This window comes from Bacteroidales bacterium, assembly GCA_041671145.1.
GTDB lineage: Bacteria > Bacteroidota > Bacteroidia > Bacteroidales > JAHJDW01 > JAQUPB01.
The window spans coordinates 1-115,343 of record JBAZBZ010000003.1 but is presented as its reverse complement, the minus strand read 5'-3'; the positions used below and the strand labels follow the sequence as shown (position 1 = coordinate 115,343).

The 115,343-nt window shown below is 32.8% G+C and carries 117 protein-coding genes, 1 tRNA gene and 1 other RNA gene (1 of these 119 running past the window's edge); 78 read left to right on the top strand and 41 right to left on the bottom strand.

Annotation, left to right across the window (positions count from 1 at the left end):
* From WC223_01950 to WC223_01930, 5 genes are all read right to left on the bottom strand, one after another.
* A protein-coding gene (locus WC223_01950; protein MFA6922992.1) for an RHS repeat-associated core domain-containing protein crosses the window boundary here: on the bottom strand, positions 1–488 show its 5' portion. It extends 1,213 nt beyond the left edge of the window; only the first 488 of its 1,701 coding nucleotides appear in the window; it begins with the start codon at positions 486–488; its stop codon lies beyond the left edge, outside the window.
* Between the two features lie 98 nt (positions 489–586).
* Positions 587–1,120: a T9SS type A sorting domain-containing protein gene (locus WC223_01945; GenBank protein ID MFA6922991.1), complete on the bottom strand. Its 534-nt coding sequence runs from the start codon at positions 1,118–1,120 to the stop codon at positions 587–589.
* Between the two features lie 27 nt (positions 1,121–1,147).
* Positions 1,148–2,290 carry a hypothetical protein gene (locus WC223_01940; GenBank protein MFA6922990.1) on the bottom strand — a complete coding sequence of 381 codons (1,143 nt, stop codon included), beginning with the start codon at positions 2,288–2,290 and terminating at the stop codon, positions 1,148–1,150.
* A 25-nt stretch (positions 2,291–2,315) separates the two neighbouring features.
* Positions 2,316–12,815 (bottom strand): RHS repeat-associated core domain-containing protein, encoded by a 10,500-nt coding sequence (locus tag WC223_01935; GenBank protein ID MFA6922989.1) that lies wholly within the window; start codon positions 12,813–12,815, stop codon positions 2,316–2,318.
* 282 nt (positions 12,816–13,097) lie between these two features.
* Positions 13,098–13,496, bottom strand: coding sequence for a GldM family protein (locus tag WC223_01930; GenBank protein MFA6922988.1), 399 nt, complete (start codon positions 13,494–13,496; stop codon positions 13,098–13,100).
* A gap of 323 nt (positions 13,497–13,819) precedes the next feature.
* Here WC223_01930 and WC223_01925 point away from each other — a divergent pair, with 323 nt between their 5' ends.
* Together WC223_01925 and WC223_01920 are read left to right on the top strand one after the other, a co-directional pair.
* Positions 13,820–14,368, top strand: coding sequence for a hypothetical protein (locus tag WC223_01925; GenBank protein MFA6922987.1), 549 nt, complete (start codon positions 13,820–13,822; stop codon positions 14,366–14,368).
* 5 nt (positions 14,369–14,373) lie between these two features.
* Positions 14,374–14,985 (top strand): hypothetical protein, encoded by a 612-nt coding sequence (locus WC223_01920; GenBank protein MFA6922986.1) that lies wholly within the window; start codon positions 14,374–14,376, stop codon positions 14,983–14,985.
* A gap of 261 nt (positions 14,986–15,246) precedes the next feature.
* Here the strand turns inward: WC223_01920 and ffs are convergent.
* An RNA gene (gene ffs / locus WC223_01915) (signal recognition particle sRNA small type) lies at positions 15,247–15,346 on the bottom strand.
* 304 nt (positions 15,347–15,650) lie between these two features.
* On the opposite strand from ffs, the gene WC223_01910 reads away from it, so the two are divergent.
* Genes WC223_01910 through WC223_01895 form a run of 4 tightly spaced genes read left to right on the top strand, consistent with a single transcriptional unit; the run spans position 15,651 to position 19,568 of the window.
* Positions 15,651–16,202, top strand: a complete 552-nt coding sequence (locus WC223_01910) for a DUF4199 domain-containing protein (GenBank protein MFA6922985.1) — start codon at positions 15,651–15,653, stop codon at positions 16,200–16,202.
* On the top strand, positions 16,203–17,162 hold the full coding sequence (locus tag WC223_01905) for a glycosyltransferase family 2 protein (protein MFA6922984.1): 960 nt from the start codon (positions 16,203–16,205) through the stop codon (positions 17,160–17,162).
* A gap of 60 nt (positions 17,163–17,222) precedes the next feature.
* Complete coding sequence (locus tag WC223_01900) at positions 17,223–18,278, top strand: NAD-dependent epimerase/dehydratase family protein (protein ID MFA6922983.1); 1,056 nt, start codon at positions 17,223–17,225, stop codon at positions 18,276–18,278.
* A 9-nt stretch (positions 18,279–18,287) separates the two neighbouring features.
* Positions 18,288–19,568, top strand: a complete 1,281-nt coding sequence (locus tag WC223_01895; GenBank protein ID MFA6922982.1) for a glycosyltransferase — start codon at positions 18,288–18,290, stop codon at positions 19,566–19,568.
* Between the two features lie 171 nt (positions 19,569–19,739).
* Here the strand turns inward: WC223_01895 and WC223_01890 are convergent, their stop codons facing one another.
* Positions 19,740–21,464 carry a PspC domain-containing protein gene (locus WC223_01890; GenBank protein ID MFA6922981.1) on the bottom strand — a complete coding sequence of 575 codons (1,725 nt, stop codon included), beginning with the start codon at positions 21,462–21,464 and terminating at the stop codon, positions 19,740–19,742.
* A gap of 28 nt (positions 21,465–21,492) precedes the next feature.
* Entirely contained in the window at positions 21,493–21,822 is a 330-nt protein-coding gene (locus tag WC223_01885; protein ID MFA6922980.1) for a PadR family transcriptional regulator, read from the bottom strand.
* 442 nt (positions 21,823–22,264) lie between these two features.
* Between WC223_01885 and WC223_01880 the strand changes: the two genes are divergently transcribed.
* Entirely contained in the window at positions 22,265–23,134 is an 870-nt protein-coding gene (locus WC223_01880) for a hypothetical protein (protein MFA6922979.1), read from the top strand.
* Positions 23,135–23,657: 523 nt separating this feature from the next.
* Here WC223_01880 and WC223_01875 read toward each other — a convergent pair.
* The 6 genes from WC223_01875 to WC223_01850 all read right to left on the bottom strand — a co-directional run bounded on the left by WC223_01875 (position 23,658) and on the right by WC223_01850 (position 29,545).
* The gene (locus WC223_01875) at positions 23,658–24,155 is read right to left on the bottom strand and encodes a lipocalin family protein (GenBank protein ID MFA6922978.1); all 498 of its coding nucleotides are present in this window, start codon (positions 24,153–24,155) and stop codon (positions 23,658–23,660) included.
* Positions 24,156–24,253: 98 nt separating this feature from the next.
* Positions 24,254–25,711: a Ni/Fe hydrogenase subunit alpha gene (locus tag WC223_01870; GenBank protein ID MFA6922977.1), complete on the bottom strand. Its 1,458-nt coding sequence runs from the start codon at positions 25,709–25,711 to the stop codon at positions 24,254–24,256.
* 42 nt (positions 25,712–25,753) lie between these two features.
* Positions 25,754–26,305 carry a hypothetical protein gene (locus WC223_01865; protein MFA6922976.1) on the bottom strand — a complete coding sequence of 184 codons (552 nt, stop codon included), beginning with the start codon at positions 26,303–26,305 and terminating at the stop codon, positions 25,754–25,756.
* A 90-nt stretch (positions 26,306–26,395) separates the two neighbouring features.
* Positions 26,396–27,100, bottom strand: coding sequence for a 2Fe-2S iron-sulfur cluster-binding protein (locus WC223_01860; protein ID MFA6922975.1), 705 nt, complete (start codon positions 27,098–27,100; stop codon positions 26,396–26,398).
* A 56-nt stretch (positions 27,101–27,156) separates the two neighbouring features.
* Complete coding sequence (locus tag WC223_01855; GenBank protein MFA6922974.1) at positions 27,157–28,956, bottom strand: NAD(P)H-dependent oxidoreductase subunit E; 1,800 nt, start codon at positions 28,954–28,956, stop codon at positions 27,157–27,159.
* A 100-nt stretch (positions 28,957–29,056) separates the two neighbouring features.
* Positions 29,057–29,545 carry a hydrogenase maturation protease gene (locus WC223_01850; protein MFA6922973.1) on the bottom strand — a complete coding sequence of 163 codons (489 nt, stop codon included), beginning with the start codon at positions 29,543–29,545 and terminating at the stop codon, positions 29,057–29,059.
* 228 nt (positions 29,546–29,773) lie between these two features.
* Between WC223_01850 and WC223_01845 the strand changes: the two genes are divergently transcribed.
* From WC223_01845 to WC223_01650, 40 genes are all read left to right on the top strand, one after another.
* Positions 29,774–31,957 carry a PKD domain-containing protein gene (locus WC223_01845; protein MFA6922972.1) on the top strand — a complete coding sequence of 728 codons (2,184 nt, stop codon included), beginning with the start codon at positions 29,774–29,776 and terminating at the stop codon, positions 31,955–31,957.
* A 323-nt stretch (positions 31,958–32,280) separates the two neighbouring features.
* On the top strand, positions 32,281–32,658 hold the full coding sequence (rpsL, locus tag WC223_01840) for a 30S ribosomal protein S12 (protein ID MFA6922971.1): 378 nt from the start codon (positions 32,281–32,283) through the stop codon (positions 32,656–32,658).
* Positions 32,659–32,690: 32 nt separating this feature from the next.
* Positions 32,691–33,158, top strand: a complete 468-nt coding sequence (rpsG, locus tag WC223_01835) for a 30S ribosomal protein S7 (GenBank protein ID MFA6922970.1) — start codon at positions 32,691–32,693, stop codon at positions 33,156–33,158.
* Positions 33,159–33,172: 14 nt separating this feature from the next.
* Positions 33,173–35,278, top strand: a complete 2,106-nt coding sequence (fusA, locus tag WC223_01830) for an elongation factor G (GenBank protein MFA6922969.1) — start codon at positions 33,173–33,175, stop codon at positions 35,276–35,278.
* A gap of 189 nt (positions 35,279–35,467) precedes the next feature.
* Entirely contained in the window at positions 35,468–35,773 is a 306-nt protein-coding gene (gene rpsJ, locus WC223_01825; protein ID MFA6922968.1) for a 30S ribosomal protein S10, read from the top strand.
* 55 nt (positions 35,774–35,828) lie between these two features.
* Entirely contained in the window at positions 35,829–36,446 is a 618-nt protein-coding gene (gene rplC, locus WC223_01820; GenBank protein MFA6922967.1) for a 50S ribosomal protein L3, read from the top strand.
* A 5-nt stretch (positions 36,447–36,451) separates the two neighbouring features.
* A complete protein-coding gene (rplD, locus tag WC223_01815; protein ID MFA6922966.1) occupies positions 36,452–37,081 on the top strand; it encodes a 50S ribosomal protein L4 in 630 nt (209 codons plus the stop codon).
* A 25-nt stretch (positions 37,082–37,106) separates the two neighbouring features.
* The gene (rplW, locus tag WC223_01810) at positions 37,107–37,400 is read left to right on the top strand and encodes a 50S ribosomal protein L23 (GenBank protein ID MFA6922965.1); all 294 of its coding nucleotides are present in this window, start codon (positions 37,107–37,109) and stop codon (positions 37,398–37,400) included.
* Between the two features lie 10 nt (positions 37,401–37,410).
* Positions 37,411–38,235 (top strand): 50S ribosomal protein L2, encoded by an 825-nt coding sequence (rplB, locus tag WC223_01805; protein MFA6922964.1) that lies wholly within the window; start codon positions 37,411–37,413, stop codon positions 38,233–38,235.
* A 120-nt stretch (positions 38,236–38,355) separates the two neighbouring features.
* On the top strand, positions 38,356–38,646 hold the full coding sequence (gene rpsS / locus WC223_01800) for a 30S ribosomal protein S19 (GenBank protein MFA6922963.1): 291 nt from the start codon (positions 38,356–38,358) through the stop codon (positions 38,644–38,646).
* A gap of 21 nt (positions 38,647–38,667) precedes the next feature.
* Positions 38,668–39,090 carry a 50S ribosomal protein L22 gene (rplV, locus tag WC223_01795; GenBank protein MFA6922962.1) on the top strand — a complete coding sequence of 141 codons (423 nt, stop codon included), beginning with the start codon at positions 38,668–38,670 and terminating at the stop codon, positions 39,088–39,090.
* Positions 39,091–39,825, top strand: a complete 735-nt coding sequence (rpsC, locus tag WC223_01790) for a 30S ribosomal protein S3 (protein MFA6922961.1) — start codon at positions 39,091–39,093, stop codon at positions 39,823–39,825.
* A gap of 18 nt (positions 39,826–39,843) precedes the next feature.
* Positions 39,844–40,278 carry a 50S ribosomal protein L16 gene (rplP, locus tag WC223_01785; protein ID MFA6922960.1) on the top strand — a complete coding sequence of 145 codons (435 nt, stop codon included), beginning with the start codon at positions 39,844–39,846 and terminating at the stop codon, positions 40,276–40,278.
* A gap of 2 nt (positions 40,279–40,280) precedes the next feature.
* Positions 40,281–40,469 (top strand): 50S ribosomal protein L29, encoded by a 189-nt coding sequence (gene rpmC, locus WC223_01780; protein ID MFA6922959.1) that lies wholly within the window; start codon positions 40,281–40,283, stop codon positions 40,467–40,469.
* 24 nt (positions 40,470–40,493) lie between these two features.
* Positions 40,494–40,751, top strand: coding sequence for a 30S ribosomal protein S17 (gene rpsQ, locus WC223_01775; protein ID MFA6922958.1), 258 nt, complete (start codon positions 40,494–40,496; stop codon positions 40,749–40,751).
* Positions 40,752–40,753: 2 nt separating this feature from the next.
* On the top strand, positions 40,754–41,122 hold the full coding sequence (rplN, locus tag WC223_01770) for a 50S ribosomal protein L14 (protein ID MFA6922957.1): 369 nt from the start codon (positions 40,754–40,756) through the stop codon (positions 41,120–41,122).
* A gap of 20 nt (positions 41,123–41,142) precedes the next feature.
* Positions 41,143–41,460: a 50S ribosomal protein L24 gene (rplX, locus tag WC223_01765; GenBank protein ID MFA6922956.1), complete on the top strand. Its 318-nt coding sequence runs from the start codon at positions 41,143–41,145 to the stop codon at positions 41,458–41,460.
* Entirely contained in the window at positions 41,460–42,008 is a 549-nt protein-coding gene (gene rplE, locus WC223_01760; GenBank protein ID MFA6922955.1) for a 50S ribosomal protein L5, read from the top strand. The genes rplX and rplE overlap by 1 nt, the downstream gene beginning before the upstream one ends.
* 3 nt (positions 42,009–42,011) lie before the next feature.
* Positions 42,012–42,281 carry a 30S ribosomal protein S14 gene (gene rpsN / locus WC223_01755; protein MFA6922954.1) on the top strand — a complete coding sequence of 90 codons (270 nt, stop codon included), beginning with the start codon at positions 42,012–42,014 and terminating at the stop codon, positions 42,279–42,281.
* Between the two features lie 31 nt (positions 42,282–42,312).
* Complete coding sequence (rpsH, locus tag WC223_01750) at positions 42,313–42,711, top strand: 30S ribosomal protein S8 (protein ID MFA6922953.1); 399 nt, start codon at positions 42,313–42,315, stop codon at positions 42,709–42,711.
* 17 nt (positions 42,712–42,728) lie between these two features.
* On the top strand, positions 42,729–43,298 hold the full coding sequence (gene rplF, locus WC223_01745; protein ID MFA6922952.1) for a 50S ribosomal protein L6: 570 nt from the start codon (positions 42,729–42,731) through the stop codon (positions 43,296–43,298).
* A gap of 18 nt (positions 43,299–43,316) precedes the next feature.
* Positions 43,317–43,673 carry a 50S ribosomal protein L18 gene (gene rplR / locus WC223_01740; GenBank protein MFA6922951.1) on the top strand — a complete coding sequence of 119 codons (357 nt, stop codon included), beginning with the start codon at positions 43,317–43,319 and terminating at the stop codon, positions 43,671–43,673.
* Between the two features lie 28 nt (positions 43,674–43,701).
* Positions 43,702–44,220, top strand: coding sequence for a 30S ribosomal protein S5 (gene rpsE, locus WC223_01735; protein ID MFA6922950.1), 519 nt, complete (start codon positions 43,702–43,704; stop codon positions 44,218–44,220).
* A gap of 24 nt (positions 44,221–44,244) precedes the next feature.
* Complete coding sequence (gene rpmD, locus WC223_01730; protein MFA6922949.1) at positions 44,245–44,427, top strand: 50S ribosomal protein L30; 183 nt, start codon at positions 44,245–44,247, stop codon at positions 44,425–44,427.
* Positions 44,428–44,444: 17 nt separating this feature from the next.
* Positions 44,445–44,891 (top strand): 50S ribosomal protein L15, encoded by a 447-nt coding sequence (gene rplO, locus WC223_01725; GenBank protein MFA6922948.1) that lies wholly within the window; start codon positions 44,445–44,447, stop codon positions 44,889–44,891.
* A gap of 13 nt (positions 44,892–44,904) precedes the next feature.
* A complete protein-coding gene (secY, locus tag WC223_01720) occupies positions 44,905–46,266 on the top strand; it encodes a preprotein translocase subunit SecY (GenBank protein MFA6922947.1) in 1,362 nt (453 codons plus the stop codon).
* A 19-nt stretch (positions 46,267–46,285) separates the two neighbouring features.
* Positions 46,286–47,074 carry a type I methionyl aminopeptidase gene (map, locus tag WC223_01715; GenBank protein MFA6922946.1) on the top strand — a complete coding sequence of 263 codons (789 nt, stop codon included), beginning with the start codon at positions 46,286–46,288 and terminating at the stop codon, positions 47,072–47,074.
* A gap of 7 nt (positions 47,075–47,081) precedes the next feature.
* Entirely contained in the window at positions 47,082–47,300 is a 219-nt protein-coding gene (infA, locus tag WC223_01710) for a translation initiation factor IF-1 (protein MFA6922945.1), read from the top strand.
* Positions 47,301–47,402: 102 nt separating this feature from the next.
* A complete protein-coding gene (gene rpmJ, locus WC223_01705) occupies positions 47,403–47,519 on the top strand; it encodes a 50S ribosomal protein L36 (GenBank protein MFA6922944.1) in 117 nt (38 codons plus the stop codon).
* Positions 47,520–47,538: 19 nt separating this feature from the next.
* A complete protein-coding gene (gene rpsM, locus WC223_01700) occupies positions 47,539–47,919 on the top strand; it encodes a 30S ribosomal protein S13 (protein ID MFA6922943.1) in 381 nt (126 codons plus the stop codon).
* Between the two features lie 30 nt (positions 47,920–47,949).
* The gene (gene rpsK, locus WC223_01695) at positions 47,950–48,342 is read left to right on the top strand and encodes a 30S ribosomal protein S11 (GenBank protein ID MFA6922942.1); all 393 of its coding nucleotides are present in this window, start codon (positions 47,950–47,952) and stop codon (positions 48,340–48,342) included.
* Positions 48,343–48,374: 32 nt separating this feature from the next.
* The gene (gene rpsD, locus WC223_01690; protein MFA6922941.1) at positions 48,375–48,980 is read left to right on the top strand and encodes a 30S ribosomal protein S4; all 606 of its coding nucleotides are present in this window, start codon (positions 48,375–48,377) and stop codon (positions 48,978–48,980) included.
* A 34-nt stretch (positions 48,981–49,014) separates the two neighbouring features.
* Complete coding sequence (locus WC223_01685) at positions 49,015–50,007, top strand: DNA-directed RNA polymerase subunit alpha (protein MFA6922940.1); 993 nt, start codon at positions 49,015–49,017, stop codon at positions 50,005–50,007.
* 75 nt (positions 50,008–50,082) lie between these two features.
* Entirely contained in the window at positions 50,083–50,655 is a 573-nt protein-coding gene (rplQ, locus tag WC223_01680; protein MFA6922939.1) for a 50S ribosomal protein L17, read from the top strand.
* Positions 50,656–50,877: 222 nt separating this feature from the next.
* The gene (gene rpe, locus WC223_01675) at positions 50,878–51,525 is read left to right on the top strand and encodes a ribulose-phosphate 3-epimerase (protein ID MFA6922938.1); all 648 of its coding nucleotides are present in this window, start codon (positions 50,878–50,880) and stop codon (positions 51,523–51,525) included.
* Between the two features lie 122 nt (positions 51,526–51,647).
* A complete protein-coding gene (locus tag WC223_01670; protein MFA6922937.1) occupies positions 51,648–51,962 on the top strand; it encodes a hypothetical protein in 315 nt (104 codons plus the stop codon).
* Between the two features lie 24 nt (positions 51,963–51,986).
* Positions 51,987–52,835 carry a hypothetical protein gene (locus WC223_01665; GenBank protein MFA6922936.1) on the top strand — a complete coding sequence of 283 codons (849 nt, stop codon included), beginning with the start codon at positions 51,987–51,989 and terminating at the stop codon, positions 52,833–52,835.
* 390 nt (positions 52,836–53,225) lie between these two features.
* On the top strand, positions 53,226–53,585 hold the full coding sequence (locus WC223_01660) for a hypothetical protein (GenBank protein ID MFA6922935.1): 360 nt from the start codon (positions 53,226–53,228) through the stop codon (positions 53,583–53,585).
* Between the two features lie 98 nt (positions 53,586–53,683).
* Positions 53,684–53,839 (top strand): lmo0937 family membrane protein, encoded by a 156-nt coding sequence (locus WC223_01655; GenBank protein ID MFA6922934.1) that lies wholly within the window; start codon positions 53,684–53,686, stop codon positions 53,837–53,839.
* A 108-nt stretch (positions 53,840–53,947) separates the two neighbouring features.
* Positions 53,948–54,523: a YqaE/Pmp3 family membrane protein gene (locus WC223_01650; GenBank protein ID MFA6922933.1), complete on the top strand. Its 576-nt coding sequence runs from the start codon at positions 53,948–53,950 to the stop codon at positions 54,521–54,523.
* A 314-nt stretch (positions 54,524–54,837) separates the two neighbouring features.
* On the opposite strand, the gene WC223_01645 is transcribed toward WC223_01650, so the two are convergent.
* The 15 genes from WC223_01645 to WC223_01575 form a co-directional block, all read right to left on the bottom strand.
* A complete protein-coding gene (locus WC223_01645; GenBank protein MFA6922932.1) occupies positions 54,838–56,019 on the bottom strand; it encodes an efflux RND transporter periplasmic adaptor subunit in 1,182 nt (393 codons plus the stop codon).
* Between the two features lie 33 nt (positions 56,020–56,052).
* Positions 56,053–56,442, bottom strand: coding sequence for a hypothetical protein (locus tag WC223_01640; protein MFA6922931.1), 390 nt, complete (start codon positions 56,440–56,442; stop codon positions 56,053–56,055).
* 30 nt (positions 56,443–56,472) lie between these two features.
* A complete protein-coding gene (locus WC223_01635; GenBank protein MFA6922930.1) occupies positions 56,473–60,840 on the bottom strand; it encodes a CusA/CzcA family heavy metal efflux RND transporter in 4,368 nt (1,455 codons plus the stop codon).
* Between the two features lie 144 nt (positions 60,841–60,984).
* Entirely contained in the window at positions 60,985–61,287 is a 303-nt protein-coding gene (locus tag WC223_01630; GenBank protein ID MFA6922929.1) for a DUF6660 family protein, read from the bottom strand.
* Positions 61,288–61,553: 266 nt separating this feature from the next.
* Positions 61,554–61,874: a hypothetical protein gene (locus tag WC223_01625; protein ID MFA6922928.1), complete on the bottom strand. Its 321-nt coding sequence runs from the start codon at positions 61,872–61,874 to the stop codon at positions 61,554–61,556.
* A gap of 186 nt (positions 61,875–62,060) precedes the next feature.
* Complete coding sequence (gene gdhA, locus WC223_01620) at positions 62,061–63,395, bottom strand: NADP-specific glutamate dehydrogenase (protein MFA6922927.1); 1,335 nt, start codon at positions 63,393–63,395, stop codon at positions 62,061–62,063.
* Between the two features lie 63 nt (positions 63,396–63,458).
* A complete protein-coding gene (locus WC223_01615) occupies positions 63,459–63,731 on the bottom strand; it encodes a hypothetical protein (protein ID MFA6922926.1) in 273 nt (90 codons plus the stop codon).
* 44 nt (positions 63,732–63,775) lie between these two features.
* Positions 63,776–64,063, bottom strand: a complete 288-nt coding sequence (locus tag WC223_01610; protein ID MFA6922925.1) for a hypothetical protein — start codon at positions 64,061–64,063, stop codon at positions 63,776–63,778.
* 200 nt (positions 64,064–64,263) lie between these two features.
* The gene (locus tag WC223_01605; GenBank protein ID MFA6922924.1) at positions 64,264–65,637 is read right to left on the bottom strand and encodes a sigma-54 dependent transcriptional regulator; all 1,374 of its coding nucleotides are present in this window, start codon (positions 65,635–65,637) and stop codon (positions 64,264–64,266) included.
* 10 nt (positions 65,638–65,647) lie between these two features.
* Positions 65,648–66,757: an ATP-binding protein gene (locus WC223_01600; GenBank protein MFA6922923.1), complete on the bottom strand. Its 1,110-nt coding sequence runs from the start codon at positions 66,755–66,757 to the stop codon at positions 65,648–65,650.
* A gap of 119 nt (positions 66,758–66,876) precedes the next feature.
* Complete coding sequence (locus WC223_01595) at positions 66,877–68,142, bottom strand: HipA domain-containing protein (GenBank protein MFA6922922.1); 1,266 nt, start codon at positions 68,140–68,142, stop codon at positions 66,877–66,879.
* Positions 68,143–68,151: 9 nt separating this feature from the next.
* Positions 68,152–68,466: a helix-turn-helix transcriptional regulator gene (locus tag WC223_01590; GenBank protein ID MFA6922921.1), complete on the bottom strand. Its 315-nt coding sequence runs from the start codon at positions 68,464–68,466 to the stop codon at positions 68,152–68,154.
* 445 nt (positions 68,467–68,911) lie between these two features.
* Complete coding sequence (locus WC223_01585; protein MFA6922920.1) at positions 68,912–70,384, bottom strand: transposase; 1,473 nt, start codon at positions 70,382–70,384, stop codon at positions 68,912–68,914.
* Between the two features lie 283 nt (positions 70,385–70,667).
* Positions 70,668–71,477 (bottom strand): nucleotidyl transferase AbiEii/AbiGii toxin family protein, encoded by an 810-nt coding sequence (locus WC223_01580; protein ID MFA6922919.1) that lies wholly within the window; start codon positions 71,475–71,477, stop codon positions 70,668–70,670.
* A 3-nt stretch (positions 71,478–71,480) separates the two neighbouring features.
* Complete coding sequence (locus tag WC223_01575; GenBank protein ID MFA6922918.1) at positions 71,481–72,305, bottom strand: type IV toxin-antitoxin system AbiEi family antitoxin; 825 nt, start codon at positions 72,303–72,305, stop codon at positions 71,481–71,483.
* A gap of 703 nt (positions 72,306–73,008) precedes the next feature.
* On the opposite strand from WC223_01575, the gene WC223_01570 reads away from it, so the two are divergent.
* Positions 73,009–73,758, top strand: coding sequence for a hypothetical protein (locus WC223_01570; GenBank protein MFA6922917.1), 750 nt, complete (start codon positions 73,009–73,011; stop codon positions 73,756–73,758).
* A 195-nt stretch (positions 73,759–73,953) separates the two neighbouring features.
* Here the strand turns inward: WC223_01570 and WC223_01565 are convergent.
* A tRNA-Met gene (locus WC223_01565) sits at positions 73,954–74,019 on the bottom strand.
* A gap of 415 nt (positions 74,020–74,434) precedes the next feature.
* Here WC223_01565 and WC223_01560 point away from each other — a divergent pair.
* Both WC223_01560 and WC223_01555 read left to right on the top strand, forming a co-directional pair.
* A complete protein-coding gene (locus WC223_01560) occupies positions 74,435–77,224 on the top strand; it encodes a T9SS type A sorting domain-containing protein (protein MFA6922916.1) in 2,790 nt (929 codons plus the stop codon).
* A 38-nt stretch (positions 77,225–77,262) separates the two neighbouring features.
* On the top strand, positions 77,263–79,191 hold the full coding sequence (locus WC223_01555; GenBank protein MFA6922915.1) for a choice-of-anchor L domain-containing protein: 1,929 nt from the start codon (positions 77,263–77,265) through the stop codon (positions 79,189–79,191).
* A 50-nt stretch (positions 79,192–79,241) separates the two neighbouring features.
* On the opposite strand, the gene WC223_01550 is transcribed toward WC223_01555, so the two are convergent.
* The 4 genes from WC223_01550 to WC223_01535 all read right to left on the bottom strand — a co-directional run bounded on the left by WC223_01550 (position 79,242) and on the right by WC223_01535 (position 82,206).
* Complete coding sequence (locus tag WC223_01550) at positions 79,242–80,228, bottom strand: hypothetical protein (protein MFA6922914.1); 987 nt, start codon at positions 80,226–80,228, stop codon at positions 79,242–79,244.
* Positions 80,229–80,637: 409 nt separating this feature from the next.
* The gene (locus tag WC223_01545) at positions 80,638–81,102 is read right to left on the bottom strand and encodes a hypothetical protein (protein ID MFA6922913.1); all 465 of its coding nucleotides are present in this window, start codon (positions 81,100–81,102) and stop codon (positions 80,638–80,640) included.
* A 32-nt stretch (positions 81,103–81,134) separates the two neighbouring features.
* Positions 81,135–81,530 carry a hypothetical protein gene (locus tag WC223_01540; protein ID MFA6922912.1) on the bottom strand — a complete coding sequence of 132 codons (396 nt, stop codon included), beginning with the start codon at positions 81,528–81,530 and terminating at the stop codon, positions 81,135–81,137.
* 25 nt (positions 81,531–81,555) lie between these two features.
* Positions 81,556–82,206 (bottom strand): porin family protein, encoded by a 651-nt coding sequence (locus WC223_01535; protein ID MFA6922911.1) that lies wholly within the window; start codon positions 82,204–82,206, stop codon positions 81,556–81,558.
* Between the two features lie 381 nt (positions 82,207–82,587).
* Between WC223_01535 and WC223_01530 the strand changes: the two genes are divergently transcribed.
* Positions 82,588–82,812 carry a hypothetical protein gene (locus WC223_01530; protein ID MFA6922910.1) on the top strand — a complete coding sequence of 75 codons (225 nt, stop codon included), beginning with the start codon at positions 82,588–82,590 and terminating at the stop codon, positions 82,810–82,812.
* Between the two features lie 55 nt (positions 82,813–82,867).
* Here the strand turns inward: WC223_01530 and WC223_01525 are convergent, their stop codons facing one another.
* Entirely contained in the window at positions 82,868–83,359 is a 492-nt protein-coding gene (locus tag WC223_01525) for a JAB domain-containing protein (protein MFA6922909.1), read from the bottom strand.
* A gap of 261 nt (positions 83,360–83,620) precedes the next feature.
* Here WC223_01525 and WC223_01520 point away from each other — a divergent pair, with 261 nt between their 5' ends.
* The 11 genes from WC223_01520 (at position 83,621) to WC223_01470 (ending at position 97,234) form a co-directional block, all read left to right on the top strand.
* Entirely contained in the window at positions 83,621–90,274 is a 6,654-nt protein-coding gene (locus WC223_01520) for an FG-GAP-like repeat-containing protein (GenBank protein ID MFA6922908.1), read from the top strand.
* Positions 90,275–90,279: 5 nt separating this feature from the next.
* Positions 90,280–90,777, top strand: coding sequence for a hypothetical protein (locus tag WC223_01515; GenBank protein MFA6922907.1), 498 nt, complete (start codon positions 90,280–90,282; stop codon positions 90,775–90,777).
* 52 nt (positions 90,778–90,829) lie between these two features.
* Complete coding sequence (locus tag WC223_01510; GenBank protein MFA6922906.1) at positions 90,830–91,021, top strand: DUF3761 domain-containing protein; 192 nt, start codon at positions 90,830–90,832, stop codon at positions 91,019–91,021.
* 291 nt (positions 91,022–91,312) lie between these two features.
* A complete protein-coding gene (locus tag WC223_01505) occupies positions 91,313–92,437 on the top strand; it encodes a tyrosine-type recombinase/integrase (protein MFA6922905.1) in 1,125 nt (374 codons plus the stop codon).
* 46 nt (positions 92,438–92,483) lie between these two features.
* The gene (locus WC223_01500) at positions 92,484–93,479 is read left to right on the top strand and encodes an IS30 family transposase (protein MFA6922904.1); all 996 of its coding nucleotides are present in this window, start codon (positions 92,484–92,486) and stop codon (positions 93,477–93,479) included.
* A gap of 504 nt (positions 93,480–93,983) precedes the next feature.
* Positions 93,984–94,178 carry a hypothetical protein gene (locus WC223_01495; GenBank protein ID MFA6922903.1) on the top strand — a complete coding sequence of 65 codons (195 nt, stop codon included), beginning with the start codon at positions 93,984–93,986 and terminating at the stop codon, positions 94,176–94,178.
* Positions 94,179–94,206: 28 nt separating this feature from the next.
* On the top strand, positions 94,207–94,692 hold the full coding sequence (locus WC223_01490) for a hypothetical protein (protein ID MFA6922902.1): 486 nt from the start codon (positions 94,207–94,209) through the stop codon (positions 94,690–94,692).
* Between the two features lie 28 nt (positions 94,693–94,720).
* Positions 94,721–95,722: a site-specific DNA-methyltransferase gene (locus WC223_01485; GenBank protein MFA6922901.1), complete on the top strand. Its 1,002-nt coding sequence runs from the start codon at positions 94,721–94,723 to the stop codon at positions 95,720–95,722.
* Between the two features lie 11 nt (positions 95,723–95,733).
* Positions 95,734–96,114: a hypothetical protein gene (locus WC223_01480; GenBank protein ID MFA6922900.1), complete on the top strand. Its 381-nt coding sequence runs from the start codon at positions 95,734–95,736 to the stop codon at positions 96,112–96,114.
* 17 nt (positions 96,115–96,131) lie between these two features.
* Positions 96,132–96,437 (top strand): hypothetical protein, encoded by a 306-nt coding sequence (locus tag WC223_01475; GenBank protein ID MFA6922899.1) that lies wholly within the window; start codon positions 96,132–96,134, stop codon positions 96,435–96,437.
* On the top strand, positions 96,434–97,234 hold the full coding sequence (locus WC223_01470; protein MFA6922898.1) for a DNA adenine methylase: 801 nt from the start codon (positions 96,434–96,436) through the stop codon (positions 97,232–97,234). Before WC223_01475 ends, WC223_01470 begins: the two co-directional genes overlap by 4 nt.
* Positions 97,235–97,266: 32 nt before the next feature.
* Here the strand turns inward: WC223_01470 and WC223_01465 are convergent, their stop codons facing one another.
* From WC223_01465 to WC223_01450, 4 genes are all read right to left on the bottom strand, one after another.
* On the bottom strand, positions 97,267–97,545 hold the full coding sequence (locus WC223_01465; protein MFA6922897.1) for a hypothetical protein: 279 nt from the start codon (positions 97,543–97,545) through the stop codon (positions 97,267–97,269).
* Positions 97,546–97,643: 98 nt separating this feature from the next.
* Positions 97,644–98,156, bottom strand: a complete 513-nt coding sequence (locus WC223_01460; GenBank protein ID MFA6922896.1) for a hypothetical protein — start codon at positions 98,154–98,156, stop codon at positions 97,644–97,646.
* Between the two features lie 118 nt (positions 98,157–98,274).
* Positions 98,275–99,687: a DUF5655 domain-containing protein gene (locus tag WC223_01455; GenBank protein ID MFA6922895.1), complete on the bottom strand. Its 1,413-nt coding sequence runs from the start codon at positions 99,685–99,687 to the stop codon at positions 98,275–98,277.
* Positions 99,688–99,970: 283 nt separating this feature from the next.
* Positions 99,971–101,335, bottom strand: a complete 1,365-nt coding sequence (locus WC223_01450) for a tetratricopeptide repeat protein (GenBank protein ID MFA6922894.1) — start codon at positions 101,333–101,335, stop codon at positions 99,971–99,973.
* Between the two features lie 334 nt (positions 101,336–101,669).
* Here WC223_01450 and WC223_01445 point away from each other — a divergent pair, with 334 nt between their 5' ends.
* The 15 genes from WC223_01445 to WC223_01375 all read left to right on the top strand — a co-directional run bounded on the left by WC223_01445 (position 101,670) and on the right by WC223_01375 (position 112,237).
* Complete coding sequence (locus WC223_01445; GenBank protein ID MFA6922893.1) at positions 101,670–102,194, top strand: hypothetical protein; 525 nt, start codon at positions 101,670–101,672, stop codon at positions 102,192–102,194.
* A gap of 127 nt (positions 102,195–102,321) precedes the next feature.
* Positions 102,322–103,104 (top strand): SprT-like domain-containing protein, encoded by a 783-nt coding sequence (locus WC223_01440; protein MFA6922892.1) that lies wholly within the window; start codon positions 102,322–102,324, stop codon positions 103,102–103,104.
* A gap of 107 nt (positions 103,105–103,211) precedes the next feature.
* Positions 103,212–103,388 carry a hypothetical protein gene (locus WC223_01435; protein ID MFA6922891.1) on the top strand — a complete coding sequence of 59 codons (177 nt, stop codon included), beginning with the start codon at positions 103,212–103,214 and terminating at the stop codon, positions 103,386–103,388.
* Positions 103,389–103,419: 31 nt separating this feature from the next.
* The gene (locus WC223_01430; GenBank protein ID MFA6922890.1) at positions 103,420–103,917 is read left to right on the top strand and encodes a hypothetical protein; all 498 of its coding nucleotides are present in this window, start codon (positions 103,420–103,422) and stop codon (positions 103,915–103,917) included.
* Positions 103,918–103,923: 6 nt separating this feature from the next.
* Positions 103,924–104,307: a hypothetical protein gene (locus WC223_01425; GenBank protein ID MFA6922889.1), complete on the top strand. Its 384-nt coding sequence runs from the start codon at positions 103,924–103,926 to the stop codon at positions 104,305–104,307.
* 22 nt (positions 104,308–104,329) lie between these two features.
* A complete protein-coding gene (locus tag WC223_01420) occupies positions 104,330–105,406 on the top strand; it encodes a hypothetical protein (protein ID MFA6922888.1) in 1,077 nt (358 codons plus the stop codon).
* A 2-nt stretch (positions 105,407–105,408) separates the two neighbouring features.
* Positions 105,409–106,140 carry a hypothetical protein gene (locus WC223_01415; protein ID MFA6922887.1) on the top strand — a complete coding sequence of 244 codons (732 nt, stop codon included), beginning with the start codon at positions 105,409–105,411 and terminating at the stop codon, positions 106,138–106,140.
* A 23-nt stretch (positions 106,141–106,163) separates the two neighbouring features.
* A complete protein-coding gene (locus tag WC223_01410) occupies positions 106,164–106,307 on the top strand; it encodes a hypothetical protein (GenBank protein MFA6922886.1) in 144 nt (47 codons plus the stop codon).
* Positions 106,308–106,336: 29 nt separating this feature from the next.
* Positions 106,337–107,788 carry a type IV secretory system conjugative DNA transfer family protein gene (locus WC223_01405; protein MFA6922885.1) on the top strand — a complete coding sequence of 484 codons (1,452 nt, stop codon included), beginning with the start codon at positions 106,337–106,339 and terminating at the stop codon, positions 107,786–107,788.
* Positions 107,781–108,359: a hypothetical protein gene (locus WC223_01400; GenBank protein ID MFA6922884.1), complete on the top strand. Its 579-nt coding sequence runs from the start codon at positions 107,781–107,783 to the stop codon at positions 108,357–108,359. The genes WC223_01405 and WC223_01400 overlap by 8 nt, the downstream gene beginning before the upstream one ends.
* On the top strand, positions 108,334–109,176 hold the full coding sequence (locus WC223_01395) for a relaxase/mobilization nuclease domain-containing protein (protein ID MFA6922883.1): 843 nt from the start codon (positions 108,334–108,336) through the stop codon (positions 109,174–109,176). The genes WC223_01400 and WC223_01395 overlap by 26 nt, the downstream gene beginning before the upstream one ends.
* Positions 109,177–109,352: 176 nt before the next feature.
* Positions 109,353–109,823, top strand: coding sequence for a DUF6624 domain-containing protein (locus WC223_01390; GenBank protein MFA6922882.1), 471 nt, complete (start codon positions 109,353–109,355; stop codon positions 109,821–109,823).
* Between the two features lie 61 nt (positions 109,824–109,884).
* Positions 109,885–110,892, top strand: coding sequence for a hypothetical protein (locus WC223_01385; GenBank protein ID MFA6922881.1), 1,008 nt, complete (start codon positions 109,885–109,887; stop codon positions 110,890–110,892).
* A gap of 513 nt (positions 110,893–111,405) precedes the next feature.
* On the top strand, positions 111,406–111,711 hold the full coding sequence (locus tag WC223_01380) for a hypothetical protein (protein MFA6922880.1): 306 nt from the start codon (positions 111,406–111,408) through the stop codon (positions 111,709–111,711).
* A gap of 10 nt (positions 111,712–111,721) precedes the next feature.
* Positions 111,722–112,237: a hypothetical protein gene (locus tag WC223_01375; GenBank protein ID MFA6922879.1), complete on the top strand. Its 516-nt coding sequence runs from the start codon at positions 111,722–111,724 to the stop codon at positions 112,235–112,237.
* Positions 112,238–112,433: 196 nt separating this feature from the next.
* Here the strand turns inward: WC223_01375 and WC223_01370 are convergent, their stop codons facing one another.
* Positions 112,434–113,153, bottom strand: coding sequence for a hypothetical protein (locus tag WC223_01370; GenBank protein MFA6922878.1), 720 nt, complete (start codon positions 113,151–113,153; stop codon positions 112,434–112,436).
* Positions 113,154–113,176: 23 nt separating this feature from the next.
* Positions 113,177–114,322 (bottom strand): N-acetylmuramoyl-L-alanine amidase, encoded by a 1,146-nt coding sequence (locus WC223_01365; GenBank protein ID MFA6922877.1) that lies wholly within the window; start codon positions 114,320–114,322, stop codon positions 113,177–113,179.
* Between the two features lie 361 nt (positions 114,323–114,683).
* Between WC223_01365 and WC223_01360 the strand changes: the two genes are divergently transcribed.
* A partial coding sequence (locus WC223_01360; GenBank protein ID MFA6922876.1) for a hypothetical protein occupies positions 114,684–115,343 on the top strand: 660 nt, incomplete at its 3' end.

Sequence of the window (115,343 nt, the reverse complement as noted above, 5' to 3'; positions counted from 1 at the left end):
TCTTTTAATACGTAATACATAGTACCTGTGCTGTTGGACTCATTGTATATGTATATTGCTGCCAACCCATCACCTCCCATTATGTAATGCCATTTAGTTCTATAACCTGTAGCTTCGTCTTTTTCTTCTTCATAATTTACAGTATAGTATTTTGTTTTAGTTAAATTGCCATTAAGCTTGGTTTCAACTTTCTTACGAGTTTCTTCGGGTCCATAAGTAAAGTACATAGAAGTTGTGTTGCTTCCAACCGGGCCGCTTATACTAATATCAGCAATTTTATTGAAAGAATTATAATTTATTACTTGGTGAGACGAATTAGTTTCGCCACTGCCTGAACTGATTTCTCTAACTGCATTAACTTTTGTAGCATCGTACTGATAATCTCCTTCATTTACATCGCTTTTGTTTTGAATGTTGCCGTTGTTGCTAAAATAATTTGTGAAGTTGCGAAATTGTGAAGTGGTGAAATAGCAGATATTGTTTTGCATTTCGTTGTTTTTTTATTTTACGAATATACAAATTGTTTTTTTATTTTTCTCGCAGAAACGCAAAGACGCAAAGTTTTTTATTATTAATTATTATTTATTCATTGCTTCACTACCAGCCACTCCTTCGACTTTCCGTTTATTACTATTTTCATTACATAATTTCCTGCCGATTCATTTGCTATGCTTAGTGTGTTTGTGGAATTTACATTTTGGCTTTTATAAATTACTCTTCCCTGCATATCTGTTATTAAAATTAAACCGTTGGTTGCTTGGGGCAGGTTTGTAATATCTATTTTCAGCTCGCCTTTTGTGGGGTTTGGATAAATAGTTATTTTTTGGCTGCCTAAACTTGCCTCGTAAGTTTTTTCTGTTTGGCTTTCACTTGCATTATTATTTTGCGTGTTATTATCTGTAATAGCACCTGTATTTTCTCCACTGTTTTCTTCCGATGTAGTGTTGTTTTTAGCTGTTTCGTTTTTGGGGTCATCTTTTCCCTCAGGTTTTCCTTGCGGTATTTCTATTACATCGCGTGTTATTCTGTTGCCGTTTGCATCATAACCAAACTGGTAATTCTGCGACTTAACCGCTATGCCTGTTAGCAGTACTATGGCTATTAATGTTAGTTTTTTCATAATTATTTGTTTTTATTAATACCTTGTTTATTTTACTACTAATATGAAATCATGGACTTTTTGATATTCCATAAAAGGACTATCTTTACCTCGAACATTAAATAATAATATATTATCAGACAATTTAATTTTACTTTTTTTAACATATTCCGATAATGCAATACATATATTATCTTCAAGTACTGTATCGTTTCTTTTTAATTTAAATGGATAATAAGTTATACGCATTGATAATACTTTATCTTTTAAAGGAAAATCTGTATTTGTATTTAACATAGATATTAAAGAATTCCAATACTTAAATTCAGCAAAGTCTTTTTGAATAGTATTTGTAGTGTGGTCTCCTCCAAATTGACCAAAAAAACTACAATTTGGGTATTCTTTAATAATACTTAACATATTTTTATACATAAACAATTCTCTTTCTTTTAATACAGTGCTATCTTTTAATTTTGTTTTGTTAAGATAACAACCTAGGTAAGCACCTTCTACATTTCTTATAAAAAAATCAAAATCATTTTTCAAATATTTTTTATATGAATCCTCATGAATTTTAATATCATTTTGTATAGTTTTTATGAACGCTATAAATTCATCATTGTTCAGATTCATTGAATTTTTAATTTTTTCAATTGACTTTCTTATTTCAATCGGTGGCTCTTCTTTTGGAAATAATTCTTTAAACAAAATAATTGTTAAATCAGATATATCTTCATCTATAGTTTTCACTTTAAATTTATCATATTTGTTTAAAGTTTTATAAAATTTATATAATTCTTTACTAATATCTAATACATTTTTAGGACAATTATTTCCAAGTCTAATTAAAATATTTTCATCGCCGGTTTCTAAATATTTATTAATAAAGTACTCACAGCTCAATGCGTATTCCATTATAAATACCCTAACATTTTTATAATAATATAAATATTTAAATAGAGTTAATTCTACATTTCTATTTTCTTTTTCAAAATTATGCCATTCTCCTGCAACGTAAAATACCTTATTACCTAGTAATGAATCAATGTATTGGTTATGTATTGTATCAAATAGCAACAAATTATTTTTTATATATTTCTCATAATTTGTTTGAGAATAAACATATTTAATGCTTAATATAATGCATACTTGTAATATTATAAATACTTTATTTTTATATACGTTTATCAATTTCCTTGATTTTTATTTTTAGTTTTTACTTATCAATCGGATCTGCATCAGATCCAGTATAACTATCCCAAGTATGAGGGCATTGCCAGCTTATTTGAAAAGGACCAATTTTCAAAGCAAATCCTGTTGGTATAGGGGTAATAAAATGTAAAGGGATAAAATTATTTATATGTGTTGTTGTTCCATCTTTGACTGAATAAAAAAACTGAAATGAAGAATGGTTATTCCTGCCAGGAAACCAATTATATTTAGCACCCAAGTGAGGCGTTTTATGCCTATTACCAATATTAATATCAAATAAAGTAAAATTGCCGTATCTAAAACCTAATCCACCCCAATTATCCCAATCCCAATTAATATTCCAATTCCACTTATCATGATGTTTATTTGCTTTACCTCCACCTTTAAATATTGGGCAACGTAGAAGAGTTCGATTCCTATGGCTTTTAGGTTTTGGTTTAGGTTTTTCTTTTTTTATACCATACATATAATTATGGTGTTCTATCTGTTGTTCTATTAAATCTTTGTCGCTTTGACCTAAAAAACCGTTTTCTTCTCCTCTTCTGCTATGACCGCCGCCATGGGCACTACCACCTCCACCATGGCCACTACCACCTCCACCACCACCTTCGGCACCACCATCACCACCACCTTCAGCACCAATATCATCAATTAAAATATCGGGTTCATTCCAATCACTACTTTTTGCTCGTGGAATTTTTCTCCAACGTGCAATATGACCAGTCGACATATATCCACTTGGATCCATATATGTAAGTGGATTATTATTGCTATAACTATACCTATTGTATGCCTGCGAACTTGTTGCATCTGCTACAAACGGGTCAACACTTAACATTCGCCCTACAAGCGGGTCATATAACCTGCCATTCATATTTATTAATCCGAAATTATCCATGTGTTCGTGCCCCGTATAACCGCGGTTTATAAGAGATGGCGTTGGCACGTTGGCATAAGTCCAATCACTTACGTTTCTTCGTCTGCCCCAAGCATCATAACTATACTCTTCTTCTTTTGTTCCGCTTTCGTTTACAAGTGCAGTTATAGAACCCAGATTATCCTGCAATGCGTAATGCATTGCTCCGTTTGTTCCGTTATCTTGTATAAATATTGCTGCAAGTCCGTCTGCTCCATCTATGTAATACCACTCACGTGTACTCCCGCTGCCTGCTGTTACTTCTTTTTCGTAACCAAGCGAATAGTATTTTGTTTTTATTAATGTAGTATTCAGGTATGTTTCAACTTTCTTTCGCGATTGGTTAGGTCCGTAATTAAAATACATTTTGTTGTAGTTGCCTCCCTGAATACCCTGAGTAATATCTGTGATTTTATTAAATGAATTATAATTTATAGTTTGTGAAGATGAGATACCTTGACCGCTTCCCTCTCCTACTGAGGTAACTGCATTAACTTTTGTGGCATGGTACTGATAGGTTCCCTCGTTTACATCACTTTTACTGTGTATGTTGCCGTTATTGCTGTAATCAATGTTTACAGTATTGCTGCCAAAAGCGATTGCAGTAAGGCGGTCGAGTTTATTATCGTAAGTAAAGTTTTCGGTTAAATTTCTGCCTGGTGTAACATCTTTACGCCATAACATATTTCCTGTTGCATGCTCAAAATTGTATTGCAAATCCTGCAACACGGTTTGTCCCGAGTTTTGTGTTTTTATTTCTTCGAGATAACCGTAAGTGTCGAATGTTTTGGTTACAGGCAGCAGGTTGTTGTTGCCAAGCGAATAGCCGTCTATTTGCTGCATATTGTTCATGCTTGTTGCTTTCCACACAGTTTGGTTATTACCATCCCTTTTAACTTCCTTTAAATAGCCAAAGTTAGTATAAAATTTGTTTACAGCAAAAACAGAAGAAAAAGCATGAGGATATGTAATTTTATTTACCCTGTTAAAGTTGTCATAATCATAATAAGTATTATAGTCAGTGCCGTCAATTTTTTCAATTATCTGATGCGTTCTGCCATATTCGTCATACTTCAATCTGTAGTCATATCCGCTTTCGGGTCCGCTTACAGATGCAAGCATGCCGACGCCATTCGTTTCGGTGTCGTAAGTATAGCTTGTAGTTCCTTCGGTGCTCACGGCAGTTACAGGTCTTCCCAGTACATCATAAGTTATAGTGGATGTATTTCCGTTAGCATCTATCTGGTCTGTTATTTCACCATAAGCATTCCAAGTGTATGAAGTTGTTCCGGAGTTGGGTTCAATTAATTGTGTTTGGTTTCCGTAATCGTCATAAGTTATTTGTGTTGTAGAGCCGTTTGTTGTAATTTGTTTGACAAGTCCTGCGTTATTATATGTATAGCTCACTGCTCCGCCATCGTCAACAATCGAAACAGGACTACCTGTTCCATCAATTGTTGTTGTTTTGGCTCTTGTATTACCCGATATTGTTTCCGAAACGGTTGTTGTCAACCCACCATAAAAATAATCTGTTTGTAATACTGGCGATTCAACAGTTGTTATTCTTTCAAATTCGTCCCATATATAATCGGTTTCCAAAGCAGAACCGGTAGTTGGAAGTGCAAAAGTTTTTTCAACAAGTCCGTCATTATCATATTGGGTTTCGCTGTAAATTGTCTTTTGTGTGTTTCCTATGTCTGTGTATGTTTCACTTCTTAAGTTTCTTCCAAGGCAGTCAAAAAAATTTATTTCATCAGAAGTTCCCGTAAAGGTTTTTTTAGTTTTATATAATTTATTTCCGTTAATGTTCCATTCGGCTGAATAATTTATAGTTTGTCCTGTGGCACCTATGGGTAATATAGTAGTAAGAGGTCGTCCAAAGCCGTCATAAGTATAAGTAGTTATCAGCCCGTTAATATCCGTACTGCTTGTTACGTTTCCGGTTTTAGAATCATACTCTGCTTCGGAAAACTGGTTGAGAGAGTTTGTTGATTTTGTAACAAAACGTCCTTTTTCGTCATATTCCAGAGTTGAAGTTCTGCTGGAAAGCCCGCTTGCCGAAATTGTTGTAGTATGAAGATTACCAAAATTACTATAATATGTATGGTTTGTGGTTACACTTTTGGCTTGTCCCTGGTCTCTCACGGAAGTTGCTAATGAGCCATCGGTATTATAAGTGTTATCAACAGTTCTGATATAACTGCCAGTTTCGCCGGTTCGGGTTTTTGTAACAGTAATATTGCTTATTTTATTGGGACAATCCCAGTTTCCTGCCGAGGTATATTCATAAGAAGCGGTAGTATAAGCATCGCCGTTATAATTAACACTCACGGAAGTCAGGTTGCCGTTATTCAAATCGGTACTATTCCATGAATATAATGTTGTATTTGTTGTTCCGAGTAACGAATTTGTTGATTCCTCTTCTGTTATGTACGGAAAAATTATTTTATTTCCGAAATCTTTTACATCGTTTGTATATATGGTTTCAGAAACAGGATTGTCTGATGCTGATTTTACTGTTTCACTCTTTAAAGCCACAGTGCAATAATCTTCAGTATTTAAAAGTTCATATTCTGTGGTAATAATATTGCTCTCATCAACAGATTTAACTTTAGTAAATCCCAAGTCAGCTTCGCTTTCAAGATTTAGTTTATATCCCTGATATTGATAAGCCGAGTTAAATGTGCTTCCTACTCCGTTATCTTCTGTAACAGTTGAAACCACATACATTGGAGGTACCGGACTTTGTATAGGATATGAATATCCGGTTTCATCTTTCAGGTATATATTGCCCAAATCATTAATTTCATCATTTTGGTCGGTAATACAAGCATACTCAATATTTGTTTTTACATTAAGTCCGTTTGTTATGGTTTTTACAAGTTGATTTTTTTCGTCGGGATGAAATGTAAATAAATTTCCAAGGTATCCGTCTTTAGTTGAATATAAAATATCCACGTTCCCGTCTCCGTTAAAATCGCCTTGTGTTAACTCATCAGATACAACGCAATTGTAATAACCACCTACTAATTGATTTGGAACTGTTGATGTTTCTTCTATAAATGAGTTAACCCCTTTACTATAAAAAACATTGAAAGTAATATATCCGCTTGGGTATGAATCTTCGTAATCGTGAGTGGTTATTTCGGCAATATCCGATTTGCCATCTCCGTTATAATCGCCGACAATATATTCATAATCCACACATGTTTTACCAGTAACTAATTCATCGGGATGATAATAGTTATAGTAACCTGAAGTACTGCCATAAATCACTCCGTTCCCATCATTTGTTCTATCGTAGTCACCCATTGTGGCGAAATCCGGATAACCAGCTTCGCCAAGATATGAAAAATCGGTACCATTGGAAAAATAAATTTCCCAAGTCCATCCCGGAGTATGGTCATTCGCTGTTCTCAAAACATCTGTTTTGCCATCGCCATTAAAATCTCCCAACAAAAGAGGTTTGGTATCGGATGAAGGAATAGTAGTTGTGTTAGTTGACATGCTTATAACTCCATAAACATCAACACTAAAATTACACATTTTATAATAATTAGAATTAAGCGAACTGTTCCAGTATAAAATATCAGTTATTTTAGTACCTTTAAAGTTATCGCAATAAGTTTTGTCACCTCCGTTAAACATAGGCGAGCCAGTATCAACAATCTTATCCATTGTATTTTGTGTAGCATTGTATTTATAAATTCGATATCCGAAAGTACCAATATCTCCATCAGCATCAATCATTCCAAAAACAATTATTTCCTGTATTCCATCACCGTCAAAATCACCTGTTATAAACTTGGGATAATTACTGTCAGTAAAACTTGTACTTGTATAGGCAATTGCGGTTTCTTCAGTTTGGGTTAAGCTCATGTCATTAATATCTGTTCCGCTAGAAATATAAGTTTTTAATGTGTATGTTCTTGTGCCGGTTGTATTCCATTCTATAAATAAAAAATCTTGCTTGCCGTCGCCATTAAAATCAGCGGCTGTTGTTCCGGCATCTTTCTGCATTTGGTAATTATCATTGTATGTTGCTGATAAAAACACATCATACGATTGATCATAATGCATAGAATACCCGCCAGTAACCGCTTCTTTTCGCGAAAGATATAGTCGTAATCCATGGTCTTCGTCATTATCCTCATAACTCATAATATCCGACAACCCGTCTCCGTTAAAATCACCTGAATATAAAACCGCAGAATTCCTACTAACATTAAACTTATCATAAGTTTTTAAATTATCAGTTTTGTCGCCATAATTTATAATTGTTGAATTAAAATGTTTCGCATCGCTGCCATATTCAGTTATTTCGGTAAGATGAGGATAACAGCTATTTACATAACTAAATTCATATTGTTTAGTAATCGCACTTTCATTTTTAATTTCAATTCTTTTCAAAATCATAGAATTACTTCTAAGTTCATGTCCGGCTATATATGAATTATCATACAAATCAAATGTTTCTTCATTATTTGGACTATAATCAGTTCTTCTATCATAATAAAAATTTACCGAATTATATGGGGTTAATGTGGGTGAAGAAGATGCGTTGCCAGTATATTCAATTTTTAAAGGTATGTAATTATTATTCGGGTCATATGTATATGTATAATAGTTTCCATTTGCATCATAAACTTTATTTAAAAGCCATGAAAAGTTTGTGCTGCCAAGCGTAATTTTTGAGTCTTCGGAATGTCCATATTCAAAAGTAATACCGCTCTTTGTTTCTACTTTGAACCACTCAACACCTCCGTTTGTGCCATTTGAAGTTATTTTAGAAAAAGATTCGTTTTCGGTGCGGTACATGCTGTTTTCAGTATCATATATGAGCCGCTCACCATCAAGGGCAAACACATCATCTTCATCTAAGTTCACGGGGCTTATAATTCCGTCATAATATTTGTTTTTATTAGTTCTGGAAATAGAAGAAAAGCTGCTCAATCCCCAGCCCATTCCCATAGTACCCATTCCGCTACGGCTGTTATAATATATTGATAAATCAGGCACCATTCCGGCAGTTCCGGGAGGCAATATAATTGGTATGTTATATGTAGCTGCACCGTTTTGTGAAACATCAAAAGTCCCCGCAATAGTTCCAACAGGAAGCGATTGGTTAATGGTTCTGTTACTGGAGTTTTGTTCATTCGGATAAAATGATACTTCGTTGGTATCACTGTCATCGTTAACAAAAACAACTGCCGTGTCTGTGCTTAAGTTTAATTGTATATCTGTAAATGTTACTGCGTACTTAGTGGTGATGGTAGGAGCGACAGTTGTTGAACTTGTTGTAGCCGAATTGCTCCATGTGTAAGTGTTCGCTCCGCTTATAGTTACTGTAGCAACATCGCCGTAGTGTATAATTGCCCCTGTAGTTATTACATGTGGTGCAGGATATACAGATACTATTGCTTGTGCAGTGTTTGCGCAACCGTTGCCATTTGTTCCGGTTACAGTATATGTTGTGGTTTCTATCGGATTTATAGTTATTGTACTTCCTATAGAGTCATTACTCCATGAATAAGTATTAGCTCCGCTTGCAGTTATATTTGTAGTATCTCCGGTAAATGTCGTGTCACCTATTGCTGTTATTGTTGGTAATGGGTTTACAGTTGCTGTTGCCTCAGCCGTATTCGTACACCCATTCCCATCCGTTCCCGAAACGGAATACGTTGATGTAATTGTTGGGTTTACAGTTATTGAACTTACAGTTTCCGAAGTACTCCATGTATATGTATTTGCTCCGCTTGCGGTTATATTTGCTGTGCTTCCGTTGCATATTGTTGCTCCGGTTGCTGCTACTGTTGGCAACGAATTCACTGTTACCACAACATTATCGGCATTTGTAGCACTTGCTCCATCAGTAATTGTGACTGTATATGTTGTGGTTTCTGTTGGGTTTGCTGTTGGATTGGCTGTGTTTACTGAGCTTAATCCGGTTGAAGGATACCATGTATAAGTAAACCCACTTCCGCTTCCGCCGCTTGCTGTGGGGTTGCCGCCTATGGTTGTATTGCCTCCGTTACAAATTGTTTTATTTTCTCCTGCTTCGGCTTTTATTTGTTTGTTTAATAAGAAAGCGTTATATGTGGTTACCGTACTTGCGGTTTTTATTGTGCCATTATAAATATTTCCGGTTACCGCACCATTGCCAAGGTCTTTCCACATAGAGCCATCCCAACCGCCTATTTTCAGTGTATTTATGTCGGTTATATTGCAGCTATTGGTGTCCCACGATAACGTTACGTAAACATTTGAAGTACCTGCATTTCTCGAGAGGTTCCAGTATTCGCAGTCGTTTAAAGATTGAAGAGAAGCATCGGCACTTGAACCGTAAGTTTGTCCTGTATTAAAATATTCAGCCGTATAAGCATCAGTTGTAACGGAAGGAGCAGATATTTTAATGATGCGGTAATTTGCATCGCTTCCCAAAGGAAATTCAAATATGTCGTTTCCTATTTTCTTCATTGGTCCTTCAATAAAACTATTTTTCGTTCCTCCGCTTACAGTTACATTATCACCAATTGTTAAAAGGTTAGTTGAAGTGGAAACAATATTTCCTTTTGTTAGAGTTAAACTTTTACCTGTCTGGTCGAGCTTTACCGCCTTTTGCAAATAAACTTTGCCCGATGGTTTGTTTATTATAACATTTCCGTTTATTCTGTCTTCTGTTGTCAGGTTTGAAGAAATGTTCTGATTGTTTTCTCCTGCAAAAATTATGTTTGCATTCTCACTATTCACGCCGGCTTCTAAAGCATAATCGCCTTTAGCATACCAATCACCTTCTAAATAACCTTTGCTGTGTATTAATGTATTATTCACTTTTATACTATCACCATTTGTCGAAGACAAATGACAAACATAGTACGATGGAGCAGCGTCTGCAATTGCTGTTAAATTATAAAACCATGTTGAAGGTATAACATCTGCATAGTAATACAAATAAGAAGCTGAACGGTCTTTTGGCTGTAATATCACTGTTCCGTTATTATGGCTGAATGTTCCGCCTGTATGAGCAAATATTGTTTGGCTGGAATTAAATGTACCCGAAATTGTAAAATTTCCGGTTGGAGCAGTAAAACTCCCTGATGATAACGAGAACTTTGATACACTTAATGTTGAAGTCCCGGGTGATACAGTGCCTCCTGTTTTTTCTACAATAAGGTTAGCTGTGCTTCCTCCGCCATTGCAATAACACGTTTGATTTCCACTTCCTGTCATTCGTATGCTGCCCGCACCAACATAACCCGAACTATAAGATGCACCAATAGCACTCGGGTTAATTATAAAATCACCTTCAATACGCCAGTCGCCCTCAATATAGCTTTTGTCGTGTGTGAATGTATTGCTTATTTTCACGGTATCGCCGCTTGCTGATGATAAGCGACCCGAATAACCGGAACAGGAAACGTCTGCAATTGCCGTTAAATTATAAAACCATGTTGATGGTATCACGTCGGCATAATAAATATAAAGAGTAGTCGAACAATTTTTCGGTTGTAGTATTACTGTTCCGTTATTATGGCTGAATGTCCCGCCCGAATGATTGAATATTGTTTGATTGGAGTTAAAAGCACCGGATATTGTAAAATTTCCGGTTGGAGCAGTAAAACTTCCTGATGATAACGAGAATTTTGATACATTTAACGTTGAAGTTCCGGGTGATACAGTGCCTCCTGTTTTTTCTACAATAAGGTTAGCTGTACTTCCTCCGCCATTGCAATAATATGTCTGGTTTCCACTGCCGGTCATACGAACGTTTCCACCGCCATAACTTGTAGTTGAGCTCAAAGCATTAGCGTTAATTACAAAATTACCTTCAACACGCCAGTTGCCTTCGAGGTAACTTTTGTCGTGTGTGAATGTATTGCTTACTTTTACAGTATCTCCGCTTGCTGATGATAAACGACCGGAATAACCGGAACAGGAAACGTCTGCAATTGCCGTTAAATTATAAAACCATGTTGACGGTATCACGTCGGCATAATAAATATAAAGAGTAGTCGAGCAATTTTTGGGCTGTAATATTACTGTTCCGTTATTATGGCTGAATGTCCCACCCGAATGATTGAATATTGTTTGATTGGAGTTAAAAGCACCGGATATTGTAAAATTTCCGGTTGGAGCAGTAAAACTCCCTGATGATAACGAGAACTTTGATACACTTAATGTTGAAGTCCCGGGTGATACAGTGCCTCCTGTTTTTTCTACAATAAGGTTAGCTGTACTTCCTCCGCCATTGCAATAATATGTCTGGTTTCCGCTGCCTGTCATACGAACGTTTCCGCCGCCATAACTTGTAGTTGAGCCCAAAGCAGTAGCGTTAATTATAAAATCACCTTCAACACGCCAATCACCTTCAATATAATATTTATCGTGTGTGAATGTATTGCTTATTTTCAAAGTATCACCGCTTGCAGAAGATAAACGACCGGGATTATTTGAGCCATTTTTATCAGGTATTGCTGTTAAATTATAAAACCAAGTTGAAGTCAGAACATCTGCATAATAAACGTAATAACCGGAAGAAAGTGGCTGTAGCACTACTGTTCCGCTGTTATTGCTGAATGTTCCTCCTGAATGAGTGAACATAGTCATTCCGTGACTAAAAACCGTTCCGCCGACTAATATATAATTACTTGGAGCAACAAATGTTCCGCTGTCAAGTTCAAAGGTTGAGCAGCCGAACATTGTACATCCGCTTCCCGGCTGAAATGTTCCACTCGATTTTTGTACTAATAAATTTGCTGTTACTGTTCCGTTGCCAAAGTATTCCTGTGTGCCCGTACCTACAATGTGTATTTTGGCATTACCTTTACTTGTTGAAGTATATGGGTCTGTTGAAGGCCAGCTTGATGCTTGCTGTACATATAAATTTCCATACACATACCAGTCGCCGTTTATATAACCGCTGTAATGAGTTAAATTATGTTTAACCACAATACTGCTCATTGTTTTGGGATATAAGTCCCCATATGTATTGGTAACATTCACATATACGTCGTAAAATTCAGTGCCTTGTAATGCTTCTATATAATATTTGCCGTTAACGCTGGAACTTATGGTTAACTGTCCGTTATTGTGAGTAAAAGTTCCGCCTGTTTGCTTAAATACCGAAGTTTCCACACTGGCAGTTCCACTGATACACATTGTTGAAGAAGGAGCAATAAAAACACCTCCGGTTAAATTAAATGTATTACAGGTAAAAACAGTACCGCTTGTGCCTAAGCTTTTATAAACTCCACCGGCTTGATTATAGCTGCTTGTGCCTATTGTTACCGTATATGAACTGTTTTGAAAAATAGTATCGGTGTATCCGCTTAGTATATTAAAGCCCAAAACATTTGCATTGGCATTAATTGTGCAATTACCCGTACCATTTCCGTCGAAATAAGCAACATCGGATGAACCCGGCACCGAAGCACCACTTGAGCCGCCCGAAGTTGTTGACCAGTTGCTTGTGCTGTTCCAATTGGCTGCAGATGTTGCAATCCAATACCTGCTTGCAGAAAAAACATTTGTGTTGGCTGTTACCACAAGTAATAACAGTGCTGAGAGAATTTTAAAGGTGTTTTTCATAAAAGTTGATTTATGGGTTTTTAAATGTTATATTTAATAATTAACTGATTTTATAATTAATTTTCTTTGTTTACCCCTAACCCTGAAGGGAGCGAAGAAAATCAATTTGCTGCCATTTTTAAAAATTATAAAAAATCAACTCCTTTCAGAAGACCTCTGAAAATTCGCCTCCCTTTAGGGTTTGGGGTAAAGCGAATTTTCAGTCAATGTGCTTTTCATAGTTTGGGGCAAATTGATTTTTTATAATTTTTATATTTATTTTTTTTTGTTTCTTATTTATTTTTACTCTATTTTAACCGGAATTGATGGTAAAACAACTTCAATAGTGTTTTCGGTACTATTATAAACTGCTTGCACCATAGATATATAAACTATAGTGCCAGGTGAAAGCGTTTGAATTTTTTGCTTCATTAAATTAGTAAAATTATCTCCATCACTATTTAAGTTGTCAAAATCTTTCCCGCGGGGAATTGATAAAACAAAGCTCGAAATAGTATAATCGGAATTTGTTGTTTCCAATTTTGCAACAGACGACAGAGCATTAGCCGACAGCTTAATTGCAAAAGTTGAATCGCAATATTGTGTTCCTAATTTATATTTATACTCTTTATTGCTTTGTGAGTATGTGTTGCTCCACATACAAAACATTAATGAAACTGAAATTAAAAGTGTTTTTTTCATTTTTATATAATTTTAGTTATCGGATTTTAGTTATTTGAGGTTGCAAATGAAAAACTTTTTTTTAAAAATTACAAAATAAAATTTAAAAAATTTCATTATAACGTACTTTTTACTAATGTTTTATAGTACATTATAATAAGATTTAATGGTATTATTTATTAGGTGGTTTTTTAATTCTTTATTTTTTTACCGTTAACTTAATAAAACCTACCGATAACTTATTTGTTATTGACATTTGGCAATAAATACATTAATTTTATATCATATTAATACAATAAAATAAAATATGCTTACGTTTTAATAATAAAATAATATCTGCAACAATGAAAGCCATACAAGAAACATATTTATTGGACACTCTCAGCTTGCACGTTTTTCCATATACTGCTAATGTAATACAAAACAGGTGTAATGTAACACAGTACAACAAAAATGCATTACAAAACAGTTGTGATGTAAAGCAGTACAATAAAAATGCGTTACAAAGCATTTGTAATGTAAAGCAGCACAATAAAAATGTATTACAAAACACCTGTGATGTAAGGCAATGCAACATGAATGTATTACAAAAAAGGTGTAATGTAAAGCAGTACAATAAAAATATGTTACAAAACACTTGTAATGCATGGCAATACAACATGAATGTGTTACAAAACAGTTGTAATGTATGGCAATACAACAGGAACGTATTACAGAACAATTGTAATGTAAAGCAAAGCAGTTGTTTTGGGAGTTATGCAAAAAAGAGCAAAATCCGTATCAGAAATGATAATAACCACAAAAGTGCCGGTAATAATAATACTGCGGGGTACATGTTCAATACCAAAATGCAGGGATGCGGTGAGCCGGTTTTTGTGAAGCAAAACTTATAACCAAAATGAAAGTAATAAAAGTGTTATTGGATTTTGTGCGTTTGTCGGTGCCTGCAAAGGTTGAATTCGGCAGGAATACTGTAACAAAGATGGGTGCAGCAGGAGTATTTACTACTCCCGATGTTACTTATGCAAACCTGACAACTGCATGCAACAATCTCGAGACCGCTTTTAACGCTGCTCAGGGTGGAGGTAAGCAAAAAACTGCGCTGTTGCATCAGCAAGAGAAAGAATTGGACAGATTAATGCACATACAGGCAGCTTATGTTGACCGAATAAGTGCCGGGAACGAGGCAACTGTGCTGAGTGCAGGATTTCATCCCTCACATCAGCCGATTCCGAGAATAAAAGGCGATTTCAGCGTAGTTCACGGCGAACATACCGGAGAAGTGGTTTTGAAATGCAAGGCAATAAGAGGCAGAGTGGCATGGATATGGGAGTATTGCGAAGACCCGGTTCCTGCCGAAGACGGTTGGAATAAAGCCGGTACATCATTGCAATCGGTTTTTGTTGCGAGCGGTTTAAAGCCATTCACAAGGTATTGGTTCAGGGCAGCATGCGTTTTAAAAGAAGGTCAACAGGATTGGAAATCCCCCGTTTCGATAATAGTTTATTAAACTATTCACGGGTAAGGCACTCGGATATTATGAAGCTTGTTGTTAAGCTCAAAGTAATCTGCGAAATTAATTTCCCGCTCTTAATTGAGCACAAATGAAAAACCGTTGCTGAATTTCAGGAACGGCTTTTTTATAATTTCGCAACTTCGCAATTTCACCATTTATGAATCATAATTCCTAAATCCCGAATCGCTATACTTTCGGTGTACTTGCAGGAAGTATGAACTCACAACTTCACTCTTCACGACTTCATAAATTAAAAAAGGGTAAGCTACTTGCATCGCACCGCTCAACCATTTTACCCTTGCTTCCTTCCGAACCTGGGGGAGTTAAATAGGAGCTGGTCGTGCAAGACTTACCCGATGCAAATTTAATAAAATAAATTTAAAACAATATTTTTAATTTATTTTCATGTGTTTAAATTTTGTAAGTAATTGAAATTCCTGCTGTTAATTTGCTATTTTGGTTAATAAACTTTTTTAGTTACTCACTCCCGCAAAAGCCAACCGCACAACCTGCTCGTGAATATCCATGCATTACTTTGTTAAAAGCTGCGTTGCTCATTTAATCATCTGCGGTTTGTGCATTTTTTTTTATTTGCATGGATATTTCATTATATATTTATAAATTTGCCCGATAAATCGAACCATTAAAACACAAAAATCATGGAAGAAAAGAAAAATCCTTTATTAAAAAGCACAATGACATTTGGAGCCATCATGGGTTTAGCTCTTATCGTAATTTCATTGATTATGTATTTAACAAATCAAATCGAAAAATCGTGGCTGTCGAACACGTTTACTTTTATTGTGTTGATAGTCGGAATTACTCTTAGCTCCAAATACCACAGAGACAACTCTCTTAATGGTTTTATTTCTTACGGACAGTCATTGTCGTGCGGAGTTCTTACAGGTTTCTTTGCATCCATATTAATTGCTTTTTACACTTTTATTCTGTTTAAGTTCATCGACCCTTCTCTTATAGACCAAATAACTAATATGGCACGTGAAAAAATACTTGAAAGATATCCGAATTTTACAGATGAGCAAGTTGAAACAGCACTATCAATGACAAGAAAATTCACTAATCCGGCAGTAATGTTTTTTATGACTATAATCGGAACAACTTTTTATGCATTTCTTGTATCACTCATAGTTTCTATTTTTATTAAAAAAGAAGATACTTCAATTGACAGCAATTTTCAACAAAACGCATAAATGAATATTTCAGTAATAATACCATTATACAATGAAGCGGAATCGCTGAAAGAACTTACCGACAGCATTTCTGTAGTTATGAAAAGCAATAATTTCTCTTATGAAATTATTTTGGTTGATGACGGAAGCAATGATAATTCGTGGGATACAATAAGTGAGCTTTCTAAAAATAATTCTGATATTAAAGGAATAAAATTCAGAAGGAACTACGGCAAATCAGCAGCTCTGAATGTAGGTTTTCACGATTCACAAGGAGATGTTGTAATTACTATGGATGCCGATTTACAAGACAGCCCCGATGAAATTCCCGAATTATACGGTATGATAAAAGAGCGGGGATTTGATTTGGTTTCGGGATGGAAGAAAAAACGTTATGACCCGCTTTCAAAAACAATTCCAACAAAATTTTTCAACTGGGCAACAAGAAAAACATCGGGAATAAAACTTCATGATTTTAACTGCGGACTTAAAGCATATAAAAGCGATGTCATAAAAAGCATTGAAGTTTACGGTGAAATGCATCGCTATATTCCTGTTATTGCCAAGTGGGCGGGCTTTATTAACATCGGCGAAAAAATTGTTGTTCATAATAAAAGAAAATACGGCAAAACTAAATTCGGCGGAATATCGAGATTTATTAATGGTTTTCTTGATTTGATGACAATAAGTTTTGTAAGCAGATTCGGCAAACGTCCAATGCACCTGTTCGGACTCCTCGGAACCATAATTTTTATTCTCGGATTTATTTTTGCTGCATGGCTCGGGATTGAAAAAATAATGATTGTAACAAATGGCGGAATTGCACCCAGAGTAACAACAAGTCCATATTTTTACATAGCTCTCACTTCAATGATTATAGGAACACAGTTGTTTCTGGCGGGTTTCCTCGCCGAATTGATTTCACGAAATTCGGCTGACAGAAACAAATATCTTATTCAGAAAAAAATAAATATTGAATAAAGGAAGTACTTAAAGTTTTAAAATCATCATTAATTAGAATAAAGTTTAATTTACAAAAATATGAGAACACATTTGGTATCGGGCGGTTGCGGTTTTGTTGGAAGAAATATGGTTAAAAGATTATATTATTCTACAAGCGACAGAATAGTTTTTGTTGACAACCTATCAGTTGGCACACACCCGTCCACATGGCTTGAGGTGGATTTTAAAAGAAACCTTAAAGACCTTGAAATATATGGCGAGGATGAAAGATTGCTCTTTCTGAAAAGTGATTTTAGAGATACTTTAAGAAATTTAATTAATGATGGAGCATGGTTTAAAAACTTTTATGGCATTGACATAACTCAATTTGCCGATGTTTTTCATTTTGCAGCTATTGTCGGAGGCAGACTGAAAATTGACGGCGACCCGATGATGGTTGCCTTAGACCTTTCTATTGATGCTGAATTTTTTTATTGGATTACAAGACATAAACCCGAAAGAGTGCTTTATCCAAGTTCAAGTGCTGCCTATCCGGTAAGCAAGCAGACAAAGGAAAATACAATTCAGCTTAAGGAATCGGATATTGATTTTAATAATATGGGACAGCCCGATATGACCTACGGCTGGTCGAAGCTTACAGGTGAATATCTTGCAAAAATTGCTGCGAAATACTATGGTGTTAAAATAACCTGCATTCGTCCGTTTTCGGGATATGGAGAAGACCAGGATTACACTTATCCTGTTCCTGCTATTGCAAGAAGAGCTGTTCTAAAAGAAAATCCATTTGAGGTTTGGGGCGATGGTTATCAGGGAAGAGATTTTGTACATATTGACGATGTTCTTGATTGTACATTGCTTGCCATGCAAAAAATACACGATGGAACAGCCATAAACATTGGCATGGGAAAGCTAACCAACTTTCGCGAAATAATAAAAGTATTCGGCAAATTTGCAGGATACTCTCCCGCAATAAAACCTCTGCCTGATAAACCGGTCGGCGTTTTCTCGAGATATTGCAACATGGATTGGGTGAAAGAAAATATAGGATGGACACCAAAAATATCAATCGAAGAAGGAATGAAAAGAGTTTATGACGCTGTAATGAAAAAAGAGTCAGGGCAAATGAATAAATAACAATTAACAATGAACAATAAAACAGTTGTATGTTTTGGACCCGGACCAGCTTTCAAAGGCGGACTTTCCAATTACAACACTTCACTGGCAAAAGCATTAGTTCAATGCGAAAATGTTAAGACGAATATTGTTTCATGGACACAGCAATATCCGGGCATTGTACCACGCGAATTTAAAGATAAAGTGAGCAAAACGAACTTTCTCGATGGAACGAATATAGTTTGCAAATACATTACAAATTATAATAATCCTTTCACATGGCGGCAAACCGCAAATTACATTTCATCTTTAAATCCCGACATTGTAATTTTTCAATGGTCAATTGCCTTGCAGGGACTGCCTTTAAGCAGAATAATAAAACGACTTAAAAAAATCTGCAAAGCCGAAATTATTATTGATTTGCATTTTGTTGTGCAAAAAGAAAAAAGCAAAATTGACAGAATGCTCACAAAAATGGGAATTTCCAAACCCGACACATATATTGTTCATGCATTAAAAACATATAACGAACTTAAAGAATTATTTCCTTCGCGCAAATTTGTTCTGACGCAAAATGGCGAAAGAAGCAAAGAGCCGAATGAGCAGACAGTTCTTAAATTATATCATCCGATTTATGATTTGTTTAAAGTAAATCCTGCTTTCGATGTAGCGAATTTCAAAAAGCAATATAACCTCAAAAAAAATGTATTTCTTTTCTTCGGATTTATACGCAAATACAAGGGATTGCACAATGCAATAAAAGCATTCAGCATTGTTGCAAAACAACGCGATGATGTGAGTTTGCTGATTTGCGGTGAATCATTCTGGAATACACTCGATAAAAAAAGTTTATCAACAAAAATAAAAAATGTCACTTTCGGAATTGCAAAAAAAATATTTCTCGGAAACAGTGATGATGAACGAAATTACAACCCTTTAGCACTTATTGATGAACTTGGAATAAAAGCTCAAGTTGTTGTTTTTAATGAATTTATTCCGAATGAAGATGTGCACAAGTATTTTCAGGCAAGCAATTGCGCTGTTCTGTATTATCTCACAGCAACACCTTCCGGTATCGAATCATTGAGTTATAATTTCAACATGCCTATACTTGCAACAAAAGTAGGGCATTTTCCCGAAACAATAAAAGACGGATTTAACGGTTATCTTGCCGAAGCAAATAATATTGATTCAATGGCTGAACAAATGCTCAGGTTTTTAGAGCATCCGCTCCCACCCGAAAATGTTAAGGAATCTTCTTCAAAATTGAGCTGGGAAAATTATGCTAAAACAATATTGGATAGAATATAATTTATCAGCTGTTTGTATATTCTCCTCTTCTTGTTGAGTTAACAAAGGTTACCTCATTTTTAATCAACATGTAACAGTAAAATCTTACTTTATAAAAAAATATTTATTGTGAAATTCGACAAAAAAACCGAGTCACAAAACCCGGCTTTAATTTCTTTCTGACATTCTGTTTTAATCTTCAATAATTATTTTTTTATGATGGTGCCGCGATTCTATTCTGAAGATATTGCTGCAATCAGGACATTTAAGTCCGTTTTCTGTCATTGTTATTTTTTTATTCACATTTCCTGAACACAAAATATCATTTACATTATCATCGTAGCAGGTCATGTTGTCAGCATTTTTACAAAATACAACTGATTTACCAACTGGAACTTTTAAAATAATTTTCACATTCTGATTTCGCCACTTTTCATTTGCCGGTAACAAAAAGCAATTATCAATGAGCAGTAATGAATCTTTTTGTGTGAGGTTAAAATTAATCTTTTCAGTTCTTACTTTCGCATCTTTCACCGTTTCTCCTCTTGCCGATTTAATGACATACATTTCAAAAATATTAGAATCGTTTTTTTCGATTTTCAATTGCGGAATTCCAAAACTGCAAATAGAATTATCTTTTATTGCCATAAAAAAATTATCAATTTCCATTCTCTCATTCGGCTTAACTTCGTTATCGTCAATGTCCGAAATTCCTTTGATATCAATATACAATGTATTATTTTTAGGTTGGGTTAAAACAACATTTTGTTTAAAAGAAGTTTTTTCACTAAAAACATTTACCGTTGAAATAAGTAAGTATGCACAAATCAACAAGCCAACCAACCATAAGCTTAAAGCGGTTACTGAAATTATTCTTGTTCTTTTTCTTAATCCAAAAATTAATTTTATGCCATGAAAAACAAGCATTATTAGCGGAATACCGACTAAAAATATTATTCCAAAAATCGCAAGAGTTGTTTGCTGATTGTTTTCGAAAATCAAATGAGCCATATCATTTAATGAAAGTGCATGAATTCCCGGATGAAATATATATACTCCGTGATAGAAACCAAGCAACGACAAAACCAATGGAATTATTACAGCAAGACCAACAACAGCAAGAATTATTCCCACAAATATTACCAGTGCTTTCACAAAATAACCAATAATTTCCACAAATAAATCAACAACCCTGTGAGCCGAATTCTTATAAGGTCTGTTGTGATAGTAATCGGTTGCGTTGCATTTCACATCATGCATTTTGTTTTTCAAATCATCGAATTCTTCTTTTACATTTGACTTTGCTCCTCTTCTGAACTCGTGAAAACGTTTTTTCAATCCATCGATTTCTTCCTTTATATTTTTTTCTATATTTGAAATATTCACTCTTTCGCCTTTCATTTCGAGCTTTTCAGCAGTAGTGTTTGCACGTGGGATTACAATCCATAAGATAATATATAAAAGTGTACCCGAACCGAAAAAGAAAAGTGCCAACACAAAAGCGAGTCGGAACCACACCGGGTCAACGTCAAAATAATGTCCCAAACCTGAACAAACCCCACCAAGCACTCTGTTATCGGGGTCTCTTAACAATCTCTTATTTCTGCAACAATCGCCTGCATCAGAAAAAGATTCTTTAGAATTTTCATTTTCTGTTTTTTCAAAATTCTCGGGACGACCAAGAATGTTAATAACTTCATTTACTTCATCAATAAGTATGACTTGTTTTTTGTCGCTGATTTTAGTTTGAAATATTTCAGCAATACGCGATTCAATGTCGCTTATTATTTCGTCTCTCCCCTCTGTTTGTGAGAAATGACGCTTTAATGTGGATAGATAATCACTTAATATTTCATAAGCGTTTTCATCAATGTTAAAAATGATGCCGCTTAAATTTATTGATATTGTCTTATTCATAGTTCTTAGTTTTAAAAGTTTATAATTGTTATTTTTTTTCAGTAATTTTATTTACTGCACTAACAAGCTCGTTCCAAGTGGTCTCAAGCTCTTTTAAAAAGGTTTCTCCGATAGGGGTAATCATATAGTATTTGCGAGGTGGACCCGATTTTGATTCTTCCCACCTGTAATTGAGAAAGCCATCGTTTTTTAAACGTGTAAGCAAAGGATAAAGTGTACCCTCAACAACTATCAGCTTCGATGACTTCATGCTTTCGATAATATCAGAAGCATACGCATCGCCGCCCGACAGTGTCGACAGAATACAAAATTCTAATATCCCCTTTCTCATCTGTGCTTTTGAATTTTCTATGTCCATAATTTTTATGAGTTTAACTTATTATTTAAAACAAAAAAATAAGATTCACGAAACGAAGATACAACATAAAACAGTACTATGCAATACAAAGTACTATATTTTATCATATTGCATACTAATCAACTGATTATTAAGATTAAAAGTTATTAACAATTAACATGGCGATTGATAATAAAGGGATTTAAACTTTAAAATTGCTGTATTGCTTTAAATAACTGGCTTTAGATGTTATTAGCATTTTTATAATTCAGAAAAACTCACTATGATATGGAAATAAACTTCTCTTAGTTTTATTGTTTTTTTAATATTGACAAGTGCTTCGCGAAAAACATATAATTAGATTACTACTAAAAACAACAGCTAAATCAATATGATGCATGTTTTATTTTGCGGTTATAAATATTTTATTTACATTTGTTACAAACGATAATATCGTATAGCTATGGTAAACATTGAATTAACACCACTACAAGCTAATGAGTTGAAAAACTTTTATGCTATTGAGTTAGAAAAAATTCAAAAACGTGCAGAAGAAATCAGAGGACTTTTAAAAAAGTTAGATGACAAACATTTCTCTATTAAAACACCTTCGGCTTCATCTTCAAATACTCCTACTTTAATTAAATCAATTACTGTAAAACCTATCCCACAACAAAATAATACGGCTTCTATCAAAAAAGGACAAAAATCAAAGAATCCTAACTGGGGTAATTATGTTTTACAAGTTATGCAAGAACAAAATAAACCGTTAACAAAAGAACAAATATTAAAATTATACCAAAAGCACTTTAATATTTCTTTTTCTAATCCAGCTACTGCTACAAATTCGCTTTCACAAGCATTACAGAGGTTGCGTGTTAAAAGAAATTTAATACAAAGTATAAAACCAAAAGGACAAAAAAGAAAATTATTTTCTCTTGTTAATATAAAAGACAAAGCACCAACCAAAACAAATACGAATACCGAAAAAATAGTAAAAACAAAAAAGATTGAACCTAAAACCACTATTGAGCGTAACAGAAAATATCCAAGTAATACCACTTATAATTGGCCTAAATTTATTGTAGAAACATTGAATAAAACAAAAAGAGTTTTGTCTGTTAAAGATTTTTTGCGACATGCAACTGTTTCTTTAAATATTCCCAAAGAAGGAATTTCATCAGCAAGAAATAGTTTATCACCAATGCTAAGTACATTGGTAAGTAAATCAAAAAAATTAAAAGCTTTAAAAAAAGAAGGACAAACAGGCAGAAGCTATGGATTACGAAATTGGTTCGATGATGAAGGTAAATTAATAGCAATATATAAGTAAAGAACTACTCGGAAGAGCTGTCTTTCTTCGTTGAACTTCAAAATCCAAAGGGGTTTGCTAAGTTCGAAAAAATATACTTAAAAATTTCTAATCTTATTTAATTTACTGCTTTATATTTTTTTCTTTGTGGAATTGTCCTAAATATTTAGGGCTTGCTGAATAATTCCAAACTCCAATAATATCAATAAATCTTATTTTAAATTTAACAATAAAGTGCAAGGATTTTTCAATTGTTATTTTAAAAACCTTGCACTTTAATTATAATTATTATAAATTGCTTTTTCTTTATGTTACTTTTGGCTTGACCCAAAAGTAACCAAAAAGTCAAGGCAAAACGATGCTTCCACCCGCTCTGCAATATTTCTAAATTCTAACAAAGCGAGTAAACTTCTTTGTAAGAATTTCACAAAATATTGTATTCACAGCCAACACACGCTCGCCGTTTTGCCTGGCCTACGCTCCGCTTTTATTATGTGTTTGAAAGTTGTTTGGGAATAGAGCTTACTTTTTCAGCAAACCCTAATTATTTACATCCTTGATTTGTTGTAACTAATTTTGAAACATCAAATCCTTTTTCCTTAATTCTTTTTATTATTCCATCATAAATTGATTTTTCGATGAACGGATTGCGGCACAGAATCCATAAGTATTTTCTGTTTGGGTGCCCTACAACGGCATAACTGTAATCATCGGCTAAATCTATAATCCAGTATTTGCCTTTGAATGGCCAGAAAAACTGAACTTTGAGTTTTGCATTATTATTTTTATCAATAAATGCTTTTCCTTCAATTCGGGTTAGCAAGCCATCGGTACTATTTTTGCGACAGCTATTAATAACTTTAATGAATCCCTTAGAGGATAATTCATATTCGGCAGTAGTGCAATTGCAGCCCTTTTCAAACCTTTGCGGAAAAGCGGCAATTTCGTACCATTTGCCTGTATATTTTTGCAAATCAATTTTATCAACTGTCTGAAGCGGAATATGCGACTTGCATCCGAATATTCCTAATATTGAAATCATAATTATAAATTTTAAAGCAAATTTTTCTCGCATAGTGTCGCTAAGTTTTACGCATGGTTCCACATAACTAAAAAATAGAAAACCGAAAGCTATTCTTTCTATTTTGAGATATACTCACTCACAAGTTTATTGTTGCTGTCGAGCAATTTTATCTCAAGCGGCATTTTTCCAATAGCGTGTGTAGCGCAGCTCAGACATGGGTCGTAAGCGCGTATTGCAACTTCAACTGCGTTTTTCATTCCTTCAGTAATTTCATTTTTACCTGTGAATAAATTTGTAGCAACGCAGTTTACGGCTCTGTTCATCGGTTCGTTATTGTTTGTTGTGGAAACAATGAGGTTTGCCATTTCAATCTGGTCGTCTTTATTTATTTTATAATGGTGGAATAATGTTCCGCGTGGTGCTTCAATTACACCAACTCCTTCGTTTTGTTTCTTTCCTTTTTTCACCAAATCTGCTTTTTGTAAATCCGCATCGTTCAGTAAATCATTAATAACTTCGGCAGAATGCAGCAATTCAATTAATCTTGCCCAGTGCATGTGCATGCTCATTGTATTTGGTTTGCCGTTTGTATATTTTTTAAATTCTTCAAATTCTTTTTGTGCAAGCGGGGTAGGGATGAAGTCGCAAACGTTTAGGCGTGCAAGCGGTCCAACAGTGTACCAGCCCTTTTCTTTTCCGAGTTCTCGTAAAAACGGGAATTTCATGTAACTCCATGAACGCACTTCTTCAGCAATGTATTTGAGGTAATCCTGATAATCCACATCATTTAAAATTTTCTTTCCTTCGGCATCAACAGCTCTTAAAACGCCGTGATATAAATCTAAAGCACCGTCTTTTCTAACCAAACTTAAAAAGCTTGAAGGGAACTTTGAGAAATTATCAATAAAGTCCTTATTCTTTTTATGATAATCTTTAAAAAGCTCAAGTGCGCCAACAGCCCATTCGAGCATTTTTTTAATATTCAATGGGTCTGTACCTTTTAAAAATTTATCTCTTTCTTCAATTGATAAATTTTTATTTATTCCGCCTGGAATAGCTCCTGTTCCGTGAATTTTCTTTCCTGCTGTTGCTTCAATAATTTCCTGTCCGTATTTTCTCATCATTACTCCCTGCACAGCCAAATCGGGATGTTTCATTGCAACGCCAATAACGTTTCTTGTCAGCGGGTCACTGTCGTAACCAAATAATAAATCGGGCGAAACTAAATGAAAAAAATGCAAAGCATGTGATTGGAACATTTGTCCGTAGTGCATAAGGCGACGCATTTTTTCTCCCGTTGGAGTTAACCCTTCTCCGGTTCCTGCACCAACAATAACATCAAGTGCTTTTGCAGCAGCAAGATGATGACTTACCGGGCATATTCCGCAAAGACGCTGAACCAGAACAGGCATTTCCCAATATGGTCTGCCTTGCGTAAATCGTTCAAATCCCCTGAATTCAACAATATGAAGACGAGTTTGAGAAACATTATTATTTTCATCCATGTGAATTGTAACCTTGCCATGTCCTTCAACTCTGGTTACCGGCTCTATTGTTATTTTTTTTGCTGACATTTTGTTTCAGTTTAAAGTTTAATGTTTAAAGTTTAAAGTTTTTCAATCAAATTTAAAAACTTCGTAAGGTATATTCATTTCTTTGCCTGTCAGAAGTGCTTCAAGGGCATTCCAAATCAAATCGGCTCTTGGTGGACAACCCGGCAAAAAATAATCTATTTTTACGATTTCGTGACAAGGATAAACTTTATTAAGTATCATCGGAAGTTCTTCATCATTCGGTAATATTTTTTCGGGATTTCCGGTTTCAACTGTTGGTCCTTCTAAATATGCTTCCACTATACATTCTTTTACGGGAATTCCGTTTCGGAGTGCAGGCAAACCACCCATTATTGCACATTCACCCAGCGAAATAAGAATCTTGCAATGTTTTCGGAAATTTTTTAAATTTTCAATATTCTCGCTGTTACAGCAACCACCTTCAATTATTCCCACATCGCACATTTTTGTAAATTCTTTAATATCATCAACCGGTGATTTGTTGAATTCAACCAGTTCGATTAATTTCAATATTCTTTCGTCAATATCAAGAATTGACATGTGACACCCGAAACATCCGGCTAATGATGCTGTTGCTACTACTGCTTTGCTCATTTTATTTCCTCCAGTATTTTATATTTATAAACTTCATTATTCATTGTTATAATTTGTGAAGTTGTGATAACTACAAACCACAAACTTTTTTTATTTTTCGACATCACTTCCAATAGGTTTTTTATCGAATTTACGTTTGCCTATTGGTGTGTCAAATCCTTTTTCTTTTTTAATAATTGAGCCAACCGGACAATTATCCATTGCCTTTTGAGCTAACTCGTCGCTCATTGAAGGGGCTAAATCATGGTCAACATGAATTTCAAGTTTTGCACCTCTTTTATTAAATGCGAAATAACTCTTATTGTCTTTATCTTTTATGGTGCGAATACATTTTTTACATAAAATGCAACGGTTTCTGTCAATAAATAATTTTGGAGTTAGTGCATCTATTTTTTTTAACGGAAAATTATAAGAAAATTGCGGAACCATCATTTTGTAGCGATATGCTAATGCCTGAAGTTCGCAATTACCGCTCTTTTCACAAGAAGGACAAAAATGATTACCTTCTACAAAAAGCAATTCAATAATTGCTTTCCTCATTTCTTCGAGTTGAGGAGTTGCATTTTCGATGTTTGCATTTTGAATGTCGTTGCCAACAGGTGTAGTGCAAGCTGCCATGGGACGACCATTCACCTTCACCGTGCATACTCTGCAGGAACCTGCAGGAACAATTCCTTTCATGTGACATAAATAAGGAATGTAAACACCACATTCAGCTGCGGCGTCAATTAAGAATTGTCCGGCATCACCGCAACATTCTTTTCCGTCAATTTTAAATTTTATTTTTTCAGCCATGTTGGTTAATTGTTAATAGTTAATTATTTTAAATCCTAAATCTTAAATCCCCAATCCTAATTTTTTACATTTCTGCCAACAGCTTCACAAGAAGCTTTCACTGCCGCATTCATATCAAAATCATAAATACTTTGCTCTTCTTTTATTTTTATAAGTTCATCATATTTATTTCTAAAATTTTCAATTGATGTTAAAACAGGGTTAGCAGCAGTTTGTCCAAGTCCGCAGCGGTTTAATTCTTTCATCATTTTGCCGAGTGTTGTCATTTCGTCAATATCTTTTGAAGTTGCTTTACCTGAAATTACTTTTTCGAGTTTTTGCAGCAACACAGGATTTAAAGCTCTGCAAGGAACACATGAACCGCAGGATTCGTCAATGAAAAATTCAGTGAAATTTTTAACAACATCTTTCAATATATTCCTTTGTTTTCCTATAATTATCATTGAGCCGCCTGTTGCCAAATCTTCGTTAGCGATTTTTCTCGAAAATTCTTTTTCGCTTATTAATCTTCCTGATGGACCGGCAACCTGAACTGCCTGAACATTTTCGGCTCCACACATTTCAAGCATTTCTTTTATTGTTATTCCCCATTCTATTTCATAAACACCGGGATTCTTGCAATCACCCGAAATGCTCAGAACTTTTGTTCCGCTTGAATCCTTTGTCCCGATTGATTTATACCAGTCGCTTCCTTTTTCAATTATTCTTATTACCGATGCTAAAGTTTCAACATTATTAACAACTGTTGGCTTTTGCAGATATCCTTTCTGTGCAGGGAATGGCGGGCGATTACGCGGTTCTCCTCTTTTGCCTTCGGCGGATTCTATTAATCCGCTTTCCTCACCACAAATATAAGCACCGGCACCGAGTTGTATTCTTATGTCAAAATCAAATCCTGATTTTCCCACAATATTTTTTCCTAATAGATTTTTCTTTCTTAAATCTTCAAGTGTCTTTTCAAGATGTGCTTTAAGATATAAATATTCATTTCTTAAATAAAGAATTCCTTGTTTTGCACCGATTGCATATCCAGCAACTGCCATGCCTTCGAACACTCTCTGTGGAATTTCAGTTAATAGCACCCTGTCTTTGAAAGTTCCGGGTTCGCCTTCATCGGCGTTGCAGATAACAAATTTTTCTGCTCCCTGTTCTTTTCTGCAGAAATCCCATTTTAGTCCTGTCGGAAAACCTGCACCACCGCGACCTTTAATATTCGATGCTTTTATTTCGTTTATTACATCTTCGGGAGTTTTATTTATGAGTTTCTGGAGTGCTGAACCTGTTGTATATTCACTGAATATTACTTGTCCCTTTTTCTTTATATTATTATTGACTATTGATTTTATCGGTTCGGAAGCATTTGCGCCATCGCCGAATGACTTTACGAGTTCTTTTGCTTTCTTTCCTGCTTTTAGTCCGGAAATTATTTCTTTAACTTTTGAAGTTGTGAGTTGAGTGAATACAACACCATTGATTAATGCAGCCGGCTCCTGGTCGTTCATTCCGATACATGCAGTGTTGAACAATCCGAATTGCCCGTCTTTAGATATATTACCAAAAGTGCAGCCAACTTCTTTTTCAAATGCTTTTGCGATTTCCTCTTTGCCCATAAAGTTTGCAACAACACTATCGTTTAAATAGATTACATTTTTACCGACAGGCGAAGTTGAAAAGAAATGATAAAAAGAAATTGTTTGTTCAACGTCAACTTTTGAAATATTAAGGATTTCAGAAACTATTTTTATTGCATCGTAAGGAATATAACCGAATTCGCATTGAACATCATGCAAAATATCCATTAGTCGTCCTGCATCTTTCCTGTGTTTCTCAATTATTGATTTCAATTTGGCTTCCATAATAATTTATTTTTATTTGTTAAATAAATAACAACTGTTGTTAAAAGAATAGCGAAATTAAAATTATTTTTATTGATAAAAAAAAATAATTAAAATATTTTTAATGTTTCAAAAATATGAGTTCGGAAATCAATTTTACAACTTCATTTTTAATTGCATCGTATTTTTGTTGAATGGCAGTAGTGAAGCAGCTTCCGAAGATAAGGTCTTCAACAATTTCTATCGCAATTATGTGAATTTTTGATGGGATTTTGATATTAAGTTTTTCACCGAGTTTTAAAGCAGTAAGAAATGAAATATCATGAATGTTTGAAATATTAGAAGTTTCTTTAAACGATGACGGCGTTAGATAATAAACATCACCGGGCTTTCCGTCTTTAGTTTTTATTGCATCAATAATAATTAAGGTATTATAATCCCTGATTAATTCAAGCAAGTCCAAACCGCCGATTGCAGCGGTTTCATATTTAATATTGGGCTGGGATAATTTTTTCTGAACTTCCATGCAAAGTTTTGGTCCAATGCCATCGTCCATAAGGATTTCATTTCCTAAACCGAGAATTAAAATGTCTTTGTTTGTTGCTTCCATTTTTTTGCGAAATTATTAAAAAAATATTATGTTTGTAAAAAATAGTTTTTTTTTTAAAACTATTTGCTTATTTACCAGCTATACTGCAAACGTTTGGATATTTAACTTTTTCCGAAATAATTTTTTTTAATTGATAAAGCCGTCTATACAGCGAAGCTAATCAGGATAAATATAACAATTAAACAATATAGCCGTTTAAATAAGATTATGGTATAATACTTAGTTTGCATGTTGCACATACTATTCAGGAAGTCAATATTACCTATTTTATTATTTTTAATAATAAATAATAACCTAAAATCACAGAGTTTGATTTCCTCTTGTGAAAACTCTGATTTTTCGGAAGGAAATTTTTTAAATTGGAGTGGTTCTTATGCAATTGAAGGAACGGCTTCAATGACTTATGGCAACCCAATTCAGGTAATTGGTATAGACACTATTGGTGCAGTAAACGGCTATCCACCTCATCATGAAATTATAAGAACACAGGGAATGGACCCATATACTTGCAATTCTTTAAAAATGATACCTGATGGCTATTCGTATTCTTGCAGATTGGGATATACTGGAAATTCAATGGGAAACAGTGACAATGGTGCACAACGGTTGGAATATTCAATTTTGGTTGATACCAATGTAAATGGTATTTTTATTTATAAATATGCTTTTGTTTTACAGGAACCGCTCAGCGGACATGCTCCAACTCAAATGCCAAAATTTGACATAGTAATAACGGATAATAATGGAAATATAATAGACCCTGTTTGCGGACAGTATTCGGTTTATGCTGGTCAATCAGGTGTTAATTTTAACAAGTGCGCTGATATTTATAATCCAGGAAATGATATTGACTATGTCGATTGGACAACAATAGGCATGGATTTAAAACAATATCACGGACAAACAGTAAAAATTCAATTTACTACTTACGATTGTGCACTCGGAGGTCATTTCGCTTATGCGTATTTAACTTGTTTATGTTTATCACGAATCATAGTTTTTCCTAATTACTGTTCTGTTAATCAGGATACAGTAATAATGTGTGCGCCAGATGCTTTTTATTATAAGTGGTCAACCGGAGAAACAACCCAATGTATAAGTATTATTAACCATGTTCAAGGAACTATATATTCTTGTACTTTGAAATCTACGGCAGACACAACTTGCAAATTTGTTTTAAAAGGGAAAATGGAACCTGTTTTCGTTAATGCTGATTTTTTCGATACAATTCCATTATGTGCGGAGCAACCATCAAGGTTTTATGATATTTCCACTATCGTTGGAAATGGAATTATTTACAGTTATTCATGGAATTTTGGTGATGGGGCTTCGGGGTTAAATAATTTTTCTGCTTTTAAAAATCCCACTCACTCTTATTCAACAGCAGGAACTTATTCTGTAACTCTGATTGCTAAAACAAACTCAGGTTGCTCTGATACGGTTACTAAAATTATAACAATAAACTCGCCTTCTATAATTACAGCTAATAATACGACAATATGTAAAGGTAAAATAGCTGCAATAAATGCAGGTGGAGCAAATACATACACATGGAGCAATAATTTGGGTGTTGGATGTTCAAAAACAGCCAGTCCCACAATCAATACAACATATTTCGTAACAGGAACTGATATTAATGGCTGTACTTCAACTGCAATTTCAGTTATTAATGTGCATTCTTCACCCGAAGCAAATGCAAATGCAATTGATGACGTATGTGAAAAAAGAAAAGGAATCGCATGCATAAGTCCGTTTAATGGAGAACCTCCTTATACTTATCGTTGGAATACAAGCGACAATGATACCTGTATTGATAATTTACAGGCAGGTTCCTACACGGTTACAATTACTGGCTCTAACGGATGCTTTGTTGTAAAGAACATTACCATTAACAATATTTCCTATGTTCCCGATGGAAATTCCTCGGTTGACAAAGTATTTGAAGTAACAACACATAACTTCCAGTTCGATTGGAACGGAACAAATGGGTTTTATTATCATTGGGATTTTGGGGATGGATATACAAGCAATCTCAAGAGTTTTAGGCACGTTTATAAAAATCCCGGTATATATACTATAACTTTAAAGGTCATATCCCAAGAGGGCTGCGAAAATATTTATACTTTAAATATAGAAGTTGTTACTCCCACAAAAATGGAAGTGTTTAATGTGTTTACACCCAACAGTGACAACATTAATGATAAATACAAAGTAAAATACGAAGGGGAATTTTTAAATTTCAAAATGATGATATTCAGCCGCTGGGGAAATAAATTATTTGAAACAGACAAAATTAAAGATGGATGGGATGGAAAAGGAATGTCAGAGGGAACATATTATTATATTATATCTGCAAAAGGAAAAGACAGAAAAGAATATGATTTTCATGGAGCAATTACATTAATAAGATAATACTTTATTTTAAATAATATTCCAGATTTGAGTATAAGCAGTCAAGTTTGGGGTATTATTTTTTTTTAAAATTAAAATAAAAAAACAAATTGCAATTTAAGTTTTTCAAAAAGGAAAGAGAAAATTAAATTTTTACAATTTAGATTTTAATAATTATTTAATCTAAAAACCTCCCATTTTATTAACGTTTTGGGAAATTAATATTAATATATATGTGTAATTATTTGAAAAAAAACAAAAAAAATAATGTAAACTTTTGTTTTATTAAATGAAAGTAGTAACTTTGCAGTCCCAAAAAATATTAGTTTAATTAAAACATAAGTATGCCAACAATTTCACAGTTAGTAAGAAAAGGAAGAAAGCTGAAATCAGACAAAAGCAAGTCGCCGGCATTGGATTCATGCCCACAGAGAAGGGGTGTATGTGTTCGAGTATATACAACTACCCCAAAAAAGCCGAATTCGGCAATGAGGAAAGTTGCAAGAGTCAGATTAACCAATGGGAAAGAAGTTAACTCTTACATTCCCGGTGAAGGACATAATTTGCAAGAACACTCTATAGTTCTGATAAGAGGCGGCAGGGTTAAGGATTTGCCGGGTGTACGTTATCACACAATACGCGGAACACTTGATACTTCGGGCGTTGAAGGTAGAAAACAGCGAAGGTCGAAGTATGGCGCGAAGAGACCAAAGAAAAAATAAATTCAGAATAAAATTAAATATATAATGCACAAATGAGAAAGATTAAAGCAAAAAAAAGATTCTTGTTACCCGATCCGAAGTTTAAGGATGTTTTGGTAACAAGGTTTATTAATACCTTAATGCAGCGAGGCAAGAAAAATTTATCATCAAAAGTTTTTTATGATGCAATTGCAATAGTTGAGAAAAAAATTGGTGAAAACGGATTGGAAGTTTGGAGAAAAGCATTAGCAAATATCACCCCAGCAGTAGAAGTTAGAAGCAGAAGAATTGGAGGCGCTACTTTTCAGATACCGCAGGAAATTAGACCTGACAGAAGAATATCAATGGCAATAAAATGGTTGATTACTTATGCACGAGGCAGAAGTGAAAAATCAATGAGCGAAAAACTCGCTGCGGAAATTATGGCTGCATACAAAGAAGAAGGAGCTTCTTTCAAAAAGAAAGATGATACCCACCGCATGGCAGAAGCAAATAAAGCATTTTCACATTTCAGATTTTAAAAAATGAGCCGGTAGTGATGGAACGAGATTTAAAAAATACGAGAAATATTGGCATAATGGCTCATATAGATGCAGGGAAAACCACAACTACCGAACGCATATTATACTATACCGGCATAAATTATAAAATGGGTGAAGTTCACGAAGGCACAGCCACGATGGACTGGATGGTGCAGGAACAGGAACGTGGAATCACAATCACATCTGCCGCAACAACTTTTTACTGGAAATATAACAACGAACAATATAAGGTGAATTTAATTGACACTCCGGGACACGTTGATTTTACTGTTGAAGTAGAAAGGTCGCTCAGAGTACTTGACGGAGCAGTTGCAATTTTTTGTGCAGTAGGCGGAGTTGAACCACAATCCGAAACAGTTTGGCGACAAGCAAATAAATATAAAGTTCCGCGAATAGCTTTTGTTAACAAAATGGACAGAACCGGAGCCGATTTCTTTTCTGTTGTCAAGGAAGTGAAAGATAAACTTGGAGCTAATCCTGTTCCGATACAAATACCCATCGGAAACGAAGAAGCATATAAGGGAATTGTTGATGTTATAAGAAACAAAGCTTATGAATGGGATGATTCTACACAGGGAATGAAATACAACGAAATACCTATCCCCGATGAATTAAAAGAATCAGCAATAGAATGGAACCACAATCTTCTTGAAAAAATTGCTGAAGAAAACGAAGATATTTTAGAAAAATATATTAAAAATCCGCAGTCAATTACTGAAGAAGAAATATTAAATGCAATAAGAAAAGGAACTATTGAAATGAAAATTGTTCCTATTCTTTGTGGCGCCGCATTTAAAAATAAAGGAATTCAGCATTTGATTGATGCAGTTATTGCTTTTTTGCCAAGCCCTTTAGATGTCCCACCAATAACTGGTATTAATCCGTTTACGAATAAAGAAGAAATACGAAAACCCGATATCAACGATAAATTTGCTGCACTTGCATTTAAAATAGCTACCGATACATATATGGGCAGGCTTGCTTTTATCAGGGTTTACTCAGGTTTTTTGAAAGAAGGAGCAACTGTTCTTAATGTCAGTACTAATAAAAGAGAACGAATATCGAGGATATTGCAAATGCATGCCAATAAGCAGATTCCGCTTGAGCAAGTTGATGCCGGCGATATAGTAGCAGTTGTCGGATTCAAAGAAATAAGAACAGGCGATACTCTTGCAAATGAAAAAGCTCCCATAGTTTTTGAACAAATAGAATTTCCCGAACCTGTTATAGGTGTTGCAATAGAACCAAAAACACAATTCGATGTTGATAAATTATCAAACTCATTAAGTAAATTAACCGAAGAAGACCCTACTTTTAAAGTAAAAGTTGATAATGAAACAGGACAATTAATAATAAGCGGAATGGGTGAATTGCATCTTGAAATTATTCTCGACCGTCTTAAAAGAGAATTTGGCGTTGAATGTAATCAGGGAGCTCCGCAGGTAGCATATAAAGAAGCAATATCGGAAACCGTAAGACATCGTGAAATATATAAAAAACAAACCGGTGGCAGAGGTCGTTTTGCAGATATAGAAATCGAAGTTTCTCCGGCAGATAAAGACGTGAAAGGTCTTCAGTTTATTGATGAAACCAAAGGCGGTGTCATTTCCAAAGAATATGTGAAAGCAGTTAACGATGGTTTTAAATCTGCTATGAATAATGGAGTAATGGCTGGCTATCCAATGTATAATCTTAAAGTAAGATTACTTGATGGCTCCACTCATACTGTTGATTCCGATGCATTGGCATTTGAAATATGTGCACAAATAGCATTTCGTGAGGCATGTAAAAAAGCAAAAGGTGTTCTTATGGAACCTATTATGCGACTTGAAGTTTATACTCCCGATGAACACGTGGGAGATGTAATGAGCGATTTGAATAAAAGAAGAGCAAGCATTCAGGGTGTTGATACAAAAGGCGGAATTCAAATTGTGAGAGCCAAAGTTCCTCTTGCAACTATGTTCGGCTATGTTACAACACTGCGTTCAATGACTTCAGGAAGAGGTTCTTCAACAATGGAATTTTCGCATTACGAACAAGTACCAAGAACAATTGCAGAAGATGTTATTTTAAAAACTAAAGGAATTATTTTAATATGATAAAATCAGTACTTCAAGTGCCTAAAGTACTTCAAGTACTTAAAGTTAAAAAAAGGAATTACATTAATATAAATAAATATTTGCAGTACAACAAACTTTAGATTTTTTAGAAAAATACATTTATGAAATAGAAAAGAAAAATTACAGAAACTTTAAACTGAAAACCATAAACTTTAAACTATAATAAACGTGAGTCAAAAAATAAGAATTAAACTAAAATCTTATGACCATAATCTGGTTGATAAGTCAACTGAAAAGATTGTGAAAACAGTAAAATCAACTGGTGCTGTTGTTAACGGACCAATTCCGTTGCCAACAGAAAAACAGATTTTTACTGTTAACAGGTCAACATTTGTTAACAAAAAAGCAAGAGAACAATTTCAACTATGTACATATAAACGGCTCCTTGATATTTATAGTTCAACTTCAAAAACAGTAGATGCACTTATGAAGCTCGAATTACCCAGCGGTGTTGAAGTAGAAATTAAAGTTTAAAAAAAGTACTTGAATTACTTAAAATAAAAGTTTAATATTAACAAAAAAAAATAAAATGCCAGGAATAATTGGAAAGAAAATCGGAATGACCAGTATATACAGTGCCGAGGGTAAGAGTTTGCCATGCACAATTATTGAAGCTGGTCCTTGCGTTGTTACACAAGTGCGAACTAAAGAAACAGATGGCTACGAAGCGGTTCAACTTGCTTTCGACGAAAGAAAAGAAAAAAATACACCTGCTGCAATGAAAGGCCATTTTAAAAAAGCAGGTACAACCCCGAAAAAGAAACTTGTCGAATTCAATGGCTTTCCCGAAACCACAAAATTGGGAGATACCGTTACCGTTGATATTTTTAAAGAAAACGAATGGATTGAAGTAATAGGTATTTCCAAAGGCATGGGATTTCAGGGTGTGATAAAACGACACGGGTTCAGTGGTGTGGGTGGAGCAACACACGGACAGCATGATAGATTAAGAGCACCCGGTTCAGTTGGCGCATCTTCATTTCCCTCAAGAGTTTTTAAGGGAATGAGAATGGCAGGCAGAACAGGTGGGGACAGAGTAAAAATTCAAAACATCACAGTGCTCAAAATCATACCGGAAAAAAACACTATTGTTGTTAAAGGTTCTGTTCCGGGAGCAAAAAATTCATACTTAATTTTAGAAAAGTAAAAAAAATGGAACAACTAGTATATAATATATCGGGAAGCGAAACTTCAAAAAAAGTTCAATTAGATGATAGTATTTTCGGAATTGAACCAAACGACCATTGCATTTACCTTGATGTAAAGCAACATCTGGCAAACAAAAGACAGGGAACCCATAAGGCAAAGGAAAGAGGCGAAGTTTCGGGAAGTACAAGAAAAATAAAAAAACAAAAAGGTACAGGCGGTGCGCGTGCCGGAGATATTAAAAATCCTTTGTTCCGTGGTGGAGGTCGTATTTTCGGACCTCGTCCGCGTGACTATAATTTTAAATTAAATAAAAAAATTAAAAAACTTGCACGCAAATCGGCATTGAGTTATAAAGCAAAAGAAAATAATATAATAGTTCTCGAAGACTTTATTTTCAGCGAACCAAAGACAAAACAGAATGTTGAACTTCTGAAGAATTTGAACATTTCTGATAAAAAAACGCTTTTAGTGCTTGCAGAACCAAATAAAAATGTATCTTTGTCGTCCCGAAATTTGAAAAAAATCAGGGTGGTAGATGCATCAGACATCAATACTTATGACATTCTGAATGCTGCTAAGTTGTTATTAGTTGAAAGTTCTATTAAAGTAATTGAAGATAATTTGAAAAATTAATATTTTTTTTAATAAAATAATAAAGATGAAAAGTATATTGATAAAACCACTCGTTACGGAAAAAATGACAGGTATTAGCGAAAAGCTTCACCGTTATGGTTTTATTGTTGACAAAGAAGCAAATAAAATTCAAATAAAAAGTGAAGTTGAAAAACTTTATAGCGTAACGGTTAGTTCTGTGAATACGGCGAGATATAACGGAAAAGCAAGAAGCAGGCAAACAAAAAAAGGGCTTGTTGCAGGCAGAACAAATTCGTTTAAAAAAGCTTTTGTTACATTGGCAAAAGGTGAAACAATTGATTTCTTTAGTAATATTTGATTTTAAAAAAATGGCGTTAAAAAAATTAAAACCGGTAACAGCAGGACAAAGATTCAAAATTGTCAATGCATTTGATGAAATTACAAAAGCTAAACCAGAAAAGAGTTTAATAGCTCCGTTCAAAAGTACTGGCGGCAGAAATGATAGCGGTAAAATGACCATGCGTTACATCGGTGGCGGCCATAAAAAAAGATTCAGGATTATTGACTCTAAAAGAGATAAAGAAGGAATTCCGGCAACAGTAAAATCAATAGAATATGACCCGAACAGAACTGCAAATGTTGCATTACTTGCTTATAACGACGGCGAAAAAAGATATATTGTAGCTCCTTTGGGATTGAAAGTAGGACAAAAATTATTGTCAGGAAAAGGCATTGCACCTGAAATTGGAAATACTTTATTTCTCGATGAAATACCATTCGGTACAATTATTCATAATGTAGAATTAAAACCGGGACGTGGTGCTTGCATAGCAAGAAGCGCAGGTTCTTATGCACAACTCACTTCAAGGGAAGGTAAATACTCATTAATCAAATTACCTTCAGGTGAAACGAGAATGATACTGAACACATGTAAAGCTACAATAGGAACTGTATCGAATGCCGACCACAATCTCGAAAGGTCAGGAAAAGCAGGCAGAACAAGATGGCTCGGCAGAAGACCACGAAACAGAGGTGTTGCAATGAATCCTGTTGACCACCCAATGGGCGGTGGTGAAGGTAAAGCTTCCGGCGGACATCCGCGTTCAAGAAAAGGATTGCCGTCAAAAGGTTATAAAACCAGAGCATTGAAAAAATCATCAAACAAATATATAATCGAAAAAAGAAAGAAATAAATAATTAATAATAAACAATTAACAATTAATCTGTAAAGAAGTGCAGTAGAGAAGTTGCGACAACAACAAACTACAAACTATAAACCAGAAACTTTTTTAAATAAAAATAAAATAACAACGATGAGTCGTTCACTAAAAAAAGGACCGTTTATTGACCCAAAACTCGAAAAAAAGATTTTGGCAATTCATGATTCCAAGAAAAAAACTGCTGTTAAAACATGGTCTAGACGAACAATGATTTCGCCAGAATTTGTCGGTCACACAATTGCTGTGCATAACGGAAATAAATTCATTCCTGTTTATGTTACTGAAAACATGGTTGGACATAAACTTGGCGAATTCGCACCAACTAGAATATTCAGAGGTCATACAGGCAACAAAGATAAAGCTGTAACAGAAGAAGCAAAATAATTTTTTAAAAAATAAAATAAAATGGGTTCCAGAAAGCGAAATAGCGCAGAGATAAGAAAAGCTGAAAAGAAAGCTACTTGTATTGCAAAATTGAACAATTGTCCTACATCACCAAGAAAGATGAGGTTAGTAACCGATTTGATTAAAGGCAAAAATGTTGAACAGGCATTGAACATTCTTAAATTTTCAACAAAAGAAGCTTCAAACCGACTGGAAAAATTGTTGGTATCGGCAATTTCTAACTGGAAAAATAAAAACGAAGGAAAAAGAATTGAAGACAACAACCTTTATGTAAAAGAAGTTTTTGTTGATGGCGGTAGAATGCTTAAAAGATTGAGACCTGCTCCACAAGGACGTGGCTATAGAGTAAGAAAACGCTCAAATCATATAACTATAATTTTAGACAGTATTAACGAACAACAAGAAGAACAAAATATTCAATAAATGGGACAAAAAGCAAATCCGATTGGCAACCGATTGGGAATAATAAAAGGTTGGGATTCTAACTGGTATGGTGGTAGAAGCTTTGCAAGTAAACTTGTTGAAGATTTTAAAATCAGACAATACCTTAATGTAAGATTGGCAAAAGCAGGAATTTCAAAAATAATAATTGAAAGAACCTTAAAGCTCATCACAATAACCATTAATACTGCTCGTCCGGGTATAATTATAGGTAAAGGCGGACAGGAAGTTGATAAGCTTAAAGAAGAATTAAAAAAACTTACAAAAAAAGATATTCAGATAAATATTTTTGAAATAAAAAGACCTGAACTCGATGCAGTAATTGTTAGCAGCACCGTTGCGCGTCAGATTGAAGGCAGAATAGCATATCGCAGAGCCATTAAAACTGCGATGGCATCTGCAATAAGAATGGGAGCAGAAGGAATAAAATTTGTTATTTCGGGTCGTGTCGGAGGTGTTGAAATTGCGCGTACCGAACAATATAAAGAAGGAAGAATTCCTTTACACACACTGAGAGCAGACATTGATTACCACATGTCCGAAGCTCATACTACTTATGGAAGAATAGGAGTGAAAGTTTGGATATGCAGAGGCGAAGTATTTGGAAAACGCGATTTGTCACAAAATATAGGACTTACAATGCAGAAAGGACAACAAGGTCAAGGACAAGGTCAAAATAAATTTCACAAGAAAAGGAGAAATGATTATAACAAATGACATATTAAATTATAACTAATGTTACAACCAAAAAAAACAAAATACAGGAAGCAGCAAAAAGGCAGGATGAAAGGTAATGCAAAGTGCGGTTATACGCTTGACTTTGGTTCATTCGGAATAAAAACCCTGGAAACATCATTTATCACAAGCAGGCAAATTGAAGCAGCACGAATTGCAGTTACCCGCTTCATGAAACGTGAAGGTCAGACATGGGTGAGAATTTTTCCTGATAAACCGATAACAAAAAAACCTGCTGAAGTTCGTATGGGAAAAGGTAAAGGCGGAATAGAATACTATGTTGCACGTGTTACACCCGGAAGAATTATTATTGAAGCCGACGGAGTTACAATGAATGTGGCAAAAGAAGCACTAAGGCTTGCAGCACAGAAACTGCCTATAAAAACAAAATTTGTTGTAAGAAGAGATTATGTTGAAGAAAAAATTAAAATATAAAAATGAAAAACGCGGTAATAAAAGAATTGTCAACCCCTGAACTCATCGAAAGAATTGAAGATGAAGAAGGACAATTGCTGAAAATGAAGCTTAATCATGCTGTCTCGGCATTGGAAAACCCAATGAAAATCAGCTACGCAAAGAAAACTATTGCCAGACTGAAAACCGAACACAGGAGAAGACAGTTATAAGGAAAAATTGAAAAAAAGTAAAAAATGGAAAAAAGAAATTTAAGAAAACAATTAATAGGTGTTGTTACCAGCAATAAGATGCAGAAAACAATTGTTGTTGCTGTTGAAAGAAAAATGAAACATCCGAAATACGGTAAATTTATAAAGAAAACATCAAAGTTCTATGCTCATGATGAGAAAAACGAATGCAATATCGGTGATAGAGTATTGTTAATGGAAACTCGTCCTCTGAGTAAAAATAAATGCTGGCGTTTAGTAGAAATTATTGAAAGTGCAAAATAATTATGATACAACAGGAATCTAGATTAATAGTTGCTGATAACAGTGGTGCAAAAGAAGTACTTTGTATAAGAGTACTCGGCGGCACAAGAAAAAAATATGCCTCAGTTGGCGATAGAATTATCGTTACAGTAAAAGACGCTTTACCATCAGGAAATACCAAAAGGGGTACTGTATCAACCGCTGTAATTGTGAGAACAAACAAAGAAATCAGAAGAGCAGATGGTTCTTATATTCGTTTCGACGATAATGCAGTCGTTCTTCTTACTCCAACTGATGAATTGAGAGGCACCCGTATCTTTGGTCCTGTTGCAAGGGAATTAAGAGAAAAACAGTATATGAAAATTATTTCTTTGGCACCAGAAGTTTTGTAATAAAATAAGAAATATAAATTATGAGAATAAAACTTAAAATAAAAAAAGGCGATATTGTAAAAGTTATTTCCGGTAACAGTAAAGGTCAACAAGGAAAAATATTGCAGATTATGACTGATAAAAACAGGGCTGTAGTTGAAGGTATCAACGTAGTTTCTAAACACAGCAAACCGAGTGCGAAAAATTCCAAAGGCGGTATAGTAAAAAAAGAAGCTTCTGTGCATATTTCGAACCTGATGGTTGTTGATGGAAATGGAAACGCCACAAGAATTGGCAGAAGAATTGAAAATGAAAAAATAATCCGTTATTCTAAAAAAAGCGGGGAGGTAATAAAATAATGAACTATATACCACGATTAAAAAAGAAATATACAGAAGAAATTATTCCGGTTTTGATGAAGCAATTTTTATACAAAAGTGGAATGCAGGTGCCTAAACTAAATAAAATTTGCATTAATCAGGGAGTTGGTGCTGCCATTGCAGATAAAAAAATTCTTGAAACTGCTGTAAATGAAATGACACTTATAACAGGACAAAAAGCAGTTACTACAAAATCGAAAAAGGATATTTCGAATTTTAAATTAAGAAAAAATGTGCCTGTTGGAGTTCGTGTTACTCTCAGAGGAGATAAAATGTACGAATTTCTAGATAGGTTGAATTCCGTTTCAATTCCACGAATCAGGGACTTTCGTGGCATAAGTGAAAAAGGATTTGACTCAAGAGGAAATTATACACTCGGAATTACAGAACAAATAATATTTCCTGAAATAAATATTGACAAAGTAACTAAAATAATGGGTATGGATATAACATTCGTTACATCTGCAAAAACAGACGGCGAAGCTCACGCATTATTAAAAGAATTTGGATTACCATTTAAAAAATAATTTATGGCAAAAGAATCATTAAAAGCTAAAGAATTAAAAAGATTAAAACTTGTCAACAAATTTGCTTCAAAAAGAGCAGCTTTGAAGGCAATAGGTGATTATGCCGCTTTGAGCAAACTGCCGAGAAATTCTTCTAAAGTGAGATTGCATAACAGATGCCAGCTTACAGGAAGACCAAAAGGGTATATGCGAAAATTTGGCTTATCACGAATTACATTTAGAGAAATGGCTCTCGCCGGTTTAATACCCGGTATTACAAAATCAAGTTGGTAAAATTTATAAATAATAAAGGAGTAATAATAAAATGACAGACCCAATTGCCGATTACTTAACAAGAATACGAAACTCTATAACTGCAAGCCAAAGAGTTGTTGAAATTCCTGCTTCAAAAATTAAAAAGGAAATCACTAAAATACTTTTTGAAAAAGGATATATTTTAAATTATAAGTTCGATGATGCAGCGGGAATAGAGGGTACTATAAAAATTGCTTTAAAGTATCATCCTGTTACGAAAATTCCGGCTATAAGCATGATAAAGAGAATCAGCAGACCGGGATTGAGAAAATATGCTGGCTCAACAGAATTGCCAAGAGTTAAAAATGGCTTGGGAGTAGCAATAATATCAACATCAAAAGGAATAATGACCGATAAAGAAGCCAGAGTTCAGAATATTGGCGGTGAGGTTTTATGTCATGTGTTTTAATTTAGGAGAATTTAATTATGTCGAAAATAGGAAAATTACCGGTGTTCATACCCAAAGGAGTTAATGTTACTTTGAATGCTCAAAATTTTATTACTGTTAAAGGACCTCACGGAGAACTTTATCAGCAAATAGCTCCTTCAATAAAAATTAATATTGAAGAGTCGCAAATTTCTGTCACCAAGACAACTGAAAGCCAACAGGATAGAGCATTTCATGGCTTATACAGATCATTGATTGCTAATATGGTTAAAGGTGTAAGTGAAGGATACAGAATCGAACAGGAACTTGTTGGTGTTGGTTATAAGGTTACAGTGTCGGGGCAAATGGTGGAATTTATTTTAGGATATTCTCATCATATATTTATGGAACTTCCAAAAGAAATAAAAGCCGAATCAACTGCCGAGAGGGGAAAAAGTCAAACACTTATTTTAAAATCTGCCGACAAACAGTTGCTCGGTCAGGTTGTTTCAAAAATCAGGTCTTTGCGTAAACCAGAACCATATAAAGGTAAAGGAATTAAATTTATAAATGAACAATTAAGAAGAAAATCGGGAAAAACTGCAGCAACAGCTGCTGAAGCAAAATAAATTAAAAAATATAAAACAATGGCTTTAACAAAAGAAGAAAGAAGATTCAGAATTAAAAAAAGAATAAGAAAGGTTGTAAAGGGTACTACCGAAAGGCCCCGCCTTGTTGTGTTCAGAAGCAACAAGGAAACTTATGCGCAAATTGTTGACGATACCACAAAGAAAACACTTACATCTGTTTCTTCACGAGAAAAAAACATTTTGGCTGCTAAGGGTACAAAAACCGAAAAGGCAAAATTTGTCGGTAAATTAATTGCAGAAAAAGCTTCTGAAATCGGTATTAAAAACGTTGTCTTTGACAGAAATGGATTTTTATATCACGGCAGAATTAAGGCAGTAGCTGATGCAGCAAGAGAAAACGGATTGAAAATTTAAATATTAACTTACTTATTAAAAAATAAAAATGTCAAAAGTTAGCATAAACAGAGTCAAATCAAGCGATATAGAATTCAAAGACCGGCTTGTAAATATTCAAAGAGTTACAAAAGTTACCAAAGGGGGAAGAGCATTCAGCTTTTCAGCTATTGTTGTTGTTGGCAATGAAAAAGGAGTTGTTGGATACGGACTGGGAAAAGCAGGTGAAGTTACAGCAGCAATCGCCAAAGGCGTAGATGATGCAAAGAAGAATTTAATTAAAGTTCCGATAATAAAAAATACCGTGCCACACGAACAAGAAGGAAAATATTGCGGAGCATTGGTTTTTCTTAAACCAGCAGCGCCAGGAACTGGCGTTATAGCCGGAGGTGCTATGCGTGCTGTTTTGGAAAGTGTTGGCATAAAAGATGTTTTGGCAAAGTCAAAAGGTTCAACAAATCCTCATAGTGTGGTAAAAGCTACAATTAATGCTTTGCTTCATTTGAAAGATGCTTATACTGTGGCTCAACTCAGAGATGTTAAAATGGAAAGAGTATTTAATGGATAAATTTTATTTTTAATAAAAATAAAAATGGGAAAAATTAAAATCAGTCAGATTAAAAGCGGAATAGATAAACCTGAACGTCAGAAAAAAACTTTAAGGGCATTAGGTATAACTAAAATGCACAGACCAGTCATACTTGAGGCAACACCACAGGTACTCGGAATGACACATAAAATAAAACATTTGCTTTCAGTTGAAGAAGTTGAATAATATAATTTAAAAAGAAAATGGATTTAAGTAATTTAAAACCTGCAAAAGGTTCGGTTAGAAAAAACAAAAGAGTAGGCAGAGGACAAGGCTCTGGTGGAGGCGGAACAGCAAGAAGAGGGCACAAAGGAGCACAATCTAGGTCTGGATACAGCCGTAAAGCCGGCTTTGAAGGCGGTCAAATGCCATTGTACAGACGGCTTCCTAAATTCGGATTTAAGAATATTTCCAGAAAAGAATACAGGAGTGTGAATATTGATGTTCTGCAAAAACTTGTTGATGAAAAGAACATAACTCTTTTTGATAAGGACGTATTTGTAACAAATGGCATAGCTTCGAAAAGCGAACTTGTTAAAATACTTGGACGAGGAGAACTGAAAACAAAAATTGAAGTGAAAGCAAATGCATTTTCAAAAACTGCTATTACGGCAATTGAAGCAAAAGGCGGAGTTGCGACAAAAATTTAAATTTTTTTATTAAATGAAAAGATTAATTGAAACAATAAAGAATATTTACAAAATTGAAGACCTTCGGATAAGGATAATCAATACTTTGTTTTTTGTTCTTATTTATCGCCTGGGTTCATTTGTAGTATTACCAGGAATAGACCCTTCGCAATTAACAGCACTGCATAAGCAAACTTCTGACAGCTTATTGGGGCTACTTGATATGTTTTCGGGAGGAGCTTTTAGCAACGCTTCAATTTTTGCACTGGGAATTATGCCGTATATTTCTGCATCTATTATTGTTCAATTACTCGGCATAGCTATTCCATACTTCCAGAAACTTCAAAAAGAAGGTGAAAGCGGAAGAAAAAAAATAAACCAGATTACAAGATTGCTAACTATTGCCGTTACTGCTGCTCAGGCACCGGCGTACATTTCGAATTTAGTATACCGTCTACCTAATGATGCAATAACTCCATTTGACCCAAATATCACTACCCCTTCAGTGTTCTTCTGGGTGTCAACTGTAATAATACTTGTAGCCGGAACAGTATTTGTAATGTGGCTTGGTGAAAAAATAACAGACAAAGGTCTGGGAAATGGAATTTCTCTGATAATAATGGTGGGAATTATTGCACGATTACCGTTTGCAATGGCTGCTGAATTTGTTTCAAGATTAGAAGAACAGGGGGGAGGCATGGTGATTTTACTTTTAGAAATGGTATTGATAGTATTTGTTATAATAGGTGTAATATTGCTTGTGCAGGGAACAAGAAGGATTCCTGTGCAGTTTGCAAAAAGAATTGTAGGTAACAAACAATATGGCGGAGCCCGACAATATATTCCTCTTAAAGTAAATGCAGCAGGTGTTATGCCAATAATTTTCGCACAGGCAATAATGTTTATTCCCATAACTCTTGCTGGCTTTGCCAAATCCGACAGAGTAAGCGGCTTTGTTGCTGCCTTTGCTGACTTTACGGGCTTTTGGTATAACCTTACTTTCGGTTTGATGATAATTCTGTTTACATATTTTTATACTGCCATAACTATAAATCCCACTCAAATGGCAGATGACATGAAAAAGAACGGCGGCTTTATTCCGGGAATAAAACCAGGCAGAAAAACAGCTGAATTTATTGATAATGTTATGTCAAGAATAACATTGCCCGGTGCGATATTTCTTGCTATTGTGGCAATTCTCCCTTCAATTGCAAGCCTTATGGGCATTAACAGCCAGTTTGCTCAGTTTTATGGAGGAACAACCTTATTGATTCTTGTCGGAGTTGTTCTTGATACTTTACAACAAATAGAAAGTCATTTGCTGATGAGGCATTATGACGGACTTATGAAATCTGGCAGAATAAAAGGAAGAAGTTCATTGAGCATGACAGGTTAATTAAATTCAATGAACAATAATGATACATTATAAATCAGAAGAGGAAATAGAATTAATAAAAATAAGTTCTTTACTTGTTGGAAAAACGTTAGCAGAGGTGGCTAAGAGCATCAAACCCGGCATTAGAACAATATTGCTTGATACCCTTGCAGAAGAATTCATAAGAGATAATTTTGCTATACCGGGGTTTAAGAATTACAGGAATTATCCAAATACTTTATGTATTTCTGTTAATGCTGAAGTTGTTCACGGGATACCGGGTGAAAGGGAAATTAAAGAAGGTGATATTATTTCAATTGATTGCGGAGTTGTGAAGAATGGTTATTTTGGAGATTCCGCTTACACTTTTGCTGTTGGAGCTATTGATGAAAAAGTCGCATGGTTACTCAAAGCAACAAAAAAAGCTCTGTATCTCGGCATAGAAAAGGCAAGACTCGGAAACAGAGTAGGTGATATAAGCTCAGTAATTCAATCGTATTGTGAAAGCAATGGTTATTCGGTTGTCAGAGAGCTTGTTGGACATGGCGTCGGGAAAAAATTACATGAAAAACCTGAAGTTCCGAATTATGGAAAAAGAGGCAGAGGAGTTAAAATTAGCGAAGGACTTGTGATAGCCATTGAGCCGATGATAAATATGGGTAAAAAAGAAGTATTGAGATTAAAAGACGGATGGACAATTACAACTGCCGATGGTATGCCTTCAGCACATTTTGAACATACCGTTGCAGTTAAAAAAGATAAAACGGACATATTATCAAGTTTTGAGGAAATTGAGAAAATAGATAATATTAATTTAACAAAAATATAATTTATAAATGTCAAAACAGGCAGTTATAGCTATTGATGGAACAGTGCTTGAAACACTCGGTAATGCTATGTTCAGGGTTGAACTTGAAAACGGACATATTATTATTGCTCATATTTCAGGAAAAATGAGAATGCATTATATTAAAATATTAACCGGCGATAAAGTAAGAATTGAAATGTCGCCTTATGATTTAACTAAAGGAAGAATTACGTTTAGATACAAATAATTTGAGTTTTTATATAAAAATTTAGGATTAAGAAATTAGGAATTGGGATTTACAAAACATGCAAATATAATTAGTAATCAAAAAAAATAAAACTTTACAAAAATGAAAGTACGAGTATCAATAAAAAAGAGAACTGAGGATTGCCAGATAGTACGCAGAAAAGGGCGTCTATACATTATTAACAAAAAGAATCCGAAATTTAAACAAAGACAAAAATAACTATTAAAACATAAAGTATATGGCAAGAATAGCAGGAGTTGATTTACCAAAAAATAAAATAGGCGAAGTAGGGTTAACTTATATATTCGGTATTGCAAGAAGTTCAGCCAGAAAAATTTTAAATGAGGCAGGTGTTGATGTGAATAAAAAAGTGCAGGACTGGACAGATGAAGAACAAACAAAAATCCGTAATGTAATTACTGAAAAATATAAAGTTGAAGGTGTTTTGCGTTCAGAAGTTCAACTGAATATCAAACGCCTCGTTGATATTAATTGTTACAGGGGTATTCGTCATCGCCTCAGCTTGCCTGTGAGAGGACAAAGCACCAAGAATAATGCCCGAACAAGAAAAGGCAGGAAGAAAACAGTTGCAAATAAAAAGAAAGCAACAAAGAAATAATTTTTTAAAAATTAAAGAACAATAAATTTTATGGCAAAAGTAGCTACTAAAACTGCAAAGAAAAGAGTTGTAAGAGTTGATGAGTATGGACAAGCTCACATCTTTGCATCATTTAATAATGTTATTGTAACATTAACAAATAACGAAGGCAGTGTTATTTCATGGTCGTCAGCTGGCAAAATGGGCTTTAAGGGTTCAAAGAAAAATACACCTTATGCGGCACAAACAGCATCACAGGATTGTGCGAAAGTTGCTTATGATATGGGATTACGCAAAGTCAAGGTTTTTGTTAAAGGACCCGGTGCAGGCAGAGAATCGGCAATAAGAACAATAAACGCAGCAGGTATTGAAGTTGCAGAAATAGTTGATGTAACTCCATTGCCTCACAACGGCTGTCGTCCTCCAAAACGAAGAAGAGTGTAAATAAATATAAATAAAAATATTTTAATAATAATATGGCAAGATACATAGGACCAAAATCAAAAATTGCACGAAAATTCCACGAACCGATTTACGGTGCTGATAAATTTCTCGAAAAAAAGAATTATCCTCCCGGACAACATGGCTTGGCAAAGAAAAAAAGGAAAATGTCGGAATATGGAACTCAGTTGCAAGAAAAACAAAAAGTAAAATATACCTATGGTATATTAGAAAAGCAGTTTGAAAATACTTTCAATAAGGCATCACATAAAAAAGGTATTACGGGTGAAAATTTATTGAAATTAATTGAAGCACGCCTTGATAATGTTGTTTACCGATTGGGTATAGCTCCGAGCAGAAGCGCAGCACGACAACTTGTTTCACATAAACATATTGTTGTTAACGGAAGAGTTATTAATGTTCCTTCTTATACAATGAAACCTGGATATACGGTTGGAGTGAGAGAAAAATCAAAATCACTCGAAACAATAACCAATTCCGTTTCTGAAAACAGCAGCAAATATCCATGGCTCGAATGGGACGGCGAAAAAATGAGCGGAACATTTGTGAATTATCCCGATAGGGAACAAATTCCTGAAAACATAAAAGAACAACTTATCGTGGAATTATATTCCAAGTAATTATTTAAATTAAAAATTATATAATATAAAAATTATGGCAATATTAAATTTTCAAAAACCAGACAAAGTTATAATGCTCGAAGCAAATGACATTAAAGGAACATTTGAATTCAGACCATTGGAACCTGGTTATGGCATTACTGTTGGAAATGCCCTGAGACGAATTCTATTATCATCATTAGAAGGATTTGCTATCACTTCAGTAAGAATAGATGGTGTTGACCATGAATTTTCAACAATAAAAGGAGTAACCGAAGACGTTACTGAACTAATGATGAATTTAAAACAAATCAGATTCAAACGTACAGTTGAAACTGCCAATAATGAAAAAGCAATATTCACTTTTGCAGGTCAGAACATAATTACAGCTGGCGATATAGGTAAATTTCTCAATAATTTTCAAGTACTGAATCCCGATATGGTTATTTGTAATCTTGATTCTTCTGTAAAAATCAATTTTGAAATATTGATTGATAAAGGTCGCGGTTATGTGCCTTCCGAAGAAAATAAACCCAGCAATGCACCCATAGGAACAATAGCAGTTGACTCTATTTTTACACCAATTAAAAATGTGAAATATTCCATAGAAGATTATCGCGTAGAACAAAAAACCGACTATGAAAAACTTGTTTTTGAAATTACTACCGATGGCTCTATAACTCCTAAAGACGCACTTAAGGAAGCAGCAAAAATTCTTATATATCATTTCATGCTATTCTCTGATGAAAAAATAACTCTCGATTCGCAGGAAAAATCAGCAACCGAAGAATTCGACGAAACATCATTACATATGAGACAATTGCTGAAAACCAAATTAGTTGACCTCGACCTTTCTGTAAGAGCTTTGAATTGCCTTAAAGCTGCCGATGTTGAAACTCTTGGCGACCTTGTTACTTTTAATAAAAACGATTTATTGAAATTCAGAAATTTCGGAAAAAAATCACTTACTGAACTTGAAGACCTTGTACGTAATAAAGGGTTGACTTTCGGAATGAATATATCAAAATATAAACTAGATAAAGAATAAAAAGAGTTTGTGGTTTGTGGTTTGTAGTTTTCACAACTTCACCACTTAACTACTTCATAAATTATAATAGATAAAATGAGACACGGAAATAAAGTAAATCACTTAGGCAGAACGTCTTCGCATAGAAAAGCGATGTTATCGAACATGGCAGCGTCGCTTATTTTGCACAAAAAAATAAAAACTACAATTGCAAAAGCAAAGTCGTTGAAAAAATATATCGAGCCACTTATTACAAAATCAAAAGTTGATTCAACTAATTCACGAAGAGTTGTATTCAGCTACCTGCAAAGCAAAGAAGCGGTTACTACTTTATTCAGAGATGTTGCAGCAAAAGTTGCCGACAGACCGGGCGGATATACGCGAATATTAAAAACAGGAGCACGACTCGGTGATGCTGCCGAAATGTGCATAATGGAGCTTGTTGACTATAACGAAAATCTTCTTGTAGCAAAACAGGAAAAAAAGAAAACAGCAAGAACAAGAAGAGGCGGAAGCAAAACAAAAGCAGCTGAAACTGCTGCTACAGAAATCGCTGAACAGCCACAGGCAACTACTTCTGAAGGAGAAATAACTGATGCAACTCAGCCAGAAATAACCGAAGATAATAAACCCGAAGAGGAAGAAGCAAAAGATAAAAAAGAAGAATAAGAAACCCTACGTGTCTTTTTGTTCAGAACTCCACAATTTTGAGGTAATTTTATAGCGATGTAATCCCACAGCGCTTTGTTGCCTCATGTGAATCCGCAAACAAATAATTATTTCTGCCAAGTGAAAACAGGAAACTTTTTTCAACTATTTCTTTTATAATTTATTTATTTTTTTAATTTTGTCATAAGTCATAATAAAAAAATATTTTAAACTACATATAAAATGATATCCGTATCAATACTTGCAGCAAATTTTCTTGAACTGGGAAAAGATATTGAAATGCTGAATAAAAGCGAAACCGATTGGCTTCATATTGATGTTATGGACGGAATATTTGTTCCAAACATTTCTTTTGGAATGAATATTACGAAGCAAATTTCAACAATTTCGAAAAAGCTGCTTGATGTTCACTTAATGATAAACGACCCGCACAAATATCTGAAAGTTTTTAAAGATTCCGGAGCATCATTAATAACAGTCCATTTTGAAGCACGAAATGATACTCAGGAAAATATACGTGAAATAAAATCATTCGGATTAAAAGCCGGTGTGGTTATAAGTCCCGACACTCCCGTTTCTTCTATCGAAAAGTTTATATCCGATGTTGATGTTATTATGTTGATGTCTGTTTATCCCGGCTTTGGGGGGCAACATTTCATTGAAAAAACTTATGATAAAATAAAAGAGCTCAAAAATTTAATTACATCCAAAAAATCCAATGCACTCATAGAAGTTGATGGCGGTGTGGATTTATCAAATGCAAAAAAACTTTCTGACTGTGGTGTAGATATTCTGGTTGCGGGAAATTCTGTTTTTAGTTCACAAAATCCGGTTGAATATATTTCGGAATTAAAAAAGGAAATGCACTAAATATTCTACTGTTTACTGGAGCGGCTCCTCTGTGCTTTGATTACCAAGGTAAATAAAAATGCTTTTTACTTTAACTACCTGAAATATAATAAATTTTTGGTTTTACAAAAGATGAAGATTATTTGCCAATAAAAACTTTAAATTTTAATACGGAAGTTTTTAATGAAAAAGTTGAAGTATCATGCTCAACATGTTCCGAAATAAATAATGATTTTTTTACAATTGAAAAAAGTATGGATTTGAAAAACTGGGAAATCGCCGGTAAACTTTATGGAGCGGGAAATAGCAATAAATTAATTTACTACAAAATTACTGATAACAATCATTTTTATGGAAATTCATTTTATCGTTTAAAGCAAACTGACTTCGACGGTAAATCAACTTATTCGGAAGCAGTGAAAATATTTGTTACATACAAGTTCACAAAAAATAATTAAGTTTGTTCGGTCATAACGAAAACCATGGACATTCTTTTCAATAAAAAATTCTTCAAGCACAATCCCTTTGGCGACACCGACGGAACATACCGCATACAAGACTTTAACCGATGGGAAAAAGATACCGAAATTGATGGTGAACAATTCGTAACGCTGGTGCATAGCGAAAAATACAAAGAATTTTTCAAAAAAAGCTGCAAGCATCAGGGAATTATGGCGGAGGTAATGGTATCGCCAGAGACTTATGAGGCAGCATGTCTGGCTGTAGGATTGGCAATACACGCTTCAGAAAATAATGCTTTTGCGGTTGTGAGACCTCCCGGTCATCACGCTCGGCAAGACCGTGCAGCCGGCTTTTGTTTTTTTAATAACATAGCTATTGCAACTCAAAAACTCGTAAACGAAGGAAAAAAAGTTTTTATTCTCGATATTGACGGTCACCACGGAGATGGCACGCAATCCATTTTTTATTCTTCATCGAATGTATTGTTTTGCTCTGTGCATCAAGTTTTCACTTATCCCATGTCGGGCTTTGAAAATGAAACCGGCGAAGGTGAAGGCAAAGGATATACAATGAACTTCCCGCTATTGGCAGGCAACGGTGATAAGGAACTGCTGGAATCGGTGGGTAAAGCCATTCTGAGAGCAGAACAGTTCAACCCCGATATTGTTGGAGTTTCTGCCGGATTTGATGGATATGAAAAAGACATGCTGCTTAACCTTAACTATACCCTTAAAGGATATTATGATGTAGGTTTTCGTTTAAGCCGAAAATTTAAAAATATTTTTGCCGTTCTCGAAGGTGGCTATCACCGCGATATACGTCAATGTATAGAACATTTTGTTGATGGAGCAGAAAAAGGTAAAAGCTGATTGTATTTTGTGGTTTTCTGTTAAACTTTGTATTTGAAATTCATTGTTCACTATGCTCGAAACTTCAAAATATTTAATCAAGCAATAGCGAACAGACAAAATAAAATTTTAAAAATAAGAAATACAAACAAAGAACAAGTACTATGAAAATTCAAAACACGACATTTCCGCACCTCAAAATTCTCGAAATTCAATAAATGAAACGAAAGAAAAAATTATTAAAAAAGCACAAAATAAAAACTATACTTTTGTAAATCAATTAAAGAATTAAAATTCAATTGTGAATTTTAATCGATATTTAAATATTAACTTGTAAACTTTTTAAAACCGAGATTAGTATAAAATATATTGAAACTCTACATCAAATACATGGTCTCGATTCGCTGTAAAATGATGGTGAAATCAGAGTTGGATAAACTCGGATTGCATCACATAATGGTGGATTTAGGTGAAGTGGATATTAAAGAGAATATTACTACTGAACAGCGAGCTCAATTAAAAATTGCTTTATTAAAATCAGGGCTTGAGTTGCTGGACGATAAAAAAGCTATTCTGATTGAAAAAATAAAAAACGTAATTATTGAAATGATTCATTATGCAGAAGAACTTCCTAAAATAAATTTTTCTGATTATCTAAGCAAGAAACTCGACTATGATTACACTTATCTCGCCAATCTTTTTTCGGAATCCGCGGGCATCACAATTGAACTGAAAATTACACAGCCATTAACACTATACATAAGAAAATAAATTAATAAAATTTTAAAGGCATATTAATTTAATCTTAACTATCACTAAAATAATAAACAATAGTTTTACCAAACTAAAATTTAAATAAAACTAAAATTATGGAAAACTTACTTTATGTAATAGCAGTAATCATGATTATTGCATGGGCAATAGGATTTTTTGCCTACAGTGTTGGAGGAATAATACATATTCTTCTTGTTATTGCATTAATTGCAATAATACTTAGAGTTATTAGAGGTAAGAAAATCCTCTAAGATAATGAGAATGTCTCAAAAGTCAGCTTGCTTTGATTTTTTTATGAAACTCACTTTATAAGACACTCTCTTAAAAAATATAATTAAAAAATAATTAAAACTTGAAAAATGAAAAACTTAAAAATATTACGTACTGCAACATTATTTTCAATAGCTATAATGCTTTTTTTATCGTGTGGCACAATAAAAAATAATGATTTCTCAAGACAGAAATATACAAACTTCAGTAAAGGAGAAGCTGCTGTGCATATTAACAAGGTTACCAAAGAAAAGAAAGATGCTGATTTATTATGTGTGGTTCCCGAAAATAAAGAAGTTGCGGAAACTGCTGTTATTGCTGATGCCGAACCGTCGCAGAGCATTGCGACTTTAGTACCTGAAGTTAAAAACGAAACAGACAAAACTATAAATAGTATTAATCTTATTCCGGGAGAAATTAAAAAAGTAAAACTAAACCGTGTCGTATCATTAGTAATGAAGAGGCATATAAACAAAACAAACGCAGCATCAGTTGCTCATAGTGATATCAGTGCTGTTTTACTTGTAATTCTGGCAATTATTATACCGCCACTTGCAGTTTATCTGGTAAGGGGAATTGGAACTCCATTCTGGATTGATTTAGTGCTGACATTACTTTTCTGGTTACCTGGAATAATATATGCGTTGTTTGTAGTATTTGACTGATGTCAGAGTATTAGCAAGAAACGACGAAGTTGTTATTGCATATACTAATGTTTGACAATAAACATTTATGTGGCAACAAAAGAGAGTATCTTACAAATCAGAGTTCTTTTTTTATAACGTGTAAAAAATATCGTTAGAAAAAATATGTTGACTTTCATTTATCTTAAAATATTTTAAGTGAGAATTGTTTTGAAAATGCAAAAATAAACAAAAGCTCTGCTTAGCGTACATGGTTTTAGTAAAAAAAACGAATTAATGGTAATTAGCAACCTGACATTGTGCCTGCCTGTACATAATACTTGTCCATATAAAATTTAACAAGCCATGTCTCCTGCGTTTTTCAATGCAGATAATAAATTATATGCACCTTTTATAACTACTTTACTTTTATCAATATTAAAACCATTAGGCAAATTAATTTCAGTAAAACCATTATTTGAAATACCCTTTTTTACTTCTATCATTTGAAAAAGAGTTACATTTTTATTGCCTTCTTTCTTACTCTCGGAATAAATAAAAATATAATTTTTGTCATCGAATGTCAAAACTGCTTCATCGGGCAATGATGTGGTTGAATTGTTGTTGGTTTCTACCAAAGCATTAACATACATTCCTGGCAACAGGTTTTTATCATCATTGTCAACAGAGGCGTAAATTTTTACTGTTTTATCAACGCCAATAGTTTTACCGACCTGATAAATAATTGCGGTTTGCTCTTTGCCTGATTTATTAGGCATTGAAAACCTAATTTTCTGACCTATCGAAACTTTCTCAATATCTTTTTCAAAAAGAGAAAGTTCCAATGTTAATTTTTGATTGTTTATGATTTCAAACATTACATCAGTTGGATTTACATATTTTCCGATATTAATATTTACAGTTTTCACATAACCACTGATTGAAGCAACAACATAGACGGAACGTGAAATTTTTTCTTCCGTCAATTTTTTTGCATCAATACCAATTAATGTTAGTTTTTGTTCTAAAGCAAATACTTTTGTTTTTAAACTTTTGTATTCTGAAAGTGCTTGTTGATAGGTCTTTGCTGAACTAACATTTTCTTTGAATAAATCTTTCTGCCTGTTATAATCGGCTTCTGCAAATTCCAGTTTGTTTTTGCTTTCAAGATAGTTTTGTTGTAGCTCTATAAATTCAGGATTTTCAATAACTGCAAGAACCTGCCCTTTTGTAACAGAACTGCCCTGAACTAAATCAGTACTTTTTACAAACCCTCCCATATTTACCGAAATCGAAACTAAATTTTGCGGTGGTACATTTACAGTACCATTCACTTTTAAAACATTGCTCAAAACTTTATATTCAACCTGACCTAATTCAATACCTGCTGTTTTATACTGGTCATCGTTCATTTCAACAGTATTTGGCGGTAATTCTTCGTGTCCGCTACCATGTTCTTCAGTAGATTTTGATTTGTTATTACAGCTTATAAACATTAAACTGCAAACCATGATTAAGAAAAAAATATTTGTTTTCATTTTTTTAAATTTAAAAAGGTTAATAAATTAAGTTTAATAATTTTTGTTACACCCGCAAGTGCAAGGTTTATCACTTTTTGCTTTTTCAAAACATTCCCTGCCTTCTTTAAAAGAAAGTAAACCTGCTGAAAGAATATAAAAAGAGTATCCTGTAATTCTTAAAGCGGTTTTCTCAAATCTACTTTTTGTGTTATATGCGTTGCGTTTAATTTGTAAAATCATATAAGCAATACCGATGGCTGAAATTGCTTCAATGAAGCTGTCAACGCCAAAACCAAATAAGGTTAATGTGTCATCAACAAAACCGAAATATGTAGAAACTAATCCTTCGATAATGTTATAAGCGACTGTAAAAATACTCAAGCTATATGCGATTTTAAATAATAGCTTCTTTTTTATATCATCTGTTTCTGTTAGTACCATGATTAATATTTGTAAAGTTTACAACACCGTTTAATTAATTTTTCCTGTGATTTTACCAATTGCAATTACTGATAGATTATACTGATACAACATTTGTAAATAATTACTTTTTATATCCAATGCTTTGTCGAGATTTAAAATATATTCGAGATAATCAATATTTCCGGCTCTGTAACTTTTTCCTGATTGTTCGATGATTAATTCTGATTGCGGAATGGCTATTTTTTCGTAATATTCAATGCTGGTTTTATATTTTAAATATTCTTGTGAAAGAGATTGAAACTCTCCAAAAATCACTGTTTTGTAATATTCATAATTGTTTTGTGAAATCAGCTCATTGATTTTTGATGCTTTGATTTTAGCAGATTGGGAGAAAAATAAAAGTGGAATTGATATACCTGCCTGAATTCCGGTAAAGCGATAACCAGTATGAATATCTTTATTTGACTGGTTAAAATATCCTACAGAATATTCAGGCATTAATTTTAATTTTTCAACTTTTATTTCAATGCTGTTGATTTGAATTTGTTGTTGAAATAGTGCTAAAACCGGATTGTTGGCAATTGCAGAACTATCAGTTATAAAAGTGAATTCAGCTTTCTTCAATTCAGAATCAGATATAGAAATATCCTGCATCTCATTTAACAAAACCTGTAGTTTTTTCTGAAAAATTAAAATGTCAGAATTTGTTTGAGTAAGCAAAGTTTTAACTTCCATCAACTGTGTTTGTGCAGCAATTTTTTCAAGTATGGGGCTTTCGCCTTTTTCAGTTTTAAGTTCAGCAGCTTTATAAAAATTTGCAAAAAGGCTGTCCTGATATTTAAGCAGTTTTAATTTTGAAAGGTAATAAGCAAGACTGAAATAATTTGATTTAACATTATTCACAATCTCTGCCTGTGTCAAGGTTAAACCGATTTCGGAATTTCTAATATTTGCTTCTGCAAGTTTGGATTGTCCGATATTTAAACCGAAATTTGGAAACGATTGAGATATTGTAAAATTATTGTCTTTTACAAGTGAGTTTGTTTGTCCGTAAGTATATTGAACATCTATTTTTCTGAACTTCCAACTTGCAGTTTTTAATTTTTTCTGATACTCAATTTGCAAAGATGCTGATTTGATATTTCCGTTATTTGCCAACGCTTGTTTAATAGCTTCATCTAATGTATATATTTTCTGATTTGCGTTTTGTGCTTGTACAGTATTTGAAAAAACAAATAAACTTCCGATAGTAAAAATTATTAAGATTATCGGTAAAGTAGAAATTATTTGGATTTTTCTTTTCCTTGAAAAAAGAACATACAAAATAGGCAGAACAATTAAAGTTAAAAGGGTTGCTGAAATCAAACCACCGATTACAACTGTAGCAAGTGGTTTTTGAACTTCTGCCCCTGCCGATGTTGAAATTGCCATAGGTAAAAATCCAAGTGAGGCAACGGCTGCCGTCATTATTACAGGGCGAATACGTGCTTTTATACCATGTAGTACACGTTCATAAATATCAATAATTCCCTCGTCTTTTTCGAGCCTGTTAAATTCTGCAATCAACACAATTCCATTTAATACAGCTACGCCAAATAAGGCAATAAATCCAATGCCAGCGGATATGCTGAAATTCATATCACGCAAATACAAAGCAATTACGCCACCAATAGCTGACATTGGAACGGCAGAATAAATTATTAAAGTTTGTTTTATAGAATGAAATGTAAAAAACAATAAAACAAAAATCAATAATAATGCTACAGGTACAGCAACCGAAAGTCGTTTTTTTGCAGCAACAAGGTTTTCAAATTGACCTCCATAAGTAATAAAATAGCCAGAAGGTAATTTTAACTTTTTGTCTAATATAGGACGAATTTCTTCAATGATAGATTGGACATCTCTGTTACGGACATTGAAACTTACAGTAATTCTTCTTTTGGTGCTTTCCCGTGAAACTTGTGCTGTACCTGTTTTAATCTCAACAGATGCCAACTGGTCGAGTGTAATTTGTCCGCCTTTTGGCAAAGGAACATACATACTTTTTATGTATTCAATATCCTGACGGAAATCTTTATCGAACCGCACAACCATGTCGAAGCGTTTTTCTTCGTCATATACCACACCTGCACTACTCCCTGCAAAAGCAGTTTTCAATAAACGATTAATGTCTAAAATATTTAAACCATATTGTGCGATTTTTTTGCGGTCGTATATTACTTGTATCTGCCCTGCTCCGGCGATTTTTTCTACAGTTATTTCTTCCACTCCTGTAACAGGTTTAATTAACTTTTCTATTTCTTCTGCTTTTTGCACAATCGTTTCAAGATTGTCTCCAAATATTTTCACGGCGACATCTTGCTTTGAACCTGTCATTAATTCGTTAAAACGCATTTGAATTGGTTGTTGCAGTGTGAAAACCACACCTTTTAAAACAGATAATTCTTCTTGCATTTTTTCCATCATTTCTTCTCGTGTCTTTGCAGAGACCCAATCTTTTTTGTCTTTCATTACAATGATATAATCGCCTGTTTCCATTGGGGTAGGGTCGTTTGGAATTTCACCTGTGCCGATTTTGCAAATAGCATGTTTTACTTCGGGAAATTTTGTCATTAAAATTTTATTTGCTTTTTCAACAGTTTCAATTGTATTAGACAATGAACCACCTTGTAAGGTTATTACACTAGAGGCAAGATCCCCCTCTTCGAGTTGTGGAATAAATTCACCGCCTAAAGAATTAAACAACAGCAAACTTGAAAAAAATAACACTAAAGAAATTCCCACAACCGTGAGTTTATGCCTAAGCGAAATTTGTAAAAGTGGAGTAAATGCTTTGTTAATTCCACTCATAATTTTATCGGCAATATTTCTTTTATGTTCCGTTTTTTTACTCAAAAACAAAGCAGAAACAACAGGAACATAAGTGAGTGATAAAATTAACGCTCCCAAAATTGCGAAGCTGACTGTTTGTGCCATTGGGCGAAACATTTTGCCTTCTATTCCAACCAAAGCAAGAATTGGTAAATAAACAATTAAAATTATTATTTGACCAAATGTTGCAGAATTCATCATTCTTTTTGCAGCACTTAATACCTCGTTATCCATTTGTTGAGATGTAAGTGCTTTTACCCCGACATGATGCGTTTTGCTTTGTGTTATTCGATGTACAACACTTTCAACGATGATTACAGCACCGTCTACAATCAAACCGAAATCTATTGCTCCTAAGCTCATTAAATTGCCGGAAATTCCAAAGAGATTCATCAGGGAAATTGCAAAAAGCATTGATAGCGGAATTACTGAAGCAACAATAAGTCCGGCTCGTAAGTTACCAAGAAGTAACACCAGAATAAATATTACAATCAGACCGCCTTCAATAAGGTTTTTTGAAACTGTGCCAACGGCACGGTTAACCAAATCTGTGCGGTCGAGAAATGCTTCAATTTCCAATCCCTCGGGAAGTGATTTTTGAATGAGTTTGATTTTTTCTTTAACACCATCAATTACCTGTGATGCGTTTTTTCCTTTGAGCATCATTACCACTCCGCCAACGGCTTCACCAGTAGTATCAACTATAAAAGCACCGTACCGAGGAGCACTTCCGAATTGAACTTTTGCAACATCACTAATTAGAACAGGAATTCCATTTTCAGAAGATTTTACAATAATATTTTCAATATCTTCTATTGTTTTGACAAGCCCTATCCCTCTGATAAAATAAGCATTCGGTTTTTTATCAATATATGCACTGCCTGTATTTTGATTGTTTTTTTTAAGTGCTTCAAAAATCTCTGAAAGAGTAATATTCATACTTCTTAATCTTTCAGGATTTACGGCAATTTCAAACTGCTTCATAAAACCACCGTAACTGTTAACATCAGCGACGCCCGGAGTTCCAAGCATTCCTCGTCTTATAATCCAGTCTTGAATGGTTCGCAGTTCTGTTGGGTTATACTTTTTTTCATATCCATGTTTAACATGCAAAACATATTGATAAATTTCACCCAACCCTGTAGAAATAGGTGCTAATTCAGGCTTAGTTATACCTTCAGGAATTATATCTTCCGCCTCTTTTATCCTTTCGGAAATTTGTTGTCTAGTCAAGTAAATATCAACATTGTCTTTAAAAACAACTGTAACAACAGATAAGCCAAGACGGGAGACAGAGCGTAATTCTACAATGTCTGGAATGTTAGCAACAGAAATTTCAATTGGTGCAGTAATAAATTGCTCAACTTCGTTTGCTGCGAGGGTTGGAGCAATAGATAAAATCTGTACCTGATTATTTGTTATATCGGGCACTGCGTGAATGGGTAATTCTTTCAATGAAAAAATACCCCATACCACAAGGGCAAGAACAAATAAACCAATTATAATTTTGTTCTTTATGGAAAAATTAATAATTTTTTCTATCATAAAACTTTAATTTTAATCAATTCGACAAACAATATAATTTGCTTATCAAATCAAGCATGTTTAATCTGTCAGCTTCTGACAAATAACAAAAGTGAATAATGCAATTTGCATTATAAACACACTTATAACCTGATTTGAGATTGATTAAAATTTTGGCGGCTGCCAAATAGAAAAGATAATGTCTTTTAAAGGAGTTTCTTTGTAAATGCTAACGAATATTATAGGAATTGTTTTAATGGTTTTAATAGTCATCTTTAAAGACGTAATTGTATTTACTTGGCAACAATTGCAAATGCAAAAAGGGGGGCATGTATGACAATCCTGTTCATCGTGGTTTTGATTTGAATTTGCTGATTTATTTACAAATGAAATGTTTCCATTATCCCGACAAGGATATACCAGTATGTTGATAATATAAATTAAAAATATATAACAGAATAATTTCATTTGGTAAAGTTAATACATTATTTTATTTATAACAAAAATAATTTTTGTCTCGTCCTAAAATATGTTTACACAAAAGGGAGTAAAAATCAGGACAAAAAAGTAAAGTTATCTTAGGATTAACAGATTTTGTGGAACACATGGGCTCAAATCAGGGAGCAACAGCATAAGAAAGAAAAACAATAATAAAACTATTGAAAGATGAATCTCAATTGACATTTTTCGTATTCCATTTTTCTGATGTTGAGACATTTTTTAGTTTGCGAAATTTATTTATTAATTGTTATCTGATTTATTAATTTGTCTTGGCTGTAATGCTGAATAAGAATTAACTTTCCCTGCTGGTCGTATATTTCAAATACTCCTTCTTTACAACCTTGATTGTATTTTCCGAGAGACCAAATATTACCATTTTCGTGGAATGATTTATAATAACCATGCAGTTTGCCATTCTTATATGATTCTATTGCTGCAATTTTCCCGTTTTTATAATATTCTTCCCAAATGCCGGTTTTTAATCCCTGTTCATCATATTGTCCTTCTACCAGCAATTTATCCTCTTTTGAGAATTCTTTGTGAATCCTAATCATATATATAAATCCTATTTTACTTGAAATGTTTATTTTACTTACGCATATTTTTTTGTATTCAGATTGTTTTATATTAAAAGTCAATGATAGCCGTGAAGACAGTTATATGTATTTATAATATATTAATATAAACACTTTAAATTTGGCTACAAATCTTAACTGTCTTCACTGAATGGTTTGATAATATTAAACCAAGCCCTGTTCTATCATTGAATTGGCTACTTTCACAAATCCCCCTATATTAGCACCTTTCATATAATTAATATATCCGTTTTGTTCGTTACCATATTTCACGCAGGTATCATGAATGCTTTTCATAATTTGTTTTAATCTTTCGTCAACCTCTTCGGATGTCCATGAAAGATGCAAGCTGTTTTGAGCCATCTCAATACCTGATATTGAAACTCCACCGGCATTAGCTGCTTTGCCTGGAGCATACAATATTTTTGCCTCATGAAATAACTTAATAGCGTCTATTGTACAAGGCATATTCGCTCCTTCAACAACACAAATGGTTTTATTTTTAATAATATTTTGTGCATCTTCTTTTCCCAATTCATTTTGAATTGCACATGGTATTGCAATATCAACTGGAACTTCCCAAGGTCTTTTATTCGGAATAAATTTTACTTTATATTTGTCGGCATACGGCTTTACTATATCCTTATTAGAATATCTCAATTCCAACATAAAATCTATTTTTTCTCCTTTTATTCCGTCAGGGTCATAAATATAACCATCAGGACCAGATATTGTAACAACTTTTGCTCCCAACTCTGTTGCTTTCATAACTGCTCCCCAGGCAACATTACCAAATCCGGAAACAGCAATAGTTTTTCCTTTAACAGTTGTATTTATTTTTTTTAACATTTCTTCTAAAAAATAAATAACACCAAATCCTGTTGCTTCAGGACGTAGCAAGCTACCTCCCCAAGAAGTACCCTTGCCTGTTATTGTACCTGTGAATTCATTTTTAATTTTCCTGTAATGTCCGAACAAATAACCAATCTCTCTACCTCCAACGCCTATATCACCAGCAGGAACATCTAAATTAGGACCTATGTATCTTGACAGTTCCAACATAAAGCATTCGCAAAATTTTCTTATTTCATTATCTGATTTTCCTTTTGGGTCAAAATCAGAGCCGCCTTTAGCACCTCCGAGTGATAACGTAGTTAAGCTATTTTTAAATGTTTGTTCAAAAGCTAAGAATTTAAGTGTATCTAAACTGACAGTTGGATGAAATCTCAATCCTCCTTTATAAGGTCCAATAACACTATTCATCTGAACCCTATATCCTCTGTTTGTTCTAATCTCGCCAGCATCATCTACCCAGTTAACTTTAAACATAATTACTCTTTCGGGTTCAACAATCCTTTCCATTATTTTATGTTTTATGTATATGGTGTTATCATTAATAAATGGGATTACATTTTCCACAAACTCTCTTACGGCTTGATGAAAAGCCAATTCTCCTGGATTTTTGCTTATTATACCTTGCATAAAATCATTAACATTCATCTCGTTTTTCATTTTTTTAATTTTTAATAATTAATTAATTTAATTCATTACAAATAAATTTTATTACAAATACTCTTCACAATACAATTTCGTTTTAGTATCTCTATACATACAATTTGCTTTATTATCACAATTTATATGCAGATTTAAGGGTTTATTGTCAACATAAGATTTCTCTTTTTTGTTAGCAATAAAAATATTTGGAACATTTACGTAATCATCAAATTCTTCGCAATATATTTTAGCTTCTGGATTTGATTGATTAAAAAGACATTTTTCAATATGATTACATGTTGAACAAATGCCGGTTTCGATATTATTATTTGATTGTTTCATAACTTGACCTCCATTAATTTAGTTAATTTATATATAATTATTGTTTACAAATATTCTTCACAATGCCATACAACTCTGTCTGGCGAATACAGCATACAAGTTTTTCGCAAATCACAATTTTTACAAAGTCCAGTGCGGTTTTCCTGTTCTTGTATTTTGTTTTCTTCTTTTTGAATTATAATATTTTTATCTGTCATTTGATTATCTTCTGTGCTAAATTCCTCGCATTGCAAAATATTACCTTTATATGATTGCAGATACATACAAACATTTTCATGAACGCAAGTGGAGCATAAGCTGCTAAGTGTTTTATTTGAAATATTGTTTTCCATGTGTGTTTTTTAATTTTGCTATATGGTTTTCAATGTTTGTGCCAATAAATAAAAAGCAAAAGACAGAATACTCATAAAGCAGCCCAAACAGCATTACAATCAGTAAATTAAAATTAATTATTTATTCTTGGAAGAATAAATCAAAGGCAATAAAAACATACGAAAGGCGGGGAGTTTTGTACCAGTTGGGGAATAATTCCCTATTTGAGATTTTCTGTTTTCGCAGAAATATTTTTAAATTTATCACGCAAAGTTTTTCTATCAATTCCGAGAATTCGTGCAGCTTCAGATTTATTATTATTTACAGAAGCTAAAACATTTGAAATATGTTCGTGTTCTATTTCTAAAAGCGACTTATTAGTATTAGGAGTATGCTTAATGGAAAATCGCATTGAATGAGGCAAGTCGTTTGTTTCTATTTTATTGTTTTCCGACATAATAATTAAATTATTAATCAAACTCTGTAATTCTCTTACATTACCGGGCCAATAATATTTTTTTAATGCATTTATGGTTTTATCACTTAAAACAGGGACTTTACTTTTTCCTAATTCTTTACTATACCGGTTAGCAAAATGGTTAATTAAAAGCAATAAATCATTGCCTCTTTCCCTTAGAGGAGGGATATGAATATTAACAACATTTAAACGATAATATAAATCTTCTCTGAAACTTTCATTTTTTACAAGATACATTAAATCAACGTTTGTTGCAGCAACCACACGTACATCGACTTTAATTGATTTTTTATCTCCTACCATGTAAAATTCTCTCTCTTGCAATACTCTTAATAATTTTGCCTGCATAGAAGGGCTGGTGTTGCTGATCTCATCTAAAAAGATAGTACCTTTGTCAGCTACTTGAAAAAAACCTGCTCGTGTTTCACTTGCCCCTGTATATGCTCCTTTTATATGTCCGAATAATTCGCTTTCTAATAATTCATCGGGTAAAGCGGCACAATTAACAGCAATAAAAGGCATGTTAGAGCGATTGCTTCTGTAATGTATAGCCCGAGCGACAAGTTCTTTCCCCGTTCCGCTTTCACCTGTTATTAATACTGTAGCATTGGTTGAAGAAATTTTTTCAATTATATTAAAAACATGACGCATAGGTTCGGATTCGCCTATAATTCCAAAAATATTACCATGAATATTTTTATTATCTACAAGTAATTTACGAGCAATTAGTTTACTTGAAGCTTTTTGCAATGATTTAAGGAGTTCTTCTTCCGTAAAAGGTTTTATTAAATATTCTTCTGCACCGGATTTTATTGAATCAATAGCAGTTTCTATTGAAGGATATCCTGTTATAACCAATACTTCCGTATTCTTATAATTGTCTCTGACAAATTTTACAAGATGTATTCCATCAATTTCGGGCATTCGCAAGTCAGTAATAACAATGTCTATCGGTATTGTTTTTAATCTTTGTATTGCATCAGTAACATTTGTTGCTTTATATACGTGGTAACCTTTATTGAAGTTATCTAAATTGCGTTTGAGCAATTCCAATGTTTCTATGGAGTCATCAACAATTAAAATTGTCTTAGGACTTTTTATATCTGGGTTATTCATATCAATTGATTTATATAGAAAATTCAATTTCAAACTTTGTTCCAATACCTTCTTTGCTTTTTACATTTATTTTCCCTTTGTGGTTAAAAACTATTCCATGAACGACAGATAATCCAAGTCCTGTTCCTTTACCAGTTGCTTTAGTTGTAAAAAAAGGGTCGAAAATATTCTGCATAATTTTTTCAGACATTCCAATTCCAGTATCTTCAATACTCATGAAAACAGATTCTGAATTAAAATATGTGGAGATAGTCAATACTCCTTTTTCCTGCATGGCTTGTATCGCATTAACAACAAGATTAGCTAAGACCTGATTAAGCTGTAGATTATCAGCAAGAATAAAAGGAAGATTATCTGCAAGATGATATAAAATATTTATTTTTTCTTTTTTACACAGAGGTTCAATAAAATACATTTCATCTTTTACAACCTGATTCAAGTTAACTTTATTAAAAACCTGGGGCATCTCTCGCGTGAAATACATAAGCTTTTTTATTATTTCTCTTGCATGTAAAGATGCTTTTATTATTTTCTCAATATCTTGTTTTACTTGCTCACTTAGATTGTCGGTTTTTGTGATGAGCTGAGCAAAGCCAAGAATGCTATTTAGGGGATTATTTAATTCGTGCGCTATACCTGCGGTGAGTTCTCCAATAGTTGCAAGGCGGTCAGCATGCTGTATTTGCGATTGCAATAACTTCATTTGTTCTACTTCTTCTTTTCGTTCAATTATTAAAGCAAGTTTTTGGGCAATAGCTTTTATTAGCTTTCTTTCTTCTTTAAGAAATGGACCTTCGTCAGCATCAGGCATTGCTTTGATATAAAAAACCTCAACATATCCTCTTTGTTGTCCTTTGATGATTATTTTTTCCGATTGTTTGAAAGGTAAATCCTGAAATTCGACAGAGTTAAAATGATTGTTGTCTAAAGTTATTCTTGCAACGGTGTATTCAGGATATTGCCAAGCAGATGGTATCAATTTCAAGATATTCTCTAAAAGTTCATTTAAAGATAATTTTTCTTGATGAGCTATTTCAGAAATACCGTAAAGACAGCTAAGTTCTTTGACTCGCTCATGCAATGCTGTTTCGATGGAATGTAAATTATTTTTTTGTTTCATTATTAATGAATTTTCAAATACAAAGTTAGATTTTTATTTGAAATTTTTTATAGTTTGGAAAATTTGACTTTTGGGGTTCTTTAAGCAGATTCTAAAATGTGCTTGACATCTAATGTTTTTCATTTTACAAAAGCTGATGCCATCTGCTCTTGTTCTTCTTTAGAGATTTTCATTTTTTTTGCTAAGGTGTGCCAATTGTCTACGGATTTCTTTACAATTAAAATTATTTCTTCAGCTCTTTTTTTATTAACGCGAAAAAATTCTGCAACCTCTAAAGCTAAATTCAAATCAAGCGAATTATCGTTCTCAGAAATATTAAGTGATAAGCCAGTTCCTGATTCATTAGGATTAATATCAAATGCCGGCGAAAGAATCCATCCTTTTTCTGTAAGAATAAAACCGTGATTACGTAAATGGTCGTCTGTGTTAGAAACTGAGATATTAAAAACAATTCTTTTCCAAAGTTCCTCAAGGTCATTATCAACATTTGCTCCATGCTGAATAATAAATTTAGCTAGTTCAAGATAACTTACGCCATCGCTGGCATTTGTGCCATCGTTATATCCTAACATTGTTAGCGCTGATGCAAAATGGATTCTTTCTCCTCTAATAGTTCTGTCAAATCTTTTTGTAAGGTAAGTATGATATTTCCCTGTGAATTTCATGGTTTTGATTTCAGGTACTGTTATTTCTGCTTTTAATGCTAATTCATGAATGATCATTTCCCACATACCAACATCTTTCGTGTCATTTCTGCTTGGAAACTTTGCAATCCATAAATTATTTTTATCATCCAATACCGCTGATTTAGGACGAGCACCTCCCAATGAAGAGCCGGGTGCAATTAACATTTCTAACCATTTTTTATAATTGGGGTCATAAATAGCACCGTCTTTTTCCAATTGCATGCTTGCATATTCTAATTTTTTTAGTGATGTCCAAGGCGGTGAAGCAAGTCGTTCATTATTGTCAAGAAAAGGACTGGCTTCATCAAGCTTGAAACGCAACGCCCCCATTCTATATTCATCAAAAACACCGAGTAAAAAATCTGATTCAAAAAGATTGTTTGCGTTCCTTTTTTCTTCTTTAGCCAACAATGCTTCTCGTCGTTTCATCAATAATCTGCCCCAACGGTCAGGTGATGAATCAAGGAAAACACCAAAATTCTGTTTTCCTTCTTTTGCATATTGTTGTCCTGAATATAACTGAAGGTCAGGGTCAAGAAATTGCGAAAAGCCCGAATTCAGCCATTCTTTCGTGTATTCGAAAGAGAAAATTTCGTTATTGCGATAGTGAGTTGCATGAAGCACTCCCATTAAAGCAGGATTCTTCATGCCTTTCCAATGTGCATAAACAAATATTTTTCTATGTTGTTCCTTCTTCATTTTATTTTATTATTTTATTTTTGGAGCACGTTCTTTAACAATTAATTCAGCATCTTGGAGTTTTCTCCCTAATACATCATCTGTAGCCACTTTTAACAAATCTTTCTCAAGCCCAAGCACAAAAAGTACTAGTAAATAAGTTCCTATGGCAACACTTGGAGAACCTTTTTCAACACGCCATAGCGTCGACATACCGATATTAGCTCTTTCGGAAATCTGTTGAGCACTGAGTTTTCTACGTAAACGAGCTAACTTCAAATTTTCACCAAATTCACTAAGGATTTTTAGGGTTTCGGGTAGTAATATATGTTTCTTGTTTTTCATAATATTTCATATTTGACACAAAAATAAGCAAAACATTTCAAATATACAATGTTATCTAAAATCTTTTTATTAAAAAAAAGAAGGATTCTTGTTGTTATTATTTTAAATTTTCTACAAAAAAGTGAACATGCCAACTTTACGGGGTTTCGATAGAACCATGGACACACAGATAAATAAACTGTGTGTCCCTAATTTTTAAAACATTGAATTTCTATTTTTTATAAAACGAGGTGAAGAGCAAGGTGAAGTAAAAGTGAAAAAATGAGGTGAAGAATTTTTATTAAAAAAAATAATTTTAAAAAAATAAAAAAGTCAAAATGCTTATCATTTGTACATTTTTATTTGCATCCATTATACCCGAACAAGTGCCCCACAGTTAAAAAAACTGTGGGGCACTTGTTATTTTCCTTATTTACAATGCTTAACCCATAACTCCGCAACCGATTTACGTAATATGTAAATTTAATTTTTCAAGCAAGGCATTAACAGGTTTGGTTATCTCGGCAAGTCGCCAGCAATCGTTGATTTTTACTTTTTTAATTCTATGAGTAAATTTCAGAAAATCAGTGACAGAATATTTTTTCAAAAGTTTTTGTTCTAATAGTTTCTGGTAGATAGTATAGTATAATTGAAGTGCAATATGATTAACAAGCATCCATCCTTCTAATGCTTCGTTATTTTGCATATAAGTTCTGTCTGCGTCAATAGTGTTTTTCAATGCATCAAACATTGTTTCTATGTTTGTTCTTGATTTATATTCAATATAAATATCTTCGGCGGTCTTAGTATTATTCGGTTCTGTCAATAAAGCCAATGTTCCAAAATGCTGTTGTTTTTCATAAAAAGTTTCAATTGTATAATTTTCCTTTTTTGCTTCTACTCGTTTTAAATAATCTTTTTCCTCTGCTATTTTCAGCTCTTGATTTAAATATAGCGTTACATTTTCCGTTTTTTTGTACCAAATTATTTTTTCATTGAAAGTAAAATAACCGTCCCACATCTTTTTGTTTGTTGTATTGTTTGCCGGATAATGTATCAGAGATGATACTCTTTGTAAAGGAATGATATGTTTTAATTTTGCTTCATTTAAAATTTCAATATTTTTTTTTGAATAAAATCCTTTGTCAGCTATTAAAACCACATTACTTAATCTACATTCTTGCATTGTTAGTGTAAATGCTTTTACATCTCTTATGTTACCGGGTAACAAACGATAGTATATTGGCTCATGCTGTTTGGCGGAAAACAGGTACATCAAATTTACCTGTGGTTCAAATGTCATGGAGTTATTATACCCAATTTGCGACCCTTCTATATTACGTGAGTGGGTAAGAATATGTGTCATATCTAATAATATTTTTTCTCCTTCGCTAGTGAAATGTTTTTGGTAGTTCATTATTTTTTCTCTATTGCAGCCAACCCTTCTTAATAGTTGACTAACACTTTTATCTGAAATTTTAATATCTTTCCATTCTTCACTCAAAAACGAATGCGTGAAATATATTGGTATATTTTTTATTGGTGCTTGTTCTGTCAAACGAAAAAACGCATATATAAATAAAAGTTTTGCATCTTCCCCAAACTCAAGTTCCAATGCTTTAATATGCTTTGATGCTAATCGCCTAACCAATTCTTGTGAACCAAATTCTTTTGTGCTTAACCTATCAATTATAACAGGTTGCTCCGCTTTTTTTCTTAATTTATTTTTTGAGGATTCTACAAATCCCTTTTCTTCAGTTATTCTTCCTAAAAGTTTCCCTGTGATTTTTTTTGATCTTTTAAGAGTAGCATCATATTTACTGCTTACTTCATACAAGTAGTACTTGTTGTTTATATGCCTAAGCTCTGTGCCTGGCTTTCTGTGCAGTACCACCCACTCGGGATGTACTGATTTCCTTTTTGTTTTATTTTTCGTCATATCTATTTACGTATTTACGTAATGCAAATTAACAATAAAAAATGTTAGCAATCAACTTATATTGCTAACATTTTATTAACATATTACGTATTTATGTTGCGGAGTTATAGCTTAACGCTTGATAAACAGCATATTGCCCCGCAATTTATGAGTATTCTTAAACAAACCTGATTTACTGACAGTTAGCTGTTTACGAGGGTGCATTTCGAGGATTTTTGACGCTTTTCTGTGCTTTTTGATACATTTCTGCACATTCAAAACGAAAAAAAATCTAAAGTACTGTTTATTTAAAATTAACTTCCCGTAAATTTTTCATCAATTCTCTATAAACGCCGTCAAAATCCGGCAAATTGTGAATCTGATTACCTAAATATTTTTCCCACATTCCTTTAAATTTGTGCTCTTTCTCATTAATTTTATCAATGAGGTTCTCATGATTAAAATTTTTATGAGATAATTTTCTTTTAAATTCATTTGAATAATCAATAATCTTCAAGCTACCAAATTCAAATAAATACCACAAATCATAAATATCTCTTGGCTGAGTGCGTTCCATCAATGAACGCATTTTTTCGATTAATACTTCCTGCTTTTGATAACACTTAATTGAAAAATCTTTTTCTAAATCTGAATACACTCTGAATATTGACTTATCCTGTTCTTTAAAACATAATAATTCGTTTCTTGTAAAATCAATTTTTAAATCTTTTTTTCCAAATGTGCCACCAAGCGGTCCTCCATAAGCAATATAAAAATTAACATTACCGGATTCAAAATTTGTTTCAGGATTTCTTTTTAGCGGAATATTGGCTTCTTCCAATACAAACTCAAAAAGATTTTCAAACTCAGAAAATAAATTTTCGTTATCAATTTTGTCATTTTTCAGAGTAAAATCCAAATCTTCAGAATATCTGTAATCTTTGAAATATGCCTTCTTTATAACAGTGCCACCTTTAAAAATAAGATTTTCATGTAAAAATTTATTTCGAGAAATACCATAAAGAATCCACGTGATTACATAATCTTTTTCTATTTGACCATCCTTTACTTTATTAATGGCAGCATGCTTCTGAATTTCACCGGGCTTAATCATAATTTAATTTTTCATTGAAGATTTAATAGTTTCTATATCCATATTTTGTTGCACACTCCATCTGGTCAATATTTTTCCATCGCTATTTAAGGAAGGATCAAGAGGCACAAATGAATTAGTTTTTAATTTTAATAACTTTTCAATTATAGGATTTTTTATTCCCAGTAATTCCAGCAGATATCCCAAACGCTTTATTACTGCCTGACTATCGAATTTAATTAAATAATCATAAAGTTTTTTAAAATTAATTTTATCTTTTGACTTATATATTGCTTTTGCTATTTCTGTTATTCCACCACCATGCATGGGAATGAAAAGGCAATCAATAATTGTTTTTTCCAAATCACTGCATTTAACTTTTGTGAAATTATCAATCCATATATTTTTTGCACCGAAAAAATGTTTTTTGTTATGATAAATTAATTCAAATTCAATATTTTTAACAGAAATAATTTTCTTTTCATTTTTTTTATTTATTACAATTTGCTCTTTTAACAAAGGTTGAGTTGTAAGATTATAAATAGAAAGAGCGCTAAAATAACCGATATAAAAATTATTAGTGTCAATCAAATGCATTGCTGTTAAATGCCAGTCGGGTTGATATGTCTTGGGATCTTTGTCATACGGAATAATATGATACAGACCATTTCTAATTCTCATTAACAATCCTCTTTCTACCATGATACTTAGAAGTTTTCTTAAAGTATCATCAGAAGAATCTTTTAAAATCGCAGAAGCATCGGCAATAGTGAAGAATTGCTTATCCGTTTCATTAAATTTATTTAAAAGAATAGCAGAAGGTGTACCTAATGTCTTATGTTTTGTCATTTGAATATGAATTGGTATATCACATTATAAATATAAAACATAACAAAAATACAACAAATTTATTAAACAAGCAAAAAATGAAATCTATTTTGGTGAAATTAAAATAAATTCTTTTTGTATAAATAATAAAATTACAAAACATACATTTTTCTTTTGTGTACATGCTCTTTTCCTAAAAGAGCTAACTAAATCTGATTATATAATTATTGGCACTTCAGTAGTGTATATTCAAATCTGAACCAAGCCGGTTCAGAACTTCTAATTCTGAAACAAATTGTTTCGGAATTTCCAAAACTGAATCAGGTTGTTTCAGTTTTTGCGACCATTTTAAAAAAATCATGGACCCACAGATAAATAAACTGTGGGTCCAGACCTATCACTTTGCTGATAAGGCAAGGCGTTTACGAAGCTACCCATTGACCCAGAATTTATGAGTCTAATGACTTATATCTGATTTACTGATAGTTAGCTGTTTAGCCCCGTGCATTTCGAGGCCTTTTGATGCTTTTCTGTGCTTTTTGATACATTTCTGCACCTTTTTCTGCACCTCATTTCCGCACCTCAAAAGAAAAGAAAAAATTATTAATCTTAACAGATAAAAATCATTTATAAATAAATTAAAATCAGCTTTAAATCAACAATTAAATATTTTTCTTTGAAGGCAGAATTATAATTAATTTTACAATTCTAATAAAATTAATTTATGAAAAACACTTCTAACGCATATTTCATAAAAGAAATAATTAATAAAAATGAATTTGCAGAACCATTTAATGATAGTTTTGATTTAAAATTATTTATAAATGAAATAAAAGAATATTTAAAAAAGTCAAAAGATTTAAAAGATGAATGTAATAAGAGTTCCGCTGATAGTGTTGATGCAATAATTTTACTTAATATAGTTCATAATGATTTGTCACGAAAAATTGAAGATTTAATTGAAAAAATAGATTTACCCAACATAGAACTTATAAATTATATTTTAGCCATTACTAATAGTAATTTTTTTATCATAAGCAATGAAATAATCAATCAAAACAAAAAAGAAAAAACAAATTCAATAAGTAACAATGATGATTTATCACAAATAAAATTAAAAGACATATATGGTGCAGAAGTAGATGTTGTCAGTGCTAACGATGATTCAATTGACACATGTAATGAATTAATAAGAAAAATTATATCATACAATTATACGACAAAGACAAACCAACAAATTAATGAAGAACGAATCACTAATATTTTTAAAATTTTCCATTTAGCAAATATTCTAACAAATATAAAAAATGCATATAATTATTACAAATACGAATTCGGAGAGCTAACGAAAGGTAATGATGAAGAAATAAAAATTAAAAATATTCCTGAAATTTATTATTATTTTAAACTCGCAGGTATAGATAGGACAAGAAATATTATTCGTGAAAATGCTTACTACGGCAAGAAAATTTAAAATGTTTGAGCAGGATTTAGAAAGTAGGCAAGACGAAATTGATAAAATAAGAAAAAAAGATAATGCCAAAACCATTGAAAGATAAGGAAAAACAAATTTTTTCCGCACTCCGCTATTTTCTGGCACTAAAAGGGGGCTAAAAAAACAAACGCCGAATCTGCTAAAACCTTTTACAGTCGTGCATCTCGGCGTTTGTGGGCCCACCTGGGCTCGAACCAGGGACCCACAGATTATGAGTCTACCAACTTAAACCTGATTTACTGATAGTTAGCAATTTACCCCTGTGCATTTTGATACATTTTGATGCTTTTCTGTGCTTTTTGATACATTTCTGCACCTCGAAATTTTTGATTAGAAAAATGATTCTCAATATAATAATCCAAATTACAAATCCTGAAATAAATTTCCACAAATAAACACATAAATATCGTATATATAAAAATTCAGTGTTTTCAATAGTTTCCTAACAATGACTACGAAATATTATATTAAAATATATTAATATTTCCTATATAAAACAGGTATTTTTCTTGTTTTTTATAGGTATTTTTCATGCTTCTGTATTCTCAGACAAACTAAGGATTTCCTCAACACGAAAATGTTAATAAAAAAATGACATTTTTTGTTTAATTGAAAATTTTAATTTTAACTTTGTTTAAATTAAATTTTAAAAATTATGAAACCCAAAAAGATTTTACTTTTAATTGCTAGTATTTTTTTCTTACAAATAGTAGGTTTTTCACAAGAAAAAGAATTAAATATTAATGAGCTAAAAAAGAAAGTAGAAAACATTCCTTACGTATTTAAAGGAGAAATAATAGATGTTCAATATTATTTTGGTGATGAACAAGGTAATAAATTACCCGATGGAAAATTTCATTTACCGAACGGAAAACTTGGTTATGGCTTTAGTTCAGCAACAATAAAGATATGTCAAATTTTTAAAGGTGCAGAAAAACTAAAAGAAGGAACTATTGAAATAATTACTAAAAGTTCGCCAAATTACATGATGTTTTATGTGTATCCTACCGAAAAAGGTGATTCAGCTTTAGGTTGTTTACAAGGACAATTTTGCACCGGTTGCAAACTTATTGAAGAACCTTTTATTTTTCTTAATCAAAAAAAACAAAATGCTATTTTCTTTTGCACTGATGCCAAATACACTGGAAAAACAAGATTCGTATTTAATAATTCTTTGAGTATTTATCCGTCATCATTAGGATATATTGGAATAAATACTAATTGGATTGGTAATAATATGCCAGTAGAAGATTATAAGATACTTGTTGAAAGTGAAATAAACGATGTTCACTCAACAAAAGAAGATATTACTTATGCTTATAGGGATGGGAAAAGATTTTATTATCCTTATGATTTTTACACTTTTTTGAAAAAACTAAATTTGGATACAGAAGCAAAGGATTATTGTGGAGAAGAAGAAAAAAGAATAGAAAAGCTGAGAAATGATAGCATTAACAAAATAAAAACTGATAGTGTAAATAAAATTCGTTATCAAGAAAATTTGAAGAAATCAAATGAACGAATGGAACAAATGATTAAAATACATAAAATAGATACAACAAAGACGTTTGAAGAATGGAAAAAGCAACAGCAGAATAACACTCAAAAAAAAATTAAAAAAACAAGAGGTGACGATTTAAATCTTGATATTGCCAATTCAAAACTCACAGGAACAGATAAAAATAATGCATATCTGGAATTTGATATCTTAGTTTATTCTTATTCCTATGGATACCTTGATAATTGTTTAATACGTTTGTCATATAATAATGCAACTTTTGGTTCAAATATCGTTGCAAATAACAATATTACCATAACAAGAGGTACTGCATTTAACATACCTACATATACGGATCCCAATAGCGACAAAGCTGATTTGACGAGCTCTGAAATTAACATACCTTTTAGTTCGGTTTTTAATTATCCCGCATTAAACAGAACCTTATTAACATCCTTACCCGAAGTTCTTGTGCATATAAAAATAAAAATTGCAGTCAGCGGATGCGGCAATTATTCTGATGTTGATTTTGCTGAGAAGGCATTTACTCCGATGTTTTCTTTTTATACTCTAAATCCAAATGATAGTGCTCAATATGCAATAAACTTTGATAACACTTATTATGGAACAGGAATTTCCGACCAAATGTGTATGCCCATTATTAATAGTACTTTTACAAATAATGTTCCTGCGGGAAATGGGTCTTTATTAACAATAACTGGTAAATATTTTGGTGAAAAGAAAAATACAGGTACTGTTATTTTTAAGGATGCTGATACAAGTGATGTTTCTTATCCTGTTGATTTGAATGACAATCCAATAGGAATTGATGATTACGATACAATTAGTTGGACAGATAATAAAATTGTTATTAAACTTCCTTCTACTCTTGAGGGACAAACTAAAAAAAGCAATCGTAATCCAAAGCCAGGAAGCGGTTTATTTAAAGTTAAGAACTTCACAACGAATTCATCCGAAACGACAACAAAAATTACCATTCCATATGCTTTGTATCAATATATTGATATTTACCCAATTTACCAAAAAGCAAATATTAATCTTTCCAAACAAAATGATTCGGGAGGTTATACAATTCGTTGCAATACTAATATTAATACTTTTTTCCCATCTGCAAAGCCGGTAATTAATAAAGCTATTCATGAATGGGTCTGTGCTACTGGTATAAACTGGAAGTTAGGGACAGATACAACAACTTTAGATAATCCTGATGGTATTTGTACAATATTATCGGCAGTTTTACCCCCTGATGTTTTAATGTCAACAAGCTTTACAGATGTAAAAACATGTTTGTCTAGTTATCCCAAAAAATTTTATATACGCTCATTTGATATTTCAATTAACTCAACTAAAAATTGGCAAATAGATAGTGGTGGTATAGATTTACAATCTGGAAAATACGATTTTTTTCAGGCAATTGCTCATGAATTAGGACACGGGATCCTGTTACTTCATGCAAATCAAAATAATGAGGTAATGTTTTATGCTTCAAAAGCAGGTTATACTATTGCAAGCAATAGAATAGATATTAAACATTCAACTGGTGCAATAAACGGAGGAAGATATGAAGTAGATCATTATTCATCAGCAATACCAAGTTGCGACGAAGGACATATAGAATTAAGTCCAAAATATTGTATTGGTTTTTCAGTAAAAGAAATCAACTCAAAAGATATACAAATATCTTGTTTCCCAAATCCCATCGAAAACGGAAATCTTATTGTTAAACTTAATTTAAAAAAAGATTCGTGGGCACAATTCAATTTATACAATTTTATGGGACAACTTGTAAGTTCTTCGAATCCTCAACAAATTAAAAAAGGGGAAGACATATATAAAATACCGGCAGATGAATTACAGGCAGGAATGTATTATATTCAGATTAACTTTAGTGACGGATTTAAAACAATGAAATGGATTAAATTATAAAATTTCAAGTGCTTGTAAAATATGGAATACTGCGTAATGTGAAAAAAATTGTTTTGTTTATAATTTTATTAATCAAAACAAATATTCTATTTGCACAATTCTATACCGAATATACTACCCCTGCTAAATTAGATACTTTAGTTAAAAAAATATTTGGTGGTTATGGCGTAACTATTTCCAATGTTAGTTTTCAAGGGTATCATTTTTCTTCACAACCCCCGACAGCACCAATAGAAGATATTGGCAAATTCATTGCAAAAAATGTAAATATTGGAATTGATAGCGGAATAATTTTAACATCAGGCAAACTTGATCCGCCTTATGGTCTTTCAAAACCAGCAAGCTATACATCTAATTTTTTTAAAGCCACTTATGGCGACAAACAACTTGATTCTATTCTTAATTTTCCATCACCACCCGATGCAAGTTTTGATGCCGCTGTTCTTGAGTTTGATTTTATTCCAATTGGTGATAGCATTAAATTTGAATACGTGTTTGCTTCGGAAGAATATAATTATAACGTATGTAATAAAATGAACGATGTGTTTGCATTTTTCATTTCAGGACCAGGTATTATTGGTTGTGAAAATATTGCAATTGTTCCAGGAACAAATTACCCCGTTTCTATAAATTCAATAAACAATGGACATTCCGGCAATCCAATGTGGAATCCTGCTAATTGTATTAGCTTAGATTATTCAAAATATTACATAGACCACACAAATGACAGTAATTTTATTTTTAACGGAAGCACCACAGTTTTAACAGCCATATCTCATACTATTCCTTGCAACAAATATCATTTAAAATTTGCTGTTGCTGATGTTAGTGGTTCTTGTCAGGATTCAGGAGTATTGCTCAAAGCGAACTCTTTCAATTCCGAACCATTAAAGATAATTCCTTCTGTTTCTTATAGTGGCAATGATACTGTTTTATACGAAGGATGCGGAAATGCAAAGCTGATAATCAGAAGAACTTATAACATTCAAAAAAATAAAACATACAAAATTAATACTTCTGGTACTGCAATTAATGGTATTGATTATACTGGCATTCCTTCGCAAATTCAGATGAACACGGGTCAAATGTATGATACGATTTCGATAAATACAATAGCAGACACAATAAATTCAAATAATAAAACTATTGATATTTCAATAGGGGACACTTTATGCAATGGGGATTATTATATTGCAAAAGTATCTTTGCTTTTAAAAAACAGAGAAAACATTAACGCTTATTTAATTCCAAATTCAGGCGTATTTTGCGATAAATTGAATATCAAATCAGTGGTAAAAGGTGGGCTAAAGCCATACACATATGATTGGAATAGCGGAACTTCAAACGACAGCACATTTTCTTGCTATTTTACAACTCCTCAAAATATAATCCTTAAAATTACTGATAAATGTATGCAAACATTCAGCACAAATGCATTATTAACATTTTCAAAACCGCCAGAAGCTGATTTTTCTGCCGAACCTGAATATATATGTATAGAAAATCCTGTTGTGCATTTTTATGATAACTCAAGTAGCGACGCAACAAGTTGGTATTGGAATTTTGGGAACAATAATTTTTCAAATGATAAAAATCCCACAAATATATACAACATACCCAGCGATTATATGGTTAAGCTGATTTCATATAATAATTTGGGATGTGCAGATACAATTGAGAAGGAAATTATTGTTCATGATAAATCTTCTTTGTTGGTGCCAAATATATTTACTCCCAACGGCGATGGGAAAAATGATATATTCAAAGTAAAACATGAAGAAGAATTCGAATGTTTTAATATAAAAATATTTGATCGGTGGGGATCAAAAATATACGAAACAACCAATATAAATAACGGTTGGGATGCACATCACCATACCAACGGAACATATTACTACATTATTTCAGCAATGGGAAAAGACGGGAAGGAATGGGAATTGCATGGAAATATAACAGTAATTAGATAGCCATGTTGGCATGTTGTAGCTTGAGGCACTCCCCAACAAGATAGCGATTGTTATTCTTCTCCGTTTGCACCATCTTTGTAATCATATTCAGCATAGAATTCTCCATTTTCGTAATACCACCGCCAAAGACCTACCCGTCTTTTGTGGTCATATTGCCCTTTTAACTTTAACTTGCCATTTTCATAGTATTCTTCATAGGTTCCTGTCTTACCTTCACATGAAGAACCGCCCAAATTAATGTATATATATCCGTATACATTTTTAAGATTTCCACTATCATAATATTCATAATATTGCACAACCATACCCGTATCATTTTTTATTTCAATTGCTTTTCTTTCTAATTGACCATTTACTTTGGTTGAAAATGCTTCGTATATATCTTTGTTTTTTATTATTGTTATTTTATTTTTAATAAATCCGTTGGCAAAATACTGTGAAATTATGTCATTTTTCAAATCATACTCGGCCTTGATAATTCCATTGTCGTAATAATGTTTCCAAATACCAACAGGAATTCCTTTTTTATATTTTCCTTCTGCTATCATAATTCCTTTTGCGTTTTTGAAGCTAAATTTACCTGTCGTTTTGTTCTTGAATATATCTGAGAATTGTTTAACTAAAAGCACTTCAAAAGTAGAATCGGGAATATCCGTAATTTGTTTAGTCCTGTTCCAGCAATTGAAAGTTGTACCTACCCCATTTGTATATATAAGATAGGTTTTACCTATTTGTAAAAACGACCCCGTATTCAATGTAATAACACTACTGTCAGCCACTCCAAAATAAACCTTAATAATTTTTGCTGTTGATGTTCCGCCATTTTCTCCTCCATCTTTTGATATAATAACAATACTATCATTGTTATCATTGTGTTTCGGAGGAGTAGTCATGGTTAATATTTTACAAGTAAAAATCGTACCTGCTTGTCCATTAAACAATAACTCTGTCAAAGTTCTGTCGTCTTCTGCACCGCTACTACAGAACGAAACTTTTATAATTCCAATAAAAAGCGAAATAATTATTATTATCCTCATATTGTAAACAAAGGTAATTAATTTTAACGAGCTAAATAAATTCAATAAAAAAACCAGAACCCCGACCATTTTCAATATTTTTAGAATTTCATTCTTTAACAAACTTCTCCACACTCACTCCTTTTTCATTTACAACTTTTATAAAATAAATTCCGCACTTGAGTACTTTTGGGGCTCAAAAAAGCAAATCTATGATTTGGCAGGGGGTTCGGGGCACTCCCCGACAAGATAGCGTGTGGCTGTCTCACCCAAGTGGACAGTCCACACGCTATCTTGCTATACGATGCAGATGATTCAAAATTATACGTTCAGAGCAGGGGATTGCACTTTCTTATTCATGATTTTTCTTTTCTTTAAAAGCGGATTTTGAACTGTGGACTGTCCACTTTTTGCTGAAAAATATTATGTTCTAATTTAAACTAACAACATGCCATCCACTTTCACTTTTTTCCAAAGCCACAGATCCAAATACGATTATTTTTTCGCCCTTTGGAAAATAATGAGGATAAATTGAGCCCGGAGGATTTCCTGTATGACAAGCACTAAATCGTCCTAATAAACCTCCCATATCAAAATATTCTGCATCCTGTAATTCTCTCCCGTTTTCATTTTTTGAAGTATTCGCCCATGCTGTTTCTTTAAATTCTATTTCGGCTTTGTAATTAATAGTATACTTTTGTATTCCGTTTTTGGATGACTCTTGCCCATCCGTTTTTTCAAATTTATTTAGTTTTAAAAGTCCCCGTGATTCATTATTTATTTTTTCTTCTAATCCTTCCTTTGCAATGGATATTCTATTATCGCTGTTTTTACAGCTTATAATTGCATTAAATAATGAACATACTAATACAATTAAAAATAATTTCGTTTTCATAATTTTAAAGTTTTTTTAGTTAAACAATTTATTTATTCAATTTTATATTGAGCTATAATTACAAATCTCTTTTTATGACCGCTTGAAACCTTGTCGCCTGCTTCTAACATAAAAGGGAATGAAGCAGGAACAAACCATTGTCCATTAAGCCAAATTTGTATTTTCTTTTCATGGTATCTTTCGTAATACGTCATTTCGCTTTCATTTTTCAGTCCTGAAAGAAAACTGCTTTTAAAATCTTCTTTCAAATAATCTCCATGATTGAGTATTGATTGAACTTCCCAAACATAGCCAACAGGACAAGTTTTAATAGAATCGCTAATTCCAAGCACTTTATCAAATTTCAAATTCTTTGATTGCGAGAAGGAGTGAGAAAAGCAGATTAAGCTAAATGCGAAACTTAAAAATAATAATTTTAGATATTTCATAAATTCATTTTTTTAGTTAAACAATTTATTTTTTTATTTTATTAAGTTTTATGCCTACACTCAGCATAATTTGAAAATTATATTTTTTATAATTATTTGAATACACAGCGGACAATCCTTTATCTATGGTAATACCAAAATCCATTCCTGATTTTGTTTGTATTCCAGAGCCAACGCATAAACCAAAAGTTGTTCCGTTTAAATAATCTGTTGAAGTATTTTTATGATCATTTATAACATGAGATGCACCGAGCAGGAAGCCAAGATAAAATCCGCCTTTAATAAAGAAGGATTCATTTGTTTTGTATTGTAAACTTATCGGAATATCTAAATAAGAAGCTCGGTACTTTTCTTTAGTTTCAGTACGATTCTTAAAAAAATAATTGTACCCCTTTCTCACATACTTTAATTCCGGCTGTAATTGTAGTTTTTCATTAAGAGTAAATCCTGTATAAACGCCAAGTTGTGGACACAAACAAAATTTTCTGTTTTCATCAGCATCTTTACTCCCTGTGATATTCGCTATCCCAACACCTCCCCTTAAACCAAAGTCAATTTTTTTCGCAGGGCTTGTATTTATTCCTGCTGTTTTTGCATTGCTTTCATTTTGCCCAAATGACAAATAACTTAGACCTACTAAAAAAGTAAGTGCTAAAATTTTAATAATTTTTCTCATAATTTTTTTAGTTTTATTCCACCAAGTCCCGAAGCAGAGTTTATAAATAAAAAAGCGTGGAACTATAACCATATCCGTAACTGAGGTACTGGTATACCCTTGACTACAAATAAGTTAAGCCCACGCTTTAGCGTGAGCATTAACATATTACTCATGTAGTCAATTGAAAGTTACCAGTTTTCAGTTACAAGAATAAAAGCTAACGCTTATATTTTTAATAAGTTAAAGAACAAAAATCGCTACAAACTTACACGTTTTTTTTCAAACAACTACAAAAAATCGAAAATATTTTATTTTCTTAAATCCTTTCATAAATAAGATGTGCAGAGGCATTAAAATAGAAATAAAATTATTATTTTTGCAAGAAAATTTTTATTAAACATGGGGCGGAAATTTAAAATCAGAGACACAAATAATCAAACATTGGCAATTATTATGTTTTCATACATTTTAGAAGTGGGGCATTTTATAGGAGTGATTATGAAACCTGATATTTCAAAACATGAAATTCGATTCTATAAAAGTAATAATGATATGGATGAAATTATAAAAGGATTGATTGAGCAAATTGGAATAGAAAAATACAACGATTATATTGAAATATAAAAAACCCGATACTTTTAAAGTTCGGGTTTTCTTTGAATAGTCATAAAGAAACAAATCATAAAATTCCTTCATCAGCAAAACTGAAATAAGTATTATCGGGAGCGACAATAATATGGTCAAGCAATTTTATTTCAAACAATTTCCCGGCATCATTTATTTTTTTCGTTATTGAAACATCCTCATTGCTCGGATTTACATTTGTCGATGGGTGATTATGAGAAACCACTATTCCGCTAGCAAACGCTTTAAGAGCTGTTGCAAAAATAATTTTTAAATCCACCACAGTTCCGCTTATCCCGCCGGTGCTTAACTTTATCCATCCTAACAAAACATTACCTTTATTCAGCAGAAGCATATAGAATTGCTCCTGAAATCCGATAGTGTCTTTATCATAAAGTGAATTTAAAATATTAAACACATCTTTAGAATTTGTTATCTTAACTTTGTTTTTATTTTCGCTTTTATATATAACCTTTATTTCCGCTAATTCCGTGCTTGTTTCTAAATGACTTAAATCAATTTCCCCAAAAGATAATTCTGTTTGCATTTTTTTAAAGTTTTATTTTTTTGTTTTCTTGAATAAAGAACAGATACGTAAGGGAACATAACATCGTTAAAATTGGAAGGCAAGGAAAGCAAAAATCATCCTTTGTGCGACACTGCTATGCGGGCAAGTCAACCATTGCAACTTCTTTTGTTTGCTCAGATTTATCCACAGTAAATGATTTTGTTTTAAGGTATAATTTAATGTATCAATGTTTAAAATTTAGTCGAACTATTATTAGCGTTTTTATTATTTTTTTTATTTATGACCCCGTCTAAAAAACAAAAAACTATACTGAAAAATATTTCAGTTATCTTTTTATTACTCTCCTTCATAATCTACCCAATTGCTCCTGCTTTTGCCGAAGATGTCGCTCCATCTGCACCAGTTTCTACAGAGAGTCCAGTTGTTTCAGATACAACTCCGACTGATATCTCAACAACACCAAGTGATACAAGTTTAACCGACATTACTCCCACAACCGACATAACCGGAGAATCAATATTACCTTCATCACTTAGCACAGATCCAGCTACTCTAGAAGTAGACAGTGCTTTAACAAAAACAGATGATAAAAGTTTGCAAACGCAAGCTCTTACTATGGGAGCTTCATCAAACAGCTCACTCCTTCCAACATCCCCTGTTTCAACATCTCCAATAAAACAATTAGTTCCAACTCCTGACCCAACAACAGGAGCTTTATTGTATAACTATCCCTTAACTATTCCACAAGGAAGAAATGGAATGTCTCCAGATTTGAAACTTCAATACAACAGCCAGAAAGTAGATACAGACAGTGTTTTAGGTTATGGTTGGTCAACAAACATTCCATACATCACAAGAGTAAATAAAAAAGGAGTTAATACTCTATACACCGACAATTATTTTTCATCAAGTCTTTCGGGGGATTTGCTTTTGTCTTCAGGCACAAGTTATGTTTCAAAAGTTGAGAATGGAGATTTTTTAAATTATACATACAGCAATAACACTTGGACTGCGACTGATAAAAAGGGAACTGTATATAAGTTTGGAATGACTTCCGCAACAAGACAAGATGATCCAAATGATTCAACAAAAATTGCAAAATGGATGTTGGAAGAAGTTCGCGATACAAACAATAATTATATAACATACACATATTACAAAAATGGAGGACAAATTTATCCTAATGTAATTACTTACACGAACAATGGCTCTGCTACTGGAATTTACGAAATAGATTTTTTAAGACAATCAAGAAGTGATGTCATAAAATCATATTCTTTGGGATTTTTAGAAACTACAAATTACAGAATAAATGAAGTTGATATAAAAGCATCTAGTTCTATCGTTCACAAATATGTTTTGGCTTACACAACAGGAGACAACAGTAATCGTTCAATTTTAAATACAATTACAGAATCGGGGACTGACGAAATCACTTCAACTACAACAACTCTGCCTGCTTTTACAATTACAAATGCAAAAACAACTTCTGCTGGTTGGACATACAATGGAAACTGGGCTTTGCCATCAGGAATATATTTTGACGGAAGTTCAATGTGGGGTGATGTTAATGGAGACGGATTGCCAGACATTCTTACTTCTTGGGAAAATGGTGGAGGAAACCCAGTTTGGACTAGAAGTGTATATATAAATAATGGAGATGGAACATTTACACTTTCTACTAATTTTCAGATTCCAGTTCAGTTTGTGATTAATTTTGCTAATCAAAATTACATCGTTCAAGATATAAACGGAGATGGTTTAGCAGATATTTTTAAATCCAATCTTGAGTATGTCGGAGGTTATTATCAAACTGTTTCAGAAGTATATTTAAATAATGGTAGCGGTTGGACTTTATCTAGTTGGACATTGCCTTGTTCCTTGTATGGCTACGGTTCTCCCATAGGAGTTATTTCAGATTTAAACGGAGACAATTTACCCGACTTGTATGTTTCCCAATTCAGCCACAATCAAAGAGCTGTTTATTTAAACAACGGAGATGGAACTTGGACAGATGTTTCTTCTAATTGGACTTTCCCATATGTTTCAAATGATGGCAATACAACATATATTGATTTAAATGGAGACGGAATTACCGACATTTTATACATTCAATACAATCTTGTTAATCACACTACTACCGCAACTGCATATTTAGGTGACGGAAAAGGAACATATACTCAAAATACTGAATATGGAAATATTTCGCCATTATCATCATTTGGGAGTTCTTCGCTGACTGATCTGGGTGTTCGTTATGGCGACATAAACGGAGACGGACTTGTTGACGCAGTTCAATCAATAAATTGGTTTGGCACACTTTACAAAACATCATTCATAAATAATGGAAATGGTTGGACTCAAAATAATAACTGGCTTGCACCACTTGGTTTTACTGATGGATTTTTCAGTTTGTTATCAGGGCTGATTGATTTAGACGGTGATGGTTTGCCTGACGTAACAACAAATAATAGTGGAAATTATTTAAATAATAATTCCACAAACAAAGCTGATCTCATTTCAAATATCACATTTCCACAAGGAGGAACAATAGCATTCACATACAAGTCGGCAGTAAGTTATCGTGATTCAAGTAATAATGTTTCAAATTACATTCCTTATCCTATCCAAACTCTTAATCAAGTAGTAGTCGGAGGAGGAACAACAACATATAGTTATTACAACGGATATTATTATTACAATGCAAATGATTTACCAAACCGCAAGTTTTTAAGTTTTGGAATAATCAAAGCAAGCGGTCCAGTTAATAACATTACAAAAACCTATTACCACAAAGGAAATGGCACAGACACTACAAATGGCGAATACAACGACGACATTTCAAAAGCAGGAAAACCATATCGTGTGGAAAATACAGACGCTAGCGGAAATCTTTATTCTGTCTTAGTTAATAAATGGGATAAATCAAATCTTGGTGTAAATAATTTTGTAAAACTTGTGCGTTCCACAACTCTTACTTATGACGGAGGTTCAACACACAGAGATACAGCAGAAGAATATACAAATGAAAATACTTACGGAAATTTAACTCAAAAAATTTCTTGGGGTGAAGTTTCCGCAAACAATGACGGAACATTTACTGATACTGGAACGGATAAATCAACAGAAAATATTTCTTATGCAACAAATACCGGAAACAATGTTGTAGGACTTCCTTCGGAAGATTCATTGCTTGACCAATCAAGTAATAAAGTAAAAGAATCAAAATATTATTATGACACTCTTGCTTTGGGTTCAGTCGGTGCAGGTAATCAAACAAAAGTAGAACAATGGAAATCTGACACGACATATATCAATTCTCAAAAAGCATATAACACAACTTACGGAATTGTTTCTTCAAGCACTGACCCTAGAGGAAAAACCACTTCATATTCTTATGATTCATATTATCTTTATCCAACAACAATCACAGACCCGTTGACTCATACTTCCCAATACACTTATGATTATTCTTCAGGAAAAGTAAAACAAACAACAGAACAAAACGGATTTGTTTATCTCAATGTTTATGATGGATTGGACAGATTGATAACAGAAAAAATTCCTGACATTACCACTCCGACAACATTAGATACAAAAGCCGTTTACTCATACACAGATACTTCAAATGCAGTTTCTGTTCACAAAACAGATTATCTTGATTCATCAAATTCCGCAGACACTTATCAATACTTCGATGGTTATGGAAGATTGATACAAGACAGAAAAGAAGCGGAAACCGCAAATTCGTTCAATATTCGTGATGTAAATTACGATTCTCGTGGACTTACTTCTTTTGAAACTATCCGCTATACAAGCACTGGTTCTGCAAAAACAAGTTTGCCTTCAAATCAGAATTTATTCATTTCATACTATTATGATCCAATAGAAAGATTAATTACTGTTTCAAACAATGTAACCATTGACCAATGGAGCTACTCATACAACAAATGGGAAACGACAATTACCAATCCAAACGGGAAAGTAAAAAATTATTACAAAGACGCACTCGGTAATCTTGTGAAAGTTGAAGAATTAAATTCAGGAAATACTTACACTACAAATTACGAATGGAATCTTATCGGCAACCTTACAAAAATCACAGACGCACTTTCCAATGTCAGAAACTTCACTTATGATGGTCTTTCAAGAAGATTAACAGCAGAAGATTTGCACGCTGTTGGCGATACATCATATGGAACTCGTTCATATGTTTATGATGACGCTTCAAACTTAACTCAAACAACAAATGCAAATGGAAACATTGTAAATTACACTTACGATGATGTGAACAGACAACTTACAGAAAACTACACAGGACAAACAGGAACAGAAACCACTTACGCTTATGATTCTTGCACGAATGGAATCGGAAAATTATGCACAATCACAATGTTGTCTGGAACAAATACTGCCTACTTGTATGATTCAAATGGAAACACAACAAGAGAAACAAAAACAATTAATGCAGTAAATTATCAGACAAACTACACTTACGACAGACAAGGAAATACTTTAGTTATCACATATCCTGACGGAATCAATTCTCAAGTCAGATACACATACAATACAGCAGGACTTCTAAATCAAGTTGAAGAAAAAGAGGGAAGCGGATCTTTCACAAACGTAGTTTCAAATATCGATTATTCTCCACTTGATAAAATTACAGTAATAAATTATGCAAATGGAACAACCACTACAAACACTTATGATGTAAACAAACTTTACAGAATGACAAATAAGGTAACAACAAGATCGGGACCAAATCTTCAAACTATCGCTTACACATATGACAATGTCGGAAACATCACTCAAATAGCAGATACCGCAGGAGTAAGCATTTCAAAAACTGTAAATTACACTTACGATGATCTTAATCGCCTCACTTCTGCTACAACAACAGCAACAGGAAACAGTCAGAATTACAGCGAATCTTACGCATATGACGCACTTGGCAATCTTACAACCAAGAATGGCACGACATATCTTTATGAAGGAAATTCAGGCACAAATTACGCCAACCCTCACGCTACAACAAGTGTAGGAGGCACGACATATTCTTATGACAATGATGGAAACCTTACGGCATACGGAAATACTGCAAACACTTTTGATTACAATGACAGATTAACTCAAACTGTAATAACAAGAGGTGGTATGAGAATGGCTCAGTCCAAATCACAAGGTTCGCCCATTGAAACAAAAGGATTAGCTTCTAAAGGAGGCGGAATAATTCCTATGGGTGGCGGAGGTGGCGGGTCTGTTCCAACAATAGTTTCAGCAACAGCAACAAATGTCACAGCTTACACTGCTACATTAAACGGAGTAGTAAATCCAAATGGCAATCTTACACAAGCTTGGTTCTATATGTCGTCAGGTTCACAATACGGACTTCAATGGATCGGAAGTGGAACATCAAATGTGACATTGACTCCATACACTTTGACCAATCTTACACCAAACACTACATATCAATTTAAAGTGAAAGCAGAAAACCAATACGGACAAGCTCAATCTCCTTCATACACTTCTTTCACTACATTAGACGGACCAATTATCACCACTCCAACCATAACCACACTTTCTCCATCATCAACAGTAGCAGGTCAAAGTGGAATGCCAATAACCATAACAGGAACGAACTTCGTTGCAGGAGTATCTGTCGCACTGTTTAACGGCTCTCCAAGAGGAACAAGTGTCACAAACTCCACCACTCTTACAATGAATCTAACAAGTATAGATTTAGCACAAACAGGCACAGCGAACATTTCAGTCACAAATGGTACGGGAATGACATCAGGAACTCTGCCATTTACCATTACAACAAACACAGGAAATACAACTATCACTTACGATTACGACCAAGCAGGTCAGAGAGTGAAATATTCTAACGGAACAATAACAACATACTATCCAAACACGTTATACAACATCACCGGAATAACGAAGACAAAACAAATATACGCAGGTGATATGTTAATTGCTACAATAGAGACAGTAGGAAGTACACCGACAACTTATTACAATCACACAGACCATTTGAACAGCACAAGTGTCGTTTCAAATAGTGCAGGAACATCAGCTCAACTTCTAGATTATTATCCTTATGGTTCACAAAGAATATCTAGTGGAACTTGGAGTGAGCAGAGGCAATACATTGGGCAGATGTATGATGTGGATTCAACTTTGAGTTATTTGAATGCGAGATATTATGATAGTGGAAGGGGGCAGTTTGTGAGTGAGGATCCAATGTTTTGGGCAACATCACAAGACTGGTTGCTTGACCCGACAAACCAAAATTCTTACAGCTATAGTCGCGATAACCCTATTAATTTAAGTGATCCGAGTGGAAAAAATCCTTATTTAATTTCAGCAGGGGTTGCTTTTGTGGGATCTTTAGCTTTTGATGCAGGAAAAGATATTTATCAAAATGTACAAGATTATAGAGAAGGCAAACTGCCTTTATATTTAGTAACACAAGCAAGAGGAGAAGATCCCGCTAGTAGATATATTAAAGACACTGCAACCGCTGTTGCCTTTGCTGTTGTGGCAACAAGAGCAGGTATATTTGCGGAAAAATTAGTAGCAAATGGAACAATCTCCCAAACTACAGGTAAAATCATAGCAACTACATCAGGGGGGTTAGTTAATGCAACAAGTAATATAATAAACGGAAACTCTAAAGATTCTAATACTGGCAAAATAAATTGGGCTAAAGCGGTAAATGATTTTGCGATTGGAACTGCAACCACATATGTAAGTCAACAAATACCTAATCCAGCAGGAGCTCCTCCTTCCACCTTTTTAGGATCACTTGGTGGAGCAAGAGTTGCCGTTGCTCATATACGCTCTGCTGTGAGTCAGGCAACGAAGGCTATGGCCGGTTATGTTGGTTCATTATTTAGTAATAGTTTGAATAAAAAAAATAAATAAATTTTATGAAAAAAGAATATCATTATTTAGTTCCTAATAAAAAAAGAATAATTGAAGGTTATATATGGATTTATACTCCATTGGTTTTGTTGATTCTTTTATCTAAAGGAATTTCGGTTATAAAATTTACTGTTTGGTATATCGTAATTTGTGGAATCTTGTTTTATTTAGAATATAAAGAAACTTATTTTGTAATAAAAGATGAAAAATTATTATCTCGTGCATTTGGTAAAAATGGACGAAGTATACCAATAAACAATATCACTTTATTAAGTGTTGGAACTTCAAAAATGACACCTTTTCAATCTTTGGGAATAAAAATAAATTATACTGATATAAATAATAATGACAATTCTTTTGTTTTAAGTTTTTATCAATATAAACCAAAAGAAATTATAAAGTTTGTTAACGATATATATTCTATAAATCAGAAAATTATAGTTGATTCAAGCTTAATTAATTGGATTGAAAAAAATACAAAAAACGTTAAAAATGAAAAATGAAGTTATAAAACACATTAATTTAATTGAAATAATCATATCGCTTTGTTAATTTATGAAAAAATTTATACTATCAACTTTAATTATTGGAAGTTTGTTTATTGCTTCAACACCAACAGTTGAAGCTAAAATAAAAGTTTCTCACTATGGAGCAACAGCTCTTTGTCGTGATGGCACTTATAGTTATAGTAAAACTCACAGGGGCACTTGCTCTTGGCATAAAGGAGTAAGAATATGGTATAAATAAAAATTATACAAACAAAAAAATATTTTTCCCTTGACAATAAAATTGAGAAGAACATAATAGTTCTGAAGTCGTATTAAAATTAAATATAAAAAACCGTTGCCCGAAAGGGTCGCACCGATATGAAAATATCGGAGTTGAGACAACAACGAGCCAAAATTTGTGTACAAGAAAGCACTTTACTTTTCTTTTGTATGGTGTTAGCTTGGAATGAGTAAGCTACTGGATTCGTCTAGTGATAGCTTACATATGCACAAACCCGCTTGATTGTCTCAGGCGGGTTTTGTGCATTCTATGTTTTATATAAAGTTTAGTGATAAATATGAAAGTTATTTTAACTACCTCAAACAAAAGGGCAGAAAAGCAAAGACAATAAGAGAACAAAGGCGCTACCTTTACGATATTTTCCCTCACGAAATTCAAAATAAAAGATTAAAAAGCATTAAAAGAGCCGATACCGCATTATTGGAAGAAGCGGGGAGAAATCACGGAGAACACGGCGCAACACGTGCAATAGTATATTTCAGGCGTTATTGCGACTTTCTTCAACTTGAATGCAACATAAGGCTTCCTATTGATTGGCGTGATATAAAAGTGCCTGTTGTTAGAACAAAAGAACAACCTGTATTTGAAGACTACGAACTCGCTACACTTTTTAAAATAATGGAAACGATGGAATCTGGCAGTGTGCATGGTCGCCGTATGTCGTGGACTATGCAAGCATTTTTTGAAACTTTGTTTGGAACAGGACTTAGATTGCATGAAGCACTTCAACTTAAAAGATGTCAGTTTGCCGAAATTAAAGATATTGGTAAAACAAAGGTTATTCGTAAAGGAAATAAAGAAAGAGAAATTACTTTTTCTGATCGTGCAATAGAAAAGCTTGGTAGTTATTTAGAAAAACGCAATGATATTTCCGAAGCAATGTTTGTTAATTCTTGCGGTGAACCACTAATTGCATCAACTGCAAAAAGCCACTTTCAAAGATTCAGAAAAAAATTAAGAGATGAAGGATACCCAGAAATTGCAAATAAACTAAAGAGCCACACTTTCCGAAGAACACTCGCTACATATCTTTTAGAAAACGGAGCTGATATAAAAACTGTCCAATCTGTTATGGATCACGAATCCGAAAGAACTACAATAAAGCACTACATAAAAGTAAATAAACGCAGAGCGCAAGTTATTCATCGTTCAATATTATCTAAAATACCTTTTGAAGAACTTGCAAATCGTTATAAAGAAGTTAACGGCAGAGCTTTAGTAAGGACAACACCCAATGGCGGACAATGGATGTCGCTTGATGAAAATACATCAAAAGAACTTTCAAATCTTATGAAACCTGATTTACATTTTTCGGAAGAAAATAAAAATTCACTTCTGAAAATTTATCTAACCCTTGAAAGAATGTTTAAATAAGGGAGTTCAACAAGTAAGTGCAACACTTCTAGTAAGATAGAAGTATATGAAATATAAGCATTTAAGGATTGAGGAGCGCGAAAAAATTCAAGAATTGTTTTGGCAGAAGAAATCGATTAGGTATATAGCAAAAACACTTGATCGTTCACCTACATCAATATCAAGAGAATTAAGAAGAAATTTTCCAGATGGATATAAAAGGTACACTCCTAGATTGGCTCACGAAAGAGCGCTCTTTAAACGCAGGTGCCGAGGTAGAGCAGAAAGACTTAAAACAAAAGAAATCAAAGCGTATGTCATCAAACACCTGAGAGAAAGATGGTCTCCAGAGCAGATAGCTGGAAGAATTAAAATTGATCTTAAGCAAACAATTTCTCACGAAGCAATATATCAATTCATTTACTATCAAATTCATCGCGATGGTTATGGATACCTTAAAACACATAGTGAAGATCTTAGAATATATCTTCGTCGGAAACAGAAGAGAAGACAAAAGAAAGGAACTAGAAAGGGTCAAAGAATCTTTAAACCAAACGGTTTTTCAATAGATGAGAGGCCCAAAATCGTTGCAGACAGAAAAAGAATTGGAGACTGGGAAAGCGACTCGGTTGAGTCAATCAATCACAAGTCTGGAGTTAATACTCTTCTGGAGAGAAAAAGCGGTATGTATCTTGTGACTAAATTAAAAAACAGAACAAGTGTGGCTACTGTGTTTGCTATACAAAAAAGAATGAGAAATTTGCCAAATAAAGTTAAAAGAACTATGACCTTTGATAATGGATCAGAAAATCGAGACTGGAAATTGTTTGAAGAAGTGACCTCAATCAAAAGTTATTTTGCTCACCCATATCATTCATGGGAGAGAGGATCAAATGAAAACGCTAACGGACTGCTCCGTGATTACTTTCCAAAGAAAACAGATTTTAGTACGATACCTGAAGAAGAGATATTAAAAGTCGAATACAGTCTTAATTCCAGACCTAGAAAAAGGCTTGGATGGAAGACACCATTAGAAGTCTTTAGTGTTGCACTTCGAGGTTGAATTCGGGATACGAATAATTGACATTAAGAAATTATTGTATTAAAACAAAATTAGCATTTTGAAATTTTTTATAGGTGTGATATATTCTAATTATAAATATATGTTTTTTAGTTCAGTCCGAAAAGAGTTATCACACCATTTCAGTGGAGTAAGCGTTAGAGCATTACTCGTTCTGAAAAGAGTTATCGCACCATTTCAGTGGTCAAAGCGTTAATCTTATTTAGGATAAAATAACTATCGGGCAAAAAGCCTATATTTATAAATATAGGTTTTTTTGTTTTGTGCATAGTGTCCTGTGGGGTATCAGTAAAGAACATAAAAAAGAAAAATGTTTTTTATTGGTATTGCCCGCAAGGGTCTTTCCGCTTGTATCGGAAATGAGACAAACAATACTAATAATCAGAAATTATTTTCAGAAAATTCCGCTCCATAGAACGCTGTGCATAAAACTAATCAAAACATCGGTCGTATTTTATTGTTAAAATTTAAAACATAAAACAAACAATGCAGATATATGATGTTTGCACAAAAAAAGTTTATGAAAAAGACGGCGAAAGAAAAGTAAAATTCTATAAATCCGGAATTATGAAAATCACAGACAGCGGTCGCATTTACATTCGTCTCTTTCATCAGCCGGAGGTGGATTTTCACGTATTTGAAAAAACTCCAAAACTTCCGACAATCAATTCGGAAGATTAATTTTTATTAAAGTTAATTAAAAAAACTTATGCAGATAAAATCTACTACACCTGTTCCAAACGCGGTGTTCGACTTTTATTTGAAAGACCTTAAAGTTGCAGAATTAAAAGTACTCCTTATAGTCATACGACAAACTCTCGGTTGGGAAGATAAAAAAACGAAGTCGGAAAGGAAAGAACTGGACTGGATTTCAAACAATCAGCTTGCAATGAAAACAGGCTGTTCATTGAGAGCGATCAATGACGCTCTCAGTATATTATCAAAGAAAAATTTAATCGCTGTTTTGTCAAATTCAGGCGAACTGCTGGACACTCCCGAAAAGCGAAGAGGTCAGCAAAAACTTTTCTATCGCCCCACTAACGCATTATTTGCGGTTGCGGAAAACGTGGGGATAGAAAGTCAATATCTCGGTAATTCTGCCCCAACTAACGCAAATTTTGCATTTGACTTACGCAAAAATATTCACGGACTTACGCAAAAAATGCGTATTACAAAAGAAACTTTACAAAATTAATTCTTACAAAAGAATTAATAATAATAAAATGAATTTTAAAATAAAATCAAAATTCAACATAAAACAAAAAATCAATTCTGTTATTCATGGTGATGCACTGGAGACATTGAAAAAGTTTCCAAGCGAATGCATCGATTGTGTTATCTTCTCTCCACCCTACTGGCAACTTCGGGATTATAAATTTAAAGGTCAATGGGGACTAGAAAAAACTCCCGATGAATATTTAAAAAACTTATGGTCTCTGATGGATGAATTAAAGCGAGTGTTAAAACAAAGAGGAACTGTTTGGATTAATCTTGGCGATACTTACGGAACTCAGTCAGGTTCTTGCAGAGGAAAGAAATACAATAGCGAAACGACAATGGAGCGCAGAGAAAACGGAAATATGTTATTAAAAAATAAATCGCTTCATAAAAGTTTATTAATGCTTCCGCATCGGTTTGCTATTGGTTGCACTGAGAGAGGATGGCTCGTGAGAAATAACATTATTTGGGCAAAATCAAACGGAATGCCCGAAAGCGTTCATGACAGATTTTCCAAGAAACACGAATTTATTTTTCTTCTTGCAAAAAATAAAAAATATTATTTCGATTTAGACAGCATTCGTGAACCGCACAAAGCATCGTCCATTGAAAGAGTGAAAAGAGGATGGAATGGACACAGAGAAGCAAAAAGTTCTTACATGAATATGGACATTAAAATGATGTGTCATCCGCTTGGCAAGAATCCTGGCGATGTTACGGACTTTTGGTCAATTCCCACAATTCCAAGTAATGATAAGCATTATGCGAAATACAATACGAGATTAATAACCAAACCAATTCTTGCAGGTTGTCCCAAAAACGGAATCGTTCTTGATCCATTCTGCGGAACAGGAACTACAGGCATAAAAGCTCTTGAGCTTGGCAGAAAGTTTATCGGCATTGATGGTAAGAAAGCGTATTGTAAAATTGCAGAAAGAAATTTAAAACAACAACTCTCTACTTTGCCTATAAACAAATGGAGAGCTAAAACAAGATTAAATAAATAATTTTAAAATATATGTCTAAAAAATCTAATTCAAAAGAAAAAACAATAACAATTGAAGTAGAGTTTCCAATTTCTCTTGATGAACTTGTTATTTATGTTCTAAACCCGAAAGAGGATGAATCTCATCTTTTTGATTTGCTAAACAACAATCCAGAAATAGCAGATATTAAAATGAAAAAAATAATGAAAGAAGTTATCAGGAATAAAAAATTAAATATAAAAGTTAAAAAAATAAAATTTGATTACTATGATTTAAAGAGTTTCCTAATGGGAGTAGCATATTTCAAAGTAAAATTGCAAGGAACAAAAAAAGAACTCAAAAAGATTGCAGGGGAGTATGACAAGGTATGCACATTTGATTGGGAAGAATATAAACAAGGCATTAATTTATAATTAATTATTTTTTATCAATGACAAAAAACAACATTGAAGATAAACCATATTCTCTTGCATTTGCTCAACTTAATTTATTTGAAGAAGAATTGAAAGAGGCGGGAAGCTTTGATGAATTGATGATTCTGAAAGAAGCTCTTGAAAGAAGAGATTGGAAAACAAGCATTATCACTTACGAAAACATCAACGAATACAAAGAGAAACATCTCATAGGTAAATATAAATTATTACACCCGTTCTTTAACACAAAAGTTCCTTACGCTTTCTGGGCTCAGTTATACACAGCAGTTAAAGAAAGAAAGGAACTTTTAAAACTTATATGAAGCCACCTCTAACTTACTATGGAGGCAAGCAGAAACTTGCCGAACGCATCATTTCTATGATTCCTCCGCATAAAACCTACTGTGAGCCGTTTTTTGGCGGTGGAGCGGTGTTTTTTGCCAAACCTCCTGCCGAACTTGAAATAATAAACGATTCCAACGGCGAGCTTATCAACTTTTACCGGATTCTTAAAACGAATTACAAGAAACTGGCAAAAGAAATAAAAGCCACACTGCACAGCAGGGAAGAACACGAAAACGCAGAAGTTGTAATGAAATATCCAAAATTATTCAGTGAAGTTAGGCGTGCTTGGGCTATATGGACATTGGCAAATCAAAGCTTCGCATCAATGTTAGGCGGTACTTGGAGATGCGATTTACAGAAGAATTCAACTGCAAGTCGTTTAAATAATAAAAGAAATAATTTTACAGAAGAATATGCAAAACGTCTGGAACAAACCCAAATTGAGAACTGTGATGCTTTAAAAGTAATTAAATTATGGGACAGTAAAGATACTTTCTTTTATTGCGACCCGCCATATTTTAATGCTGACATGGGGCATTACAAAGGTTATACTGAACAAGATTTTGAAAATTTATTAAAAACGCTGGCAAAAATAAAAGGGAAGTTTATTTTAAGTTCCTATCCTTCCGAACTTATTGAGAAATATACAAAAAAATACAAATGGCATACGACAAAAATTGAAGGAATACCTGTATCGGTTTCTTTGGGAAAGCGGAAAACAAAGACTGAGGTGCTGACGGGGAATTATCCGATAAAAATTGGATTTACAAAATAATCAAATCAATACTATTGAATTACGGTTCAATATCATTCGAAACGGCTTTTTCTTGTAGGTGATGCACGATAAATCAGAGACCAAAAATTAAGGGATTTCCTGTCCCATTCAGATGCAATACTGTTTTTAATAGTTTCAGCGATTTCTTCCTTGCTGAAATTTTCCCAAAGCCACTCTACCGCTTTTTTTGTACCATGATTAAGTACATTGAGAATGATTCTATGGCGGTCATTAGGATTAGATAGGTTTATCTTATCTGTATCATAAGACCAAAGGCAAACTTTTACTGCTTGAGGTAGTTTGCGATTCATAATTACATTATAACAAAAACACAAAAATTTTTCCACTTTTACAAAGTAAAGAGGAAAACAAAGACGTAGGTGCTGGCGGGGAATTATTGATTAAAAAATCACACATAAGTAAATTTATTTTCTAAAAGAGAAATTACATCACGATATTTCAATATTTTAGAGTTTATAAGTTCCTTAGCTAATAATTTTACTTTTAACCACGCTTCTGTATCAGCATTTTTTTCATCTTCACAAGTAAATAATGAGTTTGTTTGAGCCAACATAAAATTCATAAAACATATCATGACATTAATTGAATTAAATAAATTACCTGCAATGTCCATACACTTTTTATAATCATCATACGCTCCAATATTATTAGTTTTTTTTGTGAATTTTCTTTCTGCTATTGCTCCCGATAGACTAATCATAATGAATTTTTCTGCTTTTAACCGAGTTTTATCGGAGTCGTCATAATCAGAATGTAGTTTAAAATTTGATAATAATATATGTCCGAGAGATTTTTCTTCTTCAGGAATGATTGAAACCTCCTTAAATCTTACATTTAACATTATGCAAGCAATTGCATGACCTGCCTCATGAAAAGCAACCCTATTATTTTTTTTATCCATTGTTATTAAAATTTCAGGTAAATATAAAAATATTTATGAAAATCAGTATGAAAAATGCCACCTAAAAAGATGGCATCTTGATGTTAATTAAAACCGCTTGCACATTGAAAAAATCGCTTTACGCATTTTTAATAACCTTTTTTAATAATCCGATAACTTCATTTAATTTGTCAGTATTATCAACAACAAGCGCACAACAAGCCCCATTCCAAAATTTCTGTACCGAAGCAGGAAGAGTTTTAATTTCATGATGCTTGATTTGTTTTCTCGTATCATCCTCCGGATTCATCAAAACAAGATTGATGTTTTTCTTTCGCAAATGAAAGAATGCAAGATTCTTGTTTTTTCTCACGGAAATGTAGTGCTTTTTAGTGTTAAACTCCAAACTGCTGTCTGTTTCAAGCAGAGCCGTTTTAATCTCGCTGTAAGCATTCCTTATGCTTTCTGATACTGAATTCAAATGGTCTTCTTCTGTGATTTTCACAACTTCTTCCTTTTTATTTTTCTCGCCTTTCCAAATATCAGCAAAATCTTGATTTACCGAGAAAATTTTATCATCACCGCAATAATATTTCTTTATTAGAATTTGTCTTACCATCTTGCCCCAAGTTTCAACATACACAGCTTGCATTAAATCTAAAACAGGATTTTCATTATCTTTTACAAGCAATATCGCAGGTCTGTTATCAAGCATTTCCGACAATAGTCCGGAAATGTCCTGTTCTTCCTTTAATCTCGCCTGTAATTCCTTTTTATCTTTTTTGTCCGCATCAATTGTTTTACAAAGCAGGGCAAGAAAATCATTTTGATAATTCTTGTTTTTCAAAGAAGCGATAAAATGAGTAATACGGGCATAAATAAGTCCTAAGCTGTCGTCTGAAACATTTACTTCTATTACATAAATTCTCGGCTTTTCCTGTTCTTTGAAGTCAAACAAAAACACATTCGGAAAATATTCATTTGTGCTTTTAGTGTTATCAATAATAACAGTGTTTTCGCCGAAAAGCGTTTTGTAATTTTCAATAACAAATTCTTCCAAATCGCTTTTTTTGTAAAATTTCGCTTCATTTATTTCTTTGTCATCATAGAAATAGCTATCGGGTAAACGTTGTAGTGTGCCTTTTTCCAAAATATATAAATACTTTGAATTGGCGATATTGCTTGTAGGTGGTTGCTTTTCATCTTTTGTTTTCTTTTTATTTTTCTGCAATTCTTCTTCTCCGCTTGGAGTGAGTTCTCCGCCTATTTCTGCCCAAATACCGACAGGGATTTCATCTCGAACAATGGTGTCAAGTCCACTGGCAAAGCTAAGTGCAACATCAAATTTCCTTTCAGAATACAATTCATAAAACCTTCTTAAATCCTTACAATCCTTATCGTGCAAATGATCGGGCTTTGTCCAGTCGGGATAATCAACTTTCTTTTTGTTTTCCGCTTTTATTTTCGGAGATGTTTTCTGATTCTTCTTGTTTGCCACAATATTTGATTTCTTTGGGCTAACAGCTTTTTTTGATTTTTTATTCTTTTTCATATTTCAAGGGTTTTAGTTATTTATTTGTTTAAAAAACTTATTCTGTGCCGATAATAGCTCCACACAAATAATCGTCAATAGGGATATAGTAATAAATAACAGAAATAGGGAAGTTGTCAAGAAAAAAATAACCCGCCGGAATTTCTTTCCAAGCGGGTTATAAAATAATAGAATCCAATTATTGAATTTCTATTTCTCGGTAAATATCTTATAAACTATTATGTGAAATAATGCAATGTTGGAGTTTTGTAATATGATAAAAAAGTAATAGAAAAATAGTTCGTTAATTTGTGTTGAACTGGTCCTCTTGTTTTACAATGATTCTTTTTTGTAAAATATTGTTAGTTTCTTCTTTGAAGAGAATAGAAAAACCTATAACTGCAGGACGATACAATGGTTTTATTTTCAAAGCTTCTTCGTATAATTTTATTGCTCTTTTTTTATCATTAAAATTTTTCTCAAGAAAATTAGCAAAATTAGTTAGAATTTTAACATTATGAGGTGAAACAATTATAGCTTTTTCATAATACTCTTTTGCATTTATAATGTTATTATTTTTCTCATACAATATTGCTATGCTTTCATATATATTAGTATTCCCAGGCATTAACTTTAATGCTTTTTCATAATGCTTTATTGCACTTTCTATATCATTTTGTAATAAATATACATATATAATTACTTTTTCAAATAAGAAATATGGAAAGTGAATAAATTCTTTGCAAAAATTAAAAATCAAAATAATTAATTTTTCAAATCTTGAATATTCAAGTCGTTCAATATATCCTTTAACCATTTTGTCATTTAATTCTGCAATCTTTTTTTGAGATCCTATAGATTCATTTTTCTCTTTAATGTTATGTGTATGTTTCTTTACTTTTATGTCAAATACACCAAATTTTTCCAACCTTCCTTCTTTATAAGCAACAATAAGCTTTTGAGTATCCTCGTCATCCATTTCAAGCGTAAGAATGATGCTTCCTTCTTTGACACTTTTAAAAAGGACTTCTCTTAACTGAAATGCTTTACTTGTGAGTTCACTAATAATTTCTTTGTATTTAGCATTTTCTTTAAATTCTTTAAAATCACCAGACATACTTATTATTACTTCGTTTGGTAAAACATCAAGAGTAATTTTGTCAGAAGTGATGTTATGTTTAATTTCAGTTTTTAATTGCGGAATACTTTCTTTACCAGATGTAGAAGATTTTTCATTACATAAATACTTTTTTAAATCGGTTTTAATATAATCAGGAATTGAAACACTATATAAAGTATCACTTCCCCAGTACAACACTTTATCAAAGATAACATTTATCAATGATTTATTCCAAGAAGCGTATGATAAAAAATCAAGTAATTCATATGAGACCTCATAATTCTTATTTGCTACTTGCATGCCCTTCTTGCCTTTAATAGCTCTCTCGACATTGGCAGACTTATATCCAATTCCTAATGCATTAAATTGATGAAATAAATCGGTATGGTTATTTTTAAAAGCATCATTAAAATATTTTTCAAGATGCATACTAATACCATCCATTGATCTTTCTCCCGAATTTAACCTGAGTTGCGAATGAATCCTTGTTAAAAGTTTAACAGGTATAAAAATTCTTTTTTCATCGAAATATTCGGCTTGATAACTCATAAATATCTTTTTGACGGATTTGGCATACTTGACTCAAATGACGCAAAAATTGACGGTACAAATTCTGCTCTTACAAAAATATTAAAAGAAACAAATACTTAATAAATAAAATGAATAAAAATTAAAAAAATGAATTGAGTAAAGAGCTTGTTATAAGAAAACCCACCTGTTGATGCAGGTGGGTTATATCAAAGCTTATAACAGCTCTGAACCTTAGAATTCAATGGATTCGTAAGGCAGTTCAATTATAACCTATACAGCTTGCAAGTCAAGCGGTTTATTGACTCCCCTCAATCTTTGGATTCTATGGGTACTCAAATAAAAAGTACTCGATATGAATTCAACAACAAACGGACAGGAAATCGAAGCAAGTATTCGGCAAATAGTGCGAGACGAAATAACTTTAATTTTCGGAGAAAATTACCGTCAAAATATTTCCTCGCTTCAAAATTTTCATTTTCCCGATAATAAAACTTCAGTTTTTAGAACCAAAATCGGCTGGCTTAAAGGCGATAAAACACTATTGAAACTTCACGAACTTTTAGCTTCACACGGATTTATTTCCTGTGATTTTAAAATTTTTAAATCCCACTTTATCGGAAACGAGGATATAACCGCAAGTATAGAATGGCATACATATACAAAAAGTTTAGTTTACCTATTTGAGCAGTTAATGGTAAACGGGTTTATTCCTGACAATAAAAAACAACATCAGCTATTAAAGGCACATTTCATAGATGAGAGAGGAAATATGCTTAAAAATGAAGTTTTAAGGGCGACACTCAACGACTTAAGGAATAACAAAAGAATACAAGTCATAGAAAATATTATTGCAGAACTATATAAAAATTTTAATTAACGGATGGCTAACGTCAGATTAACTGTCAAGAAAACGCAAAGTAAAGCGTAGTATTTAAAGGGGAACGACAAATTAAATTTGTAAAATAAATTTTCAAAAAATATTCAAAATTTAAGTTTAAACTAAAATGAAAAATACTGAACTCATACTAAGAAATAAACCAAATGATACGGAGCAAATTAATGAAATAATTATTAATGAAAACGACTGGTTTAAAAAAAGCGGAGAACGTGTAAATGAAGAGATAATGCATCATATTCATTCTCTCGATAATCGTGTTTGGAAATTTTCAGAAATAACCCAAACACTTTATATAAAATTTGAATTGTTTAATAAAGAGTTTTTTAATGATTCCTTAACTATTCCTGTAATATCAATAGAAAGAATGGCTATTACAACACTCGGACAATATTATATTGAACGTAATGGATTCGGAGCAAACAATCATATAAAAATAAGCAGACACATCGTAATTAAAGGAGAACCAACTATTGTAATACTTTCAATATTATTACACGAAATGATACATCAATGGCAACACGAGGTCAGAAAAATAAAAATAAATAATTACAGAAATTATCATGATGTTGAGTTTCGATTAAAGGCGAGTAATTTGGGAATTCCCTGCGACCAAAGTGGACACACTATAGAAATCAGGCAGGACTCTCCGTTTGTAAATTTTTTACGAAAAAACGGACTTTTTGAAGGAACAGTGGGCTTTGTTTTTAACAAAGCCGAGAATGCTGATTCAAACGTTGAGAAGGTTGGATCAAAATTAAAAAAATATTCTTGCGGTTGCACAAATATTCGTGTTGCAAGCAAAGATTTTAAAGCTAAATGTCTTAACTCTTCAATGAATTCTTACTTATTAAATAATTTTTTGATGATTATGAAAATTTTAAAAAAATAAAACAAAGGGAAGTCAATATTGCAAACAAAACAACAGCGAGGTAAACAAGAACACAAGCACTTTAAATACAAATAAAAATTAAATATAAACTTTAAAATCTCAAAGTCATGAAAAAGAAAATTAAATACAAAACAATTTTTGTAGAATACGACCCAAACAAACACAATCAGTTTTTAACTTTTTTGGCTCAAACAGCAAATAACAAAAAACATTCCATCGGTAGAATTTATAAGGAAGATACGGATGACAAAGAATCCAAAGACGAGAAGAAGCAAAAAAATTAATTTAATTATTAACCATTAAAACTTAAAAATTATGAATCCATTTTCAAAACTCAGGTTCCTCGAATTTGGCAGAAATGCCAAAGGACAACATTTCATCTCCGTGCTCTATTGGTCAAATGGAGAACAAATACTAATCGGTCGCATACATCGTGAATACAACAATGAAACGCGCAAAGTTGAATACTGGGCAAGGGATGCTAAGGACATGCCAATCTTTGTAGTCGCAAAAGATTTAGAAGCAATTAAAAGGAAATTTAGGCAATACGGGCGGGATCTTGCAGAACCAGACAGAATTCCCGGCGAATATACTTTAAACAAGCAAATTGAGAGAGAAAATAAACTCAAAGCAATTAGGGACAAAAACAATATCCAAGCTAAAAAGCAAGAGGTTTCAAAACCCGTAAGCCCGACAAGCGAAGTAAAACCCGAAGAAGTGCAAACTTCCGAAAAATCAGCAAGAGAAAAGGAATTGGAATCATTGAGAGATAAAGGCAATGATAACGAAAGAGAATACGAAATTGAAATGTAAATCAGCATGAGAACAGAAACTATAAATAAAATTACAACTGAATTCAAAATGCCTAAGACAATCGGCGACCCTGTCATTGTTAATTGCATTATGCCTGATGGCAGTAAGCAACATGTAGGATACATATATCAAAACATTTCAGATGATGACGAATTTTCAACGATATATGTTTCCACAGACAATGAAGGGGAGCAAGTGTTTCCGCCGACAGACAACTGGCAAGACTTGGAAGACAGATTCGAACGCTACGCTAAAAAAGTGTCCCAAAAGGATTTTGACGAGAAAAAAATTGAAATCTATTTATCGGATTACGAAGCAAAGCTGAATGAAATAAAAGATTTGCGGGATTCAAAAAAAATAAATTCAAAATGTCGTGAAATAAATTTTTAATAATTAACTAAATATAAATCATATGAAAAACAACAACAGCGCACAATTTAAAATTGTAGACCATGAACTTGAAAAGTTCATAAAGAGAAAAGATGCAGAGTTAAAAAACCTTGCACGCAAGCTTGGAAAAAACTATGCAGAACGCAAACTCCCTGCTCTTGTCGGCGACAAGTTAATTCATTACATCGGCGAATTTAAATCCGGCTATGAGCAGTTAATAAGCTATACATACAAGAAATTACAGCCACTGTCTCAGATTCCGGGCATTAATACCGACAGGAAAAACCTTGAAGAAGAAGAAAAGACAGCTAAGGAGCAAGTCAAAAAACTTGAAGAATTAAACAGTAATGACAAAACTGTTCTTGAAGGCAAGGAGTGTGAAAATGTAAGTAAAGATGTAAAAACAATTTATACAATGTCAGCATTGCCATGTATTGCAGAAACATTTTTCAACGCTCTTGCTTTTCAATTCTTGGGAGAAAACAAATTATTTTCAATTGTAATTTCTTTCTTCTTAACACTGTTTATTGTGTATTTCGCTCATGTAACAGGCACACACGTTAAGAATAACGAAGCAGAAAACAAAAAAAGTATCGTTTTCCTGTCAATTGTTTTTGTCGGAATGACAGCTCTTTTTTATGTGTTGGCAATGCTACGCTCACTTATGTTTAAAAAGCTTGGTACTGACATCGGAGCATTTGCTTTTATAATTGTTAATCTTTTCCTATTCGCTGTGACCGCCTTTATTTCTTACAAATACAGCCCAACCAAAGAAGAAAAACAAAAATTTAATGAATACAAAAAGCTTGAAGACAAAATAAAGGCAAGAGAAAACGAAATAAAACAAACTGAACAAAGAATTAAAAATTTAAATGCAGAATTGGTTGAACGAGGCAAAATGGTAGTAGAAATAAAAAGCTACGCTGACCATACAATTGAAGAAATTAAAAAACTATACAATGAAGCAGTCGAAATTTTCAAAGGTGCGAACTTAATGTTTCGCACCGACCGAAAAGTTCCCGACTGCTTCTCTGAAAAGACACCTGAGCTTGAATACACAGAAATAAATTTTACAAACTTTAATAATAAGGAGGAATAATTATGAAAAAAATAATTGCAAAAGTATTTCTATTTGTCTTATTCGCTACAGCTTTTATCAGAGTATATTTATATGCAAACAGCATTCATTATCCAACAACAGGGGTTGTTGTGATGAGTGATATTACTGACGCTATGCTTGTAAAACCAAACAAAAATGATATTGAGTCATTTTTTGATTTGAATAAAAACCGATGGAATGGTGCAATGTTTAAACTTGTAGACATTTCGGACGTGAGCTTTAATCGTTCACAGAAAGCAGGCATAGAAGCTGAAAACGATTGGCTTTCAAATGAAGCTAAAAGAATTGATAAGGTTAACTCATTTTATTCAAATATTGAACAGATTTTTAATGATGTTTCAAAAACGAAAACCGGAAAAGACAATACTTCAATATATGTTCCGATAGCACAGGAGTTGAATTTGCTTTCTGAAAGTAAAGCAGAAAATAAAATAATGCTTGTTTACTCGGATTTAATGCAAAACACAAATGAAATTTCATTTTACAACTCAGAAACATTGAATTCGTTAAGTTCTAAAGCTGATTCCGTCAGTAAATATTTTGAATCGCAGGTTGTATTAAAAAACTTAAATGGCATAACAATTTATTTTGTTTATCAACCCGTGAACACAGAAAATGACGAAGAGTTTAAAATTGTTTATGCATTCTTTAAGAAAATGTTTGAAAACAAAGGTGCGAAAGTCATTGCAACTGCTGGCATTGATAGCAAATAATTCACAAATTAAAACTGAATATCATGAAAGATATGCTTCTGAAACTATTTACAGGTCTTGTAAAGGTAATTTTCAAATTATTATTAATTGCCCTATACAGCATAACAAGGTTTGCTGAAATATTCCTGCAAACCTTTAATGGCTGGCTTAAAGGACAGATTAAATAAAAATTATTAATCTTAAAAAATTTTCAACTATGGAAGAAATCAAAAAAATCGTAAAAATATTTGAAATAATATTTGCTGTTATATTCAAAATAATTGATGGTGTTTTAGGCATTTTCAATTACAAAGAAAAGGGCGTATATAATGCAGAGTTTGCTTCTTCCAGCAAAGTATTTTCTTTTTTCTCCGATTATGGTTTTTGTCTCACAGGAAAAAAGAATTTATCTGTAAAGGATTCTTACCAAAATGCAATTGTTATCGGAGGCACTGGCACGGGAAAATCAAGTGTGGTGCTTATTCCAAGCATATTTACAATGAAATCTTCTTTAATAGTGCATGATCCAGCCAAAGAGTTATTTTATAAAACTTCAAATTACCTAAATTCAAAAAATATAAAAGTGAAAGTTTTAAACTTTGCCGACCCAAGCGTTTCAAGCAATTACAACCCACTTGCGAGAGCCAACAGTTCATCAGAAATCCAGAAAATTGCTTCAATGCTTGTGCAAAATGGTTTAGGTGAAAATAACAATAAAGAAAACTTTTGGAATATACAAGCAACTTCACTTTTAGCAATGCTTATAACAATCCTTAAAAAACAGGATTTGGAATATCAGAATTTATACAATGTTCGCCATCTATTGAATAGCTTGGGAGGCAATCCTGAAGCTGTTGATTCTTTATTCTCAAAATATGCAGATGAAATTTTGTTTGCGGAATATAAAAGTTTTATCAGCTATGATGAAAAAATAATTTCAAGTATAATCGCCACCTGTAAGGCGTCATTGCAGATTTTCAGCGATGAATCAATCGCAAAAATTACATCAAGCGACAATTTGGATTTTATGGAATTTCGCAACAGACGGACGGTTTTGTTTATTCAAAACAGCGTTGCCGACCAAAAATATTATTCTGTTTTGACTTCAATATTTTTCGAACAGTTCTTTTCCTTTATTATGAGCCGTTTTCCGAAAAACGATGAAGAGGATATCTTCTTTTTGGTTGATGAGGCTTCTTCGCTTAGATTGCCCACACTGAGCCTTGCTGTCGCAAATGTCCGTAAACACAGGGCTGGAATAATGCTGTTATTGCAGGATTTCAACCAACTGGTTCACAACTACGGAAAATATGAAGCAGACGGAATTAAAGCCAATTGCTATGCGAAAATGTATTTTACGGGCGCATCACTTGAAACAACGACAGACCTTGAAAAGACATTAGGGAAATATGAGTATGTTGATAAGGAAGAAAAAAAGCACGTTCGTCCCTTAATGACAGGAGATGAAATAAGGACAATGAGTAAAGACGAAGCATTGCTCATATGTGGTCATCACAATCCCATTAAACTTAAACTTGTTCCATATTACAAAAACTTTTATTTAAGCGATTATGGCAATTTAGCTCCGCTTGAATTGGCAAGCCAAAACAATACCGACAGCATTTCATTATTACCTCTTAATGTTCCTGAAAAAGTAAAGAATGAGTAATGCCAAGAAACATAAAGGTGGAATGTGGGAATATCTTGATTCAATAGGTGTTCTCGAAAGTGGTAATGATGAAGAAATTAAAAAAGCAAAAAAGGAATACAGAAAAAAATATATTTTACAGCACAGGCAAAAGGTAAGAAAAACAAAACCTGAATTTACAATTAATCTTTCCAGAGACAACGGGGAGTATTCAAGAATAGAACATACAGCGAAACAGCATAAAATGAAAATTACAAAATTTCTCAAATCTGCTGTTTTAGCTTATATCAATAAAACATTTATTGTGCCTGACAGATTACAGATAGCAGAGTTGGAACAACTACTTTCACAATGTTTAAATGAAATTCAAACAATCGTAAAACAAAAGGAAAGGCACAATTACGAGAGGGAACAGAAACTTGAACTGATTGAAAAAAGAATTGAAAAGTTAGAGGAAGAAATAAATAAAATTCTTAAACAACCTTACACCATTGAAGAATTAGTAATTAAAGGCATTGAAGAAAAGCCGACACTTAAAGAGCATTTGCTCGCTATTCTTACAAAAAATGATAATCAAAATCAAATCACATAAAAAACCAAATTTTAAAAAATTAATAAATTACCTTATTCACGATAAAGACCGATTGTTTGATAGCGGAAAAAGTTTTGAAGTATTGCGTAATTTAAAAGGGTATAGCATTGACGAATGGGTAGAGCAATACAAAGAAAACGAAAAGTTAAGACAAAACAAAAGATCCGACTCGGTTATTCTAACCCACGAAATAATCAGTTTTCATAAGGACGACGCAAAAAATATTTCATTAGACAAGCTTGAAGATATCGCAAGGCAATATGTTCGGGAGCGAGGAAATGGAATGTTTATAGCAGTTCCACATTTTGACAAAGAACATTTCCATATTCACATTTGCGTATCAGGAGTTGAGTATAAGACAGGCAAAGGAATGCGTTTAGCGAAAGTTGATTTGCAAAAATTCAAAAAGAAAATACAACAATATCAAATTGAAAAATATCCTGAGTTAAACAAATCAATAGTAAATCACGGAAACGGAAAAAAAGAATTAGCCCTATCGGATAAAGAATACAAATTTAAAGAACGCACTGGTAGGGCTTCGGGCAAGGAAAAATTAAAAGTAATGCTTAACACTTGCTATAAAAAAGCAAATTCAAAAAGTGAATTTTATAAAAACTTAAAAGATAGCGGACTTCAAGCATACATAAGGGGTGGCAGAATTTCAGGAATTGTTTTTAACGAGAAAAAATATAGATTGAAAACTTTGGGTTTTACTGAAGAAAAGTTGCAAGGGCTTGATAAATCATTAGGTCGTGAAAAAGAAATAAGCGAAATAAGAAAAAAGTCGAAAGAAAAAATTATTAGTCGTAATTTTTAATCAAAAAAAACAGGCAAATTTTATTTATTAATGTCATATAGTCGCCGTATTTATCAATATAACAAATTACTCACTTAACAGCTTAATTATAAATAAAGTGATATAATTTGCCTATGAACCAAAAATATAAAATCCTTTCTAAAAAAATAATAGATTTGGGGGAAAGAGATCAAAAGATGAGAAAATTATGGGCAAAAAATAATTTTAATCCAAAATATTACAACGAAAAATTAGACAAAACAAATACAGAAGAATTTGAAAAAATTATCAGTAAAATCGGATGGCCGTCAAAAAGCAAAGTCGGTAAAATAGCATCTGATTATGCGTGGGTTCTAATTCAGCACACAAAAGATAATAAACTTGCAAACAAAGCATTGATTTTAATGAAAAATTTACCAGCTGGAGAGCAAGACTGGAACAAAATTAGTAAAACCATAGATAGAATAAGAGTTAAAAAAGGACAACCTCAATTATATGGAACATCTTTTAAAATTGATATCAAAACTAAAAAATTATCAGTTGATACAATTTATGATATAAAAAATATTGATAAAAGAAGGAAAAAGATAGGATTAGAAGAATCATTTAAAGTATTTAAGGCAAGAGTTATTAAAGATTATAATTTTTTTTTAAAGCAAAAAAAATAAATTTAGTTATCATAGTTTTTTATTCTATAATTTTAACGGGTTTTATAACTTATAAAAAATTATGAAAAAAATACTAATCATTGCCAAAAAAGATGATATTCCTGTATTGAAAGTAATAGAAGAAATACAGAGGATGGGACATCATGTACTCTTTTTTGACTTAACCAATTTTCCCAAGACATCAAATTTATCGTTAGATAATATTAATTCAAAAACATCAGGTTTTATTGACCTAATAAAATTTGAAAATTTTAAAAAGACAAAATATAGAGCATTACTTGAAGATATTGGTATAGTTTGGCACATAAGACCAGGATTACCAGTTGCTAGTAATGTAGTTAAATCTGATGGAGTCAAAAAATTTATTGAGAATGAATCAAGAGTTTGTTTACAAAATATTTTTGCTTCTGCTAATTTTAATTTTGTTAATCATCCATTATTTACAAAATTTTTAGAAGATGGTAAATTTTATCCACTTAAAATTGCTGAAGCTATTGGTTTAAATGTACCAAAAACTATTATTACTAATGATCCTGAAAAATTGATAAAATTTTCAAATGATTGTAATAATAAAATTATTGTAAAGTTGTTGCACGGAACTGTTTTAAAAGACAAAAAGGACTTTTATTTTATTTATGCAAATAAAATAAAAACAAGTTATCTTAAAAAAGAAAAAGAAAATATAAAATTATCTCCTATAATGGCTCAAGAATATATAGAGAAAAAAACAGAATTAAGATTAACAGTTATCGGCAAAAAAATTTTTACTTGTGCAATTGACTCTCAGGCTAGTGAAAAAACAAGAATTGACTGGAGAAAATATGACTTTGCAAAAGTAAAACATTATCAATATTTTTTGTCTGAAAATATTAAAAAGAAAATTATTAAATTAATGGACAAATTAAATCTAAACTATGGAACAATAGATTTGATAATAACTCCAAATAATGATTATTTTTTCTTGGAAGTTAATCCTAGTGGACAATGGGGTTGGATAGAAGAAATTACTGGTATCAATATATCGCAAGGAATTGCAAAATATTTAATCTCGCGTATTAAGAATACCTAAATTACACGAATTACTATTGATAATCAAAGCATTATTTTTAAGTTATTATATTTTTATAAATATGCAAATATTTATAAATCAACAAAAATAAAATGGATCTTTGATTTTTATGAATACTATTCTATTCGTATATTTTATATTATTTAATCTGGATCCCAACTTATATCTTGTACTGGACCAGTTGCAGAATAGGTTTGGTGCCCCCCTCCGCATTTGGGCTTTAAGATTTTTTGCTTTTCAGCAAGCTTCACAAGTAAAGGAATGGGCGATTTTTTTTCTTTTATATCGCTAATATTATTAACATTAACAATACGAGAATTTTGTCGATTCATAATTTATTACCCTTTATTTTATTAGTAAATACATTAAAATTAACTTGATAAAAGTAGTTTAATTTTTTAATAAAAAAAATAATATTCCTATTTTCGAGAGTTAAAGGACAAAAAGGTATCCTTTGTATTTTAAAAAGAATGATATAAATATTACCTTTGTAATTCAAAAGAATTGTGCGATATGGATTTCCTGACTTTCGTTAAACAAAATTCAAAGCAAGAAGATAAAAACATTTTAAGTTTTATTGAAGCGATTAAAAAAAATGACAGCGTTCCTGTTTCCTCTGACCCACGACTACTTGGGCGTTATCTGCATTTAAAGATGAACAGCCAACAAACACTTGGGTTTCAAAAATGTATGCAATTATACAAAGCTAATAGCAAAAATGAACTACCGAAAGAGTTGCAAAATGACGAGATGGCTTTTATTGATGCACTGAACCTTATTATTGAATTACAAAAAAATAATCCGAATTATATAAAATAAAAATATAACAATGAATAAACTTGATATTATTTCAATTATTTTAACTAGCTCTTTGTTATCATCAGGGCTAACAGGATTTTTAACGTGGTTAATAAGGAAAAACGATTACAAAAATGAATACTATAAGGAGCTTATTAGAAAAAGACTTGAAGCTTATGAATTTCTTGAAAATATATTAGGACATTTATCAATCACGACATATGAAGAAAACACAAAAGAAAAATATCATGTCTTGTTTGTAGATAAACAATTATATGCTGAATTATTTAAACAAATTGCAATTGCTTTAAAATTTAATCTTTGGATTAGTGAAAATACAAGAAAGACATTAATAAAACTCAACGTTTTTCAAATTGAAATAGGTAATAATGTTTTAAATATAAACATTCCTAATGAAACAATCATTCCTGTTGCAATAGAAAATTATGCTAAAATATGTGAAATACGAAAAGAATTAAGAAATAATATTCTTGATGACTTTAAAAACCTACACAAAGTAAATTTTGAAAATCTGAAAGCAATATGATTTTTTAAAACTAAAAAATCATAATCCGAATTATAAATCATCGTAATGACTTGCCATCATAATGAATTTCGAATAACATCGTAATGAAATTTAAAAATTGTCGTAATAAAAAACCTCTCGTAATCATTGACTACAGGGGGTTGTTCTTCTATCGGTATAGCTCGAAGCCACTTTGTGTTTCGAACCGGTTATTTCTTTACTTGTCGCTAATATTCTTAAATCTATTAAAGAAATACCCTGTATTATATTTTTGATAAGTTTTTGAATCAGAATATATATTATAAACATTATTTTTTATATTATATATCCAAATAAATGGTCTAAAACTCTCTATATTATTAACATATTCACTTCTTGATCCCAATAAAGCAAAATTATCGCTATCAATCCACAAACAATCATTGTACATTTCAATTGTACCAGAAGTAAACAACAATTTACTTTTTTTATTGTTTAAATCAATGACATAAACTTTAGTATCAGCATCAAAAGTAGCAATGAGTCTGTTTTCCTTTTTAGTTAATATAGTTTTATTACTATATATATCAACTATCATAGATTTATTAAATGAATAAAATAAGATATCATTGTATAATGCCAAAAAATCATTATCAACTATATATTTATCCCAATTGCCACAAGATTTACAACTATCCTTATTCTCAAATTTAAATTTAGTTATATCAAAATTATTTGATACATCTTTCCATGACTTGACCCATATATCACAGTTCTTGATAATTTTTTTATAAATAGAATCTATTTCTGTTAAAGAGTAAGAACTATTTATTTTATCATCTTTTGGGGGTTGTTTTTTATTTTCCAAATCATTGCAACTGGTGTTTATCAATAAAGATATATATATAAAACCATTTAGAATATTCATTTTATTTAAATTTAAATTAATACGTTTCATCTTAAAATTATTACAAATTTAGTTTATTGAAATGTGCGACTTAAAGCAGGTGGTGCTTGAATAATTGGAGCAGGTGTTGGAGTTATTACCCCCGCACTTTTTTCAACTTTAGGCGCTGGAGGATCTGCATTATTTAAGAATTTATATACTCCTGTTGCTATTTGCTTACCAATCTCGTCTGCATTTGTTTTCATTAATACCACATCATTAGCATTAGAAATAAAACCAACTTCAACCAATGCTGCGGCTTTGCCTTTAAAATCTCTCAAAACACCAAGCTCTCCCGGTCTTTCTTGAAGCCCTGTTCCTCTAATACTCATTATACTTTGTTTATTAACTATATTTTCAGCTAATTTTTTACTTTCAGTTCCATTTGTCTGATTATTAGGGTCGTAACAAACAAGAAAACCACTTGGATTTCCACTAGCAACAGAATTAGTATGTATACTTAAAAATACATTTGCATTGTTATTATTAGCAACATCTAATCTATAATCAATTTGATTTTTGTCTGTTGTTAAATCTCCTGTTCTTGTCATAACAGTTCCTGTATTCCATTCTTTCAAGTATTTATTAACACTATTTGCTATGTTTAAAACAATATCTTTTTCATAATCAGTACCATTAACAGCACCAGGATCAACTTTGGGATTAGTTGAGCCATCTATACCATGTCCTGGATCTACAGCAACGGTTTCATTTACTGGTTTTTCTTCTAATCCATCTAAGTCAACAGCCATAATAGGTTTGTTTCCTGCAAACTGATAAGGAGTATACCAAGGATACTCTTTAGTCAAAGGGTCAATACTTAAGAATCTACAAATTCTTGGGTCGTATGTTCTATAACCATAATCGTAGCTATTTCCATTACCCTTTAACTCATCATCCTTCTCCTTACCATTGAAACCGAACCGATATGAGTTTGATGAGAAATTTCTTCCGGGCATTATCATACCAAATGCATAGTAGTCATTCCAGCTTTGCACAACAGTTTCGTTTTCGGTGCTTTGATAAGTATTATCGTTGTTAGCGTCATTCCACTGTCTAAAATCAGAGAGCACCACGCGGACATTCCCTAAATGGTTTACCTTTACGTACAAAAAACACCCCTGTGCCTTATTTACTCTATGGGGTTCTTCAAAAAAATATGTGTTTTTTTGTTGCTGCATTAGCTTTTATCTATGTCAAAGATAAAGATTTTTTTGTTTTATAAAAATATTTAAAGGTATATTTTTTGTTGTTGTTTGTACTGTGTTTTCAGTACTTCTGATGTTTTTTTCTCTATGTTCTGCGGCTTAAAAAAATTAGAACACATTTATATATAACGTAACATTGTTAGGTTTATTTCAGTTATATCAACGTTTTTATCAAAATAAATTTGTTAAAAAACTTGCTTTCACTTTTATTTTTTTGTACCTTTATATACAGTATTGACAAGGTTTTGCACTACATTAATAATTAATCTTTCCTATATGTAAAAGTTTCTACTCATAGTTTTCAGTATTTATAAACCCTTTAAATTTATTAACTATGAGTAAGCAAACAGGTTTAATCAAGCTAAAAGGCAATATGGACGGTATTAGCTTTTATAAGCTGGGTGGTGATGATTTAGCCAGAAAGGCAAACGGGCCATCAAAAGAAAGGATTTTAAATGATCCTTCATTCATTCGTACAAGAGAAAATAACTCGGAGTTCGGCGGTTGCGCCATTGTTTCAAAGGCGTTGCGTATGGCTCTTATAAGCGTTATTTTAAGCAAATCGGATTCGCGTGTAACGGCACGTTTAACACAGCTTTTCAAAGAAATAAACCTGAAAGGCACAGGAACAAGGGGACAGAGAACCATTCCGCTTTCTGCTTCAAGGAGCATGTTAGCAGGATTTGACTTTAATAAAAAAATCAGTTTGTCGCAGATTTTCGATGCTCCTTTTGTTGCTACAAACAACACTGCAAGGAATCAGGGCACAATAACTGTTGCTGCTTTTTTGCCTAAGGATTATGTTGAAGCACCATCGGGAGCAACACATTTTAGGTTGCTTGAAGCAATAGGGGTTGTTTCAGATTATGCTTTTAATGTTAATACGGGGCACTACGAAGCAACTGACCCGCTTTTAAACATGATTAGCGGTCTTAATTATTCTGCTGTAACTGCTCTTAATGTTACAACTCCTGTAACTCTTACGCTTACTGCT

What these genes read in the sequence shown, in the direction of transcription:
- rpsM (MFA6922943.1), top strand. Translation starts at nt 47,539, where the DNA reads ATGGCAAGAATAGCAGGAGTTGATTTACCAAAAAATAAAATAGGCGAA.
- WC223_01540 (MFA6922912.1), bottom strand. Translation starts at nt 81,530, where the DNA reads ATGAAATATCTAAAATTATTATTTTTAAGTTTCGCATTTAGCTTAATC.
- WC223_01600 (MFA6922923.1), bottom strand. Translation starts at nt 66,757, where the DNA reads ATGAAACAAAAAAATAATTTACATTCCATCGAAACAGCATTGCATGAG.
- WC223_01465 (MFA6922897.1), bottom strand. Translation starts at nt 97,545, where the DNA reads ATGAATCGCAAACTACCTCAAGCAGTAAAAGTTTGCCTTTGGTCTTAT.
- rplB (MFA6922964.1), top strand. Translation starts at nt 37,411, where the DNA reads ATGGCGTTAAAAAAATTAAAACCGGTAACAGCAGGACAAAGATTCAAA.
- WC223_01410 (MFA6922886.1), top strand. Translation starts at nt 106,164, where the DNA reads ATGAAAGATATGCTTCTGAAACTATTTACAGGTCTTGTAAAGGTAATT.
- WC223_01575 (MFA6922918.1), bottom strand. Translation starts at nt 72,305, where the DNA reads ATGACAAAACATAAGACATTAGGTACACCTTCTGCTATTCTTTTAAAT.
- rplQ (MFA6922939.1), top strand. Translation starts at nt 50,083, where the DNA reads ATGAGACACGGAAATAAAGTAAATCACTTAGGCAGAACGTCTTCGCAT.
- WC223_01530 (MFA6922910.1), top strand. Translation starts at nt 82,588, where the DNA reads ATGGGGCGGAAATTTAAAATCAGAGACACAAATAATCAAACATTGGCA.
- WC223_01895 (MFA6922982.1), top strand. Translation starts at nt 18,288, where the DNA reads ATGAACAATAAAACAGTTGTATGTTTTGGACCCGGACCAGCTTTCAAA.
- WC223_01435 (MFA6922891.1), top strand. Translation starts at nt 103,212, where the DNA reads ATGAAAAAGAAAATTAAATACAAAACAATTTTTGTAGAATACGACCCA.
- WC223_01400 (MFA6922884.1), top strand. Translation starts at nt 107,781, where the DNA reads ATGAGTAATGCCAAGAAACATAAAGGTGGAATGTGGGAATATCTTGAT.
- rplO (MFA6922948.1), top strand. Translation starts at nt 44,445, where the DNA reads ATGGATTTAAGTAATTTAAAACCTGCAAAAGGTTCGGTTAGAAAAAAC.
- WC223_01665 (MFA6922936.1), top strand. Translation starts at nt 51,987, where the DNA reads ATGGACATTCTTTTCAATAAAAAATTCTTCAAGCACAATCCCTTTGGC.
- WC223_01595 (MFA6922922.1), bottom strand. Translation starts at nt 68,142, where the DNA reads ATGAAGAAGGAACAACATAGAAAAATATTTGTTTATGCACATTGGAAA.
- rplF (MFA6922952.1), top strand. Translation starts at nt 42,729, where the DNA reads ATGTCGAAAATAGGAAAATTACCGGTGTTCATACCCAAAGGAGTTAAT.
- WC223_01420 (MFA6922888.1), top strand. Translation starts at nt 104,330, where the DNA reads ATGAAAAACAACAACAGCGCACAATTTAAAATTGTAGACCATGAACTT.
- WC223_01585 (MFA6922920.1), bottom strand. Translation starts at nt 70,384, where the DNA reads ATGACGAAAAATAAAACAAAAAGGAAATCAGTACATCCCGAGTGGGTG.
- WC223_01385 (MFA6922881.1), top strand. Translation starts at nt 109,885, where the DNA reads ATGAAAAAAATACTAATCATTGCCAAAAAAGATGATATTCCTGTATTG.
- WC223_01470 (MFA6922898.1), top strand. Translation starts at nt 96,434, where the DNA reads ATGAAGCCACCTCTAACTTACTATGGAGGCAAGCAGAAACTTGCCGAA.
- WC223_01475 (MFA6922899.1), top strand. Translation starts at nt 96,132, where the DNA reads ATGACAAAAAACAACATTGAAGATAAACCATATTCTCTTGCATTTGCT.
- WC223_01905 (MFA6922984.1), top strand. Translation starts at nt 16,203, where the DNA reads ATGAATATTTCAGTAATAATACCATTATACAATGAAGCGGAATCGCTG.
- rplR (MFA6922951.1), top strand. Translation starts at nt 43,317, where the DNA reads ATGGCTTTAACAAAAGAAGAAAGAAGATTCAGAATTAAAAAAAGAATA.
- WC223_01440 (MFA6922892.1), top strand. Translation starts at nt 102,322, where the DNA reads ATGAAAAATACTGAACTCATACTAAGAAATAAACCAAATGATACGGAG.
- WC223_01865 (MFA6922976.1), bottom strand. Translation starts at nt 26,305, where the DNA reads ATGAGCAAAGCAGTAGTAGCAACAGCATCATTAGCCGGATGTTTCGGG.
- WC223_01855 (MFA6922974.1), bottom strand. Translation starts at nt 28,956, where the DNA reads ATGGAAGCCAAATTGAAATCAATAATTGAGAAACACAGGAAAGATGCA.
- rpe (MFA6922938.1), top strand. Translation starts at nt 50,878, where the DNA reads ATGATATCCGTATCAATACTTGCAGCAAATTTTCTTGAACTGGGAAAA.
- rpsK (MFA6922942.1), top strand. Translation starts at nt 47,950, where the DNA reads ATGGCAAAAGTAGCTACTAAAACTGCAAAGAAAAGAGTTGTAAGAGTT.
- rplP (MFA6922960.1), top strand. Translation starts at nt 39,844, where the DNA reads ATGTTACAACCAAAAAAAACAAAATACAGGAAGCAGCAAAAAGGCAGG.
- WC223_01500 (MFA6922904.1), top strand. Translation starts at nt 92,484, where the DNA reads ATGAAATATAAGCATTTAAGGATTGAGGAGCGCGAAAAAATTCAAGAA.
- rpsL (MFA6922971.1), top strand. Translation starts at nt 32,281, where the DNA reads ATGCCAACAATTTCACAGTTAGTAAGAAAAGGAAGAAAGCTGAAATCA.
- WC223_01460 (MFA6922896.1), bottom strand. Translation starts at nt 98,156, where the DNA reads ATGGATAAAAAAAATAATAGGGTTGCTTTTCATGAGGCAGGTCATGCA.
- WC223_01485 (MFA6922901.1), top strand. Translation starts at nt 94,721, where the DNA reads ATGAATTTTAAAATAAAATCAAAATTCAACATAAAACAAAAAATCAAT.
- WC223_01655 (MFA6922934.1), top strand. Translation starts at nt 53,684, where the DNA reads ATGGAAAACTTACTTTATGTAATAGCAGTAATCATGATTATTGCATGG.
- WC223_01610 (MFA6922925.1), bottom strand. Translation starts at nt 64,063, where the DNA reads ATGGAAAACAATATTTCAAATAAAACACTTAGCAGCTTATGCTCCACT.
- infA (MFA6922945.1), top strand. Translation starts at nt 47,082, where the DNA reads ATGTCAAAACAGGCAGTTATAGCTATTGATGGAACAGTGCTTGAAACA.
- WC223_01515 (MFA6922907.1), top strand. Translation starts at nt 90,280, where the DNA reads ATGAAAAAAGAATATCATTATTTAGTTCCTAATAAAAAAAGAATAATT.
- rplN (MFA6922957.1), top strand. Translation starts at nt 40,754, where the DNA reads ATGATACAACAGGAATCTAGATTAATAGTTGCTGATAACAGTGGTGCA.
- WC223_01625 (MFA6922928.1), bottom strand. Translation starts at nt 61,874, where the DNA reads ATGATTAGGATTCACAAAGAATTCTCAAAAGAGGATAAATTGCTGGTA.
- WC223_01945 (MFA6922991.1), bottom strand. Translation starts at nt 1,120, where the DNA reads ATGAAAAAACTAACATTAATAGCCATAGTACTGCTAACAGGCATAGCG.
- WC223_01425 (MFA6922889.1), top strand. Translation starts at nt 103,924, where the DNA reads ATGAGAACAGAAACTATAAATAAAATTACAACTGAATTCAAAATGCCT.
- WC223_01415 (MFA6922887.1), top strand. Translation starts at nt 105,409, where the DNA reads ATGAAAAAAATAATTGCAAAAGTATTTCTATTTGTCTTATTCGCTACA.
- WC223_01580 (MFA6922919.1), bottom strand. Translation starts at nt 71,477, where the DNA reads ATGATTAAGCCCGGTGAAATTCAGAAGCATGCTGCCATTAATAAAGTA.
- WC223_01650 (MFA6922933.1), top strand. Translation starts at nt 53,948, where the DNA reads ATGAAAAACTTAAAAATATTACGTACTGCAACATTATTTTCAATAGCT.
- rpsH (MFA6922953.1), top strand. Translation starts at nt 42,313, where the DNA reads ATGACAGACCCAATTGCCGATTACTTAACAAGAATACGAAACTCTATA.
- WC223_01570 (MFA6922917.1), top strand. Translation starts at nt 73,009, where the DNA reads ATGAAAAACACTTCTAACGCATATTTCATAAAAGAAATAATTAATAAA.
- WC223_01935 (MFA6922989.1), bottom strand. Translation starts at nt 12,815, where the DNA reads ATGAAAAACACCTTTAAAATTCTCTCAGCACTGTTATTACTTGTGGTA.
- WC223_01885 (MFA6922980.1), bottom strand. Translation starts at nt 21,822, where the DNA reads ATGGACATAGAAAATTCAAAAGCACAGATGAGAAAGGGGATATTAGAA.
- WC223_01510 (MFA6922906.1), top strand. Translation starts at nt 90,830, where the DNA reads ATGAAAAAATTTATACTATCAACTTTAATTATTGGAAGTTTGTTTATT.
- rplE (MFA6922955.1), top strand. Translation starts at nt 41,460, where the DNA reads ATGAACTATATACCACGATTAAAAAAGAAATATACAGAAGAAATTATT.
- WC223_01890 (MFA6922981.1), bottom strand. Translation starts at nt 21,464, where the DNA reads ATGAATAAGACAATATCAATAAATTTAAGCGGCATCATTTTTAACATT.
- rplW (MFA6922965.1), top strand. Translation starts at nt 37,107, where the DNA reads ATGAAAAGTATATTGATAAAACCACTCGTTACGGAAAAAATGACAGGT.
- rplV (MFA6922962.1), top strand. Translation starts at nt 38,668, where the DNA reads ATGGGTTCCAGAAAGCGAAATAGCGCAGAGATAAGAAAAGCTGAAAAG.
- WC223_01455 (MFA6922895.1), bottom strand. Translation starts at nt 99,687, where the DNA reads ATGAAAAAGAATAAAAAATCAAAAAAAGCTGTTAGCCCAAAGAAATCA.
- rpsG (MFA6922970.1), top strand. Translation starts at nt 32,691, where the DNA reads ATGAGAAAGATTAAAGCAAAAAAAAGATTCTTGTTACCCGATCCGAAG.
- rpmJ (MFA6922944.1), top strand. Translation starts at nt 47,403, where the DNA reads ATGAAAGTACGAGTATCAATAAAAAAGAGAACTGAGGATTGCCAGATA.
- gdhA (MFA6922927.1), bottom strand. Translation starts at nt 63,395, where the DNA reads ATGAATGTTAATGATTTTATGCAAGGTATAATAAGCAAAAATCCAGGA.
- WC223_01445 (MFA6922893.1), top strand. Translation starts at nt 101,670, where the DNA reads ATGAATTCAACAACAAACGGACAGGAAATCGAAGCAAGTATTCGGCAA.
- secY (MFA6922947.1), top strand. Translation starts at nt 44,905, where the DNA reads ATGAAAAGATTAATTGAAACAATAAAGAATATTTACAAAATTGAAGAC.
- WC223_01560 (MFA6922916.1), top strand. Translation starts at nt 74,435, where the DNA reads ATGAAACCCAAAAAGATTTTACTTTTAATTGCTAGTATTTTTTTCTTA.
- WC223_01520 (MFA6922908.1), top strand. Translation starts at nt 83,621, where the DNA reads ATGACCCCGTCTAAAAAACAAAAAACTATACTGAAAAATATTTCAGTT.
- WC223_01685 (MFA6922940.1), top strand. Translation starts at nt 49,015, where the DNA reads ATGGCAATATTAAATTTTCAAAAACCAGACAAAGTTATAATGCTCGAA.
- WC223_01405 (MFA6922885.1), top strand. Translation starts at nt 106,337, where the DNA reads ATGGAAGAAATCAAAAAAATCGTAAAAATATTTGAAATAATATTTGCT.
- WC223_01645 (MFA6922932.1), bottom strand. Translation starts at nt 56,019, where the DNA reads ATGAAAACAAATATTTTTTTCTTAATCATGGTTTGCAGTTTAATGTTT.
- WC223_01900 (MFA6922983.1), top strand. Translation starts at nt 17,223, where the DNA reads ATGAGAACACATTTGGTATCGGGCGGTTGCGGTTTTGTTGGAAGAAAT.
- WC223_01550 (MFA6922914.1), bottom strand. Translation starts at nt 80,228, where the DNA reads ATGAGGATAATAATAATTATTTCGCTTTTTATTGGAATTATAAAAGTT.
- rplD (MFA6922966.1), top strand. Translation starts at nt 36,452, where the DNA reads ATGGAACAACTAGTATATAATATATCGGGAAGCGAAACTTCAAAAAAA.
- WC223_01605 (MFA6922924.1), bottom strand. Translation starts at nt 65,637, where the DNA reads ATGAATAACCCAGATATAAAAAGTCCTAAGACAATTTTAATTGTTGAT.
- WC223_01875 (MFA6922978.1), bottom strand. Translation starts at nt 24,155, where the DNA reads ATGATTTCAATATTAGGAATATTCGGATGCAAGTCGCATATTCCGCTT.
- rpsN (MFA6922954.1), top strand. Translation starts at nt 42,012, where the DNA reads ATGGCAAAAGAATCATTAAAAGCTAAAGAATTAAAAAGATTAAAACTT.
- WC223_01430 (MFA6922890.1), top strand. Translation starts at nt 103,420, where the DNA reads ATGAATCCATTTTCAAAACTCAGGTTCCTCGAATTTGGCAGAAATGCC.
- WC223_01930 (MFA6922988.1), bottom strand. Translation starts at nt 13,496, where the DNA reads ATGAAAAAAACACTTTTAATTTCAGTTTCATTAATGTTTTGTATGTGG.
- WC223_01910 (MFA6922985.1), top strand. Translation starts at nt 15,651, where the DNA reads ATGGAAGAAAAGAAAAATCCTTTATTAAAAAGCACAATGACATTTGGA.
- WC223_01370 (MFA6922878.1), bottom strand. Translation starts at nt 113,153, where the DNA reads ATGAAACGTATTAATTTAAATTTAAATAAAATGAATATTCTAAATGGT.
- rpsD (MFA6922941.1), top strand. Translation starts at nt 48,375, where the DNA reads ATGGCAAGATACATAGGACCAAAATCAAAAATTGCACGAAAATTCCAC.
- WC223_01390 (MFA6922882.1), top strand. Translation starts at nt 109,353, where the DNA reads ATGAGAAAATTATGGGCAAAAAATAATTTTAATCCAAAATATTACAAC.
- rpmC (MFA6922959.1), top strand. Translation starts at nt 40,281, where the DNA reads ATGAAAAACGCGGTAATAAAAGAATTGTCAACCCCTGAACTCATCGAA.
- WC223_01450 (MFA6922894.1), bottom strand. Translation starts at nt 101,335, where the DNA reads ATGAGTTATCAAGCCGAATATTTCGATGAAAAAAGAATTTTTATACCT.
- map (MFA6922946.1), top strand. Translation starts at nt 46,286, where the DNA reads ATGATACATTATAAATCAGAAGAGGAAATAGAATTAATAAAAATAAGT.
- WC223_01395 (MFA6922883.1), top strand. Translation starts at nt 108,334, where the DNA reads ATGATAATCAAAATCAAATCACATAAAAAACCAAATTTTAAAAAATTA.
- WC223_01660 (MFA6922935.1), top strand. Translation starts at nt 53,226, where the DNA reads ATGATGGTGAAATCAGAGTTGGATAAACTCGGATTGCATCACATAATG.
- WC223_01615 (MFA6922926.1), bottom strand. Translation starts at nt 63,731, where the DNA reads ATGAAACAATCAAATAATAATATCGAAACCGGCATTTGTTCAACATGT.
- WC223_01525 (MFA6922909.1), bottom strand. Translation starts at nt 83,359, where the DNA reads ATGCAAACAGAATTATCTTTTGGGGAAATTGATTTAAGTCATTTAGAA.
- rplC (MFA6922967.1), top strand. Translation starts at nt 35,829, where the DNA reads ATGCCAGGAATAATTGGAAAGAAAATCGGAATGACCAGTATATACAGT.
- WC223_01490 (MFA6922902.1), top strand. Translation starts at nt 94,207, where the DNA reads ATGCAGATAAAATCTACTACACCTGTTCCAAACGCGGTGTTCGACTTT.
- rpsS (MFA6922963.1), top strand. Translation starts at nt 38,356, where the DNA reads ATGAGTCGTTCACTAAAAAAAGGACCGTTTATTGACCCAAAACTCGAA.
- WC223_01590 (MFA6922921.1), bottom strand. Translation starts at nt 68,466, where the DNA reads ATGAAAAACAAGAAACATATATTACTACCCGAAACCCTAAAAATCCTT.
- WC223_01365 (MFA6922877.1), bottom strand. Translation starts at nt 114,322, where the DNA reads ATGCAGCAACAAAAAAACACATATTTTTTTGAAGAACCCCATAGAGTA.
- WC223_01495 (MFA6922903.1), top strand. Translation starts at nt 93,984, where the DNA reads ATGCAGATATATGATGTTTGCACAAAAAAAGTTTATGAAAAAGACGGC.
- WC223_01880 (MFA6922979.1), top strand. Translation starts at nt 22,265, where the DNA reads ATGGTAAACATTGAATTAACACCACTACAAGCTAATGAGTTGAAAAAC.
- WC223_01480 (MFA6922900.1), top strand. Translation starts at nt 95,734, where the DNA reads ATGTCTAAAAAATCTAATTCAAAAGAAAAAACAATAACAATTGAAGTA.
- WC223_01640 (MFA6922931.1), bottom strand. Translation starts at nt 56,442, where the DNA reads ATGGTACTAACAGAAACAGATGATATAAAAAAGAAGCTATTATTTAAA.
- WC223_01870 (MFA6922977.1), bottom strand. Translation starts at nt 25,711, where the DNA reads ATGTCAGCAAAAAAAATAACAATAGAGCCGGTAACCAGAGTTGAAGGA.
- WC223_01545 (MFA6922913.1), bottom strand. Translation starts at nt 81,102, where the DNA reads ATGAAAACGAAATTATTTTTAATTGTATTAGTATGTTCATTATTTAAT.
- rpmD (MFA6922949.1), top strand. Translation starts at nt 44,245, where the DNA reads ATGGGAAAAATTAAAATCAGTCAGATTAAAAGCGGAATAGATAAACCT.
- WC223_01860 (MFA6922975.1), bottom strand. Translation starts at nt 27,100, where the DNA reads ATGGCTGAAAAAATAAAATTTAAAATTGACGGAAAAGAATGTTGCGGT.
- WC223_01630 (MFA6922929.1), bottom strand. Translation starts at nt 61,287, where the DNA reads ATGAAATTATTCTGTTATATATTTTTAATTTATATTATCAACATACTG.
- rplX (MFA6922956.1), top strand. Translation starts at nt 41,143, where the DNA reads ATGAGAATAAAACTTAAAATAAAAAAAGGCGATATTGTAAAAGTTATT.
- WC223_01380 (MFA6922880.1), top strand. Translation starts at nt 111,406, where the DNA reads ATGGATTTCCTGACTTTCGTTAAACAAAATTCAAAGCAAGAAGATAAA.
- WC223_01850 (MFA6922973.1), bottom strand. Translation starts at nt 29,545, where the DNA reads ATGGAAGCAACAAACAAAGACATTTTAATTCTCGGTTTAGGAAATGAA.
- WC223_01925 (MFA6922987.1), top strand. Translation starts at nt 13,820, where the DNA reads ATGAAAGCCATACAAGAAACATATTTATTGGACACTCTCAGCTTGCAC.
- WC223_01845 (MFA6922972.1), top strand. Translation starts at nt 29,774, where the DNA reads ATGTTGCACATACTATTCAGGAAGTCAATATTACCTATTTTATTATTT.
- WC223_01375 (MFA6922879.1), top strand. Translation starts at nt 111,722, where the DNA reads ATGAATAAACTTGATATTATTTCAATTATTTTAACTAGCTCTTTGTTA.
- WC223_01920 (MFA6922986.1), top strand. Translation starts at nt 14,374, where the DNA reads ATGAAAGTAATAAAAGTGTTATTGGATTTTGTGCGTTTGTCGGTGCCT.
- rpsE (MFA6922950.1), top strand. Translation starts at nt 43,702, where the DNA reads ATGTCAAAAGTTAGCATAAACAGAGTCAAATCAAGCGATATAGAATTC.
- rpsQ (MFA6922958.1), top strand. Translation starts at nt 40,494, where the DNA reads ATGGAAAAAAGAAATTTAAGAAAACAATTAATAGGTGTTGTTACCAGC.
- WC223_01505 (MFA6922905.1), top strand. Translation starts at nt 91,313, where the DNA reads ATGTTTTATATAAAGTTTAGTGATAAATATGAAAGTTATTTTAACTAC.
- rpsC (MFA6922961.1), top strand. Translation starts at nt 39,091, where the DNA reads ATGGGACAAAAAGCAAATCCGATTGGCAACCGATTGGGAATAATAAAA.
- WC223_01535 (MFA6922911.1), bottom strand. Translation starts at nt 82,206, where the DNA reads ATGAGAAAAATTATTAAAATTTTAGCACTTACTTTTTTAGTAGGTCTA.
- WC223_01635 (MFA6922930.1), bottom strand. Translation starts at nt 60,840, where the DNA reads ATGATAGAAAAAATTATTAATTTTTCCATAAAGAACAAAATTATAATT.